Source organism: Rossellomorea sp. GCM10028870 (assembly GCF_042666755.1).
Taxonomy (GTDB): Bacteria; Bacillota; Bacilli; order Bacillales; family Bacillaceae_B; genus Rossellomorea.
This window is the reverse complement of sequence record NZ_JBHTGN010000007.1, coordinates 1-82,785: the sequence shown is the minus strand read 5'-3', so window position 1 is coordinate 82,785 and position 82,785 is coordinate 1. Positions and strand designations below refer to the sequence as shown.

At 41.8% G+C, this 82,785-nt stretch carries 78 protein-coding genes, 20 tRNA genes, 2 rRNA genes, 2 riboswitches and 1 other annotated feature; of the genes, 77 read left to right on the top strand and 23 right to left on the bottom strand.

The annotated features are described in order from the left end of the window. From ACFQWC_RS22180 to rocF, 12 genes are all read left to right on the top strand, one after another. Nucleotides 1-101, top strand: a 23S ribosomal RNA gene (locus tag ACFQWC_RS22180); the annotation flags it as partial. A 151-nt stretch (nt 102-252) separates the two neighbouring features. Then, nucleotides 253-369, top strand: a 5S ribosomal RNA gene (gene rrf / locus ACFQWC_RS22175). An 8-nt stretch (nt 370-377) separates the two neighbouring features. Next, nucleotides 378-452 (top strand) — tRNA-Asn (locus ACFQWC_RS22170). Between the two features lie 2 nt (nt 453-454). Continuing rightward, nucleotides 455-527, top strand: a tRNA-Thr gene (locus tag ACFQWC_RS22165). A 19-nt stretch (nt 528-546) separates the two neighbouring features. After that, nucleotides 547-621, top strand: a tRNA-Glu gene (locus ACFQWC_RS22160). A 42-nt stretch (nt 622-663) separates the two neighbouring features. Next, nucleotides 664-739: transfer RNA gene (locus tag ACFQWC_RS22155), tRNA-Val, on the top strand. A 26-nt stretch (nt 740-765) separates the two neighbouring features. Next, nucleotides 766-841: transfer RNA gene (locus ACFQWC_RS22150), tRNA-Thr, on the top strand. Nucleotides 842-852: 11 nt separating this feature from the next. Beyond that, a tRNA-Tyr gene (locus ACFQWC_RS22145) sits at nt 853-936 on the top strand. A 66-nt stretch (nt 937-1,002) separates the two neighbouring features. Then, a tRNA-Gln gene (locus tag ACFQWC_RS22140) sits at nt 1,003-1,077 on the top strand. Between the two features lie 5 nt (nt 1,078-1,082). Continuing rightward, nucleotides 1,083-1,155: transfer RNA gene (locus tag ACFQWC_RS22135), tRNA-Lys, on the top strand. Between the two features lie 57 nt (nt 1,156-1,212). Further along, nucleotides 1,213-1,288 (top strand) — tRNA-Ala (locus tag ACFQWC_RS22130). 946 nt (nt 1,289-2,234) lie between these two features. Then, on the top strand, nt 2,235-3,137 hold the full coding sequence (gene rocF, locus ACFQWC_RS22125) for an arginase (RefSeq protein WP_299746974.1): 903 nt from the start codon (nt 2,235-2,237) through the stop codon (nt 3,135-3,137). A gap of 150 nt (nt 3,138-3,287) precedes the next feature. Here rocF and ACFQWC_RS22120 read toward each other — a convergent pair whose 3' ends face one another. Next, nucleotides 3,288-3,449 (bottom strand): aspartyl-phosphate phosphatase Spo0E family protein, encoded by a 162-nt coding sequence (locus tag ACFQWC_RS22120; protein WP_082051360.1) that lies wholly within the window; start codon nt 3,447-3,449, stop codon nt 3,288-3,290. Between the two features lie 167 nt (nt 3,450-3,616). Here ACFQWC_RS22120 and sigW point away from each other — a divergent pair, with 167 nt between their 5' ends. From sigW to glmS, 6 genes are all read left to right on the top strand, one after another. Further along, a complete protein-coding gene (gene sigW / locus ACFQWC_RS22115) occupies nt 3,617-4,180 on the top strand; it encodes an RNA polymerase sigma factor SigW (RefSeq protein WP_044340373.1) in 564 nt (187 codons plus the stop codon). 15 nt (nt 4,181-4,195) lie between these two features. Then, a complete protein-coding gene (locus ACFQWC_RS22110) occupies nt 4,196-4,828 on the top strand; it encodes an anti-sigma factor family protein (RefSeq protein ID WP_299746967.1) in 633 nt (210 codons plus the stop codon). Nucleotides 4,829-5,062: 234 nt separating this feature from the next. Further along, nucleotides 5,063-5,899: a diadenylate cyclase CdaA gene (gene cdaA, locus ACFQWC_RS22105; RefSeq protein ID WP_299746964.1), complete on the top strand. Its 837-nt coding sequence runs from the start codon at nt 5,063-5,065 to the stop codon at nt 5,897-5,899. Then, nucleotides 5,892-7,133 (top strand): CdaR family protein, encoded by a 1,242-nt coding sequence (locus ACFQWC_RS22100; RefSeq protein ID WP_341357235.1) that lies wholly within the window; start codon nt 5,892-5,894, stop codon nt 7,131-7,133. Before cdaA ends, ACFQWC_RS22100 begins: the two co-directional genes overlap by 8 nt. A gap of 25 nt (nt 7,134-7,158) precedes the next feature. After that, nucleotides 7,159-8,508 carry a phosphoglucosamine mutase gene (gene glmM / locus ACFQWC_RS22095; RefSeq protein ID WP_299746958.1) on the top strand — a complete coding sequence of 450 codons (1,350 nt, stop codon included), beginning with the start codon at nt 7,159-7,161 and terminating at the stop codon, nt 8,506-8,508. A 559-nt stretch (nt 8,509-9,067) separates the two neighbouring features. After that, nucleotides 9,068-10,870 carry a glutamine--fructose-6-phosphate transaminase (isomerizing) gene (gene glmS, locus ACFQWC_RS22090; protein WP_299746955.1) on the top strand — a complete coding sequence of 601 codons (1,803 nt, stop codon included), beginning with the start codon at nt 9,068-9,070 and terminating at the stop codon, nt 10,868-10,870. Between the two features lie 66 nt (nt 10,871-10,936). Here the strand turns inward: glmS and ACFQWC_RS22085 are convergent, their stop codons facing one another. From ACFQWC_RS22085 to ACFQWC_RS22075, 3 genes are read right to left on the bottom strand one after another with little or no spacing between them, the layout of a single operon-like run. Then, nucleotides 10,937-12,049, bottom strand: coding sequence for a Ger(x)C family spore germination protein (locus ACFQWC_RS22085; protein ID WP_377109103.1), 1,113 nt, complete (start codon nt 12,047-12,049; stop codon nt 10,937-10,939). A gap of 1 nt (nt 12,050) precedes the next feature. After that, nucleotides 12,051-13,502, bottom strand: a complete 1,452-nt coding sequence (locus ACFQWC_RS22080) for a spore germination protein (protein ID WP_377109101.1) — start codon at nt 13,500-13,502, stop codon at nt 12,051-12,053. After that, entirely contained in the window at nt 13,499-14,575 is a 1,077-nt protein-coding gene (locus ACFQWC_RS22075; protein ID WP_377109100.1) for a GerAB/ArcD/ProY family transporter, read from the bottom strand. The genes ACFQWC_RS22080 and ACFQWC_RS22075 overlap by 4 nt, the downstream gene beginning before the upstream one ends. Before the next feature lie 278 nt (nt 14,576-14,853). Here ACFQWC_RS22075 and ACFQWC_RS22070 point away from each other — a divergent pair, with 278 nt between their 5' ends. Together ACFQWC_RS22070 and ACFQWC_RS22065 are read left to right on the top strand one after the other, a co-directional pair. Then, complete coding sequence (locus ACFQWC_RS22070; RefSeq protein ID WP_377109099.1) at nt 14,854-17,052, top strand: FUSC family protein; 2,199 nt, start codon at nt 14,854-14,856, stop codon at nt 17,050-17,052. 151 nt (nt 17,053-17,203) lie between these two features. Then, nucleotides 17,204-17,932, top strand: coding sequence for a YqcI/YcgG family protein (locus ACFQWC_RS22065; RefSeq protein ID WP_299746940.1), 729 nt, complete (start codon nt 17,204-17,206; stop codon nt 17,930-17,932). 38 nt (nt 17,933-17,970) lie between these two features. Here ACFQWC_RS22065 and liaG read toward each other — a convergent pair whose 3' ends face one another. Together liaG and ACFQWC_RS22055 are read right to left on the bottom strand one after the other, a co-directional pair. Beyond that, nucleotides 17,971-18,834 (bottom strand): LiaG family protein, encoded by an 864-nt coding sequence (liaG, locus tag ACFQWC_RS22060; protein ID WP_377109098.1) that lies wholly within the window; start codon nt 18,832-18,834, stop codon nt 17,971-17,973. Between the two features lie 166 nt (nt 18,835-19,000). Further along, the gene (locus tag ACFQWC_RS22055; protein WP_299746934.1) at nt 19,001-19,762 is read right to left on the bottom strand and encodes a CAP domain-containing protein; all 762 of its coding nucleotides are present in this window, start codon (nt 19,760-19,762) and stop codon (nt 19,001-19,003) included. A gap of 175 nt (nt 19,763-19,937) precedes the next feature. On the opposite strand from ACFQWC_RS22055, the gene ACFQWC_RS22050 reads away from it, so the two are divergent. The 7 genes from ACFQWC_RS22050 to ACFQWC_RS22020 all read left to right on the top strand — a co-directional run bounded on the left by ACFQWC_RS22050 (nt 19,938) and on the right by ACFQWC_RS22020 (nt 27,048). Continuing rightward, the gene (locus tag ACFQWC_RS22050; RefSeq protein WP_299746931.1) at nt 19,938-20,987 is read left to right on the top strand and encodes a DmpA family aminopeptidase; all 1,050 of its coding nucleotides are present in this window, start codon (nt 19,938-19,940) and stop codon (nt 20,985-20,987) included. Nucleotides 20,988-21,083: 96 nt separating this feature from the next. After that, nucleotides 21,084-21,668 carry a DNA-3-methyladenine glycosylase gene (locus ACFQWC_RS22045; protein ID WP_299746928.1) on the top strand — a complete coding sequence of 195 codons (585 nt, stop codon included), beginning with the start codon at nt 21,084-21,086 and terminating at the stop codon, nt 21,666-21,668. Nucleotides 21,669-21,772: 104 nt separating this feature from the next. Continuing rightward, a riboswitch (cyclic di-GMP riboswitch) is annotated at nt 21,773-21,853 on the top strand. Nucleotides 21,854-21,943: 90 nt separating this feature from the next. Beyond that, nucleotides 21,944-22,654 (top strand): EAL domain-containing protein, encoded by a 711-nt coding sequence (locus ACFQWC_RS22040; protein ID WP_299746925.1) that lies wholly within the window; start codon nt 21,944-21,946, stop codon nt 22,652-22,654. 139 nt (nt 22,655-22,793) lie between these two features. Beyond that, nucleotides 22,794-24,773 carry an ABC transporter permease subunit gene (locus ACFQWC_RS22035; protein ID WP_341357240.1) on the top strand — a complete coding sequence of 660 codons (1,980 nt, stop codon included), beginning with the start codon at nt 22,794-22,796 and terminating at the stop codon, nt 24,771-24,773. 15 nt (nt 24,774-24,788) lie between these two features. Beyond that, the gene (locus ACFQWC_RS22030) at nt 24,789-25,259 is read left to right on the top strand and encodes a helix-hairpin-helix domain-containing protein (protein ID WP_377109096.1); all 471 of its coding nucleotides are present in this window, start codon (nt 24,789-24,791) and stop codon (nt 25,257-25,259) included. A gap of 143 nt (nt 25,260-25,402) precedes the next feature. Further along, nucleotides 25,403-26,188, top strand: a complete 786-nt coding sequence (locus tag ACFQWC_RS22025) for a divergent polysaccharide deacetylase family protein (RefSeq protein ID WP_299746916.1) — start codon at nt 25,403-25,405, stop codon at nt 26,186-26,188. Nucleotides 26,189-26,292: 104 nt separating this feature from the next. Then, entirely contained in the window at nt 26,293-27,048 is a 756-nt protein-coding gene (locus ACFQWC_RS22020; RefSeq protein ID WP_299746913.1) for a (S)-benzoin forming benzil reductase, read from the top strand. A gap of 408 nt (nt 27,049-27,456) precedes the next feature. On the opposite strand, the gene ACFQWC_RS22015 is transcribed toward ACFQWC_RS22020, so the two are convergent. Beyond that, on the bottom strand, nt 27,457-28,773 hold the full coding sequence (locus tag ACFQWC_RS22015) for a Na+/H+ antiporter NhaC family protein (protein ID WP_377109094.1): 1,317 nt from the start codon (nt 28,771-28,773) through the stop codon (nt 27,457-27,459). Nucleotides 28,774-28,862: 89 nt separating this feature from the next. Further along, a riboswitch (SAM riboswitch) is annotated at nt 28,863-28,969 on the bottom strand. Nucleotides 28,970-29,414: 445 nt separating this feature from the next. Here ACFQWC_RS22015 and ACFQWC_RS22010 point away from each other — a divergent pair. From ACFQWC_RS22010 to ACFQWC_RS22000, 3 genes are all read left to right on the top strand, one after another. Then, nucleotides 29,415-30,587: an MFS transporter gene (locus ACFQWC_RS22010; RefSeq protein ID WP_377109092.1), complete on the top strand. Its 1,173-nt coding sequence runs from the start codon at nt 29,415-29,417 to the stop codon at nt 30,585-30,587. A 151-nt stretch (nt 30,588-30,738) separates the two neighbouring features. After that, nucleotides 30,739-31,362, top strand: coding sequence for a hypothetical protein (locus ACFQWC_RS22005; protein ID WP_299746745.1), 624 nt, complete (start codon nt 30,739-30,741; stop codon nt 31,360-31,362). 194 nt (nt 31,363-31,556) lie between these two features. Further along, the gene (locus ACFQWC_RS22000) at nt 31,557-31,829 is read left to right on the top strand and encodes a DUF2187 family protein (RefSeq protein ID WP_299746742.1); all 273 of its coding nucleotides are present in this window, start codon (nt 31,557-31,559) and stop codon (nt 31,827-31,829) included. A gap of 73 nt (nt 31,830-31,902) precedes the next feature. Here the strand turns inward: ACFQWC_RS22000 and ACFQWC_RS21995 are convergent, their stop codons facing one another. The 7 genes from ACFQWC_RS21995 to safA form a co-directional block, all read right to left on the bottom strand. Continuing rightward, nucleotides 31,903-32,163: a YpbS family protein gene (locus ACFQWC_RS21995; protein WP_299746740.1), complete on the bottom strand. Its 261-nt coding sequence runs from the start codon at nt 32,161-32,163 to the stop codon at nt 31,903-31,905. Between the two features lie 84 nt (nt 32,164-32,247). After that, nucleotides 32,248-33,696 carry a cardiolipin synthase gene (gene cls, locus ACFQWC_RS21990; protein WP_377109089.1) on the bottom strand — a complete coding sequence of 483 codons (1,449 nt, stop codon included), beginning with the start codon at nt 33,694-33,696 and terminating at the stop codon, nt 32,248-32,250. 117 nt (nt 33,697-33,813) lie between these two features. Further along, the gene (locus ACFQWC_RS21985; protein ID WP_299746734.1) at nt 33,814-35,247 is read right to left on the bottom strand and encodes an alanine/glycine:cation symporter family protein; all 1,434 of its coding nucleotides are present in this window, start codon (nt 35,245-35,247) and stop codon (nt 33,814-33,816) included. 303 nt (nt 35,248-35,550) lie between these two features. Next, entirely contained in the window at nt 35,551-36,753 is a 1,203-nt protein-coding gene (locus ACFQWC_RS21980) for a DUF819 family protein (RefSeq protein ID WP_299746732.1), read from the bottom strand. Between the two features lie 252 nt (nt 36,754-37,005). Continuing rightward, entirely contained in the window at nt 37,006-37,173 is a 168-nt protein-coding gene (locus tag ACFQWC_RS21975) for a hypothetical protein (protein ID WP_156142539.1), read from the bottom strand. A gap of 234 nt (nt 37,174-37,407) precedes the next feature. Continuing rightward, entirely contained in the window at nt 37,408-37,821 is a 414-nt protein-coding gene (locus tag ACFQWC_RS21970; protein ID WP_299746718.1) for a CBS domain-containing protein, read from the bottom strand. Between the two features lie 128 nt (nt 37,822-37,949). Continuing rightward, the gene (gene safA, locus ACFQWC_RS21965) at nt 37,950-38,570 is read right to left on the bottom strand and encodes a SafA/ExsA family spore coat assembly protein (RefSeq protein WP_377109087.1); all 621 of its coding nucleotides are present in this window, start codon (nt 38,568-38,570) and stop codon (nt 37,950-37,952) included. Nucleotides 38,571-38,727: 157 nt separating this feature from the next. On the opposite strand from safA, the gene ACFQWC_RS21960 reads away from it, so the two are divergent. The 3 genes from ACFQWC_RS21960 (at nt 38,728) to ACFQWC_RS21950 (ending at nt 40,318) form a co-directional block, all read left to right on the top strand. Further along, on the top strand, nt 38,728-38,886 hold the full coding sequence (locus ACFQWC_RS21960; RefSeq protein ID WP_306471845.1) for an Lmo0850 family protein: 159 nt from the start codon (nt 38,728-38,730) through the stop codon (nt 38,884-38,886). A gap of 82 nt (nt 38,887-38,968) precedes the next feature. Beyond that, a complete protein-coding gene (locus ACFQWC_RS21955) occupies nt 38,969-39,250 on the top strand; it encodes a hypothetical protein (protein ID WP_341357243.1) in 282 nt (93 codons plus the stop codon). 168 nt (nt 39,251-39,418) lie between these two features. Then, entirely contained in the window at nt 39,419-40,318 is a 900-nt protein-coding gene (locus ACFQWC_RS21950) for a diacylglycerol/lipid kinase family protein (RefSeq protein ID WP_299746706.1), read from the top strand. A gap of 48 nt (nt 40,319-40,366) precedes the next feature. On the opposite strand, the gene ACFQWC_RS21945 is transcribed toward ACFQWC_RS21950, so the two are convergent. The 3 genes from ACFQWC_RS21945 to ACFQWC_RS21935 form a co-directional block, all read right to left on the bottom strand. Further along, nucleotides 40,367-40,948, bottom strand: a complete 582-nt coding sequence (locus ACFQWC_RS21945) for a YqaA family protein (RefSeq protein ID WP_299746703.1) — start codon at nt 40,946-40,948, stop codon at nt 40,367-40,369. 229 nt (nt 40,949-41,177) lie between these two features. Continuing rightward, nucleotides 41,178-42,866, bottom strand: coding sequence for an arginine--tRNA ligase (gene argS, locus ACFQWC_RS21940; RefSeq protein ID WP_377109085.1), 1,689 nt, complete (start codon nt 42,864-42,866; stop codon nt 41,178-41,180). A 51-nt stretch (nt 42,867-42,917) separates the two neighbouring features. Continuing rightward, nucleotides 42,918-43,121 (bottom strand) — a binding site (T-box leader). A 51-nt stretch (nt 43,122-43,172) separates the two neighbouring features. Continuing rightward, on the bottom strand, nt 43,173-44,348 hold the full coding sequence (locus ACFQWC_RS21935) for an FtsW/RodA/SpoVE family cell cycle protein (RefSeq protein ID WP_299746700.1): 1,176 nt from the start codon (nt 44,346-44,348) through the stop codon (nt 43,173-43,175). Nucleotides 44,349-44,811: 463 nt separating this feature from the next. Between ACFQWC_RS21935 and ACFQWC_RS21930 the strand changes: the two genes are divergently transcribed. Continuing rightward, nucleotides 44,812-45,585 carry a hypothetical protein gene (locus ACFQWC_RS21930; RefSeq protein ID WP_299746697.1) on the top strand — a complete coding sequence of 258 codons (774 nt, stop codon included), beginning with the start codon at nt 44,812-44,814 and terminating at the stop codon, nt 45,583-45,585. Nucleotides 45,586-45,609: 24 nt separating this feature from the next. Then, a complete protein-coding gene (gene sfsA / locus ACFQWC_RS21925) occupies nt 45,610-46,353 on the top strand; it encodes a DNA/RNA nuclease SfsA (protein WP_299746694.1) in 744 nt (247 codons plus the stop codon). Nucleotides 46,354-46,383: 30 nt separating this feature from the next. On the opposite strand, the gene ACFQWC_RS21920 is transcribed toward sfsA, so the two are convergent. Further along, nucleotides 46,384-46,872 carry a BsuPI-related putative proteinase inhibitor gene (locus tag ACFQWC_RS21920; protein ID WP_341357246.1) on the bottom strand — a complete coding sequence of 163 codons (489 nt, stop codon included), beginning with the start codon at nt 46,870-46,872 and terminating at the stop codon, nt 46,384-46,386. 214 nt (nt 46,873-47,086) lie between these two features. On the opposite strand from ACFQWC_RS21920, the gene ACFQWC_RS21915 reads away from it, so the two are divergent. From ACFQWC_RS21915 to ACFQWC_RS21880, 8 genes are all read left to right on the top strand, one after another. Further along, a complete protein-coding gene (locus ACFQWC_RS21915) occupies nt 47,087-48,319 on the top strand; it encodes an ABC transporter substrate-binding protein (RefSeq protein ID WP_341357247.1) in 1,233 nt (410 codons plus the stop codon). Then, complete coding sequence (locus ACFQWC_RS21910) at nt 48,297-49,160, top strand: ABC transporter permease (protein ID WP_377109081.1); 864 nt, start codon at nt 48,297-48,299, stop codon at nt 49,158-49,160. Before ACFQWC_RS21915 ends, ACFQWC_RS21910 begins: the two co-directional genes overlap by 23 nt. 10 nt (nt 49,161-49,170) lie before the next feature. Then, the gene (locus ACFQWC_RS21905) at nt 49,171-49,968 is read left to right on the top strand and encodes an ABC transporter permease (protein WP_299746682.1); all 798 of its coding nucleotides are present in this window, start codon (nt 49,171-49,173) and stop codon (nt 49,966-49,968) included. Beyond that, nucleotides 49,965-50,933 (top strand): ABC transporter ATP-binding protein, encoded by a 969-nt coding sequence (locus tag ACFQWC_RS21900; protein WP_377109079.1) that lies wholly within the window; start codon nt 49,965-49,967, stop codon nt 50,931-50,933. The genes ACFQWC_RS21905 and ACFQWC_RS21900 overlap by 4 nt, the downstream gene beginning before the upstream one ends. Before the next feature lie 12 nt (nt 50,934-50,945). Beyond that, on the top strand, nt 50,946-51,605 hold the full coding sequence (locus tag ACFQWC_RS21895; protein ID WP_299746677.1) for a TVP38/TMEM64 family protein: 660 nt from the start codon (nt 50,946-50,948) through the stop codon (nt 51,603-51,605). Between the two features lie 14 nt (nt 51,606-51,619). Next, nucleotides 51,620-52,201 carry a CDP-alcohol phosphatidyltransferase family protein gene (locus ACFQWC_RS21890; RefSeq protein ID WP_299746674.1) on the top strand — a complete coding sequence of 194 codons (582 nt, stop codon included), beginning with the start codon at nt 51,620-51,622 and terminating at the stop codon, nt 52,199-52,201. A 15-nt stretch (nt 52,202-52,216) separates the two neighbouring features. Next, the gene (locus tag ACFQWC_RS21885; protein ID WP_341357250.1) at nt 52,217-53,641 is read left to right on the top strand and encodes a dihydrolipoyl dehydrogenase family protein; all 1,425 of its coding nucleotides are present in this window, start codon (nt 52,217-52,219) and stop codon (nt 53,639-53,641) included. Between the two features lie 368 nt (nt 53,642-54,009). Beyond that, on the top strand, nt 54,010-54,924 hold the full coding sequence (locus tag ACFQWC_RS21880; protein WP_377109077.1) for a nuclease-related domain-containing protein: 915 nt from the start codon (nt 54,010-54,012) through the stop codon (nt 54,922-54,924). Here the strand turns inward: ACFQWC_RS21880 and ACFQWC_RS21875 are convergent. The 3 genes from ACFQWC_RS21875 to ACFQWC_RS21865 all read right to left on the bottom strand — a co-directional run bounded on the left by ACFQWC_RS21875 (nt 54,857) and on the right by ACFQWC_RS21865 (nt 57,942). Continuing rightward, nucleotides 54,857-55,945 carry an NAD(P)/FAD-dependent oxidoreductase gene (locus ACFQWC_RS21875; RefSeq protein WP_341357252.1) on the bottom strand — a complete coding sequence of 363 codons (1,089 nt, stop codon included), beginning with the start codon at nt 55,943-55,945 and terminating at the stop codon, nt 54,857-54,859. The two genes, ACFQWC_RS21880 and ACFQWC_RS21875, sit on opposite strands and share 68 nt — an antisense overlap. 12 nt (nt 55,946-55,957) lie before the next feature. Next, nucleotides 55,958-56,509, bottom strand: coding sequence for a GNAT family N-acetyltransferase (locus ACFQWC_RS21870; protein ID WP_299746665.1), 552 nt, complete (start codon nt 56,507-56,509; stop codon nt 55,958-55,960). A gap of 245 nt (nt 56,510-56,754) precedes the next feature. Beyond that, entirely contained in the window at nt 56,755-57,942 is a 1,188-nt protein-coding gene (locus tag ACFQWC_RS21865) for a dicarboxylate/amino acid:cation symporter (RefSeq protein WP_299746662.1), read from the bottom strand. A 299-nt stretch (nt 57,943-58,241) separates the two neighbouring features. Between ACFQWC_RS21865 and ACFQWC_RS21860 the strand changes: the two genes are divergently transcribed. The 8 genes from ACFQWC_RS21860 (at nt 58,242) to ACFQWC_RS21825 (ending at nt 67,700) form a co-directional block, all read left to right on the top strand. After that, the gene (locus tag ACFQWC_RS21860; RefSeq protein ID WP_299746659.1) at nt 58,242-59,312 is read left to right on the top strand and encodes a D-alanine--D-alanine ligase; all 1,071 of its coding nucleotides are present in this window, start codon (nt 58,242-58,244) and stop codon (nt 59,310-59,312) included. An 89-nt stretch (nt 59,313-59,401) separates the two neighbouring features. Beyond that, nucleotides 59,402-60,778, top strand: a complete 1,377-nt coding sequence (locus ACFQWC_RS21855) for a UDP-N-acetylmuramoyl-tripeptide--D-alanyl-D-alanine ligase (protein WP_377109075.1) — start codon at nt 59,402-59,404, stop codon at nt 60,776-60,778. Between the two features lie 109 nt (nt 60,779-60,887). After that, complete coding sequence (locus ACFQWC_RS21850) at nt 60,888-61,577, top strand: alpha/beta hydrolase (RefSeq protein WP_299746653.1); 690 nt, start codon at nt 60,888-60,890, stop codon at nt 61,575-61,577. A gap of 261 nt (nt 61,578-61,838) precedes the next feature. Further along, nucleotides 61,839-63,365 carry a degradosome RNA helicase CshA gene (cshA, locus tag ACFQWC_RS21845; protein ID WP_299746651.1) on the top strand — a complete coding sequence of 509 codons (1,527 nt, stop codon included), beginning with the start codon at nt 61,839-61,841 and terminating at the stop codon, nt 63,363-63,365. A 341-nt stretch (nt 63,366-63,706) separates the two neighbouring features. Then, nucleotides 63,707-64,519: a nuclease-related domain-containing protein gene (locus tag ACFQWC_RS21840; protein WP_377109074.1), complete on the top strand. Its 813-nt coding sequence runs from the start codon at nt 63,707-63,709 to the stop codon at nt 64,517-64,519. Between the two features lie 187 nt (nt 64,520-64,706). Then, the gene (gene uvsE / locus ACFQWC_RS21835) at nt 64,707-65,669 is read left to right on the top strand and encodes a UV DNA damage repair endonuclease UvsE (protein WP_299746645.1); all 963 of its coding nucleotides are present in this window, start codon (nt 64,707-64,709) and stop codon (nt 65,667-65,669) included. 101 nt (nt 65,670-65,770) lie between these two features. Further along, entirely contained in the window at nt 65,771-66,250 is a 480-nt protein-coding gene (locus ACFQWC_RS21830) for a PH domain-containing protein (protein ID WP_299746642.1), read from the top strand. After that, on the top strand, nt 66,243-67,700 hold the full coding sequence (locus tag ACFQWC_RS21825) for a PH domain-containing protein (RefSeq protein WP_377109072.1): 1,458 nt from the start codon (nt 66,243-66,245) through the stop codon (nt 67,698-67,700). The genes ACFQWC_RS21830 and ACFQWC_RS21825 overlap by 8 nt, the downstream gene beginning before the upstream one ends. Nucleotides 67,701-67,748: 48 nt before the next feature. Here ACFQWC_RS21825 and ACFQWC_RS21820 read toward each other — a convergent pair whose 3' ends face one another. After that, nucleotides 67,749-68,333, bottom strand: coding sequence for a rhomboid family intramembrane serine protease (locus ACFQWC_RS21820; protein ID WP_299746636.1), 585 nt, complete (start codon nt 68,331-68,333; stop codon nt 67,749-67,751). Nucleotides 68,334-68,493: 160 nt separating this feature from the next. Between ACFQWC_RS21820 and acpS the strand changes: the two genes are divergently transcribed. The 14 genes from acpS to ACFQWC_RS21750 all read left to right on the top strand — a co-directional run bounded on the left by acpS (nt 68,494) and on the right by ACFQWC_RS21750 (nt 80,408). Then, nucleotides 68,494-68,844: a holo-ACP synthase gene (gene acpS, locus ACFQWC_RS21815; RefSeq protein ID WP_299746633.1), complete on the top strand. Its 351-nt coding sequence runs from the start codon at nt 68,494-68,496 to the stop codon at nt 68,842-68,844. Nucleotides 68,845-69,068: 224 nt separating this feature from the next. Then, nucleotides 69,069-70,082, top strand: a complete 1,014-nt coding sequence (locus ACFQWC_RS21810; protein ID WP_299746630.1) for a LolA family protein — start codon at nt 69,069-69,071, stop codon at nt 70,080-70,082. A gap of 552 nt (nt 70,083-70,634) precedes the next feature. Beyond that, entirely contained in the window at nt 70,635-71,840 is a 1,206-nt protein-coding gene (gene alr / locus ACFQWC_RS21805; protein ID WP_299746628.1) for an alanine racemase, read from the top strand. A 126-nt stretch (nt 71,841-71,966) separates the two neighbouring features. Next, the gene (locus ACFQWC_RS21800) at nt 71,967-72,248 is read left to right on the top strand and encodes a CopG family ribbon-helix-helix protein (RefSeq protein WP_032085355.1); all 282 of its coding nucleotides are present in this window, start codon (nt 71,967-71,969) and stop codon (nt 72,246-72,248) included. Between the two features lie 4 nt (nt 72,249-72,252). Further along, entirely contained in the window at nt 72,253-72,603 is a 351-nt protein-coding gene (gene ndoA, locus ACFQWC_RS21795; RefSeq protein WP_034763063.1) for a type II toxin-antitoxin system endoribonuclease NdoA, read from the top strand. 413 nt (nt 72,604-73,016) lie between these two features. Continuing rightward, nucleotides 73,017-73,847 carry an RsbT co-antagonist protein RsbRA gene (locus tag ACFQWC_RS21790; RefSeq protein ID WP_299746612.1) on the top strand — a complete coding sequence of 277 codons (831 nt, stop codon included), beginning with the start codon at nt 73,017-73,019 and terminating at the stop codon, nt 73,845-73,847. Beyond that, nucleotides 73,844-74,200 (top strand): STAS domain-containing protein, encoded by a 357-nt coding sequence (locus ACFQWC_RS21785; RefSeq protein WP_044340427.1) that lies wholly within the window; start codon nt 73,844-73,846, stop codon nt 74,198-74,200. The genes ACFQWC_RS21790 and ACFQWC_RS21785 overlap by 4 nt, the downstream gene beginning before the upstream one ends. A 2-nt stretch (nt 74,201-74,202) precedes the next feature. Continuing rightward, the gene (locus tag ACFQWC_RS21780; protein WP_299746609.1) at nt 74,203-74,604 is read left to right on the top strand and encodes an anti-sigma regulatory factor; all 402 of its coding nucleotides are present in this window, start codon (nt 74,203-74,205) and stop codon (nt 74,602-74,604) included. A 10-nt stretch (nt 74,605-74,614) separates the two neighbouring features. Beyond that, entirely contained in the window at nt 74,615-75,625 is a 1,011-nt protein-coding gene (locus tag ACFQWC_RS21775) for a PP2C family protein-serine/threonine phosphatase (RefSeq protein ID WP_299746606.1), read from the top strand. 77 nt (nt 75,626-75,702) lie between these two features. Continuing rightward, nucleotides 75,703-76,035, top strand: a complete 333-nt coding sequence (locus tag ACFQWC_RS21770) for an anti-sigma factor antagonist (protein WP_299746604.1) — start codon at nt 75,703-75,705, stop codon at nt 76,033-76,035. Beyond that, nucleotides 76,035-76,502: an anti-sigma B factor RsbW gene (gene rsbW / locus ACFQWC_RS21765; protein ID WP_299746751.1), complete on the top strand. Its 468-nt coding sequence runs from the start codon at nt 76,035-76,037 to the stop codon at nt 76,500-76,502. Before ACFQWC_RS21770 ends, rsbW begins: the two co-directional genes overlap by 1 nt. Then, nucleotides 76,480-77,277: an RNA polymerase sigma factor SigB gene (sigB, locus tag ACFQWC_RS21760; protein WP_299746602.1), complete on the top strand. Its 798-nt coding sequence runs from the start codon at nt 76,480-76,482 to the stop codon at nt 77,275-77,277. The genes rsbW and sigB overlap by 23 nt, the downstream gene beginning before the upstream one ends. After that, nucleotides 77,277-77,873: a PP2C family serine/threonine-protein phosphatase gene (locus tag ACFQWC_RS21755; RefSeq protein ID WP_299746599.1), complete on the top strand. Its 597-nt coding sequence runs from the start codon at nt 77,277-77,279 to the stop codon at nt 77,871-77,873. The genes sigB and ACFQWC_RS21755 overlap by 1 nt, the downstream gene beginning before the upstream one ends. Nucleotides 77,874-78,239: 366 nt before the next feature. After that, nucleotides 78,240-80,408, top strand: a complete 2,169-nt coding sequence (locus ACFQWC_RS21750; RefSeq protein WP_299746596.1) for a Tex family protein — start codon at nt 78,240-78,242, stop codon at nt 80,406-80,408. A gap of 91 nt (nt 80,409-80,499) precedes the next feature. Here the strand turns inward: ACFQWC_RS21750 and cmpA are convergent, their stop codons facing one another. After that, nucleotides 80,500-80,613 carry a cortex morphogenetic protein CmpA gene (cmpA, locus tag ACFQWC_RS21745; protein ID WP_156142545.1) on the bottom strand — a complete coding sequence of 38 codons (114 nt, stop codon included), beginning with the start codon at nt 80,611-80,613 and terminating at the stop codon, nt 80,500-80,502. A 148-nt stretch (nt 80,614-80,761) separates the two neighbouring features. Here cmpA and ACFQWC_RS21740 point away from each other — a divergent pair, with 148 nt between their 5' ends. The 12 genes from ACFQWC_RS21740 to ACFQWC_RS21685 all read left to right on the top strand — a co-directional run bounded on the left by ACFQWC_RS21740 (nt 80,762) and on the right by ACFQWC_RS21685 (nt 82,645). Then, nucleotides 80,762-81,238 (top strand): SprT family protein, encoded by a 477-nt coding sequence (locus ACFQWC_RS21740; protein ID WP_299746585.1) that lies wholly within the window; start codon nt 80,762-80,764, stop codon nt 81,236-81,238. A gap of 129 nt (nt 81,239-81,367) precedes the next feature. Next, nucleotides 81,368-81,442 (top strand) — tRNA-Asn (locus ACFQWC_RS21735). Between the two features lie 7 nt (nt 81,443-81,449). Continuing rightward, nucleotides 81,450-81,540, top strand: a tRNA-Ser gene (locus ACFQWC_RS21730). 15 nt (nt 81,541-81,555) lie between these two features. Further along, nucleotides 81,556-81,627: transfer RNA gene (locus tag ACFQWC_RS21725), tRNA-Glu, on the top strand. Between the two features lie 73 nt (nt 81,628-81,700). Further along, nucleotides 81,701-81,777, top strand: a tRNA-Asp gene (locus ACFQWC_RS21720). Nucleotides 81,778-81,857: 80 nt separating this feature from the next. Next, nucleotides 81,858-81,932, top strand: a tRNA-Gln gene (locus ACFQWC_RS21715). Nucleotides 81,933-81,937: 5 nt separating this feature from the next. Continuing rightward, nucleotides 81,938-82,013: transfer RNA gene (locus ACFQWC_RS21710), tRNA-Lys, on the top strand. Nucleotides 82,014-82,074: 61 nt separating this feature from the next. Next, nucleotides 82,075-82,156: transfer RNA gene (locus tag ACFQWC_RS21705), tRNA-Leu, on the top strand. An 85-nt stretch (nt 82,157-82,241) separates the two neighbouring features. Next, nucleotides 82,242-82,327: transfer RNA gene (locus ACFQWC_RS21700), tRNA-Leu, on the top strand. A 21-nt stretch (nt 82,328-82,348) separates the two neighbouring features. Then, nucleotides 82,349-82,425: transfer RNA gene (locus ACFQWC_RS21695), tRNA-Arg, on the top strand. Nucleotides 82,426-82,480: 55 nt separating this feature from the next. Then, a tRNA-Pro gene (locus ACFQWC_RS21690) sits at nt 82,481-82,557 on the top strand. Nucleotides 82,558-82,571: 14 nt separating this feature from the next. Beyond that, a tRNA-Gly gene (locus ACFQWC_RS21685) sits at nt 82,572-82,645 on the top strand. The last annotated feature ends 140 nt before the right edge of the window (nt 82,646-82,785 follow it).

Genomic DNA, 82,785 nt, shown 5'->3' with positions numbered 1-82,785 from the left:
GTGAGTAAGATCCCTAGAAGATGACTAGGTAGATAGGTCAGAGATGGAAGCATGGCGACATGTGGAGTTGACTGATACTAATCGATCGAGGACTTAACCACAAAGAGTCATTTTTTAAATGAACAACAATTGGTCGGTATTCGGCTTTCTTGACATCAATTCTTTATCTAGTTTTCAGGGAATAAATTTTAATTACCCCTTGAAAAACACTGAAAATATTATATAATAGTATTTGTCATTGTAAGCAATTCGTCTGGTGATAATGGCGAAGAGGTCACACCCGTTCCCATGCCGAACACGGAAGTTAAGCTCTTCAGCGCCGATGGTAGTTGGGGGATCTCCCCCTGTGAGAGTAGGACATCGCCAGGCAATATCATTCCGCAGTAGCTCAGTGGTAGAGCTATCGGCTGTTAACCGATCGGTCGCAAGTTCGAATCTTGCCTGCGGAGCCATTGCTTCCATAGCTCAGCAGGTAGAGTGCTTCCATGGTAAGGAAGAGGTCACCGGTTCGAGCCCGGTTGGAAGCTTTTATATTTTATTTTGAATGGCCCATTGGTCAAGCGGTTAAGACACCGCCCTTTCACGGCGGTAACACGGGTTCGAATCCCGTATGGGTCACCAAAGTTTTTTTGCAAAAGCAAAATAACTCACCAGTTACATATTGGAGGATTAGCTCAGCTGGGAGAGCATCTGCCTTACAAGCAGAGGGTCGGCGGTTCGATCCCGTCATCCTCCACCATTTTTTATTTAAGAATAATTCAATATGCCGGTGTAGCTCAACTGGTAGAGCAACTGACTTGTAATCAGTAGGTTGGGGGTTCAAGTCCTCTTGCCGGCACCATTTTTTCAGCTGGAGGGGTAGCGAAGTGGCTAAACGCGGCGGACTGTAAATCCGCTCCTTCGGGTTCGGCAGTTCGAATCTGCCCCCCTCCACCACTGTATATTAAAGTGTAAAATGGACATCCTATAAATGTCCCTTTTTTATGCCATTAAAGTTATTATTGGGCTATAGCCAAGCGGTAAGGCATCGCACTTTGACTGCGACATGCGTTGGTTCGAATCCAGCTAGCCCAGCCACTTAAGAGCCATTAGCTCAGTTGGTAGAGCATCTGACTTTTAATCAGAGGGTCGAAGGTTCGAGTCCTTCATGGCTCATCACACATTTTCTCACATCGCAAGGTGTGAGAATTTCTCTATCATCTATAACATAGGGGGGCCTTAGCTCAGCTGGGAGAGCGCCTGCTTTGCACGCAGGAGGTCAGCGGTTCGATCCCGCTAGGCTCCACCAAAGATTTTTGCGAAAGCAAAAATCTATCTGCTTACAAAGCGTTAGCGGAGTGAAGTAACCATACATACGACATGATTAAACCTTGAATCTTTTATGAGATTTGAGGTTTTTTTGTTTGTGAAGATAGATTTACGATTGTGGATTGACCAACAGTGAAAGATTGCTCTTTATGATGGCTGGAGGGCTAGTAAATTGTGCTGCTCGTTGCAGCAACGGGGATGGGAGAGAGTTGTCTGGGTTTTGATTCCTAAGTGGATAGAAGTTGGTTAGGGGAATATGAGTGAAATTATATTGTGGGAGAGTTGCGTATCATTGAAAATGTCTTATTAATATTTGAAACCCTTCAAAAAATGTACTATTTTGACGCTGATGATAATGAAAATTACGTGTGAGGCAATCGAGAGGTTACCGATTGGGTATTAGATGCTACTTCTTAGCCGTCAGTTTAAAGGATTGCGGATTTTATTATCAACTCGATATCTTTGGCCACAACTAGAAGATCGGTGGAGAGTGCGGAGAGCAAATAATTAAAACAGACAAGGTTTTAATAGAAATGTCCTCTAAAATAAACATTTTTTTCATATTTCTTAAAAAAATCAATGCTCAATCTATAATTGACCAGCAAACCCCTATTTCCCTCGCATCTTTCTCAGGATATTTTCAAATTTCCCACATTTGTTTTCAAATTTTAGATTGTATTTTCAATTCTGAATCATTTATTTTCAAATTACAGATTATATTTTCAAATCGCTCTTTACCACGGACCGCCAACCAATCGATTTCACACTAGCATCCTCGTCAAGAATCCGTCTACATAATCTTGCACCAATCCACCTTAAACACCTCTACACACGCATATATATACACAATCCTGTCCGGTTGAACCATGGCTCATAGTATGGATAAAATAGAGGTGTAAATAAATTTCGAATTGGGGGAATTTTTCATGAAGAAAAATATTTCTATTATTGGTGTACCTATGGATTTAGGTCAAATGCGCAGAGGCGTGGATATGGGGCCGAGTGCGATTCGTTACGCCGGTATTGTTGAGCGTCTGGAGAAACTTGGGTATGAGATTAAAGACTTGGGTGATATCGAGATTGGCCAGGCTGAGCGTGTACATAATAATCCTGATACGAATCTGCGTAATTTGAAAGCGGTTGCTGAAGCCAGTGAGACGTTGGCTGGTAAGGTGAATGATGTAATCGGGAGTGGAGATTTCCCATTGATCTTTGGTGGAGACCACAGTATTGCGATAGGAACGTTGGCTGGTGTTTCTCCTCACTATGAAAACTTAGGTGTGATTTGGTATGATGCACATGGTGATTTGAATACAGGGGATACATCTCCGTCAGGTAATATTCATGGTATGCCACTTGCGGTGAGCTTGGGTATAGGCCATGAAGATTTGACAAGTATCGGGCAGAGCTCTCCAAAGATTAAGCCTGAGAACATTGTCATTATTGGAGCTCGTTCTTTAGATGAAGGAGAAAGAGAGTTAATTAAAGAAAAGGGTATTAAAGTATATACGATGCATGAAATCGATCGTCTTGGTATGACGAAGGTAATGGAAGAGTCCATTGATTACTTGAAGAGTAAAACGGATGGCGTTCATTTATCTCTTGATTTAGATGGATTGGATCCAAGCGATGCTCCTGGGGTAGGAACTCCTGTTCTTGGGGGGATAAGCTACCGTGAGAGTCATTTGGCAATGGAGATGCTACAAGAAGCAGGAATTATTACATCTGCGGAATTTGTAGAAGTTAATCCTATTCTGGATGAAAAGAATAAAACGGCTACTGTAGCTGTAGCATTGATGGGATCCCTGCTTGGAGAGAAATTACTATAATCCAGTCTGTGTTCACAATGCTTCCCACATAAAGGCCGGTAGGATATTTTAAGGGTGTCCCTTTCGCAATACGGGATGACTTGCAAGAGTGAATACATCAAAAAAAGGCTGAGAGCCCTTCACGGTTCTCAGCCTTCATCTATTTTCTCTTCAATGGTGTTTGACCACTTGGTATTGATTTAATAGATCGTCAAGACGAGTACTCAAATCAACAACTTGCTCATCGGCAAAGGATGACTTTAAAGCTAGTTCGACCATTTGGCGACGGCAGTCTTCAATTTGAAATAATAACTCATTCATTCTTCCCCTCATTTCGAGATCCTCCCACAATAGAAATAATTAGTTCCTTTATACCCTTTTTCTAATAATTGTAAACATTTTTCCTGAAAAATTTGTTAGGATAGTAATATAAAAAATTTGAAACCTTTTGATAGGGTGTTACGTATATAAATATAGCCGCATAGAGCGGAGGTTGTGAAATGGAAGCATTAGTGAAAAAGCGGATAAAACAAGTATTGAAAGGTGATCAGAACGCCTTTGCAGAATTAGTCGAGCTTTACAAGGATAAAGTGTTTCAAATTTGCTACCGGATGCTTGGTAATCGTCATGAGGCAGAGGATATTGCTCAAGAGGCTTTTATCAGGGCATATGTAAATATTGAAACCTTTAATCAAAAGAGAAAGTTTTCGACTTGGCTCTTTCGGATAGCGACGAATCTTTGTATCGACCGGATTCGGAAGAAGAAGCCGGATTATTTCTTAGATGCAGAGGTAGCAGGGACTGAAGGCTTAACGATGTACTCACAGGTGGCAGCGGATGTTCAGCTACCGGAAGATGAAGTGGAGAATATGGAGCTGCAGGAAACCATTCAGAAGGAAATTTCCAAGTTACCTGAGAAATATCGATCGGTCATTGTTTTAAAATATATTGAAGAGCTTCCTCTTCAAGAAATCAGTGAGATATTGGATTTACCCCTGGGAACGGTTAAAACAAGAGTACATAGAGGGCGGGAAGCTCTCCGTAAACAATTAAGATCACTGTAGAGAGGGTGAGTGAACATGAAGCCTTGTCCTGAAGAAATCATTGAGTATATGCATGATTATTTAGATGGAGATTTAAATAGAGAAAAAGAAGGAACGCTGAAACAACATTTGCAGGAATGCAGTGATTGCCAGCACCACTTCCATGAGCTGAAAAAAGCAATTGCGTTTGTACAGAGCACATCTCATATTAGTGCTTCTACAGACTTTACGGATAAAGTCATGTCAAGATTACCGAAAGAGAAGAAGAAGGTTGGGGTCCAGAGGTGGTTTAGGCACCATCCGTTACTCACGGCTGCTGCACTATTTCTGTTCTTTATGACCGGGAGCTTCCTCACTTCCTGGAATGATGATCAGGCTTTCTCTTTTACGAAAAATGCTAAATTAGTCGTTCAGGATCATACGGTTGTCGTTCCTGAAGGTGAAGTCGTAAACGGGGATCTGACGGTTCGAAACGGCGATGTGAAAATTGAAGGAAAAGTAACAGGGAATGTCACGGTCATCAACGGAAAGCAGTACTTGGCTTCTGCAGGGAGCGTGACAGGAGAGATCCATGAAATCGATGAGGCATTTGAGTGGCTTTGGTACCAGATCAAAAAAGGGGCTAAAGACACCTTGGATTGGGGAAATTCGCAACTTGAAGAAAAGTAGGATAAAATAGAAGGGATGGAATGTAAGGTCCGTCCCTAAAGGGCTGACACCTTTGATTTTCGTGTCAGTTTTTTTTGTAAAAACGTGAGTTCATGAATAGAAAAGAAAGAATCATGAGGCCGTGGGTGTCTCTCATTTGACAGTGAAAAAATGTGCTATAATGGGAACGTTACGAAAATGGAGAAGCCACACATGGCGGCTTACGCTTTCGATTAAGCTATTGGAGGATGTAATATGCCGTTTATCAATATTTTTTCGGATTACTCCGCGCTGGATTATGTCTCTGATATTGTAGATATACTCGTAGTATGGTTTGTAATCTATAAACTGATCATGCTGATAAAAGGAACGAAAGCAGTACAATTATTAAAAGGTATTTTTGTCATTATCATAGTGAGAGGCCTTAGTAGTATCTTTGGATTGGATACACTGGGATGGATGATGGAACAAGCCCTCACCTGGGGGTTCCTGGCGATTATCATCATCTTCCAGCCTGAGCTCCGCAGAGCCCTTGAACAGCTCGGAAGGGGCCGTTTATTCTCGAGGTCCGGACTTCAGGAAGAAGAAGAGCAAGAGCAGATGATTGAATCGATGACGAAGGCTGTAAGTTATATGGCAAAGCGTCGAATTGGTGCCCTCCTTACCCTTGAGCGGGAAACAGGGATGAGTGATTATATTGAAACAGGTATACCACTTAATGCCAAGATTACGTCTCAATTACTGATTAATATCTTTATCCCCAATACACCTCTTCATGATGGGGCTGTTATTATTCAAAAGAGTCAAATTGCTGCAGCAGCTTGTTATCTTCCATTGTCGGAAAGCCCATTTATATCAAAAGAATTGGGAACAAGACACCGGGCAGCACTTGGCGTCAGTGAAGTAACAGATAGTATTACAATTGTTGTATCAGAAGAAACGGGAGCTATCTCCATTACGAAAAATGGGGAGTTACATCGCGACCTCTCTTTGGAGCGCTTCAGGGAAATTCTTACGGTAGAGCTCATTGGCGATAAGACGAATGCTTCCTCAACGAAATGGAGCTTTAGGGGGAAGAAAGAAAATGGATAAATTCATGGAAAGTCGTTGGTTCATGCGTATTGTAGGACTAATGTTGGCATTCATTCTCTATCTATCCGTTAACTTTGATGAAATACAGAAGACGGCTAACAACAATACCGGCAACTCTCAAAATGCGATTGAAACGATCCAGGACGTCCCGCTTGAAGTTTTTTATGATCGTGAGAATTTAGAAGTAAGCGGCTTGCCTGATACGGTGAATGTAACGGTGGAAGGATCCAGGGCGATTGTACAACAAGCTAAACAAGTGAAGGATTTCAGAGTCTATGTGGACTTAAATGATATCGGAATCGGTGAGCATCAGGTTGATATTCAGATTGATAATATTTCCGAAAAACTTGATGTCAAACTCGATCCGGATTTTGTCAATATATCGGTTCAAGAAAAGGTCACAGAAGAATTTACAGTTGAACCTCAATTCAATGAAAGTATTTTATCCAATGGGTATGAAGCAGAAGGACTTGCTGTGGATCCAAAAACAGTGAAAGTGACGGGCTCGAGGGATGAAGTAGAACGAATTGCATATGTCATTGCAACTCTAGATTTAGATGAAGAGATCAGTGAAAATGTGACAAGGGAAGCCCGGGTGCAAGTACTTGACCGTGAGTATAACAAATTAGATGTTCAAATTGCTCCGGAAGTGGTCGAGGTGACCGTTTCGGTTGCGAATCCGAGTAAGAGTGTACCTGTCACCATAAAACAAAAAGGCAGTCTTCCTGAAGGCACAACCCTGGAGTCGATTTCAGTTGAACCTAAAGAGGCAACGATTTTTGGCAGACAGGAAGTATTGGATACAGTGGAAGAATTGCTGGCAGAGATCGATCTTTCAAAGATTACGAAGGACTCAACCATTGCGGTACCACTTGCGTTGCAAGATGGTTTAAATAAAGTGGCCCCTGAGGAAGTGAAGGTGAAGGTTGATGTCAATACAACCGAAGAAAAGAGCCTTACAGGACTTAAAATTTCACCACAGGGATTAGCTGAAGAATATGAGTATACCATCATGTCACCTGAAGAGGGTCTGGTAGACGTAGCGTTGAAGGGTGAGAATGCACAAGTGAGCAAAGTGACGAAAGATGATTTCTCACTGGCGCTCGATCTTTCAGGGCTCGAACCAGGCGAGCATGAGGTGGAAATAGAGGCAGAAGGTCCCGAAGATATAGAATGGACCTTGTCTCAGCAAACAGTAAAAGTAGAAATTAAAGAAAAGAACACATCAGCATAAGAGCTGTAAAAAGGAGAGAATGACAATGGGTAAGTATTTTGGAACGGATGGAGTAAGAGGTGTAGCGAATACAGAATTAACACCGGAATTAGCATTTAAGCTTGGACGTTTTGGTGGTTATGTTTTAACAAAGGATGCTACGCGCCCCAAAATATTGATTGGAAGAGATACTCGGATTTCCGGACATATGCTGGAAGGGGCTCTTGTAGCGGGACTTCTATCAATTGGTGCTGAAGTGATGCGTTTGGGTGTGATTTCAACTCCAGGGGTAGCTTACTTAACGAAAGCGTTAGGAGCCCAGGCTGGTGTCATGATTTCTGCTTCTCATAATCCGGTTGCAGATAACGGAATTAAATTCTTCGGACCAGATGGCTTCAAGCTTTCTGATGACCAGGAAAACGAAATTGAAGGTCTATTAGATCAAACCGTTGACGGGCTGCCTCGTCCGACCGGAGCTGACTTAGGACAAGTTAGTGATTATTTCGAAGGTGGACAAAAATATCTGCAGTATTTAAAACAGTCAGTAGACGAAGATTTCGATGGCTTACATATTGCGTTAGACTGTGCACATGGTGCAACGTCCGCTCTTGCTACTCATCTGTTTGCTGATCTGGATGCTGACATCTCGACGATGGGAGCATCACCAAACGGATTAAACATTAATGAAGGTGTTGGGTCTACCCACCCTGAATCACTTGCTGAGATGGTGAAAGAAAAAGGTGCAGACTTAGGACTTGCCTTTGATGGTGATGGAGATCGTATCATCGCGATCGACGAGCATGGACAGATTGTGGACGGAGACCAGATCATGTATATCTGCGGTAAATACTTAAAGTCACAAGGTCAATTGAAACAGTCTACAGTCGTATCTACTGTCATGAGTAATCTTGGCTTCCATAAAGGGCTTGAAGAGCACGGGATTCAAAGCATTCAAACGGCGGTTGGAGATCGCTACGTAGTGGAAGAGATGAAGAAAAATGGCTATACTCTTGGCGGTGAGCAGTCAGGCCACATCATCTTCCTCGATTACAATACAACAGGTGACGGTCTGTTAACGGGGATCCAGCTCGTAAACATTATGAAAATGACCGGTAAATCATTATCTGAACTAGCGGGAGAAATGCAAAAGTTCCCTCAGAAGCTTGTGAATGTGCGAGTGACAGACAAGCATCATGTAACAGATAACGAAACCGTTAAAAAAGTGATTGAAAAGGTTGAAGAAGAAATGAACGGAAATGGCCGTATTCTTGTTCGTCCTTCTGGAACTGAGCCGTTAGTACGTGTAATGGCAGAAGCTCCTACAGAAGAACTTTGCGAGCGGTATGTAAATGAAATCGTACAAGTTGTTGACGAAGAAATGGGTTTAAACGAATAGTTGATTTTTTGTGCATAAGGGGTCAACAGGTGCCCCTTATGCATATTTAATAAGAAGAGTCCTTTTGAATAGGGGATAAAGGTACCCCGATGATGTCCTAATAGAAAGGTTTTTAGACCACATGGTTTATCGCTGCTCTGTTTCGGGAACATGACAATGGGATAACAACTTCTTGTTCTTGTAAGATTTTTGTTGACTAAGGGAAACGTGCTAGTGTATGATGATTTTGTTTTCGTTTTTCAAATTAATTGGAAATGAGTCAAGAAGGAAAGGTGGATAGTGAGTAACCATCCTTATAAAGCGCCAGGGCTAAACGATGGATACGACAAGGATCGTTTAGTTGACGAGGTGGAGGTTTATCGAGCATTCGGCGGATGCCTCCCGGTTCGTATGTGTCACAGAACCGAAAGTTTCTTCCTTAAATCGTTGAGGCAACTTGATGGACAAAGGGAAGAAAAAAGTGACCAATGTAAATACTAATGACAAACAGAGATAAGGGGGCAAGTTGTCCCCAAAAGAGTTCTTGCCCCCTTGCATGTTCAGGGAGGATATATTAATTATGTGTGGAATTGTTGGATATATTGGAAATTCAGATACAAAGGAAATTCTTTTAAAAGGTCTTGAAAAGCTTGAGTACCGCGGTTATGACTCTGCAGGTATTGCCGTTCAAAACGATGAAGGCATTCATGTGTTTAAAGAGAAGGGTCGTATCGCCGACCTTCGCGGTATTGTTGATGAGAGTGTATCAAGCAACACAGGAATCGGCCACACTCGCTGGGCTACCCACGGTGTACCGAGCAAGGTGAACGCTCACCCTCATCAAAGTAATTCAGGCCGTTTTACAATCGTTCATAACGGAGTAATCGAAAATTACTCTCAACTTAAGCGTGAATATTTAACGGATGTAACGTTTAAGAGTGACACGGATACAGAAGTCATCGTCCAGTTGATTGAAAAGATTGTAGAAGAAGGAAACACGGTAGAGGAAGCTTTCCGTCAAACGTTAATGCTTCTTAAAGGCTCTTATGCCATCGCCCTTTTAGATTCTGAAAATGATGAAACAATCTTTGTAGCGAAAAACAAAAGTCCACTGCTTGTAGGTCTAGGAAAAGACTTCAACGTTGTAGCAAGTGATGCTATGGCGATGATTCAAGTAACAGACCAATACGTTGAGCTTATGGATAAAGAAATGGTCATCGTAACGAAAGAAAAGGTTGAAATTCAAAATCTGATCGGTGAAGTAATGGAACGTGCTCCTTACACAGCTGAAATCGATGCGAGTGATATCGAAAAAGGAACATACCCTCACTACATGCTTAAAGAAATCGATGAGCAGCCACTAGTGATGCGTAAAATCATTCAAGCTTACCAAAATGAGAACAACGAGCTTCACATTGATGAGCCGATCGTCGGTGCGATGAAGGAAGCGGACCGTGTCTACATCATTGCATGTGGAACGAGCTACCACGCCGGTCTTGTTGGAAAGCAATTCATCGAGAAGAGTGCAGGAATTCCTGTTGAAGTTCATGTAGCAAGCGAATTCAGCTACAACATGCCTTTACTTTCTGAAAAACCATTATTTATCTTTATTTCTCAAAGTGGTGAAACGGCAGATAGTCGTGCCGTACTGGTTCAAGTCAAAGAGCTTGGTCATAAATCATTAACGATCACAAACGTAGCGGGTTCTACGCTTTCCCGAGAAGCGGATTACACATTGCTTCTTCATGCAGGACCTGAAATCGCCGTTGCTTCAACCAAAGCGTACACAGCTCAGCTGGCGGTTCTTGCTATCCTTGCGCACGTTGCCGGGCAGGCATGTGGAAATAACCAGGACTTTGATCTTGTTCAAGAGCTTGGTATTGTTGCTACTGCGATGGAAGCACTTTGCGATACGAAAGAAGAGTTTGAAGATATCGCACGCGAATATCTGTCAACGACTCGCAACTGTTTCTTCATCGGCCGTTCACTTGACTTCTATGTAGGGCTCGAAGGCGCTTTGAAGCTGAAAGAAATCTCTTACATCCAGGCAGAAGGATTTGCCGGAGGAGAGCTTAAGCACGGTACGATCGCTCTGATCGAAGAAGGTACTCCGATCGTTGCACTTGCAACTCAAGAAGAAGTAAATCTAGGCATCAGAGGAAATGTGAAAGAGGTAGTCGCTCGTGGAGCAAACCCTTGTATCATTTCCATGAAAGGCTTAGAAGACGAAGAAGATCGCTTCGTCATCCCGGAGGTTAACCCATTGTTAACACCTCTTATCTCTGTCATCCCATTACAATTAATTTCTTACTATGCTGCCCTTCATCGCGATTGTGATGTAGATAAGCCGCGTAACCTGGCAAAGTCGGTTACGGTTGAGTAAGGGTTAAATAGATGAAAACCGGTTGTGTCCCTCTGGGGCCGACCGGTTTTTTTATGCTATTAGGTGTTATTTCTTATAATCTCCTGTATGAGGGATGAATACATTCACCTTTACTTCAAGAGAATCCTTTGAAAGATCATTAATCGTCGCAACATCCCATCGCTTATGGTGAAAGCGATACGTGTTCCTTGTTAAATTATAGATGTCGATCTTTTTCTCAAGTGCTTTTGCATACGTTTTCATGATTTGTTTTTTGATTTTTTTCTCCAGGTGTTTTTCAATCGTTCTTACCTCTAATCCTTCAACATTCTGATCTAACGTACTTTCAACATCGATTTCAACACTGTATACCGGCTTATCCTTTCCTTTTAACCTGATTTTCGCTTTAGGTTTAACAATTTGAACACTTACTTTTAATTTTTTCAGGGGGACATATATTTTATTGGTTTCCGGGTTGAACCATTTCAGGCCTTCCAAATCGCCTTTCGTAAACTTTCCTTTAAACTTTTCTTCAGAGAATACATATAATCCATCGATAGCCGTTAATTTCTTTTCTTTTTCTTCCTGCCAATTTTCTTTATGGATATAAATAGAAGGAATGTAGGAAGCCCCTACTGGCTCATAAAAATCACCTATGAAATCATGAAATGGTACTACAGGAAGAAAGGAATTTTCCTTTATCACTGTTAACGGTCTATGTAATATGGAATAAAGAGGAGGTTGCCCAAAGAAACTTTCTGCTGCAAAGATATCTTGGATACTTTCTTTTGTTCCATACATCCACGTTGTGTAGCGTAAAAAAGAATTTCTTCCCATAAAATCCAGAATCGTGTTCAACCATTTTTCCATCGCTTTCTCACTTATGACAAGCGTATTGATTTGTCCGTAATGAAGAGGTACAGCCGTGGTCTGCTCGATATCGTTAAACGCTTCTTCTATTGAGGATCCTTTCCCTCTGCCGATCAGAATGGGCGCTGCTGTAGGCTCTCCTCCTTCTTTCTTGGCAATATTCGCAAAGCTGAGTGCCTGGAAGTAGACGATGATCTGCTCATCTTCTACATCAAATCCGATTGAAGTGATATAAGCCTGATCCTGAATTTCCTTGGAACCTAAACAGCCCGTGAGTAGTAAACAACACAGAACCAGTAGGTGCAATGGAATGACTGATCGCCTTACCATTTTACGACTCCTTCCGATCTTGGTCGGTTGGTGAATACCCCGAGTTCCGTTTCTTTGTGAGTGAGCTTGGCAATTTGATATATCCTTTAAAGTAATCACCCATTGTAGGCTTTGCAAAGGTGGTCAGGAAGGGTTGTCCAAAGCTTTCTGTACTGACGAGAGCGATCAAGAAGATAAACCCGCATAAAAAGAATCCATATAAGCCCAATAAAGAGGAGATGAATAAATTTGTAAACCGTAAAATCAGAATATTTCCCGTCAAGCTTTGATTCATTAGTGTATAACTTGAAATGATGGTAATCGCCGCGACAACCAGCATCGTGGGAGAGGTGAATCCTCCTCTGATGGCAGCATCCCCTACAATGAGTCCTCCCAACACGGCAACCGTCTGACCGACTGCTTTCGGAAGGCGTACACCGGCTTCCTTGAACAATTCAAATAGGATGAGCATAAGAGTCAATTCCATCCCGGTTGAAAGGGGGAGTCCTGTTCTGGACACCGTAATAGTGGCTAATAAAGGGTAAGGGATTTGCTCCAGCTGATGAGTCGTAACCGCAACCCAGAAGCCAGGTAGAAAAATGGTCGTTGCGAAAGCGAGGAATCTCAATATCCTTTCAATACTCACATAGAAGAAGCTGGTGTGGGCATCTTCCGGTGAGTTCAGCATCAATCCCAAGTTAGCAGGACCTATTAAGCAAGTCGGGTTCCCATCTACAAGAATGGCGAATCTCCCCTGGTTTAAAGACTCCACTACATAATCGGGCCTCCCCACGTATTGAGCCAATGGAACGATAGAAAACGTATTGTCGTATAAATACTCTTCTAATTCGTAACTACTGACAATAACATCAGTATCAATGGATTTCAGTCGGCTTTTTACGTCCTTAAGAATGTCAGGGTTCATGATATCGTCTATATATAGAAGCATAACATCTGTTTGACTCCGTCTCCCGATGGATATTTTGAGACTCTTTAATGAGCTGGTCTTTAACCGATGCCTGATGAGGGTCATATTATCACCAACGTCTTCAACGAACCCATCCCTGGGCCCTCTAATTGAAACTTCAGTGTTTGATTCTTCCGGTGAACGTTTGGCGAGCTTGCTGGCAGAGAAAAAGAGTACATGATGATCATGAGGAGTCACGATCATGATATCCCCGGAGAATATCCTCTGCTCAGCTTGCCTTTGAATATCTATGTCCTGATCAGGACTTGAAACATTGATGAAATCGGAAAATTGGTTCGCCTTCAGTGAACCGTTTGAATGGAGGAGTCTTTGGACTTCAGGAATGATCCACTTGTACAAGGTATTTTGATCAGCCATATTGGGGGAATAGACATAAATCAACTCAATATCATTTCCGTCCCTCACAACTTTTTTTTCGGAAACCAAAATATCCGAGCTATCTTTAAAAGGTAGCAAATCAATGGACCTTCCATGATTCTCTTTCATGATTTTTTCCCTCCTATCTTTACTAATATCCCCAGTACACCGATGCATAGAATTAATAGAACAAGACTATAGGGTAAAAAATAGGTATACAAAAAATTAAAAAAGGAAGCTTCATTCCAAGGTATAAGAGCTCCTATAAACAATACCCCATATAAGATCAGGATTTTAAGGAACCGTTTATTTTCAGTGGTAAATAAAAGTTTTTCAGTGATGTAGACACTGATGCTGATCCGTACAAATGCCCCGGATAGCCATTGGAGGATGGATAGGGAATCTAATCGGGTTATATACTCTCCAAGGGTCAATAATCGCCACTGTTCATAGGCTGGATTCTTCATCTTCATGGATTCTTCTATCCCAAACTCGGAAATTGCCCCGGTAACTGGTCCCAACGTGAGAAATGCAAGTATAATACCCAGACCAATCAGCCATTTCTTTTTGATTTCCCCCGTCACGACGAAAGGAACAAGAAACAAAAAAACGGCGAGTTCAAAAATTCCGGCACCTACATAAATCATTCCTAATAATGCATCTGACATTCCATTTTCGAAAATGGGGAAGAGTCGGGAGTAGTCTTTATTCTTCATGTTACCTGAAGCCACAAAAAACCCTAAAAAGGTGACAACAGGGAGACAGATAAAAGCAATCATTCCAATGGTCCTGACCCCTTTGTACGTCCCATAAAGGGTGGTGACCGCAATGCTGGTCAAGATAACCCAGAAAGGGACTTCGAAGGTATAATTCGTCAGGCTCCAGTTCGCCGTGTAATTAAGAGTGACAAAGGCACTCCCCATAAAATAGAGGCTTAATAAATAACCGATCATATTCGAGAGCTTTTTACCGAAATGAATGCGAATGAATTGGATGGGATCTTGATTTCCGAGCTTTTTATAAATGTAATACAATAAAAGTATCCAAAGGAAAAGAGGAGGTACGGATAATAATACACTTATCCATGAATCACGTTTCCCGGCACTTAAAAGGCTGGGAAGAATGAGTACATGTACCATCAATCCGGATGAAAGAATAATGATTGAGAAGATATGAATGAGATAGATCGATCGTTTATTCATAGAATTTATCACCATTTGGTAGTTTGCCATTTGGGGTGGGGATTATGCACAGAATAGGTATCTCGATAGGTAAGTAGTGAGAAAATAGGAAACTCCAGGCACTTTCCTTTACCCAACCATCCAAAACCCTTATAATCATACAAATAGATTCATGTTCTCTTCGTGCACCAGCGAATAAAGAGTAACCTGCTGCTTCCGCAGTCCAGGTTACTTTTTTATTGGGAAGGGTACGATAATAGAGAATGAAAAACGGTTTGAAAGTAAGGGTATGATGATAAATGAAACAGTTACATAGACAGTATGTATGGCTGGGGAGGTTCCTTGCATCAGACCCGGGCCGGAAGAGATTTCAGCAGGCAGGTAAGGCAACGATCAGCTTAATATCGGCCGTATTTACGATGCTATTTTTATTAAAACTATTTAATCACTCAGCGATTACACCGGCCATTGTGTCAGGGATGGTGGGGATGCTCGGGATTTTCGTCGTCATGGATGACACAACGGCTAAAAAGAAGTTCACGACCCCGTTGATCGGTGTGGCGGTAGCGGTTGGAATCACATTAGGCTCCGCCTTTGCCCATTATAGTCTCGTGGTGAATACTCTACTGGTAGGAGCGATATTCAGCGCTTTTTACTTCTCCCGCTTTGCCATCCGGTATTTTTCCATGGGAATGGCAGGATTTATGTCGATTTATATTTCGTCGATTCTGCAGCTTGATGTGGCGCATCTATCATGGTTTTATATTGGGATTGTGATTGGTGTCATGTACGCTTTTCTTTATAATTTCATTATCTTTAAAGGTTCGGTTCATGTCTTACGAAGAAGCATGCGTTCGTTTCATATTCAATCAAATTTGACGTTTACGATTTTAATGAAGATGATAGAGGATCCGGATACGAGTAGTAAACGTAGGAAGCTTCTCGATCGAAATGTTCGAAGGCTGAATGAATATGCAAGAATCGTAGCCAGTGATATCAATGAGAATGATTTGAAGAAGCTTTGGCCAGGTATCGAGCCTTCGCAATTGCGTCTATATGTTTTTGATACAGAGATGTTGATTCAGACGTTAACCGATTCTTTGAAGCGGCTCAAGGAGTTGGATGCCTTAGAGGTTAAGGAGCTTAGACGCCTGTTGGTTTGGGTTCTTCGTTCGCTCCGTGATGCCGAGGTACTGGCTCAGGATTATGATCCCCGTTCACTTGAAGAAGCGGAAAAAGCCATCCAGGCCCTTCGTTTTCTGTTATCAGAGATGTTGAATCAAGAAGTAAAGCCTAAGGGCTGGGTGTACCTTCTAAGGCGTATTGAGTCCATTGCCAATCATGTCCTGGAAGCAGCCATCACCATTCAAGAATCACTGAAAGTCTCAGAAAGCAAGGAAACGAACATAGAGAATAAGGACGAGTCTGAAGATGAGGGAAAAGAGAATAAGCCTGAAGAAGAGACTAAGAGTTTAAAACCGTCTACACGTAAGGCGATTCAAGCTCTTGTAGCAGGTACACTAGCTATTATCGTTGGGGAGCTGATTGCTCCTGCACAGCCCTACTGGGTGCTGTTAACGACCTTTATTATTCAAATTGGTACAGAGTCAGTAGGAAGAACCTACATGAAAGCCTTTCAGCGATCGGTCGGAACGGTGATCGGAGCAATACTTGGATTCGGAGCGGCAAAACTCGTTTCAGGAAATTCTGAGCTTGAAGTTTTTCTTCTGTTTGTCGTTCTGTTCCTGGCATTCTATCTCTTCACGGTTTCTTATACTCTAATGAGCTTGTTCATTACAATGCTCATTGCGTTTATGTATGACCTGCTGCTAGGCGGAATCAGCATGCAGCTGATGGGGGCACGGGTCATTGATACAATTGCTGGAGCGCTGATTGCCCTGACTGTCTCGGCATTTGTATTTCCAAAGAAAACGAAGGACAAGGTGGCAGACGCCTTTGATGATTTTCTTGAAGAGCTTGGAGGCTATGTTTCTTCCTATATAAAAACCTTTACGAATATTGATGAAAAACCATTAACAGATCAAGCCTTTGATCTCGATCAGAAGCTTCAGAGTATAAAGGATGAAGCACAATCGCTTCTGCAACGACCTGGATCCATGACACGATCGGGGATCGGCCGTTGGATCACAGTGGTGACAGCCACCAACTACTATGCGAAGCATCTGCTTGCTTCATCCCATAGAAAAGTACCATCAAAGGTTTCCGATGAACTAAATAGCGTTTTTAAGCAGACAGAAGAGAAAATCACTCATAACATCGAAACATTACGTGAGCTGCTAAAAGAAAAAGAGAACGCACAAGTTCTTTGGAGTATAAGTGTGGAAAGGGAAAAGATCGAAACCCTGGCACCAAGCAGACTGAAGTCACAGATGGATCTGATTCATCACCTCTACTATGTGTGGAAAATCAATCAATCGATTGTGGCACTTGGAGAGGAATTGGGCGCGGAAGTGAAGGAAACTCAAACAAAAGGGTAAAGCGAATTCGCTTTACCCTTTTGTTTATTGCGCTTATTCCACCTGTCGGGATAGTCGTTTTAGATAACTTCTTGTCAGAAATTGTTTTAACCCTACACTCTTCGGGAAAACCATACCATCTATACATTTTTATAATGGTGAGGTGGAGCAAATGGCGAAAAGCTTATTACTGATAAAAGAAGATATGAAAAACCCTGATCTTGTTCCCCAATGGGTGATAGAAGAATATAAGAACTTTCACGAGGTAGTAACTGATCGAACGTTTCCTTGTTACTTCGGTATGACCGGAGAGAAAAAAGGAGAGCTTCGGTATTCGTATATAAGTCACGATAATTGGGAGCATCTTCCCGAAACGATTCAAGAGTTTATCGACTTGTTCGATGTACCAGAAGGTGAGCGGCTGATTCGTCACGGATTCTTTTTGTTTGTGGAACCAGAGGATGAGGAGAGGTCCGTCCCTCATTATCGTGAGTATTTCTGGAAGATTCTGCAGTTTCTTCATGATGAGGATGAGGAGGCTTGGCCTGAGGATTATCCGGAGGATCCGGATCATCATTTGTGGGCGTTTTCGTTTGCCGGGGAGCCGTTTTTCGTGTTTGGGAATGCTCCTGCTTATAAGCAGCGAAAGACGAGAGACCTTGGAAATAGCTTGGTATTAGGCTTTCAGCCGAGAAGGATCTTTGAAGGGTTGGAAGGAACGTCAAAGGGTGGCATTATGTCCCGTGAGAAAGTAAGGGAGCGGGTCGAGAAGTGGGACGGCTTACCGAAGCACCCGAATATCAGCCATTACGGGGATCCTGAACACCGTGAGTGGAAGCAATACTTCATTGGAGACGATGTGGTACCGATCGAGGGCAAATGCCCTTTTCACCATAAATAAGAGAAAGAGTGTCAGGTCGCGGCCTGACACTCTTTTTCTTAATAGATATCGACATTCCCACTGGAAACGGAAACATTGATGTTGTATTTACCAGACCCTGCCACACCTGAAATGTCTCCATTGTCTACCTTCTGATTCTTTAATGGGAGGTTGCAGGAGATATCTCCGCTGCTTGCTTTTCCGTTCAGCTTAAAGCTCGCGTCTTCAGGTAAATCCAGGTTGACACCTCCAGAACTTACATCAAAATTCAGGTCTCCCTTTAGAGTGTCCATCGAGACCGTTAATTCACCAGATGATAAGTCACCTTCCAGAGGACCTTCGTAGTTCGACAATTCTACATCCCCGGAGCTGATGTCTACATTACCTTCTTTTGTGGAGAGAGCATTCACGACCAAGTCTCCGGAAGAACCATCATGTTCGAATACATTCGTCTCAAGATTTTCGAGAATCATGTTTCCGGAACCCATCTCCACGGATAACTCATCGAGCTTCATTCGATTCTTTTCGGATTCTCCGGCAAATTGCAGGTTACCGGAGCCAATATTGATTTCGAGGCTTCGATCATACTCTTTTGGAATGTATACGGTTACGTTCGATTTGCGGTTGAATGCTACCCATTCATACCATTTATGCTTTACAGCCACTTCAATGGTGTCACCTTTTTCAGCTAAAGTCAGTGTTCCTTTTCCTTTGATATCAACTTTGACTTCATTCTGGTCTGTAGGAATGACTTCTGTGTCGCTGCCTTCCATTTTAAGATCGATGTGATCGATTCTGTCCGTTACCCCGATGCGTTCTCCTGACTGACTTTCTTTAGCAAATAACGATGTATTGTCATTCAGGATGACGTATAGCGTTCCAAGTGCAAGCAGTGCAATGATCACGGCAAAAGCATTTTTCATTAAAATCCCTCGCTTTGGTTTGTTTTTCCATTTTATAGTATTATTTTAATGCAGCTGCCGGTTCATCACAATGAGCCATAGGATTATTTTTGAATCAGACCAGAGGCCGAGTTCGGTGTGGGCTAATGAATAGAAAAGACCGATCACAGGTGACCGGTCTTAGCCTTTATTTCGCGATGAACATCTGCGTCCAATAAATCCCCTGACTGGGATCCTTCGCTGTTCCCACGCCAATATGAGTGACTTGTTTATTTAAAATATTTTTGCGGTGTCCGGGACTGTTCATCCAAGCGTTAACGACAGATTCAGGTGTTTTTTGTCCAACGGCAATGTTTTCTGCTGCCGTGGAGTAATCCACCCCGAAATTCTCCATCATTTCAAAAGGAGATCCGTACGTAGGAGACGTATGAGAGAAATAGTCATTTTCCTTCATGTCCTCTGATTTCATCTCCGCCACATTCGCTAACTCTCCATCCATCTTCAGGGCATTAAGTCCATTTTTCTTGCGTTCCTGGTTGGTCAAATCCACTACTTGCTTCATAAATCCATTTGCATCTGAAGTCTGTGTATCCTGCTTAGGCTGCTGTTCCGTGGGTGGTTCGGGCTGACCCGTATTCGGTTCTTGTGCAGGCTGATTCGGCTGCCCGGCTTCTTCATTTCCAGGCGTATTTTCCTCACCTGGATCTAAGTGTGTAAATTCGCGTAAGTCTCCATTTGGATCGATCGGAGCCATGAAACGGTGAAGGGGAGTTTGGTTTCCTTGCATCCCATCCATTCTATCTCGTCCATTGTTTCCATAGGAAACCGGATCGTAATTCACGTTCTGTGTATCCATCAGGTTATCGTTTGTATCGTTAGTGTTACAGGCAGTCATCAGCATAAACGGGATGACGGCACAGACTGTTATCGAAAGAAAGCGTTTTTTCATGTTTGATCCTCCAATATTGTTGATTACCTTTTATAACAGGCATTAACAGTCTTTAATATGTACTCCCGCCTTCATTTTTACCCTGTAAAAAATAGGGTTTACTTCTGTGTTTTAAAAGGGTTTTGAGCTCTTGCCCCGAATAATTACTGATAAGGAAGAAGGAGGTTTTTCATTAATGGAACGGAAACGATTTCGGGAGATCGGAGGTAGTATCGGCTCGTATACATGTGGGGAAAATAACAGTATTACCGATATTGAGGGAGTGAAGGTTGGGCATAAAACCCTTCACTATGAGCATGACGGTACCGTGGTAAGGACGGGTGTTACGGCGGTATTACCTCATGAAGGCAATCTGTTTCGAGAAAAGATATTTGCTGCCAGCTATGTAATCAATGGCTTTGGAAAAACAGTCGGGACGATTCAAATGGAGGAGCTGGGTGTCCTTGAGAGCCCGATTCTCTTGACGAATACTCTTTCCGTTGGGGATGTGTTAAAAGGGACCGTTCAATATATGCTGGGCGAAACACCTGAAATCGGCGACACAACAGGGACAGTAAATGTCGTTGTGGGAGAATGCAATGATGGTTATCTCAATGATATCCGGGGCCTTCATGTAAAGCCTGAAGATGCCAGGGAAGCCATTCTTCATGCACAATCCGGACCTGTTGAAGAAGGGTGTGTAGGAGCGGGAACCGGGATGCTTTGTTTAGGATATAAAGGAGGTATAGGGACGAGCTCCAGGGAGTATGCATTTGGAGATGAAAAGTATAAAGTGGGAGCACTCGTATTAACGAATTTCGGCCACAGAAAAGATTTAATGGTTCCCACCCTTCACACCGGGGAGGATATGGATATACCCGATGGATCCATCATGATCATCTTAGCTACCGATGCACCTCTCAATGAAAGGCAGCTTAAACGATTGGCCAAACGTGCTTCATTCGGTCTTTCAAGAACGGGTTCGTATGCAGCACATGGAAGTGGTGATGTTGTTCTTGCTTTCTCTACTGCTCACCGGATTCCACATCAGCCCGACAATGATAACACGATTCTTTACTCTTTCATTAAAGAAGACGGACCGATCATATCCACCCTATTTGAAATGACCGTGGATAGCGTAGAAGAAGCCATTTGGAACTCTCTTTGTAAAGCAGAAACCACAACGGGCAGGAATGATCGGAAGGTGGAAGCCATACCTTTAGATTTGTTTAAGGGTAGGCTATAAATAAAAGCTAAACATTCTATTATATTTAACCCTCAAGTAAATGGGGTATACCAATACTTATAAGTACTGACTATTTGGTTAAAGGAAGTGAAAATCATGAAGTATACGCCTATGCCGCCTTCCTTTTTCGAACAACCCACTTTGGAGCTTGCAAAGTCCCTGTTGGGATGTGTATTAATGAAAGAGACGGAGGAGGGAACTGCATCAGGTTACATTGTGGAAACGGAAGCCTATTTAGGGCCTGAGGATCGAGCGGCTCACAGTTATGGAAACAGGCGTACGAAGCGGACGGAAGTCATGTTTCATGAAGCAGGCCGGATATATACATATGTTATGCATACCCATTGTTTAGTGAATGTAGTGAGCGGTGAACGAGAGAAGCCTGAAGCGATTCTCATTAGAGCCGTTGAACCACTTGAAGGGTTGGGGCTTATGGAAAGAAGAAGGCCGGGTCATATAAAGAAAAATTGGACAAATGGTCCAGGAAAGCTGACGAAAGCGTTAGGCATCACAATGGAGGACTACGGAGGGAGCTATTTAGAACCGCCTCTCATCATCTCAAGAGGATACCAGCCAGAAAACATTGTAGAAGGAAAACGAATAGGAATTGAAAACACTGGAGAAGCGAGGGATTATCCATGGAGGTTTTGGGTTAAAGACAATCCGTATGTATCAAGATGAGTGTTTTTTTAAGAATTTTCTAATATTCATTGAAAACACACCCCATAAGTACTACGTTTGTGGTATATTTTTCTTATAAGACTAATTTCATTGAATACAGACAATTCGAATGGGAGCTTTGAACCTAAATGATAGATGGGCGCTTACATTTAGGGGAGCTAGTAGCGCAACCGACCACATACGAACGTAGGAATACGTTTTTGTGTGGTTTTTTTATAAGGCTTTTTTACATTTAGACATCTTCTATAAAAATAAACAGAGAGTATAGGGGTCCTATGAACATCTTTACTATTTTTCAAAACGATTATATTTATCATGATTTTCAGCCCTTATATGAAATGGGCAAGCATCAATCCCTCTATGCATATGAGGGCCTGTTACGAAACAAGTATAACGAAAACCCTGAAAGTGTCTTTCAGTCTGCCATGAAAGCGAATATCTTATATAAGCTTGATACCTTATCCATTTCAAAAGCTCTTGAAAGCTTTTCAGAGAATGGATTGAAGAACTGTAAGTTATTTCTTAATATTTATATTACGACGATTCTTCACCCAAGCTTTCATACCTATTTTTATGACCTCATGAAGAAGCATCCTGAAATTAAGGGGCGTCTTGTACTTGAGATTAATGAGTCGAGTGCGGAGGAACTCTGGCAGAATCCATTATTAAAAGAGTCACTCAAAGAACTTAAGCAATATGGAGTATGGTATGCGATTGATGACTTTGGTCAAGGGACATCCTCCATCAAGAAATCCATTGAATATGAACCGGAAATCATTAAGCTGGATCGCTATTTTGCTCTAAATCTGGCTCAAGATGATAAGAAACAACGATTCCTGTCCTTTTTTAATCAATTTTACGGTAAGGATACGTTAATTGTGTTAGAAGGAATTGAAACCAAACAGGATATGAAAGTGGCAGAGGAAATTGGGATTACAATAGGACAAGGCTTTTATCTGGGAAGGCCAAGTCGACTATTAGCTTAAATGGAATGGTGACTCTGAAGTGTGGGAGTTACCTTTTTTCGTGGAAACCTACAGTGGTTTTGTCGGAATTGAAATAAAATTGAAAATATTTAACATTTCCATTAAACTGAGGAAAAAGAGAAAAAAAGGGGATCAAAGTATGAGGCTTCTCACATTTCCGCTGAAATTTATGTTCTATTATATTCTCGGGTTGATTGGTATTTTAGCCGTGAGTATCGCACCTGAAGTATTTAAGGAGAGGGGTCTGTATAATTTTGTCGGATTCTTTGAAGAGTTCATTAAATTTGTTTTTGTATTTTTGGACCGTGAAAATTGGAGCTATTCCTATAAAGGGATAACCGTCGATTTTCTGGACATGCTTTGGGGACCTTATCTGTATTCTTTGCAGATTATCGGCGGAGCATTGGGTTTGGGCCTGGGAATAGCATTCATCCTTACACTATTCACAGTGTTTTTGCCCCGATGGGTTACGTCTTCTCTAAAGAAAGTATTAAACCTATTTGAGACGGTACCTGACTTAATGTTTGCGTTTATGCTCCAGCTTCTCATTGTGTATGGTATAAAGCATTTCGGCTTCGAATTAATGAAATTTACAGAGTTTGGGGATGAAAAGATCTTTCTTGCTCCTATCATCACATTATCGATTATTCCCATGATCTCTTTCTTTCGTATTCTTCTTTTTATTATGGAAGAAGAGATGCTTAAGCCACATATAGAGTTTGCCCAAAGTAAGGGAATGTCAAAAGGCAGGATCCTCTTTGCCCACGTACTGAAAAATATTTCTCCAAGCCTGTTTTATCATGGAAAGCTGATTATTTGGGGGATGCTGTCGAGCTTATTTATCATTGAAACGATTTTCAATATGAGAGGAATCACGTATTATATCGTCCAGGACTTCAGACCGATGGTCATAGCCATCTCGCTGATGATGATTTACACACCTTTTTTTGTTGTGTATCAAGGTGTATATCTATGGATTAATCGGGAGGGAAGCGTCGATCATTCCAAATATAAAAGGGATAAAACGAGGTGGAATGAATGGAAGATATGGGGCTGGCTTTCTACGATTAGACGGCTTTGGTGGCAGCATATGCATAATGGGAAGTTTGCCATCGGCTTTAGTGTCATCTTTCTCTTGATTGTTATCAGTTTCCTTTATCCAGTCATGAAAGAAGAGCCGATTAAACAAATTCAGTTTATGAAGAACGATGAGGGACGAATCATCAGTGCACCTCCTCATAAACCATTTGGAGAGATGATCTTAGGCTCCGATTTCTTCGGGTATAGCATCCTCGATCAACTGATTGTCGGGGCAAAGTATACCCTCCTATTTGCACTGGTTGTCGCTTCCCTAAGGGTGATTGGTGGATTCTATCTAGGTATTGCCTATCATTTTCATTTAAAAGAAAACAGGAAAAACTGGCTTGATCGAATGGTTGATTCCATTCATTTCCTGCCTTTAAGTCTCATTGCGTATCTTCTATTAAGACCTGTGCTTTGGGGATTGCCCGTTTTGGGATGGGAACACTCCATTTTTGAAAGACTCGTTTTTGAAGCTGTCGTCTTGACGATTCTTGTGCTGCCGTTAACGACAGTTTTAATAGGGAATGAACTGAAGTTATTAGGAAAACAGGATTTTGTCCTGTCGGCGAAGCTCTTAGGGGGAAGTAATCGGCATTTGCTGTGGACGCACCTATTCCCACATCTGGCACCACGACTATTCATTATATGGGGACAGCAATTTATCCAAACGCTTCTCATCCTTGTGCACCTGGGATTGTTTCATCTGTTCCTGGGTGGAACGATCATTACAGGAGGACTGGTACCCGATCCTCCGAAATCAGGGACATTTGAATGGTCAGGTCTGATCAGTTCCACTAAAGATTCCCTGATGACCGGAAAGTACTGGATTGTCATTGCTCCGTTAGCAGCCTTTATGATTGCCATCATCGCCATGCAGTTGATTGTACAAGGTGTGAAGGAAATCCAGCAAACAAAGGTGGGGGTACTGGTGAACAACACTCCAATTAAGAATAAACATGAGCTGGTCAAGAACAAAACCTACCGTCCAGTGGTGGAAGACTTCCATTTGGTTCGGCAACAATCCTTTAAGGGATAGAGAGGGAGATAGAGAGTGAGTAGAAAGAGTCCTAAATTACCACTAACCGATGAGGAAAGATCGGCACTTCGTAAAGAGAAAATCAGACTGGGAGACATCTTCGAACTGTCTCCCGATGTGTTAAGTGAAAAACTAAACATCTCTATGGCTAGAGCCCGGTACTTAGTAGGCATGTCCATTTTCCAACGAATTCCGTCGATCGGACCGAATATGGCGCATAATGTGGTTAAAGATCTTGGATTTCATTCATACGAAGACATTAAGAATGAAAAAGGGGAAGACCTCATTATAGAGCTGGAAAAGAAGTACGGCGTCTGGATGGACCCGTGCGTGGAAGACTCCCTCAGGTGCGTCGTCCACCACGCAAACAATCCAAACTCCACCAAAAACTGGTGGGACTTCACCACCCAAAGAAAAAACTACCGCCAAACCCACGGTTACCCCAGTGACCGTCCAACCAAAGCCTGGGATGAGGGACTGGGATGAGGGACGGACCTCATAAACTAAAAAGGCAGGAAGCAAAGAATCAGCTTCCTGTCTTAATTTATATGCGTTCTCTTCAGGGACGGACCTCTCTTTCGTATATACTCCTCAAAATGGACATGATAAGGGAAAAGGAGTGATGAAAGATGAGAGTCCTATTCATCTGTTTTCTATTGCCGTTCTTTTTTCATGCGTCATCTTCTGCAAGAAACATTCTGCCCCTTCCAGCCCATCACAATGAACTCGCAATCGTTATTGATGATTTAGGAAACGACATGAAGGGAACAGAAGAAATCCTGAAATTACCCGTCACCTTGACGATTGCAGTTATGCCCTTTCTGCCCACAACAAGGCAAGATGCGGAGAAGGCACATGGGCTTGGCCATGAGGTCATCGTCCATCTACCCATGGAACCGATGTCAGGGAAAGCAAGTTGGCTTGGGCCAGGGGCAATCACCACTTCACTTTCAAATGACGAGATCCGGAAAAGAGTAGAAAAGGCGATTGAAGAGGTTCCCTATGCAGTAGGCGTCAATCACCATATGGGTTCAAAAGCCACAGCTGATGAGAGGGTCATGAGGATCGTTTTAGAGGTATGCAAGGAAAAGGGTTTATTTTATTTGGATAGTAAAACAACAGGAAAGAGCGTCATTCCCAAGCTTGCGAAAGAATTGGACGTTCCCTATCTTGAAAATGAATTATTCTTTGATGATGTCTATACCGTCCAGCATATCGGAAAGCAAGCCAAGCTCCTTTCTAAAGAATTGGACAGTGACACTTCCACCATTGCCATAGGTCATGTCGGGGTCACAGGAATCAAGGTCGCAACCATGCTTGAAGAGTTTCTTCCACTTTATGAGAAAAAAGCATCCATTGTACCACTGTCAGATTTAATACCTGAATATCATTTGATTGATGAGAGCATGCCTTGATGGTGTGCTCTTTCTTTGTAAATCTTCTGTTAAACCAATGCTTATTTATTTGATATAAGAAGACCCTCCCTTATAATCAGAAGGTAAGAAGGAGATGATTCGATATGGATTATGCAATTGTAACGGGAGCAACAAGAGGCTTAGGTGAATCGATCGCCAAGCTATTTATTGAAAAAGGCATAGGGTTGATCAATGTTTCCAGATCAAATAACGAAAGACTGCAAAAGCTTGCCGGGGAAAAAGAGGTATCGTATGACTTCTTTCCATGCGATCTTGCACAATCAGGAGAAACAGAAGCGGTCTTCCGTGAAGTGGGGACGAAGGTATTCGGATATCAACCGGACAGAGTCTATGTTGTCCATAATGCCGGTGTGGTGACACCAATCAATCGGTCTGGTGAAGTAGAAAACCAAGCTCTCGAAACGAGTGTGCATGTGAATTTACTTTCTCCCATGATCTCTACCAATGAGATGATAAAAGCAGCACGGGGTTCTGACTCGAAGATGATCATGATCAATATCAGCTCAGGAGCAGGAAGTCGCCCTGTTTACGGATGGAGCACGTACTGCGCAACCAAAGCCGGTGTGAACATGCTGACAGAAACCATAAGCTTAGAGCTTTCTAAAAAGCATAGCCGCCATCAAGCGATTGCCTTCAGCCCGGGTGTGATGAATACGGATATGCAAGGAGAAATCCGTTCATCCTCTAAAGAAGCCTTTGTCGATGTAGAAGCCTTTCAGCGATATAAAGAGGAAGGCATGCTTCGTGAAACAGATACGGTGGCAGATGCACTGGTCAAGCTTGTGACAGAAAGCGAACTTGAAAGTGGTAAGCTTTATCATGTAAATGATTTATTATAAAAAGAAAGCAGATTCCTGGAAGGGGATCTGCTTTTTGAATTTTGGGCTGTAAACAATAATGATTAGCGGTATTCACAATTTGGCACAATAAACTGCAAAAGTGGCACAATTTTGGATGAGAGTGGCACAAGTTTCCTCGAAAGTGGCACAACAAAAATATCCACGGCCCTACAATTAAGGTTTAAAAGGCAAAATCGGGGGTTTTTATGGGAATGTGCTGATGAAGTGGAAAATTTTTAACCAACAACACAAAAAAGTCCAAGTTTGAATAAAAATCAAAGAAGATTTGCCGAAATGATTTAATTCGTCTCCTATATTTGTTATTTTCGTTCATCAACCTACCGTGATAACTCTCTTTTCGCAAAAAAGAGACAAACCCCAAAGGATTTGTCTCTCTACTCTCATTTATTAAGATCGCACCGGGTTTGCGTCAGGTGCTGTTTTGCGTGTGAATTTTGGTAGTGCAAATCGAATGGCAATAATGCCGCAAACAGCAATTAAGATCGGGTAGAAGGCATATGGGATAATGCTGACCGGTGATATGCCTGCCACTTCAGCCACTAACAGAGCCTGCGCTCCGTATGGAATTAACCCTTGAACGGAACAAGAGAAAATATCAAGGATACTGGCTGATTTACGGGCGTCAACTCCATAGTTTTCACTAATTGTTTTAGCAAGGGGGCCGGCAATGATGATCGAAATCGTGTTGTTTGCTGTGCAAAGATTAGTAGAACTCACTAATCCTGCTGTAGCAAGCTGTGCTCCCTGAGGAGACTTGATTTTGCGGGTGGCGTGATAAAGTAAAGCCTGAATCCCGCCGTTATGACGGATTAGTTCAACAACCCCGCCAATCAGTACAGAAAGGATTACAATCTCTGCCATGCCAGTCATCCCATCGGCTACACTCCCGAAATAACTTGCCGGGGTAAAGCTTCCATCAATGAATCCAATAATTCCGGCTAAAACAATTCCGCCTAACAATACAACAAACACATTTAGTCCTGCAAGAGCACCGATGATCACTCCAAGGTAAGGCAGGATTTTAATCCAATTAAAGCTTTCCGCTCCGACAGTCGATTGATTCCCCATAGTAAGAACAAGAAGAATCACCATTGTGATGATTGCCGCAGGTAATACAATGAAAAAGTTGACTTTAAATTTATCCTTCATTTCCGTTTTCTGTGTACGAACGGCTGCGATTGTCGTATCAGAAATAAATGATAAGTTATCTCCGAACATCGCTCCTCCAATGACTGTTGCCATGGCAAGCGGCATGGAAATATCTGTTCCTGAACTAATCCCGACACCGATTGGCGCGAGTGCTGCGATCGTCCCCATGGATGTTCCCATCGATAACGAAATGAAAGCAGCGATAATGAATAATCCTACAATAATCAAGTTACCAGGCAGCACGGAAAGGGCAAAGTTTACGGTAGAATCAACAGCTCCCATCTTTTCAGCTACTCCTGAAAAAGCTCCTGCTAAAAGGAAGATAAAGACCATGATCATGATATCAGGATGACCGGCTCCTTTAGCGAAACGCTCAATCTTAGCCGTTAACGTCTCTTTCCGGTTCATCAACAGACCTACAACGGATGCAATGATAATTGATACTAATACAGGAAAAGCATAAAAGTCTCCAGAAATGATGCCTGCTCCAAGGAACAGAGAAACAAATATAATTAAAGGCAGTAATGCCAAAAAATTTCCTTTTTCTTGATTCATTCCTAACACTCCTTTGTCATTGTTCAATTTCGTAAAATACAAAAAACCTCTTCAAAAATAAGAAGAGGTTTCAATAGAACGAAACACTCCTCTTATCTTTCAAGCTTTACGCTTGCTGGATGTGGCACAGCACTCAAAGCCTGAGTCCGCTGCCGAGACATCGCAGGGCCAGTCCCTCCGTCTCTCTGGATAAGAAGATATGTTATTTAGTTGATTTAAAATATACTTCCATACTTTAAAGGGTTTACTCAAAAAAGTCAAACGGGAATTTTTGAAACAAAAGCGGAGGCGGCTCGCTCAGGCCCGACAAGCATAAGACGAGAACGCCGGAAAGGCGCCTTTTGCCTTTATGGTGTTATTGGCTTATGACCTCGAGGGACTAGCCGCCTTAGCTGGCCGAAACAAAAGCGGAGGCGGCTCGCTCAGGCCCGACAAGCATAAGACGAGAACGCCGGAAAGGCGCCTTTTGCCTTTATGGCGTTATTGGCTTATGACCTCGAGGGGCTAGCCGCCGTAGCTGGAAGAAACATTCAAAGCTCTAAAAATGCATGACTTTATCCATAATAAGGTATAAACTCATAGACAATTGAACGTTCAAGGTCTACTATAAGGAAGACAAAAAACATCTGGGGGATACGGTAGTGGAAAGAACTGTACGAAATCAAATTTTCACCTTACAAGGATTTTATTTATTAACGTTCTTCGGTGTTGGTAGTTTATATCCCTTACTCAGTGTGTATTTGAGTGAAAGCGTTGGATTAAACGGATATCAGATTGGAACGATCATGTCTGTAGGTCCGATCATGATGATTTTCTTCCAGCCGATTTGGGGAATGGTGAGTGACACGACCAATCGTCCCACCTTGGTTCTTGGTTTAACCTCTTTAGTGGCTGGGATCTTTGCACTCGGTTATTTGTTTATGGACTTTTACTATGGTCTGCTTATCGTGGCCATTTTAGTTGCAATCTTTCAAAGTGCAATCATTCCGGTTTCCGATAGTATTAGCTTGAAGTATACAAGTAAAGTCCGGTATAACTACGGAAATATCCGTCTGTTCGGTTCATTGGGCTTCGGGATTGCTGTCTTTATAATGGGGAAACTTTCGGAAGGTTTCATCGGACCCACCATCATCTTTTACTCTTTCTTTATCTGTCTGGTACTTTCAGGATTCCTTTCCTTTCGGTTTCCTAAGGAGAGAGCGGCAGCAAAGCTTGATTTAAAAGCAGGGATGAAAGAATTATTTACAATGAAGAAATTCCTCATTTTCTTAGCTGTAACCTTCTTAGTATTCGGTCCAAACCTGGCCAATAATGTTTACTTCGGCTTATTTGTTGAGGATTCTGGGGGGACGTATGCCGGAATAGGTCTTGCGTTTTTAATCGCCGTTTTATCAGAAGTGCCCTTTATGAGGATTGCCGGGGGATGGATTGATAAGTTCGGACTATTAACGGTGGCTGCGTTAGCAGGTGCTGCGTCCATGCTCCGCTGGCTCTTTTACTTTACGGAACCTAGTCTTTGGCTGGTCTATTCATCGGCTGTGATGCAAGGACTTGCCATTGGGTTATTCATTCCGGCGGGCTTACGTTACATTAAAGAAATCACGCCTTCCCACATTACAGCAACAGCCGTTACGGTATATTCAGCAATCGGAAACGGACTGGGGAATTGGTTCAGTACCTTTGTTGGCGGTTTTATCTATGAAACGTACTCCATTTACACGGTGTACTTATTCTTCGCAGTCCTATCCCTATTAGGTATTTTCCTTTGCTTCGTTCTCATGAAAGAAGAAAAGAAGAATGCACTTGCATATTAATATGTTATTTCAAGGCGTCTAATGAGAGTCTCTCTCCTAGATGCCTTTTTTATTTGTTAGAAAATTTAAATAAATTAAAATAAAGGAAGGATTTACCTATGTCTGCGTGTAATAGTATATAGAAGCAGAAAATTTTGTGGGTGATGACATAATGAGGATCACAGGGGTTTTCATAATAGGAATTTTCCTTTTACTTACAGCATGCACACCTGAGCAGACATATCAAAAAGACCGATCAAACAAGACAGAACTCACGATTAAACCTTATAAATTAAATGCAAAAGAAAAAGAGCTGATTATGTTCACCGGGATTCAGGATATTCAATATTTTGAGTTAGACGGAAGTCTTGGAGAAGAGGATGATCTGCAAAAAACGATTGAGGTATATGAAAATGGCAAACAAGTGGAGAACGAGCCTTTTTCTTCTAATCAAATGGAGCACCTATTCAAGCATTCTCTCTTATCCTTTGGATTTACTTCAGATGATGAGGAAAAGTTAAAGTTTATACATGGCAGTGAAGGTGGAACGTTTACCATGATGAATGATTTCGTTTCTGGTGGTTATACCTTTGCTAGTCTTCTTTCAACAAAAACCACTTTAGAAAAAGGGCAGCCCATATATTTGTATGCGATTGCCGGAACGCAAGATGGTCAAATTTCAGGGTTATCCCTTGATGAAAATGGTAAGCCTTCAGGAGGAATCTTGGAAGCAGACAAAGCGTATGTATTCAAAGTCACGGTAACCGACCGGGAGGCTTTGCAATCAACAGAATAAAAAACCTGAAAAACGAAACGGCAGAGAACATCATTCTTCAAAAAAGTAACATTAAAAGGTTTTGATCATCTTGAATTGTGGTACAAGTAGGATAAGATATTCAAAAGCAATCTCATAAATGCATCAATTCATATACGACAATTGTAAAACACCAATAAAAATAGCGTCTAATCTATAGAAAAGGGGATTTTAAAATGGAGAATACATTCGTCTACTCAAAAGATAATGCTAACCTTGGAGATACCGTGCAATTTAAAAGAAAGAAGAATGTCATCAATGGTGTGGTGACCACTCTTAGAGAAAATACGGTCATCGTCAAAATGGATAAAAATGTGGCAAAAAAGCTGGATTTACCAGATGATCAAACCGTAGTGGCACATAAAAACTATGTCGTCATTGAAAGAGCTGAAAATGATTCACAACCTGTATTTGTATATGATGGGTGGAATAGCGCATTAAAAGCCTAAACTTCATCTGCAAAGAAAAAGATCCTAACACGCCTAGACCAGTAGCATGGCTAAAGACGTATTAGGATCTTTTTTATTTTAATTTGCTGTTTACATATTCCTCAACCATTCCAGTGGTGACAAGCTTTCTCTGCGGCACGACACCTTGACGGGCAAGGGCGTTGATTTCATTGGTCACCTGATTAATCTTATCCGTTGTAAACGGTTGTTCAGCCAAACACAGCTCAACAGCTTCGTCGATCGCTTTTTCTCTACGCTCATCTAATATCATAAACTGTTGTACCAATTGATTTTGTTTACTTGAATGCTTTGTAATGTCTTTGTGTACACTCATGATTTCATCCCTCTCTGATTTGACGCATTATACCCTCTATTATGCCTTCTTCAACGTACTCATGGCAATGTCCAAATACCACTTCTATAAGATTGGGGAAAGGAGCCTTGAAACCGATTCTTTCACTTTGATCTTTATAGGTCTTTCGTTATACTCCTTGAGCGTCAATTCCCTACTATTATCAATATCCTTGCAAAACACAACGCTCAATTTTTCAGAAAGTGCCTGGTCATATAAAAAGGCATTAACCTCAAAGTTCAGGCGAAAGCTCCGTACATCGATATTGGCTGTACCGACAGAAGAAATGGTGTCATCCACTACAATGGTTTTGGCATGTATGAAGCCATTATCATAAATATAAATCCTCACTCCTGCCTTCAGTAATTCCCCGATATAGGAATAAGTCGCCCAATAGACAAATAAATGGTCAGGCTTGTTTGGAATCATAATGCGTACATCCACCCCCGTAAGCGCGGCAATCCTTAATGAATCCAACAGGCTCACGTCCGGGATGAAATAAGGGGTTTGAATATAAATGGACTTCTTCGCTGAAGAAATCATCTTAATATATCCATTTTTTATCTGCTCCCATTCAGAGTCAGGACCGCATGTCACAATTTGGACACCGGCATGACCGGTAAAGGAAGACTGTGGAAAGTATCGTAAATCATAGGCAATCTTCTTCGAACGGCTGGCTTGATTCCAATCAAGAATAAACCGGGTTTGCATGGCAAGTGAAGAGCTCCCGACAATCCGCAAGTGAGTATCCCGCCAATAACCGAACTTAGGATTCAAGCCCAGATATTCATCCCCAATGTTAAAACCGCCTACGTACCCGATCTTCCCATCGATAATCACGAGCTTTCGATGGTTACGATAGTTTAGTCGGAGATTGATAAAGGGAATTTTCGAAGGGAAAAACACAGCCACTTCCCCGCCTGCAGCGAGAAGTTCTTTAAAGAAGCTTCTTCTTGTCCGCCGGGAGCCCATTTCATCATATAAAACCCGGATCTTAACGCCTTGTTTTGCTTTTTCAGTAAGTTTCTCCAGGATGCGCTTACCTAAGTGATCTTTCTTAAAGATATAATACTGAAGATGAATATGATCCTGTGCTGCTTCCATGTCTTCTAATAAGGATTCAAATTTGTCCTCCCCATGGGTGAACATTTGTACTTCGTTATCCTGAGTCAAAAGAGCTTCATTATTCAGGAGATGCATATAAATAAGGTCCTGATAATGAGCGGACGTCTCATTTATAAAAGGGAAGCGGTGTTCTTTCAGAGAATGTATTTGCTTTTGAATTAAATCATCAATGCCGATTTTCTTCATATCTTCCCAGTCGAATAATCGCTTTCTGCTTAAGTTCTGACCGAAGATTAAATAGAGAATAAAGCCGAGAAGGGGAATGAAAAACAGAACCATAAGCCAGGCCCATGTCGCACCGGCATCTTTTCGTTCGAGGAAAATGATGACGCCCGCGAGGACCAGGTTAAGAACAAATAAAACCCCTAGAAGAGTAGATAGGATACTCATAATATGTAAGGCTCCTTTAACTAGCTTTCTATAAGTAGTATACCTGAGAATGGAATAGAAAAAAATGACAAAGAAAAACAGAGCAGACTGTCAGCCTGCTCTGTTCGGTGGGAATCTTTATTCATTCACAGCTTTTTTAGTCATCTCGCGCCCACGGGTAGGCCAGCTTTCGACACCCTTTAAACCTGGGATGTCATCTGCATAGAAGATCGGGTCCAATCCTTGTCGACGCTGACTCATATAGTTGTCCAATGCTTTAAAGGCAATTGGTGCTAAAATACCGATGGCAATCAAGTTGGTAAGAGCCATCAATGCCATGGAAAAGTCCGCTAAGCTCCAAACAATATCAAGGCTTGCAACAGAACCGAAGATCACCATTCCTAAAGCAATGAGGCGATAAATCAGAAGTCCAGTCTTACTATTATTAATGAATGGAAGATTGGCTTCCCCGTAGTAATAGCTTCCAATGATGGAACTAAAGGCAAAGGTGAAAATGGCAATCGCTAAGAAAATACCAGCCCATGAGTTAAAGTGCTCAGACATGGCTGCTTGAGATAGCTCGATACCCGTCAGCCCGGAACCGTACGCATCTGAAGTTAAGATGATAAACGCGGTTGCAGAACAAACGAGCAGCGTATCAAAGAATACCCCAAGTGCTTGAATGAACCCTTGTTTGACCGGGTGAGAAACAGATGCTGTAGCGGCAGCATTCGGCGCGCTACCCATACCGGCTTCATTGGAGAATAGTCCGCGCTTTACACCGTTCATAATCGCGGCACCAATTCCACCACCGACCACTTGTTCAAATCCAAAGGCACTTTTAAAAATAAGTGCAATGACTCCCGGCATTTCCGTAATATTCGTAATGACTACAAACAAGGCTAAAACAATATAGAAGACCGCCATGATCGGAACAATAATGGAAGAAAAGGTCGCTATACGTTTAACGCCCCCGAAGATGATGAGTGCAGTCAAACCAGCTAACACAATTCCGATAACAAACGTATTGATTCCGAATGAGTTACTGAAAGCTGTTGCGATGGTGTTACTTTGAACGGCGTTAAAGGTTGTCCCAAAGGAAAGGATGATGGTGACAGCAAAGATCGAACTCATCCAGGGCTTGCCCAGTTGTTTCTTCATATAGTAGCCAGGGCCGCCCTTGAATCCAACTTTATCTTTTTCTTTATAAATCTGGGCCAATGTACTTTCGACAAAGGCGCTGGCTCCTCCCAGAATGGCAACAAGCCACATCCAGAAGACCGCTCCAGGTCCCCCAATTGCTAAGGCAATGGCTACTCCTGCTAAATTACCTGTACCAATTCGAGTACCTGCTCCAATAAAGAATGCTTGCAGGGATGATATTTGCTTTTCCCCTTCCGCCTCTACCACGTCTTTATCACCTAATAGTCGAAGCATTTCACCAAAGTGGCGAATTTGAACGAATTTAGATCCGATTGTGAAGTATAATCCTAAAATGAGGAGTACGCCTATTAAAATATATCCCCATAATATTGAATTTGCTTCCGTGACTAAATTGTTTAAAATATCCATGATAACCCCCTCAGAAATTTGTGTCGGTTACGCTTAACATTATCTGAAAATTTAAAATAAAAGTCAAGTTATTATCTGAATATTAAAATATTACCAGTTAGGTATTTAGGAGGGCGAACTATTTTGTCATAATAATTAAGGGTTTTTTCAATGAGGCGGGTATAAAGTAGAGTTAATTAAATTATTCTGAAATAATATATTTCGGTCTATTCGGATAATGTTTTTTTATTTGGGTATGACGAACTTGAAGTGAAATGAAAAAAACGGATCACTGCTGATGAACAGTGATCCGTTTTAGATTGGTTAAAGTGTCCTGCTTACCCATTCGGCAATCCAGGCGCAGGCAACGGCAGCGTAAGTTCCCACTACATTGCCCAGTATCCCCATCAACAGTCCTACAGGAGCAAGTGAAGGTTGGAACACAGAAGCTACAACAGGTGCCGAGCTTGTCCCGCCAATATTCCCTTGAGAACCTACAGCTACGAAGAATAGAGGAGCTCTTAGTAGGCGTGCCACTAAGAAAATAATCATCACATGAATGGCTAACCATACAATTCCCATTGCGACGTACTGAGGAGAATCCCATACATATGCCAGGTCGGCTTTTGCTCCAATTGTTGCAAGCAATAGATAAATTCCTGCATATCCGATTTTACTTGCCCCGTAGTTTTCCAGGGTGCGAATTTTAGTAAAGGAGAAGATGATCCCGACCGCTGAAATGATCATAATCGTCCACGTTCCGGCAGAGAGTACATTCGTGACCGGTAACGTTTCCGAGAACTTTCGTACAACGTAAGCGACTCCGAATCCTAAACCAATGATGGCAGCCAGATAAGGAACTTCAATAGGACGGGCATTTTTACGTTGTATTTCCCCCATATCCTCATTCACTTTACGGATGATCGAGTTATCCGCTTTGTTCCACTTATCGAATTTATGCTGAAATCCTGCAAGGGCGATCATGATTCCCATCCAACTATATCCGACAACGGTATCAACGACAATAATAGGCGAAAGAATTTCTTTAGGTGTACCAGTAGCTTCAATCATGGCTGCCATATTGGCACTTCCGCCAATCCAGCTTCCAGCGAGAGCCGCTACACCAGTCCAAGCGTCCTCAGGAAGAAACGGCTGGAAGATGGCTAAAGCGATGGGTCCTCCGATCACGACACCAAGTGTCCCTGCAAGGAACATCGTAATCGCTTTCGGACCTAGCTTTAATGTTGCGGGAACATTCGCAGAAAGAAGCAGCAATAATAATCCCACTGGCAATATGTAAGCTGATGTAAAGTCATATAAAGATGACTGATCCGGGATGATTCCAAACGTTGTAGATAACATCGGAAGGAAATAAGTCCAGATTAATGGGGGAGCATAGTGAAAGAACTTCTGTAGGAAAGGATTCTTCGACTCTCCAAGAATGAATACAAGACCAACTAAGGCAGCTAAGTAAGAAAAGATTGCCATAGGTTCTTGAATTAAGATAGTGTCAAAACGCCACCACATAGTAAAACCTCCTTAAAAATCGATAACAAGGTTTACTATAACATTGAAAACGGTTACTAATTAGAATTTTAATAAGTGCTAATCTTTGTTCAATACAGAATATAATTGGAGTTGAAGGAAAGAATGGGGGGGTTTGAGAAGCATGGTTCACAAAAAAATGCCATAGAAATCCATGGCAACAACTTGCTCTCTCATTTGAAATAGATGAAATAGAGATGAATTGGATTTTTTATAAAGAAGGAGAGATAGAGATCAATAGTAATTCCAAAATCCTAAAGCGAATAATAAAATTCCCGTAATCATTGAAATACCAAATAACATAAATAAGAAATCAAGAATGCTGTCAGCGAAGACTCTTTTGCGGTTCTCACGTTTAAAATGACGTACTTCCTTACGATACGATCGTGCAGCACGACTCATACAAAAACCTCCTCCTCCATAAACATCATTAATACTAAACATATTCACCACAAAATAAGAAAATCCTTCCTGAAAGTGAAATATTTGACGACTTCCCTGTAACTCCGTCTAATTCAGTCGAATAGAGGGACGGACCTTCCTTGTGTCTAGAGTCCAAAATAAAGTAAGAGGCTATACTAGGATAGCCTCTTACTCTCATAAAGAAAGCTTACAGTAGCGTGCCAGTTGCCTTTGTTAGCGGAGGTGATTTTCTGAGATTTCGCTAAGGGCACTTCCTGCACTTTGATCCGATTTCTGCTGTACTGCCAAATCTCCCAGAGCCAACATCCCGACAAGCTGCCCATTTTCCACAACAGGTAATCGACGAACCTGGTGCTGGGACATTAAAGCTGAAGCTTCTTCAGCAGAGGCATCCGGAGAGATTGTCACAACATGCTGTGACATAACTTGAGAGACATTTCCTTGTGTACCTTGAGTCAGTCCACGAGTAGCAATATCACGGTCTGTTACCATACCGACAACTTGCCCGTTTTCAACAACGGGAACGGAACCAACATTTTTAGAACTCATTTTAGATGCGACGCTCTGAAGTGAATCCTGGTTAGAAGCTGCTTCCACATTTGTCGACATAATATCACGTACTTGCATGTAAATTCCCCCTTAATCAAATTGGCAGTACACCATTATTATTCGACAATTCCACTGAATTATTCTTAATGCGTTCAGCCAGTATTTTCAAATGAGGGGGACGGACTTCATAGGTGGGGAATTGAATACTACTTTTCAATGAACATTTGAGTCCAATACGTACCGTACGTTCCACCTTCCGCATATCCCACGCCAATATGAGTGTAGGATCCCGTCAGGATATTCTTTCTGTGTGGAGGACTCTCCATCCATTCCCTCACAACCTGCCGGGGACTCGTTTGACCGGCTGCAATATTTTCTGCAGCTTTGATGTAGCTGACATTAAAGCTCTTCATCATATCAAAAGGAGATCCGTATGTCGGGCTTCTGTGAGAGAAGTATCCAATGTCCCTCATATTTCGAGACTTGTAACGGTCCACCCTTGAAAGCTGCCAATCAAGCTGAAGAACAGAAAGTCCATTCTTTTGTCTTTCTTGATTCGTCAGGTCAATGACCTGGCTTTCAATCGTTATTGAACCTTTAATCCCCGGGATGTAGATTTCTTGACTTGGATAAATTAAATCTGGATTCGACAATTGAGGATTAGCTTTTATGATTTCAGACAGTCCAATCCGCAACTTTTTTGAAATTTTCCAAAGAGTATCTCCTTTCTTGACTGTATAGGCACTTGCTGCAGAGGTTTCATTTAGACCAAATAGACTAATGATAATGGATAGTGCAACAATGATAAGAGCGAGTTTAGTTTTCATGACTATAAAATGTGTAATTATGGACAAAATATTCTAAGAAAAAGTTCAAAAATAGGATTATTGTTTCATTTTTAGGGAAAAGAAAAACTATTAAACATAAAGTGAAACTTTTTGCGAAACCAATCGTACAAATAGGTAACGATATTTTATAAAAGAGGTGAATAACGTGGTAAAGGAGAACGATCGCTTTAAAAAAGTGATAACGAAATTGTCAAACGTGGGCGTAAATATTTCAAAGACGAAATCAAGACGGGAAATTCTTCATTCACTAAAGCAGTATCAGCCATTACCTAAGACGTTAACCCAAGACTCTTAAGCTCACATCTTAGAAACGTTGGACAGACATATTTCCCCTTTTCTCACGATATACTAAATAGTAGTGAAGAGGAGGGTTAGGTATGGAGAGAATGATGTTTGATTTACAAGCATTAAAGGAAATCAGAAAGAAGGCAGATGAAATTTCATACCACTGTATGAGCCGGAATCAACCGGATCCTCATCGTGTAAGCATGGCGTTAGATCAAGTATGTCGTGCCCTTGCGATGTTTGCAGAAATGGAAATACATCGCATGCAGAATCATCCTATCCCCTATGACCCACAGAGCTATATTAAAGGCCGGCTGGGAATTGCCTATCGATCTGTACTCAAAGTTCCTCAAGAAGATTCCAATACAGCATAGCGAAAGAGGTTGACCCAAGATCCAAGGGGTTCTAAAATCAAATCACAGACATATATAAGTAACTCTGAAAGCATAAGGACTGGTCCTGTAAGGATGATACTAACTCATCGTTTTGGGTCAGCCTCTTTTTATTTACTATTCTAATCTAAAAGTTAGGTGACGATATTCATGACGGTGTTTTCGGATATATTGTTGGTCTGTAATGGGAAGGCAGGTCAAGGAACGCTGGAAGTTCTGTTAAAAGATGCTGTGCCTCCCTTATTAGACATCTGCACGAACTTAATTATTCATAAAACGAAAGAGAAAGGCGATGCTGAAAGAATTTGTAAGGAGACAGGTAATCAATATGAGCTGGTTGTCATTATGGGTGGTGATGGAACGATTCATGAGGCCATCAACGGATTGTCAGCCTTAGAAAAACGGCCATTGGTAGGGATTATCCCTGGAGGGACGTGTAATGACTTTGCCCGTTCGTTGCATATTCCCATGAACATTGGACAAGCTGTCCGCCTTATAACTGAACGGCCTCTTGAAAAGGATATCGATATCGTCAAGGCAGACGATCGGTATTTCAGCAATTTCTGGGGAACGGGGCTGGTCTCTCAGACGAGCGATAATATAGATGTAGGATCTAAGAGTGTCCTCGGTAAACTAAGCTATTATATAAGTGCGTTTCAATCCATCCAGGAATCGCCGATCTTAGATGTGAAGGTCACAACGGAAAATGACGTAATTGAAGAGGAAGTGGTGATGCTATTGGTTGCAAATGGCCGTTCCATTGGCTCTAATCCACTGCCCACCTCCATTGATATGGAAGATGGACTGATGGATATTTACGTCGTCAAAAAAAGCGGTTTCCCATTATTAAAGGAATTTTTGGTTATCAAAAGTACAGGCAATATCAGCGAGCAATATGATGATATTATGCATATCCAAGCAAGAGAAGCCCATATAGAACTAGGTCAGAATGAGAAGCTTGATATGGATGGAGAATTATATGAAGGAACCGGGCAGTCCCTTCGAGTATTAAATAAGCATTTGCGATTTGTCGTTGGCAGCTCAGAATAAAAAGAGAGCAAGGGGGTGCATTTTTCCCCTTGCTCTCTTTTGCTATGATTATACAGTTTTCTTTCTCTTCTTTATGACCAAGTATACAAGATAAACGGCGATTAGAACGCCACCAGCTGCAAGTGTAAGAAGTGTAAAGTTCTCCTCAATAAAGGGCTTAGCTTTAGCTCCCAGTGCTAAAATAATCGCACCTTCAAGGAAGAAACGAATTCCTCTCCCGATAATAGACCAGATCACCAATACCCTGATCTTAACACCGGAAACCCCTGCGAAAATCGTAAAGATCTTATAAGGGACAGGTGTCAGTCCTGCAATTAAAAGAGCCATTGCCCCATATTTAGTAAAGTATTCCTCTACTTTTTGAATCCTCTTTTCAGAGAAGAAATATACAAGGATCGGCCGTCCAAGTTTTTTTCCGATCAACCAGCCAAAAAGGGCTCCGACAACGGAAGCGATAGTCGTATAAAGTGCATACAGCAATGCGCTATCCGGATTGGCTATCGCTAATGGAATCAGTAGTACATCAGGTGGTATAGGGAAGAATGATGAATCGGCGAATGAAACAAGAATCAGACCCCATACACCATAATCCAGTAACCAAGCTTCGAAAGCGTGAAGTAGTTCAGACATAAGTTCAGTATTCTCCTTTATTGATAAAACGTCATTTTTGATTTTAATTGAACATAAGAAAGTATATCACTTTTTACAAAAGGAGTCATGAAATATCCCGTATGGTTGAAACCACTTCACGGAAGTTTCGTCACATATGCAGTTGATGATACTCTTAACAAAGTTTGAAAAAAGCTTTAATCGAAAATAATCTATTTCTCGGGAAATAGTGACAGAAATCTAATTTATTCTACATTTCAGAAGGAGACTTCATTCCTAATAATCGTATTCCTTCAGCAAGGACTGTCGAAACAGCATGAACTAGTGCTAAGCGGGAGGTTTGCTCTAGATCCTCGGAAATGATTTTAGTTTTCCCGTAATAACGGTTAAAGCTTTGTGCGGTATCGACTAAATACTTGGCAATAACCGAAGGAGCATAGTGGTTCCATGCTTTCTCAACCATTCCTGGAAATAATCGTAGCTGCTTCACCACTTCCCAGCTCTCAGCATCGTCAAGCCCCTTAAATGTCAGTGGAAGGTCAGCATCCGTTTTTCTCAGAATGGATTGGGCTCTGGCATAAGTATATTGAATATATGGACCTGTTTCTCCTTCGAAGGTCAGCATATGTTCCAGGGAAAATTCTATATCGTTAACCCGGTCATTTTTCAAATCATGAAAGATAATGGCCCCAACCCCAACATCTTTTGCCACTTCTGTTGCATTTATTAAGTCGGGATTCTTCTGTTTGATATTTTCTTCAGCCATTTTGATTGCTTCCTGAAGAACCTCTTGGAGTAAAATGACTCGGCCTTTTCTGGTGGACATTTTCTTCCCATCCTTTAGATAAAGACCAAAAGGGATATGTTTCATATCATTCGCCCAGTTAAACCCGAGCTTCTTCAATACTTCCATCACTTGTTTGAAGTGAACGGTTTGTTCCTGGCCAACGACATACAAGGCTTCATCAAAGGCATACTGGCGATGGCGATACAGGGCAGCTGCCAGGTCTCTCGTGGCATAAAGGGTAGCTCCATCTGACTTTTTGATGAGACAAGGCGGAAGATTCTCTTCTTCTAAACGAACCACTTGCGCTCCTTGTGATGTTTCCAGGAGATGATGGTTTTGAAGCAATGTTACGACTTCTGCCATCTTGTCATTGAAGAACGCTTCGCCATTATAGGAATCAAATTCAACTCCGAGCAACGAGTAAATCGTTTTAAAGGCTTCAAGTGATTCGTCTTTAAACCATCTCCAAAGCTCCGTTACTTCTTTATCTCCGTCTTCAAGAAGCTTAAAGGCTCTTCTTCCTTCTTCCTCGAGTGAGGGATCTGATTCTGCTTCCTGATGAAACTTCTTATAAAGAACGAACAATTCAGATATGGGGTTATCTTTAACCTTTTGGTGATCTCCCCACTTTTTGAAAGCGACGATTAATTTTCCGAATTGAGTCCCCCAGTCCCCGATATAGTTGATTTTTTCTGTTGTGTAGCCGCATTTTTCTGCAATAGTGGCGATGGAATTCCCGATGACAGTCGATCGTAAATGCCCCATGGAAAAAGGTTTGGCGATATTAGGTGAGGACATATCCAATACAATCGTCTTTTGCTCACCAAATGCATGGCTCCCGTAATCTGACCCTTTTTCCAAGATGGCTGACACGATTTCTTTTCCTGCTTTCAATCTGTCAAATCGGAAATTAACATAAGCACCTGCTGATTCAACGTTGCTGAAAAAGGGAGAGGAGAGAGTGTCAGCAATCTCATCGGCAATTGTGTGAGGTGCCTTCTTCCATGCTTTGGCCAGCTGGAAGCATGGAAAGGCCAGGTCCCCCAAATGAGTATGCTTTGGGGTTTCAAGCAATTCATACAGCTCTTGTTTGCTCCAATCATTCAACACCTGTGACTTTAGTACGTCAGTAACGATCGATTTCAAATCCATCATCTACACCTCCTGATAAAATCAAACACAAAAAAACTCGTCTCTATATAACATAGAGACGAGTTTAGCTCGCGGTACCACTCTTATTCCCTTAAAGGGCGCTCATTGTATAACGGGAGATCCCGGTTTTTCTCTACTAACTTCAAGAAAAACATCTCAGAAGTGCGTTTCATTCCAGGCTTCTCACCAGGCTCCCACCATCCCCGGCTCGCTTTCGATCCACGTCAGAATTACTCTCTTCATCATAGAATATTCGTATATAATTACTATTATTTTACACATTCTGGGGCTGATTGCAACCTGTAATTAAGAATCTTCTGATGAAAACATATACGTTTTATGGTGAAATCTCATGCTGAACACAAGTCCAAGGGCCAGCATATTCCCCATTAGAGAGCTTCCTCCATAACTGATGAAAGGAAGTGGGATCCCTGTGATCGGCAGCAATTGTATCGTCATTCCAATGTTCTGGAACACGTGGAATGTAATCATACTAATTATCCCTGCACATACATAGGCATTGAATGGTTCCTTTGTGTCTAAAGCCGTTTTGGTTAAATGGTAAATGAGCAGGAAGTATAAACTGATGACGACACTTGCGCCAATAAAGCCGTATTCCTCACCGATCACACTGAAAATAAAATCGGTGTGGTTCTCAGGAATGTATACTTCGCCTCCACTGTACCCTTTCCCAAAGATCTGCCCGGATCCAATGGCGTTAAGGGAGTTAATTAAGTGAAACCCCTCTAATTTAGCGTAGTTGTACGGATCAAGCCAAGCATAAATACGTCCAAACTGATAAGGCTTTACATTTAAATATTTTTCAAGGAGCTCAGGAGCCCACACCACAAGTGATAGGACGATTCCCCCGAGTACTCCGATAGAAGCATATATAGGAACGATCAGCTTCCACGTAATCCCTGAAACTAAGATGATTCCGGTCATGATGGCTAAAATAACAAGGGAAGTCCCTAAATCCGGCTGCTGCATAATAAAAGCAAGGGGAAGGAGGGTCGTAAGCCCGATCTTCACTAATAACTGAAAATCCGACTGCAGTGTTTTTCTGGGATTAAGCTCATGATGATTGGTAATGATTCGTGCAAGAGCAAGAATTAAAAACGTCTTCATGAATTCTGAAGGCTGAATAGAACCAAGCGGTCCCAGCATGAACCAGCTTTTGGCTCCGTTTCTATACGGTGCGATGCTTTCCGGTGAAATGAGTAATACAAGAAGCAGGAAGATTCCTGCACCATATATGTACCAGGCAAGACGCTTATACTGATCAGAATCAAGGAATAAGGCCCCTACAATAATAATTCCACCCACGACATACCAAAAAGCTTGTCTGATCACAAAGTTCGTTCCATACTGACCTGACGTCTGGGCACTACTTATTCCCATAGCACTAACGATAAAAAACAACATCAATAAAAAGAGAAGACCCCAATCGATCTTATCAGCAAATCGCTGGCGAGTTTCCATAATCTATTCACCTGAATTTCTAAAGATTTCACATTCCTAGTCTAATAGAAATGAAGGGAAATTTCTACTCATGACCAGAGAAATTACGGAAGTTCTGTCGGGATGTGACAGTCATTACATGATATTTGTCGAAATAAAATCAAAGAAAAAGCTGATAGGAGTGGGATTCTATAAAGGGATACCGGGATTAAATTCCATTTTTTACATGATTGTAATCGTTTCTTATCACTAGAAGATAAGAAGAAAGTGCCGTTTCCTAACGTTTGGCAGCCATTAATCCCATTCATAATAGTAATAGAACAAATATATAAAGCCTGTGGTCCTGCAATATGACTATTTTCGACAATTACCTGCGACTTTTGTCATCATTTTGAAATGAAATAGAAAAGAACAAGTACCATACAAATTTGCTAAAATAGAAAGTATGAATCGGCATCGTGTTAATCAGATGGAGGGAATGTTCTTGAAGGCAAATAATCAGGTTAAAGATATCATCTATGTTCACAAGAATACGGATCGTCAGTATGTCGTATCTTACGGAATTCATTTCAACGAGTTTGCTTCAAATGCCCGTAAACCATTGAAGAATTTACTCCTTATTAAACATCAGTACGAGCATGGTGCATTTAATATACATACGCATATGGAGTATGTGGAACAGGATGAAATGAAGAAGATTATGAATGACGGAGTACAGAGCTATGGTGATTTCTGTTGGATTGACTTCGAAGAAGAAGTGGGAGTCAATGAACTGAACGGTCAAGAAATCGCTGAACTGCTTTATATGGGTCATACTAAGCAGCCTTTAAACCCTCCTTTTTATTCAAAGCTGAACAATCGATACGCGTACCTATCTCATGATGATGGATGGTTTAACAAGATTTATTATCGGGATTTTGAGGACTTCTATCATATGTTAGGGGCAACGGTATCTTCGAAATTGAGCACGGTTAAAGGTGGAAAGGGCTTATTTGGTATGAAGAAGGAGAAAGCCTATCCAATCATCGGGAAGGAAGTCATTGATTCCTTTAGAGACAAACTAAAAGAAGGAATGGTCATTTCTTTAGAAAAAGCCATACTAACGAGAGGGAAGATAGAGATCCCGATCTGGGTGATCGGTGATTATTACGATATGGACGAGATGGCGGAAGATTATAAGGCAATCCGCAAATCACCTGCCAACGGATTATTATCCTATGATCGTAAAACGAAAAGCTGGAGTGCTTTACTACGATAAGCAGGAAGCAAGGAGCGTGAAACCTTGGTAGAAATTCAATTTCATGACAATCTGGTTCAAGGGGTATTTCTTGAGCGCCTCAATCGGTTTGTCCTGGAGTGTCAGATTCCGTCAGGTTCTATTGAAAAAGTCCATTTACCTGATCCAGGCAGATTAAAAGAATTATTGGTACGGGGAAACCCGATCTGGCTTCAAGCATCAACAGATCCTAAAAGGAAGACAAAATGGTCAGCCGTGATGACGTATGATGCTTCTAACGGTATGTATGTGTCTTTAAATACTCAATATCCAAATCGGTTGGTCCTTGAAGCCTTGCAGCTGGAAATGATGGAGGAGTTAAAGGAGTGGCAGTTGGAAAAAGCCGAGTATAAAGTAGGAAGCTCACGCTTTGACTTCTTACTCACTCATAGACAAAATGAACAAAAATTATTGCTCGAAGTAAAAAGTGTCACCATGGTAGAGGACGGAATGGGGAAATTCCCGGATGCGGTCACGGCAAGAGGAGCAAGGCATGTGGAGGAGCTGACGCATTTACAGATGGATGGAAGCTATCAATCAGCAGTCCTGTTTATTGCTCAGCGAACCGATTTGACCGGGATCACTTCCGCTCCAGAAATTGATCCTCATTTTGCCCGGATCATGGAAGAAGCCGAAGATCAGGGTGTCCGTTTTTTCGGAAGAAGCTGCATTGTTACGCCAGAACGTATCATCTTGAATGGACCTATACCTGTATACCCAAAAAAGGATTACCTTCACGGCCGTCTTTAGCATGTGAAGATTAATCCTTTTTTGTTATATCTAATTCACCTGTACTTCTGTTTTTGCTTTATAGTTCTGGTCTCCTTTTGCCGTTAACCAAACGGTCAACGTATAGGTACCGCCCTCGACCTTTGGAAGAACAACTTTCTGGGAGAACTCTTCACCCTGTTTTACGGTGATTTCCTGGATCGCCTGGGTATACATCTTATTTTTTGAGTCCTTATACACTACTTCACCTTTATCGTTTCGAAGTTCAAAGTCAATGGTTTGTCCTGATGAAAAAACGAAGGTCTTCTCTTGCTCTGTTTGGTTCTTAATTGAATATACATAGACAATCTGACCGCTTTCCTCTTGTTTCGTTAATGAAGGTTCCATTTCGCCTGCAACAATCCCTTTCTGTACAGAAATGTCTTCACCAGCTCCTGAGTTCTGATTCTCTTCGGATTGACTGCCGTTCTCCTCACCAGCCGTTCCACAGCCTGCTATTCCTGCCATAAGTATTATCAATAACATAATCAATCGCTTCATGCCAAATCCACCTCCTTACTGTATTAGACAGGGTTTATCCCAAAAGGTTACAAGTGTTCCCGAATATGAGCACGAAGACACACGGGGATGTGCTGAACGTGTTTCTTTCTTCCTTTATATGGGCAAAGATTTATATATGTAAGGCAGATTACTTTTTAAAATCAGGAGGTTCAGTACAATAGAATTATAGAAAAAGAGCAGAGGAGCAAGGTATATGAAAAAATGGTTAGCGATTATTGGGTTTATTTCCTTACTACTAGTATCTGCTTGCGGTCCTTCAAATGCAACCGATAGCGGGGAACTTCCTGATGAAAATTGGGAAATCATTTCATCGAAAGCAGAAGGAACAAAAGTGAATATGTTTATGTGGGGCGGAGACGATGGAATTAACCGTTATATTGATGACGTAGTTGCTCCCATGCTGAAAGAAAAAAATAATATCGAGTTAAATCGGGTACCTTTAGACACACAAGAAATTCTTCAAAAACTACAAACAGAGAAACGGGCTGGCAAAGATAAAGGAACGATCGATATCGTGTGGATAAACGGAGAAAACTTTAAAAACGCAAAGGAAAATGATTTACTGGCAGGGCCTTTTACAGATAAGCTGCCGAACTATACAAAATTCTACGAGACTGAAAAAGCAGCGTATCAATATGATTTTGGAACGGAAACGGAAGGGTATGAAGCACCGTGGGGGAAAGTTCAATTTGTCTTCTTCTATAACAGTGAAAAAGTGAAAAATCCCCCCTCCAGCTTCGATGAATTAAAAGCATTCATGAAAGAGCATCCGGGGAAGTTTACCTATCCCAATCCGGCTGATTTCACCGGGAATGCATTTCTTCGACATCTTCTTTATGCTACATCTGACTCGGATTTAGCTCAGTCTTCATTCAACGAAGGAACAGCAGAGAAGATGGGGGAAGAGGTATGGAAAGAGCTGAATGAAATGAAGCCATTCTTGTGGCGAGAAGGAGAAACGTACCCCGCAACATTAACAGACCTTGATAAGTTATATAGCGGGGAAGAGGTTTGGATGACGATGGGATACAACGAAGCAAGGGCAGAGCATCTGATCAAGGATGGAGTGTTCCCGGAAAACACAAAGTCATTTATTTTAAACGATGTTGGATCTATCGGGAATACTCATTTTCTGGCAATTCCGTTCAATAGCCCCAACAAAGAGGGAGCGCTGGTGACCATCAATGAACTCCTCTCTCCTGAGGCTCAGTATGAGAAACTAAAGCCTGACTATTGGGGAGAAAGTTCACCCATTTCCTATGAAAAGCTGGATGAGGAATGGAGAAATAAATTTAAAAGCATCGATCGGGGAGAGAGTGTACTGGAGGCTTCTGTACTCGAAGAGAGCTTTAAGGGAGAGCTGGATGCGGAATATGTGGAATGGTTAAAGGATAACTGGATTCGTGAAGTGGCAGAGAGTCAATAACACATTTCTCCTCATTCCAGCCATTCTTTTTTTCATCCTTATTCCGGGACTTGGGATCGTACTTGCAATACTTGAGAGTGTCAGGAGTGGAGAAACCATCACATTCCAGCATTATGTGAATTTGTTTGAGGGGAAGCGATTTATGACATCCTTTCTCTTCAGTTTGATCGTGACCTCCATCTCAACCATCCTGTCCTTAATCATTGGCTTGGGGATCGTAAAGGCATTTTCCCCTTTACTAAAGGAAAATAAACATAAACTCCTTGTCTGGATTCCGATGCTGGTTCCCCATTTTGTATGGGCTTATCTCATCTACTTACTCTTTAATCAAAGTGGTTTTTTCTCCAATGTACTCGGGTTAACCGGTTGGATCGATGACCGGGGTCAATTCCCGATTCTGGTCCAGGACCGAAATGGGATTGGAATCATTATGACGTATGTCTGGAAGGAGGTCCCTTTTGTTACCCTGATGCTGTTACCCGTTTATACCACGCTTTCTAAAAAGTATAACGAGGTAGCTTCTTTATTGGGAGCGAATTTCTTGAAAGCGTTTTGGGTAGCAGAATGGCCATTTATCCTTCCCGTTCTCGTAGAAACCGGAGCCATTTTGTTCGCTTTCATTTTTACAGCATTTGAAGTGCCTCAGCTTCTGGGAGTGACTTCACCACAGATGATGGCCATCCTTGCTTACGACTGGTTTTACAGTGGCAGCTGGAGTGACCGGCCATTGGCGTTTGCCTCACTCGTATTTGTGGGACTGGGCATTGGGGTTGCGATGTGGCTCCTTATTTACATCACAAACAAGAAACGCCTGCACATTACAAAAGGGATTGGAAATTAGAGGTGTTCACATGAGAAAATCGTTATTCTACAGCATATCACTCGTTCTTTTTGTGTTCCCCCTCTTATTTCTAGTGTATAAAAGCTTTTTCGGTGTTTGGAGATGGGGGAGCCCTCTTCCTTTTGAACCTAGTTTAAGGGCATGGAAGGTGTTAATGAACGAGGGGGAATTCCTGGATTCGATCGGTGTCTCCATCTGGATTGCCATTATTGTATTGGCGGTAAACCTTCTGATTGGCGTTACTTCAGGAAGAGTGTTTTCCTTATCGTCGTTCAGAGGTAAATCCATCATTGAAGCATTTCTTATGCTGCCGCTATTCCTTCCCGTGTTAGTGGTGGCAATCGGGCTTCATATTACGTTCATACGATATGGACTTGCTGATCACTGGACGGGAGTCGCACTCGTCCACTTAGTGCCTACCATTCCATATAGTATCAAAATGTTCAAAACAGGTTATGAACGGATCGGCACGAAATTAATCGAGCAATCAGCCTTACTTGGGGGGAGAGCCTTTCAACGTTTTTACCATATTGAACTGCCCTTACTTCTTCCAAGTATACGAAGTGTTCTGTTTTTGACGATTGTAATCAGCTTAAGTCAATACGTCCTTACAGCGATTATAGGCGGAGGCAATGTCGTGACGCTGGCGATGGTCTATTATCCTTTTACCGATACGGCAGATGAAGCGGTAATGGCAGCCTTCTCCATCGTGTTCGCCCTCATTCCCGCCATGCTGTACATCATTCTGGAAGGGTGTTTGAAATTCATACTCCCTTATCAACATCCAAGAGGGAGGAAGAACCTTTGAATTCATTCATAGAAATTAATCAGTTAACCAAAACATTTAAAGATAAAGAGGTACTAACCAACGTTACGTTCTCATTAAACAAAGGCGAGATCCTCACATTGGTTGGAGCATCCGGGTCTGGTAAATCAACATTCCTTCGCATTCTCTCCGGGTTAGAGCCTGCGACAGAAGGGAATACGTATATTGATGGGAAAGATATCTCCTCTTTAAAGCCTCAAAAACGCCCCATTGGGATGGTCTTTCAACAGCCATTATTATTCCCTCATATGAATGTCCTGGAAAATGTCATGTACGGGCTGGAAATGAAAGAACGAAACAAAGGGAAAAACAAGAAAAAAGCCATGAACTATATTGAACGAGTAGGCCTCGATGAAGTAATGCATCATTATCCTTCTGAGCTTTCCGGTGGTCAGCAGCAACGGGTATCCCTGATACGATCTTTGATTTTAAAGCCGAAGCTTTTACTTTTAGACGAACCTTTCAGCAGTCTGGATTTGCAGCTAAGGAAGGAACTGAGGCAATGGGTACGACACATTTTTAAAGAAGAAGAAACAACCGTCATATTCGTCACGCATGATCGCGATGAAGCGTATGAACTTGGAGATCGAGTGGCTGTTTTACAGAGTGGCAGATTCTTGCAGATAGGAACACCGGAGGATATCTATTATCGGCCACACACTCCATTTGTGGCTTCTTTCATGAGTGATGGACTCACCCTGAATCAGCAGCAATTCATTCACGCCTCCAACATAAAAGTAAGTTGCAGCTCTGCCGACACGTCCCTGCTAAGATGGAAAGGAACAGTGAGGCAAAAATTATTTTTAGCCGGCACGAATCTCTATGAAGTATGGGTGGATGAACTGGAGCAAAAGCTAAACCTACCCATTGAACAAGACGCTTCTACTGAAGACATCTGGCTTTATGCAGAGGAAGAGAGCATCCAAACGTTTGAGAAAGAGGAATAGGAGGGAAGAAGAATGAAGAAGAAGGAGATCGGTAAGATCCTGTTGTTCATTACCATATTACTGATCCTCATGTGGCTGAGCCGGAATTTCTTTAACGTAAAGCCACATGACATCAGAGATTGGATAGTGTCCTTCGGTATTTGGGCTCCTATTGTTTTTATTGTCGTCTATACGATTCGCCCGTTGATTCTTTTTCCGGCTTCCATCCTTTCATTGGCTGCAGGTCTTGCTTTCGGTGCATTTGGAGGCTTCATATACATTTTGATCGGAGCTTTAGGTGGTGCAACGGTAGCCTATTATACTGCGAGCTTCCTTGGTGCGAAACTATTAAAAAGACCGTCTCCACGTATGATCAAGATCCGCGAGAAGATGGAGGAGAACGGTTTTGTGTATGTATTACTATTACGGCTCGTTCCGTTTTTAAACTTTGATCTCATCAGTTACCTTGCCGGCATGGGGAAGGTGAGATACATTTCATTCATTTTCGCTACAGCCATCGGGATTTTACCTGGTACGTTTGGGTATGTATTTCTGGGGTCAAGCTTGGTAGGAGAAGATCGAACGAATTTATATATCGCTATCGGCTTTTTCTTGATGATGATCATCGTGCCTTTAATCTTTAAGAAAAAAATGAAAGACTGGCTGGGATTATCGAGTAAAGATGACAAGTAAAGGATGGGAAATACATGTTAGATACGCATGCCCGTAAATGGGTGCAGCCAAGTATTGAGGGGACAGCACGTTTGTTTTTGAAAAGGGGATTATCAGCCAATCAGGTGACGTTAATTGCTTTTATAGTAGGTTCAGCTACAGGTCTGGTCTATTATTTTGGATTCCCGATCTTAGCCGTACTCTTATTATGGTTATCCGGCTTTTTGGACGCAGTCGATGGTACCATGGCCCGATTAACGAAGCCCTCCCCCTTTGGAACCGTCATGGATGTCACTTTTGATCGAATCGTCGAGATCAGTGTCATTCTGGGCGTTGCTTTCATACACCCTGAGATTATGTGGGCGCTTCTGTTACTGAGCGTATCCATCATTATTTCCATGACGATTTTCCTGACAGTAGGAGCCGTATCAGAGAAACAGGGAATGAAATCCTTTTATTATCAGGCAGGACTTGCTGAGAGGACGGAAGGATTCATTCTGTTCAGTGCCATGATGATATTTCCGTCCATCGTCCTGTGGACCACCTTATTGTTTTTTGCAGTAGAATTGTTCACGGGCTTACAGCGATTTCTAGAAGCGAAACGTTTACTTTCATAAGGAGGAGAGATGAAGATGGATCAATACGATTTGATAGTAATAGGGGGAGGAGCGGGTGGACTGACCGTTGCATCAGGAGCCGCTTCTCTGGGAGCAAAAGTGGCACTCATCGAAAAAAGCGGCCTTTTGGGCGGAGACTGCCTTCACTTTGGGTGCGTTCCATCCAAGGCATTCATCCAATCGGCGAGAGAAGTGGCTGCGATCCGGGCAAGCAATGATTATGGTTTCGATACAAAGGGTTCAGTCGATATGAAAAAGGTAAGGGCGAGGGTCAAAGAAGCCATTGCCCATATTCAACAACATGACGATCCCGATCGATTCCTGCAATTAGGGGTCGATATTTACTTCGGGGGAGCAGAATTTCTTGATCCTCATACGATTTTAGTGGAAAAAGAGGACCGGATATCCGGGAAGAGAATAGTCGTTGCAACAGGGTCAAGTCCTCTCATTCCTGGAATCCAAGGCTTGGAAGACGTTGAGTATCATACGAATGAAACGGTATTTGAAGTAGATGAGCTGCCCCGCCGAGTCGTATTTATCGGAGGGGGCCCGATTGGTTTAGAACTGGCACAAGCATTTTCTCACCTTGGATCAGAAGCAGTCGTCCTTGAAAAAAATGATGAGATATTAGGGAAAGAGGATAAAGAAATCCGTGAAGTAGCCACAGACCTATTAGAAAAGGATATTCAGTTTGTTTATGGAGCGGAAATCGAACGTGTATCCGAGAGGGACGGGGAGAAAGTGGTCCACTATGTGCAAGACGGTGTAGAGCATACGGTGGAAGGGGATTTATTGTTTCTGGCTGCCGGACGGAAACCTGGTACGGATTCTTTGAACCTATCTGCTGCCGGAGTAGAAGTGGACAATCGGGGCTTCATCAAAGTGAATGACGAACTAAGAACCAACCATTCTCATATATTCGCGATTGGAGACGTCAATGGTCGATATCCATTCACCCACAGTGCAGGAATGGAAGGGAAGCTTGTCGTCCAAAATGCAGTGTTTGGCTTGAAACGCAAGGTTTCCTATAACAAACTGCCGTGGACAACCTATACGACACCTGAGGTCTTTCATATTGGGCTGACCGAGGAAGAGGCTCTTGAACAAGGATTAGAATACAAAGTCTATAAGAAAACATTGGACGAAGTCGATCGATTCGTCGCAGACCATCGAACAGAAGGTCTCATAAAAATCATCACAGACGGGAGCGGGAAGATCCTCGGCGCCCACGCAGTCGGATCCGGTGCAGGAGACTGGATGCAGCCTATCGTGTTTGCCATGGAAAAAGGAAGCAAAATCGGCGCACTGTCCAATATGGTCTATCCTTACCCGAATCACGCTGCAGCCGTCCAGCAGGTAGCGGATCTCTATTGGAGAGAGAAGTTGTTTGATGGTGTACTGCCGGTGATTAGTAAGAAGTTTGTTGAAATTTTCAGATGATAGATATAGAAAGCGCGACTGCTGGGAGGTGGTTGCGTTTTTTGTTGGTGAATGTGCGGATTGCGGTGAGGGTAAGGTGTGGGGTGTGGTATGACGCGTGTTCACAATTTGGCACAACAAACGCTAAAAGTGGCACAAGTTTGCTCGAAAGTGGCACAACACACGAGCTTATCCTCTCAAAATACATATTATATTTGGAAAAATAAAGGATTTTTCGATTCTATGTCGAATAGATAGATTAAGAAATAGGAGGAGTTGATAAATTGATCGCTAAAAACAGAGAAATCCCGCGGAGAATCTTAATGAATGAAGTATTATTAGAAAGATGACGGCCCACCCATTCTCTCTGGGAGATCATTAAAACAGATTTGGCAAAGCGAAAGGCCGGTTATCGGGGAGAGTTGCAATTAGATTACCATCTGAAGTTTATATCTCAAGATAAAAATATGATGATCTTGCATGATCTACGCTTAGAAATAGATGACCGTTACTTCCAAATCGACAGCCTCATCCTGACTCCATATGTCGTGATACTCCTGGAAGTTAAACACATAGCTGGTATATACACCTTAGACTCAAGGTTCGATCAAGCTATCCGAAAGTTTGAAGATAAAGAAGAAGCTTTCAGCCATCCTGTCACCCAGGTAGAACGCCAGAAAAAGCAGTTGCTCCGTTGGTTGACAAAAATGAAAATCCCCTCAATCCCTATCACAACTCTGGTCGTCATGACAAATCGCTCGACTGTCCTAAATACATTCTCTCCTCACGAAAAGTATACTAATGTAATCAGGGTGGAAAATGTAGAGGAAAGAATCCTATCCCTGCTCACAGCATATAGAAAAGAACATCCTTCCTTTAAACAAGTTAGAAAAGCGTCCGCCTTATTAGTAAAAAAGCATGAACCTCTCATAGCATTCCCCGAAGAAATCTATGGTATCTCCCGAGAGGAAATCATTACAGGAGTACAATGTCCAGAATGTCGGCACTTGCCCATGTTAAGAAAATATGGTCATTGGCAGTGTCTGAAATGCGGGGGGAAATCAAAGAACGCACATAAATCAGCCCTATTGGACTATTCTTTGTTGCTGGGAGACGAAATTACGAATAAACAGCTAAGAAAATTTCTCCATTTGGAATCCAGAAAGACGGCTCTCAAAATACTCCAGTCCATGAATCTCCCCTCAACCGGTACTACAAACAACATAACCTACTACATCACCCACCATACCGACGAACAAACCGCTCATCAATCCAATTCTTCATACGCCAAGCCCATCCACTGACTAACGAAAACGATCCGTATGTCAAAAAGCCTCTCTTATCACCCACCGACATAATCGCAAGGTAGCGTTCCTGGGGCTCAAAAGGAATGATTGTTCCGGTTGCCGCAGCTCCGTTCAGGTTTTTCCACAGAACAGGTCCTTGGCGTACAGCTGTCACCCCATTTTTCGGAATATCCGGAAAGTCCTTTAAAGTCGCGCAATCCCCGGTTCCAAATACGTTGGGATATTCCACTGATTGAAGATAGCTGTTCACCAGCAGAAAACCTTTTTCATCTGTCGGTAAAATGCTGCTCCCGAATAGGGGAGGTGCTTTAGGTCCTCCTAAAAAAATCACTTCATCGTAGTCGATGCTTGTGCCGTTATCTGCATATACGCGAGTATCATCTACTTTTTCAACGCGCCCCTGATGTAGCTCAACCCCATTTGAAAGAGTAAGCCCTGTTATTTTTTTCGAAGAATGGGAACCGGCTTTTTCTAAGAGGGGGGAGGAATGAACAACCGTTACCATATGTTCCTTAAAGCCGTTGTCCACCTTCCATGCCTTCAATGACAATGCCATTTCAATACTCGCCGCCCCGCCTCCGATAAAGACGGTTTTCCTGCTGTTATACAACTTCTCTATTTGCTCAGGGAATTGATAGTTTGGTTTGATCGGAAGATTGTGTTCATGTAAGCCCTCGATTTCCAATGAGTCATTGCGGGATCCAATGTCGAAGGAAACAAAGTCGTAAGTGAAGATGTCCCCTTTGTCCGTTAGAAGATTTTGCTGATCAGGGTCGATCGATAGAACGGTCCTTTCGACGAATTCACACTCAGCGCTCTCACACAATCGCTTTAAATCGATTCGCGTTTCCTCTAAAGAATAGATCCCTTCCGTATATCCGGAGAACATTCCTGAATAATATTGATAACGTGAAGGGGAAATGAGGACCCACTTCACGTTATCATCCTGATTTTCTCTCCGTTTTTTTAAGCAATGCAGGTGACTGTGTCCGCCACCGACTAAGATGATTGTTTTCATAATGAATCTCCTTTATAGAGGACGTTGTTCCTCCCATTCTTCTCGAATCAAGCCCATACGGATAGAGTCGTAGTATACTCCATTGTAATAACGGCATTTTCTCATTCTTCCTTCGAGTTTCATCCCGATTTTTTCAGCGGCCTTCATCATCCGTTCATTCCCTGACCAGGTGGTGATGCCAACACGGCCGATTTCCTTTGTTTGAAACAAGTGGTCCACCCAGAGGGATAGCGCTTCTGTTCCGTAGCCGCCGTTCCAATAAGAGGGGTCATAAATCACGATGCCGGCTTCAAGCCATCTTGTGGGTTCGAATTCCCAATAGTATCCGACGGTTCCGATTGTCTTTCCGTTTACTTCAATGATGCGTTGAAATTCATCGCTGCGACTTTTATTCTTTATGGAGGATTCCATGTACTCTTCACGTGTTAAGCGTTTATGCTCAAAATAAGGGGCATCCCATTTCTTCCATTCGGGAGAAGGATCTCCATAAATATAGTCCCATAGAGTAGAAAGATCTCTTTCTTCTATTTTTCTAAGTGTTACACGCTGACTTGTTATTTTCAATTCATGAGCACTCCTTTAATATGTCAATATTTCCATTATACAGAAAATAGCGTTTTCATGAGGAAAGCTCGTTTAATCGAAAAAAAAGAATGGGTGCCAGATATGAACGAATCACTGTAGAAGGAAGCAGTTCGATGGATTTAGTGGTCACCTCGTCAAACGGATACTTGCGGGGGATAAGTAGTCGTAGCCTTTCAACAAGAAAACAGAGGTCCGTCCCTCATATAGGGACGGACCTCCTTAAATCAGCTTGCTTTTATTTTAGAGAGAGGTACTTTTTTTTTCAGTGTCAGTTTGTCCACAATCGATGTGATCGCACCATCACCCGTTACGTTACACGCAGTTCCAAAGCTGTCTTGTGCAAGGTAAAGGGCAATCATGAGGGATGTCATCGTTGGTCCGAACCCTAACATTGATTCAAGTAAACCCAGGGCAGCCATGACAGCTCCACCAGGAACACCAGGTGCCGCAATCATCGTGATTCCAAGCATCAGAATGAATGGGAATAACTGAGTGAACTGTAAGGCTTCACCTTGAATGAACATGACGGCCATGGCACAGCTGACAAGGGTAATCGTACTACCTGATAGATGGATCGTTGCCAAAAGAGGTACAGAGAAATCTGCAATACGTTCCCTGGAACCGATTTTCTTTGAGCGCTCAAGCGTTACGGGAATCGTAGACGCGGAAGATTGAGTCCCCAGTGCCGTAAAGTAAGCTGGCAGCATGCTTTTCATCATAGATAGCGGGTTTTGTTTTCTTAACGTTCCAGCCGTTGTATATTGTAAAATTAAAAAGACTACATGTAAAAGAATGATCATAACAAATACTTTAGCGAATACAGACATGATGGCACTGACTTGTCCACCTTGAGTCATGTTCGCGAAAATTCCAAGAATATGAACCGGTAAGAGCGGAATAATGATTTTTTCAATCACAAGTTCAATGATGTTTCTGAATTCATTCATGCCCTTTTGAAGAGCGTCTCCCTTAATGGCAGCCATTCCAAGACCAATGGTGAAGGCGATGAGTAAAGCCGTCATAACGCCCATGATAGGTGGCATTTCCACTGTGAAGAACCCTTTGAGAAGTGCTTCTTCGGGATTTTCGAATGATTGAGACGTTTGATTTGCTAACAAAGTTGGGTAAATAGACTTCGCAACCGTAAAGGCGAGTAAGCCGGCTAACACCGTGGAACCATAGGCGAGAGCTGTGGTTAAACCGAGCAGCTTTCCTGCTCCTTTCCCCATGGATCCGATTCCTGGAGCAATAAATCCTATAATGATTAATGGAATAGCGAATCCGAGGAAATTACCGAATAATCCATTAAACGTAACGAAAATTTTAACGAACGACTCTGGTGCATACGCTCCAATGACAATACCTAATGCAATACCTAAGAGGATCTTAGGCAGTAAACCTAGCTTTCTCATCCTGGTGTCCTCCTTGAAAATACAAATGTTTTTAATAGAAAGATTGTACACCTTATAGGGGGATATTTTAATAGCTTTTTAAATAGGCGAAATCTTAAGTGTATTCAGAATAATGTTGTTGACTCCCTGTCGCAGGACTAGTTTTCCTTTGCATACATATATAATGGGCTTTGACTTAAATGTCTTTCGAATCAAGACAAATGTGGTAATTTTTATTTTCCATAGGAATCATTCTTTCCCTTTCCCATGAAAGTGATAAAATAGAAACATCTATTGTGAATATTGGAGGTAACTCATACATGAAAACGAAGTTATGCTTGCTGTACGGCGGTAAATCTGCTGAACATAATGTATCCCTGCAAACAGCCAAGGCCGTGATCGGTGCTTTGGACTTAAATAAATATGAAATTCACCCTGTTTTCATTTCAACGGAAGGCCGATGGATCAAAGGTCCACAACTGAATGCTCCCGTTGAAGATGTGAAGGCACTACAATTTAAGGATGGGGAAGAGATTGCCCCCAATGCCTTAAGTACATCCATCGCTCCTTCAGAATCAGAAGGCTACGACATGATCTTCCCGTTACTTCACGGACCGAATGGGGAAGATGGAACGGTTCAAGGGATGCTTGAACTATTGAATCTTCCATATGTAGGAAACGGTGTCCTTGCTTCATCAGCAGGTATGGATAAAGTCATCATGAAGAATCTTTTTGCACAAGCGGGCATTCCGCAAGTGAATTACACATGGTTCATCCGCAGCACATGGAAAGGAAATCCTGAGTCCGCATACAAACAAGTGGAAGATGAGATTGGCTACCCTTGTTTTGTGAAGCCTGCTAACTTAGGTTCATCAGTGGGAATCAGCAAATGTACGTCTCGTGAAGAACTGCAAACGGCTTTTGAGGAAGCATTCCAGTTCGACCGTAAAATTATCATTGAAGAAGGCGTGAAAGCGCGTGAAATCGAGCTTGGCGTACTTGGGAATGATCAACCTGAATGCTCAGTCGCAGGTGAGATCGTACCTAAAAAAGACTTCTATGATTATAAGGCGAAATATGAGGATGGAGATACTGCCCTCATCATCCCTGCAGAAATAGAGGGAAGCATTTACAATGAAATGAAGAAAATCGCGATTCAATCGTATAAAGCCCTTGATTGTTCAGGACTTGTGCGTGCAGACTTCTTCTTAACAGAAGATGGTCAAATTTATATGAATGAAGTCAACACGATGCCTGGCTTCACGCCATTCAGTATGTTCCCGCTTCTTTGGAAGCACACAGGGGTTGACTATCCTACTTTGATCGGTAAATTAGTGGAGCTTGGTTTAGAACGATATCAAGACAAACAAACAATTAAACATACGATGTAATACGCGATACTTGGGACTGACCAGAAGATTTACCGTCTAAAGGCAGTCCCTGCTCTGTTTTCATTAAAAAGAGTAAAAGGAGAAAGCGAATGTTTGAGAAAAAAATGAAAGATATATGCAACATGCTTGATGTTAAAAACAATCTTTCCAAATTTGAATCGGTTGTGATAAAAGGTGTTTCCATCGATACGAGAAAGATTGAGGACGCTAATCTGTTCGTACCTTTTAAAGGGGAAAACGTAGATGGTCATCAGTTTGTCCGACAGGCAATTGAAAATGGTGCGTCTGCCTCTCTTTGGGATATCAATGTTCCTAATCCACCTGAGGATATTCCCGTAATAGTGGTGGAAGATCCACTGCTTGCCCTTCAGTCCTTGGCGAATCAATATCGTCATGAACTGGATTTAAAGGTAGTCGGCATTACAGGAAGCAATGGAAAAACAACTACCAAGGATATTGTGGCAAACCTTTTATCAGTGAAATATCGAGTTCATAAAACACAAGGGAACTATAATAACCACATCGGACTTCCATTAACGATCCTTTCTCTGCCGCAGGATTCTGAAGTGGCTGTACTTGAAATGGGAATGAGTGGATTCGGCGAGATTGAACTTCTATCAGAGATTTCCCAGCCTGATGCTGCCATCATCACGAACATTGGTGAATCACATCTTCAGGATCTAGGCTCACGAGAAGGAATTGCCAAGGCCAAGCTTGAGATTGTGAAGGGACTAAAGTCGGATGGTTTATTTGCTTATTATGGAGATGAACCACTTCTGCAGGATGGTGTTAAGGAACTCAACCTGAAGCATGTGGAGACCTTCGGAAGAAGCGGAAACAATACGATTTACCCGACGAAAATCGAAATGAATAACCAGGGAAGTTATTTTGAAACTTCGCTAGCTGAAGGAGAAACCTTCTTTCTACCAGTATTAGGGATTCATAATATCCACAACGCTCTAGCCGGGCTTCTGATCGCCCGTAAATTTGGCCTCAGTGTGGATGAAATGAAAGAAGGTTTACAGTCGTTAAAGCTGACTCAAATGAGAATGGAAATGGTGGAAGGAAAGAAAGGCGAAAGCATCATTAACGATGCCTATAATGCCAGCCCTACCTCCATGAAAGCTGCGATCCAGCTTGTATCAGAGCTTGAGGGCTATAAGACAAAAATCCTGGTGCTTGGTGATATGCTTGAACTTGGCGATCAGGAAGAAGAATTTCATCAGCAGATTGGACGATTGATTGATCCGGATAAAATACAACATGTATTTACATTTGGACATTTAGGAAACTTTATAGGTAAGGGTGTCCTTGAGAATTTCTCTGTTGATCGTGTGCACTCTTTTACAGATAAAGAGAGCCTGACAAAAGAGTTGTCCTCCCTTATTAAAGGGGATGAGCTGGTTTTATTTAAGGCATCCAGGGGAATGAAACTTGAAGAAGTCATCGATGGATTAAGAGCCTAAATTTATTCTGACTTCCAAGTTTAAACCTTTATAGAAATGAACAAAATGAGCTTGTAGTTGATGGGAGATTGGCTCGCTCCCCACCTTTAGAAAAGTAAGAGGGGATAACATGATCGGTTGTTTACTAATCCATGGATTTACTGGGAGCCCTTTTGAAGTAGAGCCTCTGGCAGATTTTCTTCAAGAGAGGACAGACTGGGAAATCGTTGTGCCAACTCTGCCTGGTCATGGTGAAACCCTTGAGCTGAAAGGGGTTAAACATATTGAATGGATTGAGCATGCTGAGGATGAGCTTCAAACGCTTATAGAGAAATGCGATGAGGTTTATGTAATCGGCTTCTCCATGGGTGGATTGATTGCTTCGTATCTTTCAGTGAAATATGAAGTCAGTAAGCTTGTGCTTTTAAGTGCGGCAGCTTACTATGTAAATGTGAAACAGTTACTGAAAGATATTGGAAATATGATCAAAGAAGGAATCCAAGGAAACATACTTGAAAACGAGCTTTACAACCGGTACAAATGGAAGGTGACAAAAACCCCAATTCTGTCCACATACGAATTTAGAAAAGTCGTTCGTATTGCTCGTCCACTCCTGAAAAAGGTTAACATCCCAACCTTTATTGCCCAAGGAGAGATTGATGGAATAGTCCCCCCTAAAGCTGCAAAATATATATACGAGACTATTTCTTCCCAAGAAAAAAACCTATTTTATTCCCCTAAAGCAAAACACTTGATATGTCATAGTGAAGATAAGCATGAACTTTTTGAAGGGATCTACCAATTCCTACTAAATGAATAGATTGACTATTTGACATTAGATTGAAATTCGTTTCTAGAAGTGGTAACATAGCTACAACATAGTTCTTATTTTGTTGGACGTGCTAGCTCTTCTATTTTGAAGAGTGTATTTTTTTGTACCAAACATAAAACTAAACATCTCATATAGACGGTTTTAGATTAGATACCGAAGTCTTTCGGTGGGTAAGATTTCGTTCCGACCTAAAAATATAATCAGATATTGATTAGTTATAAAAGATGTAAATTAAAGGAGAATGTAACATTGACTAAGTTTGCAGATTTAAACTTAAGCGCATCTACGTTAAAATCAATTAAACGTATGGGCTTTGAAGAAGCAACACCAATTCAGGCAAGTACGATTCCAGTCGGTTTAGAAGGTAAGGATATTATCGGTCAGGCACAAACTGGAACAGGTAAAACAACAGCATTTGGTATCCCTATGATCGAGAAGATCGATGTGAAAAATCCAAACGTTCAAGCTCTTATCATTGCACCAACTCGTGAACTTGCCATCCAAGTTTCTGAAGAGTTATATCGTATCGGAGCTGACAAGCGTGCCCGCGTGTTATCTGTCTACGGAGGACAGGACATCCAACGTCAAATCCGCGCGATGAAAAAGAACCCTCATATCATCGTAGGTACACCAGGTCGTCTTCTTGACCATATCAAACGTAAAACACTCAACCTTGAAAACGTTGAAACCTTAGTACTTGACGAAGCAGACGAAATGCTGAACATGGGCTTCATCGAAGACATCGAAAGCATTCTTGAGACTGTTCCAAGCACAAGACAAACACTTCTGTTCTCTGCCACAATGCCGGATCCGATCCGACGCATTGCAAACCGTTTCATGACAGAGCCTGAAGTAATCAAAGTAAAATCCAAAGAAGTAACGGTTTCGAACATCGAACAATACTTCACGAAAGTAAGCGAAAAAGAAAAATTCGATACTCTTTCCCGTTTAATCGACGTTCAATCACCGGAACTTGCGATTGTATTCGGTCGTACAAAGCGTAGAGTAGACGAATTAGCGCGTGCTCTTAGCATCCGCGGCTACCTGGCTGAAGGAATTCACGGAGATCTTTCTCAAGCTCGTCGTATGACGGTTCTTAAGAAGTTCAAAGAGGGACGCATCGACATCTTGATCGCTACAGACGTTGCCGCTCGTGGGTTGGATATCTCCGGCGTAACGCATGTTTACAACTTTGATATTCCTCAAGATCCTGAAAGTTACGTTCACCGTATCGGACGTACAGGTCGTGCAGGTAAGAAGGGTATGTCCATCACTTTTGTAACACCAAGAGAAATGGGTTACCTGAAGATCGTTGAACAAACAACGAAGAAGAAAATGACGGCTCTTAAGCCACCTAGCTTAAACGAAGCCCTTGAAGGTCAACAACGCTTAGCTCTTGAAAAATTAGCTGAAGCGGCGAAAGAAAGTGATCTTAAGGATTACTATCCATTAGCAGAAGAATTCCTGGGAGATCATGATCCTGTTCAAGCGGTAGCAGCAGCGATCCGTGTCCTGACGAAAGAGCCGGATACAACACCAGTTGAAATCACTGAAGAGCGTCCATTACCATCAAGAGGTGGCGGAAATCGTGGCGGCGGTAATCGCGGCGGTGGCTACAAAGGTGGAGCACGCAGCGGTAAAGGTGGAAGTCGTGGCGGATCACCACGCAGCGGCGGTGGAAATCGCGGAGGCGGAAGCCGTGGCGGAGATCGTAACCGTACTGGCGGCGGCAGACCACAATCTTCAAGCAAACGTAAATCTTATAACAATTCTTGATTTTGATTGAGAATGGGAACACGATGACCTTTGGGTTGTCGTGTTTTTTGTTGTTGGTTAGATTAGGTATCGGAATGGGGGCAAGGTTCGTTGTTGGTTTCCAATCTTTACTAAAAGACGCGATTATTGTGTGGAACGACGCAATTAAGGTGAAAAAAGACGCAATAAATTAAAAAAAGACGCAATTAAGGTGAGAAAAGACGCAATTATTCAGATATCGACGCAATTAAACCCCAATAAGACGCAATTAGTGAAAAACTGTTGATTTTTTAATTGAAAAGAAGGGTTTTTTAAGCCTGTGGCGAACTAGAGTAAGCAGAACCTTAAAGGAGAGTGATCAATTGATCTGTAAAGAACTCAAAGTCCCTATCAATATTGAAAATTGCCAAGCATTATTATGGCGCCTGCCTCTCAATCATCAAAAGATTCCCATCGTAGATAAGGATTTAAAGAAAAGAAAAGCAGGTTACAACGGTGAAGCAACCGTCTACTACCACCTCAGCTTCTTGAAAGACAAGAAATATAAAATCTTTTATGATATAAGGCTTCCTCTATTCTCAAACTACTTCCAAATAGATTTCCTCATCCTCACTCCATTCTACATTTTAATTATCGAAGTGAAGAACATCTCAGGAATAGTCACCATTGATCCATTCATAAGACAGCTTACCCGTACTTATAAAGGATTACCAGAAGGATTCTCTGACCCGATCTCCCAGGTTCAAAGACAAAAATTATTACTGCAAAAATGGTTCAGTGTCCACAAGCTGAAGCACCCTCCCATCGAACACCTCGTTGTTTTCAGCAACCCATCAACTATCTTAAATTTCACCAAAACCCCACCAGCTGACTCACCTTACAGAAAAATCATTCATGCCCAAAATATAATAGACAATATCAAAGATTTAAATGAGATATACGTAAAAGAAGCCATGACTGATAAAGAAATGAACAAAATGAAGAAAACCATTTTGAAAAAACATGAAGAATCTGAGCTAGACTTTATGGAGACATATTCTCTTACCCGAAGCGATATTGTGACTGGGGTCCGATGTGAAAACTGCCATCACATACCAATGATTAGAGTAAGTGGAGCATGGTCTTGCGTTAAATGTGGTAGTTCATCTAGATATGGGATTATTTCTTACTACTAAGTGATCGCATAACCAATCGCGAACTGAGGAGTTTCTTGCATCTGAACTCACGAAACACCGCCTATAAAATATTGAAAACCCTTCAATTAGAAACAAAAGGAGGGACAAAGTCTGTCACCTATTCAAAACCAACGAGATAAATCCCCCCATTACGCACATACTAACCCCAAAAAGGAGTCCACCCCACATGACACTCGTAAAGTTAGGCTATGTTGCCATGAGTATGAACCTCCAGAATGCATCACCTTCCCAAACCATGACCTATAAGCAGTTTTCCGGGATCAAGGATCGTGAGGCCGCTATTCATAAACTTGAACGGATCGCCAAATCGAATCTTGAAAATTGCTTGCGGCTTTTGAAGCATAATGTATTGAACGAAATTCATTTTTTCCGGTTTAGTTCAAGGTTGATCCCCCTTGCGAATCATCCTGAATTGAAAGGATGGGATTTCATATCTCCGTTAAAGGATGAGCTCAGAGCGATTGAAGAATACCTGAAGCTTCATCCCATGAGGGTGGGGTTTCATCCTGATCATTTTGTCTTGCTCAATTCCAGCGATGTGGATGTGTTAAAAAATACGCTGAAGACGTTAAAAATGCATGAGGCATTATTAAAAGGGATGGGAATCGATCCAACTCACCGCTGTGTTCTCCATGTTGGCGGGGCTTATGAGGATAAAGAGAAGGCACTTGAGCAATTCATCCATAATTGGGGTCTGACTCCCGTTTCTCTTCAACAAATGATCATTCTCGAAAATGATGATACGGTTTTCAGTGCAGCTGATGCCCTCTATCTATGTGAAAAGCTCGGGATTCCCCAAGTATTTGATTACCATCATCACCTTGCTTATAACGAAAGGGATTGGTTGTTGGATTGGGAGAGGATCGTTGGAACGTGGAGCCAGTCATCATTACCTGTAAAGATGCATATTTCAAGTCCCCGTTCCCAGGAAGATTTCAAAGCCCATGCCGATTTCATCGACCCTAGGATGTTTCTTGATTTTCTTCAAGGAATAAAGGGTTCGGTGGATGAAATTGATTGTATGATAGAAGCGAAGAAAAAGGATGACGCATTGTTCCGGTTAGTGGAAGATCTGCAAGGGATTGATGGGATTGAGTGGGTGGATAAAAGTTCGTTTTATCTAAAATAGGCAAATCTCCCAAAGCTTTCTCCTTAATCTGAAACCATCTCTGTTCCAAATCGTAAATATACTGTAAGATTTAGTAAAAGAGAGAAGTGAGGGGGATGGGGATGATTGGAGAGCCTCAAAAGAGAATATCGCCAAAGGCTTTAAAGGTTTGGAAGATATATGGCGTGTTTGAAACATTGGTTGTGGCAGCTGTAGCAGCAGGAGCGATTGTTCTTACTGTGTTGTTTGATTGGCCTCAATGGATCATTGCAGTTGCAGTGGGAATGTTCATTCTATTTACATATTTGTTTGTTTTCTTTATTCCGACGATCAAATGGAAGAGATGGAGATATGAAGTGAGGGAGCAGGAAATTGAGCTCCAAAGAGGGATATTTATCGTGAAACGCACATTGGTACCGATGGTGAGGGTTCAACATGTTGATACGGTGCAGGGCCCAATTTTAAAAAAGTATCGGTTAGCGACGATCACGATTTCGACTGCAGCGACGGTTCATGAGATTCCGGCACTGGATATGGAGGAAGCGGATGGTTTGAGAAACTCCATTTCACAACTAGCGAGGGTGGCGGAAGATGATGTCTGAGCACAAGAGACTGCACCCTATTTCAGCTGTAGCGAATTTTGTAAAACAGTTGAAGGATTTGATCGTTCCTTTTGTCTTTTTATTTGTATTGAATAACCGGGGAGAGAAGACAGGTTTTTGGGATTATATGCCTGTTATATCGATGGCGGTAGTTCTTGTGTTCGTTCTGGTCACAGGGATTGTGAAGTGGCTTCGATTTACGTATCGAGTGGAAGAAGGAGAGCTTCGGATCGAATACGGACTATTCGTTAAAAAGAAGAGGTATATCCCTATTGACCGGATTCAGAGTTTGAATTTCTCTGAAGGTATTCTGCATCGCCCTTTTGGGTTGGTCAAGGTGAAGGTCGAAACGGCCGGGTCTTCCAATCCGCGGGAATCAGAAGCGGAACTGACAGCTATTTTTAAAGAAGAAGCATTAGAGTTAGAGGATATGATCTATCGGGAGAAGAAGGGGCATGATGTAACCGAGGATCTTTTTGAAGAAGGTACGGAGATTTTGAAAGAAGAAGAACCCTTTTTCAACCTCAGTTCGAAAGACATTTGGGTACTTGCTACGACTTCAGGAGGGATAGGCGTCATTATTTCCGGGGTGTTTGTTTTCTTATCCCAATTTAATGAGTTCATTCCGTACGAAGCTGTGTATGATGAGCTGGCTGTTTTTGTGAAAAGCGGCGTGTTTGTCGTTTCGGTGATGGCCTTCTTGGGGTTGCTTGTTGCCTGGCTATTATCGATTGCTTGGACATTCATTATTTATGGTGATTTCAGGATTAAAATTGTAGATGATCACATCGTCATGACAAGAGGGCTTCTGGAGAAGAAGCAGGTGACTGTTCCATTAAATCGTGTTCAAGGCATCCGGGTAGTGGAAAATCCAATCAGGCAGCCATTGGGTTATTGCACCGTCCATATTGAAAATGCAGGTGGATCTGTATTGGAGAAAGACAGTACGAGTATAAAATTATTCCCGATTGTTAAAAAGAAGAGGATTCCTGAATTATTAAAAGACTTATTTCCAGATTACGTCATCCATGATGAGTTTAAGAGGTTACCCGGGCGTTCCTTAAGAAGATATGTGTTCCGACAGTCGATATGGGTAGTGATTCCGACCGCTGCTGCCTGTTTTCTCTACTGGCCATATGGTCTTTGGGTTGGCCTGTTGATGATTCCATTCGGGATTCTTGGATACTTCCAATACCGTGCCGGGGGCTGGAAGATTGCGGATGGTCAATTATCATTACAGTATAGGGGCGTATTGAAAAATACGATGCATATAAAGAAAAGTCGCATACAATCTTTGGACACCCATGAAAGCTGGTTCCAATCGAGAAAAGACTTGGGCAGTCTCAGGACAACGATAAAATCTGGAGAGACTGGTTATGCGAGCCCAATCCGGGATCTTGAAAAGAAGGACATCCAAACCATTGTTACTTGGTTTTCTCATAGTGTGTAAACGATAAAAGTGACCCGGGATTTGCTACGGGTCACTTTTGTTTTGTTCTTATTTTTTTCCTGCAATCCATCCGATCACAAAGCCGCCGATTAAACCAAAGATATGAGCAGTTATGTTGATTCCGGACTGCATGAAGGTCATGACCACCCCGATGACGACGATGGGTAAGATGATTTGACGGCTTTCTCTTGTGATGAAATGATTCTTTAAAATAATCATGGCGATGTAAAAGCCGAATAAACCAAAAATTGCTCCCGATGCTCCCACATGACTATACGTAAGAGGCTTGATGAGATACGTAATGATATTAGCAAATACACCGCTTGCTAAATAAAGACCGACAAACTTTGCTTTTCCAAGATGTTTCTCCAGGGGTGGGCCGAACAGTACAAGGGAAAATGAGTTGAATAGCAGATGAGCGAATCCCAAATGTACAAAGATAGGGGTGACAAGTCTCCACCATTCTCCCTCGCTTATAAATAAATTCACACCGGCCAGCTGCTCGTACACCCACAGTTGTGGAAAAATAGGAAGGGCACTGACAAAGTATAAGGCGATATGAATGAATACAATCAGGGAAATAATAGGATAGAACCGTAAAAATTGAGAAAAACTTTCTGTCCGGACAAACATATTGTATCCTCCTAGGTAGGTTGTTCTTTTTATATCAATACTAAATCAGATTTTATAAAAAACGCAGTTAATATTATAGTATAAGAAAACGTCGAAAATCACGAGTATAGTTCATTATACAAATATGCAACACAGGACAAGAGTAGAAGGGGAACCGCATATGATAAAAGGAATAGGATTGGACATCGTTGAAACAGGACGCATTCAGAAGATGATTGAACGGCAGCCAAAGTTCGTTAAGAGAATTTTAACAGCTAAGGAGGAGGATGCATTCTATACTTTAAGCGAACAACGGAAGGTTGAGTTTGCAGCAGGGCGATTTGCAGCCAAAGAAGCTTTTGCAAAGGCGAATGGAACCGGGATCGGAACAGCGCTCTCCTTTCAGGATATTGAAATCAGTAAGGACCCGAATGGAAAGCCATATTTTTCAAAGCCGGAGGGGGCGAATGCCCATCTATCCATCACCCATAGCCGGGAATTTGCGGCTGCACAGGTGATCATCGAAGAGTAAAATTATTTCAAGCTTGTCATCTTCACTAGCATAATCCCTTAGGTTGTCTCATATATTCAGTAGTGCAATAGGAGAGACAAGGCCAGGTGTTTAACAATCGCGGTTCTTTGGCGAATTGCAATTGGACTAAGGAACGGGGCATTCTATAAGAATCGTCCATTCTTAGACGGCTGGCTTTCTCCTCTCTCAATTACGTTTATCCTGGGACAAAAGGGGTTGAAAAAATGAAGAAAAAGCTAGTGATACTAGTGATGGCCATGTTAGCGGTGCTTATGCTGGCTGCTTGTGGAGAGCAATCGAAAGAAGATGTAACCAAGGACCTTAAGGCAAAAGTAGAGGATATGAAGGGGTACAAAGCAGATGCGAAAATGACCCTGCAGGTGGGCGACGAGCCTCAAACCTATGATGTGGAAGTGTGGCATAATGACCCTAATTATTATCGAGTGGCATTAAAGAACGCTGCGAAAGATCAGAGTCAAATGATCTTACGTAATGATGAGGGAGTATTCGTCCTTACGCCGGCTCTGAACAAAAGCTTCCGATTCCAAAGCAACTGGCCTGAAAATAGCAGTCAGGCGTACTTGTATGAATCGCTTGTTCAAGATGTGCTAGAGGATAAAGAGGCTACTTTCAAAGAAACAAAAGATCACTACATCTTTAACACGAAGACACGTTATCAAAACAGTCAGATGCTACCCACTCAAGAGATTGCCTTTAACAAGAAAGACCTGACTCCGGCATCCGTAAATGTATTGGATTCAGATAAAAATCCGCTTGTAAAAGTAGAGTTCTCCAAGATGGATATGAAAGCGGCATTTGATAAAAAAGACTTCGACATGAAGAAAAACATGACAGGTGCCCAGCTTGAGGTTCCCGTCACGGCAACCGTAGAAGATACGGAATTTACTGTTCTTTACCCAATGTCAGAAATCACGGGTACTGAATTAATAGAAGAAAAAGAAGTCGCGACCGATACAGGAAAGCGTGTGATCTTAACCTACGATGGTGAAAAATCTTTTACAATCGTTCAAGAGAAAACAACAGTCGTACCTACCATGACGGTCTCTACTTCTCTAAAAGGTGAATTAGTGGACCTTGGCTTCACAGTAGCAGCCATGACAGAGCAATCTATCAGATGGACCAATAACGGAGTGGATTATATGCTTGCCTCCAATGACCTGACTCCTTCTGAGATGGTGATGGTAGCACAATCCGTACAGGGTTCAATGGTGAAATAAATAAAATAATTAAACAGGGCGGGCCTTTGGGTTCGCCTCTTTTCTTGGTGTGCGGATAAGTGGTAGGAAGTTCAAAAGTATAAAAGGGGATGGTGGAGGCGAAATACAAATTACAGGGTCGATAATAAAAGCAGCGAAGTCGATAATAAATGTGGAAAGTCGATAATAAAAGCAGCGAAGTCGATAATAAATTCAGGAAAGTCGATAATATAAAGCTTAAAGCCAATAATAAAATGGTACAAACTCAATGAATAATTGATATCGTAAGGAACAAGACAGAAGAAAACCGCATAAAGCCGTACAAGACCGGCAGAAAACAATAATAGGATCTACTACCACTAAGGGGAACTCAAGATTCCCCATCAAACATCGTCCCCTCTCGCCTTACCATTCGAAAAATCGATAATAGCTGGTGCAATATCCAAGTTTTCAGAATCCCTAACCCCCTCTCGAAAAAATCCATTTCACCCAATGAATGATAATATGAATAATCCATGGTATTCTTGAATAGAATGACAATGTTTTGTGTAAAGATATGAGGAAGTGAACAAAGTGGAAACCCAGACGCAATTTTTTCGTGATACATGGGCAGAAATCAATCTAGATCATCTATATGAAAATGTAAAGAATATTAGAGCGCATATTCCTGAAGATGTGAAAGTGTTTGCGGTTGTGAAGGCGAATGCTTATGGGCATGGGGATGTGCAAACCGCCCTTACTGCTCTCTCTGCGGGGGCACACGGCTTGTCAGTCGCATTCTTAGACGAAGCAATTTCTTTAAGAAATGCTGGTATTACAGCTCCCATCCACGTATTAGGAGCTACACGACCGAAAGATGTGAGGATCGCGGCCAAATTAGATATTTCGTTAACGATCTTCCATAAGGAGTGGCTTGTTGAAGCGGAAAAGCAGCTTTCAGAAGGAGATCGATTAAGCCTCCATATTAAGTGTGACACGGGGATGGGACGGATAGGTGTTCGGACTACTGAAGAGTTAAAGGGTATCGAGGAGTATATTCAAGATCATTCTCAGTTTAAATTAGAAGGGATCTTTACCCATTTTGCCACGGCTGATGAGTTGAACGATGACTATCTTGACCAGCAGTTAGCTCGATTTGAACACATGCTGGCCCAATTGGATTCCTTACCTGCTTATATTCATTCTTCAAATAGCGCCGCTACATTAAGGAAAACAAACACTCTCTTTAATGCTGTACGGGTGGGAATAGCTATGTACGGACTCACGCCATCTCAAGAGATGAAACCCGAGCTTCCTTTTCCTTTGAAAGAAGTGTTTTCTCTTCATACAAGGCTTATTCATACTAAAGAACTATCAGCTGGAGAGAAAGTGAGTTATGGGGCTACTTATGAGACGGGTGAGGCAGAGTGGATTGGAACGGTTCCGATTGGATACGCTGATGGCTGGCTGCGTAAATTACAAGGTCAGGACGTGATTATAAACGGTAAGAGAGTTCCAATTGTTGGAAGGGTCTGTATGGATCAATGTATGATTAGGCTTCCTGAATTTCTTAATATGGGTACCCTCGTGACGTTAATCGGCAAACAGGGTGAAGAAGCGATTACAATGGATGAAATCGCTGGAAAGCTTGATACCATTAACTATGAGATCCCTTGTATGATCTCCTCGAGGGTGCCGCGTATCTATATGAAAAACGGGGAGCCGACGGAAGTATCGAATAAACTCTTATCGACTGGTATTCACAGTCAACAGGAAAATAACCGCAACTTTGATGAATAATTAGTATTTTATATGGTGGATAATAGAAGAGATTGATAAATTAACTTTTCATTCTCCTTAATTGATGGTATGATAAATATGTTAATGAACAGAAACGGTATGTAGTGATTGGTGGAGGTGTAGTTTGTGTCTGAATCCAGCGCAACAACAGAAATCTTAATTCGTCTACCGCAACAGCTCGTTACAGAATTAGACGGCTTTGCAGATCAAGAAAATGTGAATCGCAATGAGTTTATTTATCGTGCAACCAAAATGTATTTAAGAGAGCGTAAGAAGAGACAATTACGTGAATCTATGAGACGCGGCTATATGGAAATGGCTAAGATTAATCTCGCAATCGCTTCAGAGGCGATTCAAGCAGAATATGAGGCAGAACATACAGTCGAACGCTTAGTAAGCGGGGGTTAATCCTTTGATTGTAAAGCGTGGTGACGTATATTTTGCAGACCTTTCTCCTGTTGTAGGATCAGAACAAGGCGGAGTTCGGCCGGTACTTGTTATTCAAAATGATATAGGGAACAGGTTTAGTCCCACAATTATTGTAGCTGCCATTACCGCTCAAATTCAAAAAGCGAAACTGCCTACTCATGTTGAAATTGATGCAAAACGTTATGGCTTTGAACGTGATTCCGTTATCTTGCTTGAACAGATTCGAACGATTGATAAACAACGTCTTACCGATAAGATTACACACTTGGATGATGAGATGATGGAAAAAGTGGATGACGCCCTGCAAATCAGTGTGGGTCTGATCCAATTTTAACCCGATTTTTTTCATCGTGTGAATCCTTTTTATCACGTTATACAATAAGGATAATATAACTGCAAACCAGAAGGCTTGCTGATCAACAATATATTTGATCATTAAGCCTTTTTGTTTTGTCTTTTTTCTATTTCGACAGGAAAAGTATAGTGAATTTAACCGCAAAAGAAGAATATGGAAATAGAAATATAGTCAATTTTATGACAAAATACCGTTAACAATTTATAATGGGAAAAGTAAGCAATAAAAATACCCAAAAAGGCATAGTTTTTTTCATTTTTGTCTTTATTTGTTACTATTAAAGTAATTACGTCATTTTTTAGTTCACTGTTGTAAACTACTTTAAATTTGAGTTACATCATTCAGCATGAATACTAAGTATAAATTTCATATGATAGAATGGAGAGAACTAAATGTTTAGTGAAGTCACGGATTATATTCAGAATAATAAATCAGATATCACTAGTATTTGGATGGAACGAATGAGGAACGAAGCGGATGAGAAGTTTCTTCAAGTAGTTTCAGATCAAGTTTTTACTAAGACAAGCCATGAGTTTGTAGAAATGATTGCTTCTAACTTAAGGGATTCCAATGAGTTCAATAGCCGGTTGGAAGATTTCGCTGAAAAGGTTGTCAGGTTAGGATGGCCGCTGACTTTTGTGACGTCGGCTTTAAATACTTTTGGTAAAGTGGTCTACGAAGGTATGATGAAAGAAGGTATCATTACAGACCAAAACTATGTGGCACAGGTTGAGAAGTTCGATAAATGGTTAACTCCAATGAATAATAAAGTAATCAGTGCTTATACAGAATCCTGGGAAAGAACGGTTTCTCTTCAAAAGATAGCATTGCAGGAGTTGTCTGCACCATTGATACCCGTTTTCGAAAAAATTTCAGTGATGCCGCTTGTGGGAACGATTGATACAGAGCGGGCACGATTAATCATGGAAAATCTACTAAACGGTGTAGTGAAGCATAGAGCGGAAGTTGTGTTGATCGATATTACCGGTGTACCAGTAGTGGACACAATGGTAGCTCATCATATCATTCAGGCAGCAGAAGCAGTTCGTTTGGTTGGGGCTAAATGTATGTTAGTGGGGATAAGACCTGAAATCGCGCAAACGATTGTAAACTTAGGAATTGATTTAAATCAATTCAGTACGAATAGTACGCTACGAAAAGGGATTGAAAAAGCTCTTGAAATGACAAATCGAAAAATAGTTTCGGCGGAGGGATTAGAGTGAGAATACCAATTTTAAAGCTGCATGATTGTTTGTTGATTTCCATTCAGTGGGAGCTTGATGATCAAACAGCCCTTCAATTTCAAGAAGATCTTCTGCACAAGATCCATGAAACGAGTGCAAGGGGAGTAGTAATCGATATTACTTCCATAGATTTTATAGATTCATTCATTGCTAAAGTTCTTGGAGATGTTATAAATATGTCAAGGTTAATGGGTGCTAAAGTAGTCATCACCGGCATCCAGCCTGCTGTAGCGATAACGTTGATCGAGCTGGGTATCAGGTTAGAGGACGTCCTAACCGCTCTGGATCTGGAAAAAGGTCTGGAGAAATTACAATTGGAACTGGGGGACTAGGTATGGATAGCCAATCCTGCGTGAAGATCACGAATGAATGGGACATCGTTGCTGCCCGCCAGTTAGGGAGGAATGTAGCGAAAGAGCTCGGATTCGGGACCGTTGACCAAGCTCGTATCACTACGGCTATCAGCGAATTAGCACGGAACATATATTTATATGCTGGCTATGGTCAGATTTGTATAGAAAAGTTATTCGATTCCGGGAAAAAAGGTGTGCGAATTATCGCATTGGATGAAGGTCCTGGTATTGCAGATATTAGAAAAGTAATGGAAGATGGATATTCCACATCAGGCGGATTAGGAGCAGGTTTGCCTGGAGTAAAGCGTTTAATGGACGAGTTTTACGTTGAGTCTGTACCGGGAGAAGGGACAGATATCAGGGCGACTAAGTGGCTCCGCTAGGGGGAGTTAAATGAATTTCAGAGATTTAATGGATTCTAAATATAGAGAAATTATCGAGCATTATCTTAACGAACAAGATGAAAAAGCTCTTTATTTGGGACAGAAATTTAGTCGTAAATCAATTGAGCATCATGTTTCGCCAGAGGAGATCATTAGTCTCCATAAGAGTGTAATATTAGATATGGAGCCTGACATACCACATCAAGTACTGCACTCTTTCGATATTCTGCTTGAAGTAATGATAGGCTATGGTTTCGCTTATAGGGAGCATCAGAGTCTGCGTACAAAACAACAAGAATTAAACAACGAAATAGATGTAGCATCCAATATGCAACAAACTCTGCTTGGAACGGTTATTCCCAACGTAGAAGGTTTGGATATCGGAGCTGTAAGTGTACCCGCCAAAAAGATGAATGGGGATTACTATCACTTTGTTCAAGATGAAAATGATAGCGTAAGTGTTGCCATTGCCGATGTAATTGGTAAGGGTATCCCTGCAGCTCTTTGTATGTCCATGATAAAATATGCGATGGACAGTCTGCCGGAATACCGGAATGAACCCAATGCTGTCTTGGAAAGTTTAAACAGAGTTGTGGAACAAAACGTCGATGCAAGTATGTTCATTACAATGTTTTATGGTGTATATAATACTGAGAAACATCTATTTTCATACTCATCAGCTGGGCATGAACCTGGCTTTTTTTATAGAGCGGCAACCAATGAATTTGAGGATCTTGATGCAAAAGGTCTTCTATTAGGTGTAGATAAAAAAGCGAAATACCGACAATACGAAAGGCGGGTTGAGGTCGGAGACATGATCATCCTGCTCTCTGATGGAGTAACGGAGTGTCGTTCAGAAGAAGGCTTTATCGAAAGGGAAGACTTAGTACAATTGATAAGCCGTTATAAACACCTGCCTCCCCAAGAGATTGTCAATAACGTATACAAACAACTTGAGAAACTCCAGCACTTTGAGCTTAGAGACGATTTCACTCTGATCATCATAAAAAGAAATTCATAAATAAAGTTTATTCTTATAACAAATAGGGTAAATGTGTAGAGACTTATTATAATGTTGCTAAAAAAGGTGGTCTTTTTATGAACTTATCAATAGATATGAAAGAAAAAGAGAACGAGCTACTCGTTAAAGTAGCCGGTGAAATTGATGCATATACAGCACCAAAGCTTAAAGAAACGCTTCAGCCTTCTGCTGAGGATGATAACAAAGATATGACAATAGATCTTTCAGAAGTATCATATATGGATAGTACTGGATTAGGCGTGTTTGTTGGTCTTTTTAAAACAGTAAAGGCTCGTGGCGGACAGCTGAACCTTATCGGACTTTCAGATCGGTTACAAAGATTGTTTGATATTACAGGTTTAGGGGATATTATGAATATTAATTCCAAGGTAGAAGGTGGCGTGGAATGATGCAAGCTTTTGATTACATCGAAATGAAGATCCCCGCAAAGCCGGAATATGTCGGGGTTATTCGTTTGACGCTTTCAGGAATTGCAAGTCGTATGGGATTTGACTACGATGCAATTGAGGATTTGAAGATTGCTACTAGTGAAGCTATCACAAATGCGGTTCAGCATGCGTATAAAGACAATGACGGAGAAGTGGTTGTCGGATTCGCACTATATGATGATCGTCTTGAGGTTATGGTAGCAGATCACGGTGAAAGTTTTGATTTCAAAGAAATTCGCAGTGCTGTTGGTCCTTATCATGCCGATCATTCAGTCGAGTTCTTAAGAGAAGGTGGGTTAGGCCTTTACCTTATTGAGAGCCTGATGGATGATGTAAAAGTGCATCACAAGGAGGGAGTGACAGTCTTTATGACTAAATTCCTATCAGGGGAGCAGGTGGAGAGGGATGAAAAAACTATCTCAACCTAACCAGCAGGCCCAAAAAGAAAAAGTACTTCAATGGATTAAAGACTATCAGGATAGACAAGATGATGATGCGCAAAGTCAACTGATCTTACACTACCAAAATCTTGTAGAGTCCATTGCGAGGAAATATTCAAAGGGAAGATCTTTCCACGAGGACATTATCCAAGTGGGGATGATTGGATTGCTTGGTGCAATCAGAAGGTACGATGAATCTTTCGGTAGATCATTCGAGGCTTTTGCGATTCCGACTATCATTGGAGAAATCAAAAGGTTTCTAAGAGATAAAACGTGGAGCGTACATGTTCCACGAAGAATAAAAGAGCTGGGACCAAAAATCAAATCTACCGTTGAAGAATTAACGAATAAATTGGAACGTTCTCCACAAGTCCATGAAATTGCTGAATATCTGGAAGTTAGTGAAGAAGAAGTTCTGGAAGCGATGGAAATGGGTAGGAGTTATCAAGCATTATCTGTGGATCACTCGATTGAAGCGGATTCAGAGGGGAGTACAGTAACGATACTGGATATTGTGGGAGATCAGGATGAGGGCTACGAGAAAGTTAATCAGCGACTGGTCCTTGAGAAAGTGCTTCATGTGCTTTCCGATAGGGAAAAGGCTATAATACAACACACTTATTTAGAAAATCTAAGCCAAAAAGAAGCTGGCGAGAAGCTCGGTATTTCCCAAATGCATGTTTCCCGTTTACAAAGAAGAGCCATTAAAAAGCTTAGGGAAGCCATTCAGGAAGAGATGAGCGATTCGGAGAGTCATTATTAATGGCTTATCTTCAACAAAATGAAATAGAGCTTTATGCAGAACAAGTATCGAAAAATGGAAATCCTTATTGTGGGGACAGTTATTTCTATACCTCTACAAACGATTACTTTATCTGTGTTTTGGCCGACGGTTTAGGTAGCGGTAAGTTTGCTTATGAATCATCACATGTTGTCGTCGATATAGTTGAAGAGCATCACCACGAGGATGTTGAAACCCTCATGTGTCTTTGTAACAAGGCTCTTCAGAAAAAACGTGGTGCAGCAGTGGCGATCATAAAAGCGTATTACCATTCTAAAGAGTTTGTGTATAGCTGTGTAGGAAATATCAGGTTTTATATGTATGCACCTGAAGGAAAGATGACTTATCCTTTACCGGTTACCGGGTATTTATCCGGAAGGCCGCAAACATATAAGACGCAACGTTTTCATTACGATTCCAACTCGAGATTTCTTATTCACTCTGATGGACTGAGTATATCCGGAGTAAAGAATATCCTTCAAAGGTATCCGACGCTTCATGGCGCTTTAGGTGATATTCAATCTCTAGTCGACGGTACATCAGATGATACAACATACATTATAGGAAACTTACTCTAATAGTCTTAGGGTAAGTTTTTTTATTTAGGTTCTTTCACAAAGATTGATGTTTTTATAAGCTCCGTCAATCGGTGTGTGCTGAATGGTATAGTAGCACATAGTGGATTGTAGTGGAAGGCTCTTAACTCCTGCGGGAAATAGAGGAAAGATCGAGACCCCACAGGGCATAAGCCCGAGGAGGCTCGACTTCCTCCAGGGGAATGTTGTGCCTGAAGCGGAAAGGAACGGTCCACGGTATGTTCGCAGAATGAATTGCGATGGCAAATGCTTAATTTCAGATTATTCCTTTATGTTAATCCACCTTTCCAATCCTCAAAGACAGTTATGGTAAAATAAACAAGAAACCTTTCAATGGAGGTAATACAATTGACAGCAACATTAACAAATCAAGAACCTTTACTTAACAGAGTATCAAAAGAATTAAACCTATCAATAAAAAATGTAAAAAACGTCATTTCACTCCTGGAGGAAGGGAATACAGTCCCTTTCATCGCGCGGTATCGGAAAGAACAGACTGGAGCACTGGACGAAGTACAGATTCGTAATATTATGGACAAATGGAATTACCTGCAAAATCTAGAGCAAAGAAAAGAAGAAGTTATCCGACTAATCGACGAACAAGGGAAACTGACCGAAGAGTTAACCCAAGCCATTAAAAATGCGGATAAGCTGCAAAAGGTAGAAGATTTGTACCGCCCATATAAGCAAAAAAGAAGAACGAAAGCGACCGTAGCGAAAGAAAAAGGGTTGGAACCACTGGCAGAATGGATCCTTACATTCCCGACATCAGGAGACATTGAAGAAAAAGCGTCTCACTTCGTATCTAAAGAAAAAGAAGTAATGACAACCGAGGAGGCTTTGAACGGAGCGAAAGATATTATTGCAGAGTACATTTCTGATGAAGCCTCTTACCGAGAATACATAAGAAGTTATACGTTCCGAAAAGGGTTAATTGAATCAAAGGTGAAAAAAGAAGAGGGAGACGAAAAAAAGGTCTTTGAAATGTACTACTCATATCAAGAACCCATTCATAAAGTAGTCCCTCATCGTGTTTTAGCAATGAACCGTGGGGAAAAAGAAGATGTTTTGAAGGTGAATATTCAGGCTGATGCAGAAGGGATTGTGAACTATTTACAAAAGCAGGTCATTAAAAATGTTCACTCCATCTCCGTGCCTCTTGTAAAAGAAGCAGTGGAGGATAGCTATAAAAGGCTCATACAACCATCGGTGGAAAGAGAAATTCGCAATGAATTAACAGAGAAAGCAGAGGATCAAGCCATTCATATCTTCTCTGAAAACCTGAGGAAGTTATTGCTTCAGCCTCCGATGAAAGGGAAGATGGTCTTGGGTGTCGATCCAGCTTTCCGAACAGGCTGCAAACTGGCGGTCATTGATGAAACAGGAAAAACTCTTGATATAAATGTAATCTATCCACACTCATCCCAATCTCAACTTTCTAAAGCGGAAGAAGTAATCAAAGCGATTATGACAAAATATTCGATTGAGGTTGTAGCGATTGGGAATGGAACGGCATCCAGAGAAACCGAACAATTCGTTGTGAATGTTTTAAAAGATATGGATGAAGCAATCTTCTATTTAATCGTCAACGAAGCCGGAGCAAGTGTTTATTCAGCATCAGATGTGGCGAGAGAAGAGTTCCCTGACCTTCAGGTTGAAGAAAGAAGTGCCGTCTCCATCGCAAGAAGATTGCAGGATCCGTTAGCTGAATTAGTTAAAATCGATCCTAAATCTGTTGGAGTTGGGCAATACCAGCATGATGTCTCACAAAAGAAGCTAAATGAATCACTAACCTTTGTAGTGGAAACGGCTGTTAACCAAGTTGGTGTAAATGTGAATACTGCCTCCTCATCACTATTGCAATATGTAGCGGGACTCTCGAAAACGGTGGCTACTAATATTGTGAAAAAGAGAGAGGAAGAAGGCAAGTTTGTTTCCAGGTCCCAATTAAAGAAAATCCCAAGACTTGGCGCGAAAACGTACGAGCAATGTATCGGATTCCTAAGGATAATGGATGGGAAAGAGGTACTTGATCGAACCTCTATTCATCCAGACAATTATAATGATGTGAAAAAGCTTCTTGCTAAAGTTGGGCTGAGTGTTAATGACATTGGATCAGAGGAACTGAAACAGTCTTTGAACCAATTAAACTTAGAAGAGGTTTCTGAGGAGTTGGGAATAGGGAAATTAACGCTTAAAGATATTGTAGATTCGTTAATTCGACCTGGTCGGGATCCGCGGGATGAGTTCCCTAAACCTCTTCTTAAGAAGGATGTCTTGAAACTTGAAGATTTAACACAAGGTATGGAATTGCAAGGGACAGTAAGAAATGTAGTGGACTTCGGAGCATTTATTGATATAGGTGTAAAACAAGATGGGCTTGTCCACATTTCAAAACTGAAAAATGGATTCGTTAAGCATCCATTAGATGTGGTGTCTGTAGGGGACGTCGTGACCGTTTGGGTTGATAGCGTGGATGTTCAAAAAGGCAGGGTAGCATTGACGATGATTCAATAAGCAAGGAAGAGCTGACTGTAGGGTAGTGAATGCTACCTGGGTCAGCTCTTTTTTTGCCATATATGATGAGGGGTGTTATAAATGTCCATATTTACGAGCAATTCTTCTTTCGGTAGAAATACCAGCATTGATTAAGGAGTTTTATTTGATATCGATCCTTCTCAAAATAGGCTCTCCTCAATTGATTCACAAGCCAGTTAGGCAATGGGGTAACCTCCTTATCTCTAAGAAAGTGCCAGCTAAACCGATGAGATGACCTTCCTTGGAGTAGTTTGTCATGATTGAACAGTAAGGGTGATATCTAGTTTATGCTATAATAGGTTGTCATGTTCTAAAAAGAAAGAAGGATTTATATGACGAATGATGAGCTGCAAATTCTTGTTGAGAAAATTTCAATTCAATCCTTCCATAAGCCATTTCTTCATAAGGCATATTTCAACCCAAGACTAAGAACCACCGGAGGAAGGTATATGTTAGGTAGTCATAATATCGATATTAATCGAAAATATTTAGACGAGCATGGTATGGATGAATTAATAGGAATCATTAAACATGAGTTGTGTCATTATCACTTGCATATTGAAGGGAAGGGATATAAGCATGGTGATGAAGACTTTAAAAGACTTCTTAATAAAGTTGGAGGTCCAAGACATTGTTCCACATTAACGAGTGTGAATAATAGGAAGAGATTTTTAGTTTATGTGTGCTCGAAGTGCGGGTTGGATTTTAAAAGAAGAAGGAAGGTCAATACTAGAAAGTACGTGTGCGGACGTTGTAAAGGGAAGCTTAAATTAGTGAAGGAAGTCATTATGAAGGAAGACAAATCGTGAGTGGGTATTCACCCGATCATGATCATCTTACTCTGAAAAAAAGTGCCTGAAAGTAGTTGACAATAAATAGCTGAGTCATTATAATCTAAAGAGTCGATAAGACGAGTTAAGCGAAAGAATACTTTACGTTCCGCAGTAGCTCAGTGGTAGAGCTATCGGCTGTTAACCGATCGGTCGCAAGTTCGAATCTTGCCTGCGGAGCCATTTTTATGGGGAAGTACTCAAGTGGCTGAAGAGGCGCCCCTGCTAAGGGTGTAGGTCGGGCAACCGGCGCGAGGGTTCAAATCCCTCCTTCTCCGCCATTACTTTTAGAACATGGCCCATTGGTCAAGCGGTTAAGACACCGCCCTTTCACGGCGGTAACACGGGTTCGAATCCCGTATGGGTCATTTTTGTTATTATTTGAAACTCATTTTGTTGTCGCAAGGTAATGAAAGTTATTTTGTTGACGCGAAAAACTCTGGTCCGGTAGTTCAGTTGGTTAGAATGCCTGCCTGTCACGCAGGAGGTCGCGGGTTCGAGTCCCGTCCGGACCGCCAGATTATTTCTTCTAAAAGTTATTGACTTTAATGTTTTGGACATGTTATCATATAAACCTCGTCACTTTTTGACGAAACATTGGGCTATAGCCAAGCGGTAAGGCATCGCACTTTGACTGCGACATGCGTTGGTTCGAATCCAGCTAGCCCAGCCACTTAAGAGCCATTAGCTCAGTTGGTAGAGCATCTGACTTTTAATCAGAGGGTCGAAGGTTCGAGTCCTTCATGGCTCACCAAAGATTTTTGCGGAAGCAAAACATCTTACCATTTTGCATTAGCAAAATATCAATCATACATGCGGGTGTGGCGGAATTGGCAGACGCACCAGACTTAGGATCTGGCGCCGCAAGGCGTGGGGGTTCAAGTCCCTTCACCCGCACTTTAAAAGTCATCTAAAAGAAACTTTTAAAAAAGTATTGACACAATAGATCATCCTCGTTATAATAATGTTTGTCGCTTAAAACGCGGTCGTGGCGGAATGGCAGACGCGCTAGGTTGAGGGCCTAGTGGGGGCGACCCCGTGGAGGTTCAAGTCCTCTCGGCCGCACCAAAAAAAGTTTTGAAATATATTGCGCCCGTAGCTCAATTGGATAGAGCGTTTGACTACGGATCAAAAGGTTAGGGGTTCGACTCCTCTCGGGCGCGCCATCTTGTTTCTACAAGCGAGTCTTTTATACTCAAAGTAATACATATGCTTTTCTAGCGGGAAGTAGCTCAGCTTGGTAGAGCACTTGGTTTGGGACCAAGGGGTCGCAGGTTCGAATCCTGTCTTCCCGACCATCATAATTTTATATGCGGGTGTAGTTTAGTGGTAAAACCTCAGCCTTCCAAGCTGATGATGAGGGTTCGATTCCCTTCACCCGCTCCAATTCAACCTTATTATTGAACCTTGAAAACTGAACAAAACAAGACAATACGTCAACGTTAATTCTAGATTTATTTTTAAAGAGCTATTCAAACTTTTATCGGAGAGTTTGATCCTGGCTCAGGACGAACGCTGGCGGCGTG

Coding starts and splice junctions, on each gene's coding strand:
- ACFQWC_RS22015 (WP_377109094.1), bottom strand. CDS start 28,773: ATGAATCAAGAAAAAGGAAATTTTTTGGCATTACTGCCTTTAATTATA.
- cls (WP_377109089.1), bottom strand. CDS start 33,696: ATGAGTATCCTATCTACTCTTCTAGGGGTTTTATTTGTTCTTAACCTG.
- ACFQWC_RS22110 (WP_299746967.1), top strand. CDS start 4,196: ATGAAGCCTTGTCCTGAAGAAATCATTGAGTATATGCATGATTATTTA.
- ACFQWC_RS22055 (WP_299746934.1), bottom strand. CDS start 19,762: ATGAAAAAACGCTTTCTTTCGATAACAGTCTGTGCCGTCATCCCGTTT.
- ACFQWC_RS22005 (WP_299746745.1), top strand. CDS start 30,739: ATGAGGATCACAGGGGTTTTCATAATAGGAATTTTCCTTTTACTTACA.
- ACFQWC_RS22025 (WP_299746916.1), top strand. CDS start 25,403: ATGAGAGTCCTATTCATCTGTTTTCTATTGCCGTTCTTTTTTCATGCG.
- ACFQWC_RS21825 (WP_377109072.1), top strand. CDS start 66,243: ATGTCTGAGCACAAGAGACTGCACCCTATTTCAGCTGTAGCGAATTTT.
- ACFQWC_RS21830 (WP_299746642.1), top strand. CDS start 65,771: ATGATTGGAGAGCCTCAAAAGAGAATATCGCCAAAGGCTTTAAAGGTT.
- rocF (WP_299746974.1), top strand. CDS start 2,235: ATGAAGAAAAATATTTCTATTATTGGTGTACCTATGGATTTAGGTCAA.
- ACFQWC_RS21770 (WP_299746604.1), top strand. CDS start 75,703: ATGAACTTATCAATAGATATGAAAGAAAAAGAGAACGAGCTACTCGTT.
- ACFQWC_RS22070 (WP_377109099.1), top strand. CDS start 14,854: ATGAAACAGTTACATAGACAGTATGTATGGCTGGGGAGGTTCCTTGCA.
- ACFQWC_RS21950 (WP_299746706.1), top strand. CDS start 39,419: ATGACGGTGTTTTCGGATATATTGTTGGTCTGTAATGGGAAGGCAGGT.
- glmS (WP_299746955.1), top strand. CDS start 9,068: ATGTGTGGAATTGTTGGATATATTGGAAATTCAGATACAAAGGAAATT.
- ACFQWC_RS21975 (WP_156142539.1), bottom strand. CDS start 37,173: ATGAGTCGTGCTGCACGATCGTATCGTAAGGAAGTACGTCATTTTAAA.
- ACFQWC_RS21935 (WP_299746700.1), bottom strand. CDS start 44,348: ATGGAAACTCGCCAGCGATTTGCTGATAAGATCGATTGGGGTCTTCTC.
- ACFQWC_RS21820 (WP_299746636.1), bottom strand. CDS start 68,333: ATGTTTGTCCGGACAGAAAGTTTTTCTCAATTTTTACGGTTCTATCCT.
- acpS (WP_299746633.1), top strand. CDS start 68,494: ATGATAAAAGGAATAGGATTGGACATCGTTGAAACAGGACGCATTCAG.
- ACFQWC_RS21875 (WP_341357252.1), bottom strand. CDS start 55,945: ATGAAAACAATCATCTTAGTCGGTGGCGGACACAGTCACCTGCATTGC.
- rsbW (WP_299746751.1), top strand. CDS start 76,035: ATGCAAGCTTTTGATTACATCGAAATGAAGATCCCCGCAAAGCCGGAA.
- ACFQWC_RS21890 (WP_299746674.1), top strand. CDS start 51,620: ATGTTAGATACGCATGCCCGTAAATGGGTGCAGCCAAGTATTGAGGGG.
- liaG (WP_377109098.1), bottom strand. CDS start 18,834: ATGAAAAATGCTTTTGCCGTGATCATTGCACTGCTTGCACTTGGAACG.
- sigB (WP_299746602.1), top strand. CDS start 76,480: ATGAAAAAACTATCTCAACCTAACCAGCAGGCCCAAAAAGAAAAAGTA.
- ACFQWC_RS21850 (WP_299746653.1), top strand. CDS start 60,888: ATGATCGGTTGTTTACTAATCCATGGATTTACTGGGAGCCCTTTTGAA.
- ACFQWC_RS21905 (WP_299746682.1), top strand. CDS start 49,171: ATGAGAAAATCGTTATTCTACAGCATATCACTCGTTCTTTTTGTGTTC.
- glmM (WP_299746958.1), top strand. CDS start 7,159: ATGGGTAAGTATTTTGGAACGGATGGAGTAAGAGGTGTAGCGAATACA.
- ACFQWC_RS22075 (WP_377109100.1), bottom strand. CDS start 14,575: ATGAATAAACGATCGATCTATCTCATTCATATCTTCTCAATCATTATT.
- ACFQWC_RS21885 (WP_341357250.1), top strand. CDS start 52,217: ATGGATCAATACGATTTGATAGTAATAGGGGGAGGAGCGGGTGGACTG.
- ACFQWC_RS21945 (WP_299746703.1), bottom strand. CDS start 40,948: ATGTCTGAACTACTTCACGCTTTCGAAGCTTGGTTACTGGATTATGGT.
- ACFQWC_RS21780 (WP_299746609.1), top strand. CDS start 74,203: ATGGATAGCCAATCCTGCGTGAAGATCACGAATGAATGGGACATCGTT.
- ACFQWC_RS21955 (WP_341357243.1), top strand. CDS start 38,969: ATGGAGAGAATGATGTTTGATTTACAAGCATTAAAGGAAATCAGAAAG.
- ACFQWC_RS21980 (WP_299746732.1), bottom strand. CDS start 36,753: ATGTGGTGGCGTTTTGACACTATCTTAATTCAAGAACCTATGGCAATC.
- ACFQWC_RS22050 (WP_299746931.1), top strand. CDS start 19,938: ATGGAACGGAAACGATTTCGGGAGATCGGAGGTAGTATCGGCTCGTAT.
- safA (WP_377109087.1), bottom strand. CDS start 38,570: ATGAAAACTAAACTCGCTCTTATCATTGTTGCACTATCCATTATCATT.
- ACFQWC_RS22020 (WP_299746913.1), top strand. CDS start 26,293: ATGGATTATGCAATTGTAACGGGAGCAACAAGAGGCTTAGGTGAATCG.
- ACFQWC_RS22080 (WP_377109101.1), bottom strand. CDS start 13,502: ATGAAAGAGAATCATGGAAGGTCCATTGATTTGCTACCTTTTAAAGAT.
- ACFQWC_RS21790 (WP_299746612.1), top strand. CDS start 73,017: ATGTTTAGTGAAGTCACGGATTATATTCAGAATAATAAATCAGATATC.
- uvsE (WP_299746645.1), top strand. CDS start 64,707: ATGACACTCGTAAAGTTAGGCTATGTTGCCATGAGTATGAACCTCCAG.
- ACFQWC_RS22065 (WP_299746940.1), top strand. CDS start 17,204: ATGGCGAAAAGCTTATTACTGATAAAAGAAGATATGAAAAACCCTGAT.
- ACFQWC_RS21755 (WP_299746599.1), top strand. CDS start 77,277: ATGGCTTATCTTCAACAAAATGAAATAGAGCTTTATGCAGAACAAGTA.
- argS (WP_377109085.1), bottom strand. CDS start 42,866: ATGGATTTGAAATCGATCGTTACTGACGTACTAAAGTCACAGGTGTTG.
- ACFQWC_RS22120 (WP_082051360.1), bottom strand. CDS start 3,449: ATGAGGGGAAGAATGAATGAGTTATTATTTCAAATTGAAGACTGCCGT.
- ACFQWC_RS21860 (WP_299746659.1), top strand. CDS start 58,242: ATGAAAACGAAGTTATGCTTGCTGTACGGCGGTAAATCTGCTGAACAT.
- ACFQWC_RS21970 (WP_299746718.1), bottom strand. CDS start 37,821: ATGCAAGTACGTGATATTATGTCGACAAATGTGGAAGCAGCTTCTAAC.
- ACFQWC_RS21985 (WP_299746734.1), bottom strand. CDS start 35,247: ATGGATATTTTAAACAATTTAGTCACGGAAGCAAATTCAATATTATGG.
- ACFQWC_RS21740 (WP_299746585.1), top strand. CDS start 80,762: ATGACGAATGATGAGCTGCAAATTCTTGTTGAGAAAATTTCAATTCAA.
- ACFQWC_RS21855 (WP_377109075.1), top strand. CDS start 59,402: ATGTTTGAGAAAAAAATGAAAGATATATGCAACATGCTTGATGTTAAA.
- ACFQWC_RS21895 (WP_299746677.1), top strand. CDS start 50,946: ATGAAGAAGAAGGAGATCGGTAAGATCCTGTTGTTCATTACCATATTA.
- ACFQWC_RS21995 (WP_299746740.1), bottom strand. CDS start 32,163: ATGAGTGTACACAAAGACATTACAAAGCATTCAAGTAAACAAAATCAA.
- ACFQWC_RS22000 (WP_299746742.1), top strand. CDS start 31,557: ATGGAGAATACATTCGTCTACTCAAAAGATAATGCTAACCTTGGAGAT.
- ACFQWC_RS21775 (WP_299746606.1), top strand. CDS start 74,615: ATGAATTTCAGAGATTTAATGGATTCTAAATATAGAGAAATTATCGAG.
- ACFQWC_RS21915 (WP_341357247.1), top strand. CDS start 47,087: ATGAAAAAATGGTTAGCGATTATTGGGTTTATTTCCTTACTACTAGTA.
- ACFQWC_RS21810 (WP_299746630.1), top strand. CDS start 69,069: ATGAAGAAAAAGCTAGTGATACTAGTGATGGCCATGTTAGCGGTGCTT.
- ACFQWC_RS22045 (WP_299746928.1), top strand. CDS start 21,084: ATGAAGTATACGCCTATGCCGCCTTCCTTTTTCGAACAACCCACTTTG.
- ACFQWC_RS21865 (WP_299746662.1), bottom strand. CDS start 57,942: ATGAGAAAGCTAGGTTTACTGCCTAAGATCCTCTTAGGTATTGCATTA.
- cdaA (WP_299746964.1), top strand. CDS start 5,063: ATGCCGTTTATCAATATTTTTTCGGATTACTCCGCGCTGGATTATGTC.
- ACFQWC_RS22040 (WP_299746925.1), top strand. CDS start 21,944: ATGAACATCTTTACTATTTTTCAAAACGATTATATTTATCATGATTTT.
- sigW (WP_044340373.1), top strand. CDS start 3,617: ATGGAAGCATTAGTGAAAAAGCGGATAAAACAAGTATTGAAAGGTGAT.
- ACFQWC_RS22100 (WP_341357235.1), top strand. CDS start 5,892: ATGGATAAATTCATGGAAAGTCGTTGGTTCATGCGTATTGTAGGACTA.
- ACFQWC_RS21920 (WP_341357246.1), bottom strand. CDS start 46,872: ATGAAGCGATTGATTATGTTATTGATAATACTTATGGCAGGAATAGCA.
- ACFQWC_RS22035 (WP_341357240.1), top strand. CDS start 22,794: ATGAGGCTTCTCACATTTCCGCTGAAATTTATGTTCTATTATATTCTC.
- ACFQWC_RS22085 (WP_377109103.1), bottom strand. CDS start 12,049: ATGGTAAGGCGATCAGTCATTCCATTGCACCTACTGGTTCTGTGTTGT.